Here is a 113,860-nt window from a genome sequence, read left to right as displayed (position 1 = left end):
GGCGCCGCGCACCTCGCCCACCACGAGCCGGTCAGGGCGCATACGCAAGGCCTGCCGCACCAGATCCCTGAGCGTCACCTGGCCCGCTCCCTCCTGATTGGCGGGGCGTGACTCGAGACGCACCACATGCGGGTGGTCGGGACGCAATTCGGCGGAGTCCTCGGCGAGCACGATGCGTTCGTGCTCGCCGACCGCCCCCAACAGGCTCGACAACAACGTCGTCTTCCCGGCGCCGGTCCCACCGCTGATCAGATAGGACGCCCGGGCCTCCACCAGTGCCTTCAGCAGCCGGTCACCACCGGGCGGGACGGTTCCCGCCCTGACCAGTTCCGCCAAGGTGAAGGCCTTGGGCCGCACCACTCGCAGAGACAGACACGTGGAACCGACCGAAACCGGTGGCAGGACCGCGTGCATCCGCGTCCCGTCCGGCAACCGCGCGTCCACCCACGGTCGGGCGTCGTCCAGGCGGCGTCCGGCCACCGCGGCAAGCCGCTGAGCCAGCCTCCGAACCGCAGCCGCATCACGAAAGGTCACGCGGGTCAGTTCGAGCCCGACGCCGCGGTCCACCCACACCCTGTCCGGCGCGGACACCAGCACATCGGTCACCGACGGGTCTGCCAGGAGCCGCTCAAGGACCCCCGTACCGACGAGCTCACCGCGCAACTCCTCAGCTGCCCCGAGTACTTCAGTGTCCCCGAGGAGCCGGCCTTGTTCCCGAAGTGCGGCAGCGACCCCGGCCGGAGTGGGCTCCGCCCCGCTGCGCGCCAACCGCTGACGAACCGCGTCGAGAAGCGCCTCCGTCATGTTGTGCCGCCCTGGTAGTGCCCTGCCGGGATGCCCTCAGAGGCGCCCGCCGCCTCCCAGAAGGCCGCACAGAAGCGGGCCAGAGCTCCACGGGCGTCGCCGCCTGGGGGCATGCCGCTGTCCTGGGCCGCGAGCAGCGCTGCCTCCACCGGCATGTCGCCCACGAGCGGCAGTCCCAGCGCCTGCGCCACCCAGCGTTCGTCCAGCCCGGCACCGTACGGACCGCGGGCGACGACTCGCAGGTCCTCCAGGACCATTCCGACCGCCGATGCCACGCGCTGGGCCGCTGCCACCGCTCTCAGCTCCCCGGGAACCACCAGGAGGCCGACATCCAGTTGCGCGACGGCTTCCGCCACACTTTCATCCACCCGCCGCGGAAGGTCCACCACCACCGTTCCGCCGAGCCGGCGTGCGGCGGCCAGGACCGATCGCATGGCCTGCGGTGGAATGGCCACCTCGCTGTCCCGGTCCCAGCTGAGCACACGCAGGCCGTGCAGCGCGGGCAGTGAATCCTCCAGCGCGCCACCACCGACGCGCCCTTTCGAACGCGCGAAATCCGGCCACCGCAAGCCCTTGGATTCCTCTCCCCCCAGCAGCACATCGATACCACCGCCCAGCGGATCTCCGTCGATCAACATGGTCCGGCGGCCGGACCTGGCCGCCGTGACGGCCAGCGCGCAGGCCAGAGTCGACGCGCCGGAACCGCCCCGGCCCCCCATCACGCCTACGGTCAGTGCCGCCCGCCCCACGCCCTCCACCGCATTGGCGATCTGGTCGACCAGCCAGCCCTCGGAATCCGGAAGCCGCAGTACGTACTCGGCCCCGATCTCCACGGCTCGCCGCCACACCTCGGGGTCGTCCTGATCCCGTCCGACGAGCATGACGTCCCGCCTGCGGGTCATGCCCCTGCATCGCGCCACCGCGTCATCTCCGACCAGGACCATCGGGGCGCGCTCCCACTCGCCCTTCTCGCCCGGTGGGCCGTGATGCACCTCGGGCACCGCTCCGGCAGCAGCACACAGCCGGAGCAGGTCGTCCAGGAGATCGACGTCCCCCGTCACGATCATGGGTCCACCCGCCGCCCCTTCGACGCTCGACAACGCCACGTCCGCGATAGATCCAGCCACGATCTCCGCCCCCTTCTCCGGTCCCTACAGCGCGGAATCGCGGCGGCTCGGTAGCTTCCGAGATGCGCGATTCCTTCCACCCGCGGTCTTCACGGGTGGAAACAACATGCAGCGCATCGGAAAAAGATGTGGATCTTGCTCAGAAACTGTGGACACCCGCAGCATTGTGAATAACTCGGTAGCTCGTACAGGGGACTTTCGGAGCGCAGCTCTTCCACTACGTTGCGTAGTCGCGCATCATCGATGTAGCCCCTGCCATGAGCGGCCGCAAGACACGCGGCAACGGGGAAGGAGTCCGGATCGAGAGGCCGGAAACGCGTCCGGACATGCGACGACCCCCGCCGGGGGGGAGAGCGGGGGTCGTCCCCACGGCCGACTCGGGGGGGGGAGGAGCCGGACCGGGTTAGCACGGTCGCGAACGATCCGTGACTTCCATGGTGTACCCGAGCGCCTTCTCAGGCAAACCCACCCGCCGCCGCTTACACCGAATGGCGGGCCCCTATGCTCACCTTTGTGGAAAACTGCTTCTCGCCGCGCACCGCAGCCTTCTTCGACCTGGACAAGACGGTCATTGCGAAGTCATCGACGCTGACCTTCAGCAAGTCCTTCTACCAGGGTGGGCTGATCAACCGCCGCGCCGTACTGCGCACCGCGTACATCCAGTTCGTGTTCCTCGCCGGAGGCGCCGACCACGACCAGATGGAGCGGATGCGCGAGTACCTCTCGGCGCTCTGCAAGGGATGGAACGTCCAGCAGGTCAAGGATCTGGTGGCCGAGACCCTGCACGACCTGATCGACCCGATCATCTACGACGAAGCGGCGACCCTCATCGAGGAGCATCACACCGCCGGACGCGACGTGGTCATCGTCTCAAGCTCGGGAGCCGAAGTCGTCGAGCCCATCGGGGAGCTGCTCGGGGCGGACCGTGTCGTAGCGACCCGGATGGTCGTCGGCGACGACGGCTGCTTCACCGGCGAAATCGAGTACTACGCGTACGGGCCGACGAAGGCGGAGGCCGTCAGAGCTCTCGCCGAATCGGAGGGCTACGACCTCTCGCGTTGCTACGCCTACAGCGATTCGGTCACGGATGTACCGATGCTCGAGGCGGTCGGCCACCCGTACGCCGTCAACCCGGACCGGGCCCTGCGGCGTGAGGCAGCCCTCAGGGAATGGCCGGTTCTCGTCTTCGACCGCCCCGTCCGCCTCAAACAGCGCCTGCCCGCCTTCTCGATGCCGCCGCGCCCGGCTCTGGTAGCCGCAGCCGCGGTCGGCGCCGCAGCCCTGACCGCGGGTCTGGTCTGGTACACCAACCGCCGTCGCGCCGCCGCTCTCGCCACCTGAAAGACGGAGCGCAGTCGAAACGAAGCCGAGCGCACTACCGGAACGCCTTCGCCGATCGCACCCGGATATGCGTGATTCACCCCTGTTTGAAAGCAAAAGTAAAGAAGTCCGCCCAGGGGTTCCTCTGCACCCGGTCCTGGAGTAGAAAGGGATTACCGGCCCGCGAGACCAGGGACATCCGAGAGGATCACCTATTCACGCACGAACGGCCCCACGGACCGCGCACGAAAGCCGAGCACCCACGCGACGTCGACCCGTCGAATACGGGCCAGCCGCACCAGGTGACGGGCAAAGAACCCGACCTGATGGGCACATCTCGAGGACGCTTGGTAACCCGGCGGACGTGCCAGCGGCGGTACCGGAACCGGTACCGCCGCAACTCTTACCCGTTGACGCCCGAGGGCCCACCCACGGCGGGCCATGTCAGCCTCAAGCCGCGCCCCGCTGAAGGGCTTCGCACACCGCGGTGGACTCCCGGACCCCCAGCTCCACGGATCGTCCGCAATGGGCGATCCAGGCCGCCATACCCTCGGGCCGCCCCGAGAGATACCCCTCGAACGCCGCCACGTACGACGCCCGTCCCTGTTCGGCGTGACCGACCTCGGCGGGGCAGATCGACTTCGGATCGAGCCCGCTACCGATCAACACGATCCGCTCGGCGGTCCGGGCCACCAGACCGTTGTGGGAGCCGAAGGGCCGCAGCGCCAGAAGCTCACCGTGCACGACCGCGGCAGTCACCAGAGCGGGCGCGGCGCTCCCGGTGATGATCAGCTCCGACAGCCCTTCAAGCCTTCCGGACACCTCGTCCGCATCGGGAAGGGGCGCCTCGATCACGGGCTCCTCCACCGGCTCGCCCGACAGCCGAGGCCGGCCGACGCTGTCGTCGGGGGCGGCTCCACCCGCTGCGACGAGATGCAGCCGTGCGAGCACCCGGAGAGGCGACTGCCGCCAGATGGAGAGCATTTGCCCAGCCTCCGCCGTGAGCCGCAGGGCGGCTCCGACGGTGCGAGCCTCCGGCTCACCGCTGAAATCGGTACGCCTGCGCACCTCTTCGAGATTCCAGTCGGCGCCCGCCAGGGCCGCTGAACCCCGGGCTCCGCGCAGGGCCGCTTCCGCGGTGACCTCGTTACTGCGGCGCCGCATCACTCGATGGCCGTAGACCCGGTCCACAGCCTTGCGAACGGAGTCCACCGCGCCGGTGACACCCGGCAGGGCGCCCAGGGCGGCGAGCGGGTCCGAGGGAGTCGTACTCATAAGTAGGGAGGCTACGCGCCCCCTGCCCGGTTGCCGCCGCGGAGTGTCCTTCTTCACGAAGCCTGGACACAAAGAGCAATCAAGCAGCTACCCTAGGTGAACATGAAGATCGCTTTCGTGGGGAAGGGCGGCAGCGGCAAGACAACGCTGTCCTCGCTCTTCATCCGCCACCTCGCCGCCAATGAAGCCCATGTCGTCGCTGTGGACGCCGACATCAACCAGCATCTCGGGACTGCCCTCGGCCTGAACGAGGACGAGGCGTCCGCACTCCCCGCCATGGGTTCCCAGCTCCCCCTCATCAAGGACTACCTGCGCGGGAGCAACCCGCGCATCACCTCCTCGGCGACCATGATCAAGACAACGCCGCCCGGGCAGGGGTCGCGGCTGCTCCGCGTCCGCGAGGACAACCCCGTGTACGACGCCTGCGCCCGCACGGTCGCGCTCGACGACGGGGACATCCGGCTGATGGTCACCGGGCCGTTCACCGAGTCCGACCTCGGAGTGGCCTGCTACCACTCGAAGGTCGGAGCGGTCGAACTCTGCCTCAACCACCTGGTCGACGGTCCCGACGAATACGTCGTGGTCGACATGACGGCAGGTTCGGACTCGTTCGCGTCGGGGATGTTCACGCGTTTCGACATGACCTTCCTCGTCGCCGAACCGACTCGGAAAGGCATCTCCGTCTACCGGCAGTACAAGGACTACGCGCGCGATTTCGGCGTCGCGCTCAAGGTGGTCGGCAACAAGGTGCAGGGCCAGGACGACCTCGACTTCCTGCGGGCGGAGGTCGGCGAGGATCTGCTGGTCGGTGTCGGCCACTCCGACTGGGTACGCACGATGGAGAAGGGCCGGCCCGCACCGTTCGACCTGCTCGAAGCGGACAACCGGATGGCCCTGCAGGCCCTGCAGAACGCCGCGGAGGATTCGTACGAGCTGCGCGACTGGGAGCGCTACACCCGGCAGATGGTGCACTTCCATCTGAAGAACGCGGAGAGCTGGGGCAACGAGAAGACGGGCGCCGACCTGGCTGCCCAGGTCGACCCCGCCTTCGTCCTGCATGAGCACCACTCCGTGGCGGGCGCTGCCCAGCCGGCCTGAACCCACGGACAGAACCGCATGGTTCAGTCCTGTGCAGTGTCTCCCTCGGCACCCGTGCCGGCCGGCCGGCCATCCGGCCCGGCAGGCACGGGGCTCTCCGAGGTGTCCACCTGAGCGGTGTCTGCGAGGAAGGCCGACCAGCCGGGCTTGGGCGCCTGGCCCACCTTCAGCGTCCCGAGCTTGGCGAGCGTGGCGGAGTCCTGCGCATCCAGCCAGTCGGCGAGTTGACGGAAGGAGACGCATTGCACGTCCCGCTGGGTGCACACGGTCTTGATCGTCTCCTCGATCGCACGCATGTACGTGCCACCGTTCCAGGATTCGAAGTGGTTGCCGATGATCAGCGGGGCACGGTTTCCGTTGTAGGCGCGATCGAACGCCTGAAGCAGACCGTCGCGCATCTGGTTGCCCCAGTACGCGTGCTTGGCGGGGTCCCCCTGCGTCGTGCCGGACTGGTTGAACATGAAGTTGTAGTCCATCGAGAGTGTCTCGAACGCTCTGCCCGGCACGGGGACGAGCTGCAGCGGGAGGTCCCAGAGCCCTTCCTTCTTCGAAGGCCAGACCTGGTTTCCGATACCGCTGGAGTCGTAACGGAAGCCCATTGTCCGCGCTGCCGCGACCATGTTCTTCTGCCCCTCCAGACACGGAGTGCGGGCGCCGACGAGCTCCTTCTCGTAGTCGAACGGCAGGGGTGCTTCGTTCTTGAGGGCCGGGACGTTGGTCTTCCAGCTCTTCACGAACGACTTGGCCTGACTGATCTCGCTCTTCCACTCGTCCACGGACCAGGTGCCGACACCTCCGTCCGGACCACAGAAGTGCCCGTTGAAGTGCGTGCCGATCTCATTGCCGTCGAGCCACGCGGCCCGGAGCTCCCTGAGGGTGTCGCGGATGCCCTCGGGATCATTGAACCCGATGTCGGAGCGGCCCGCCGAGTGCTGAGGCGGGTCGTAGATCGTCTTCTTCTCCTCCGGCAGGAGATACACGCCGCTGAGGAAGTACGTCATCTTGGCGTCGTACTTCCTGGAGACGGCCCGGAAGTGCGAGAACAGCTTCTGACTGTCCTCGCCCGCGCCGTCCCAGGAGAACACCACGAACTGCGGGGGTTTCTGACCAGCCTTCAGCCGCTTCATCGCGGGGAGCTTCGGCTGAGCTCCCGTGAAAGCGGTGGAACCGTCCCCGATGAGGGTGACCGCCGCCTTCGGCGCCGCAGCCGGCGAGTTGCCCTCCGCCGGCTTCTTTCCGGCACCGGGACCAGCGGCTCCCGTACCGAAGCCCGAACAGCCGGCCAGACCGGCGATCAGCGCCGTGACCACGGCACCCAGGGCGATCCGCTTCGTGGCGGCCATCATCCGTCCACCCTCTTCCTTGCAGGAGGTCGCGCGTCGTAGCGCCGACACGGCGCGGCCAACCTCACACGCAGAGCTGGGGAAACAAGTACGACAAGCCGAATGAAAAGCTGCTTATTCACTTGAACGAGTGACCAAATGGGCTATTTGCTCGAAAACATGGACACCACTCTTTACTCTCCATTACGATTCGTTTACTGAGAGTTGAGAAATCCCGCCGCTTCACCCCACCGCCGCACGCCGTGATCCACGGCCGCCGTCACTTACATTCCGCGACCGCGCTGCCCCGGAGGAGACGGGAACATGTCTGCCTGCGTCCCTACCCGCAATGACCACTCATCCCGCAGCTCGCGCCTTTCCCGGGCATCGGGCTTCAAGAGGCCCCACAGTCCGCCACCCGGCCGAGGGCGCTTCCGCGTCTCCGGTGCCGACCTGTCCGCATCGATCACCGTCTTCCTCATCGCCGTGCCCATGTCGCTCGGGCTGGCCGTGGCCATGGACGCCCCCTTGGCGGCCGGACTGGTCTCGGCGGCCATCGGCGGCATCGTGGCCGGGTCTCTCGGAGGAACCCCCCTCCAGGTCAGTGGCCCGTCGGCGGGACTGACCGTCGTCACGGCCGAGTTGATCCAGATCTACGGGTGGCGCACCACCTGTGCGATCACCGTCGGCGCAGGCCTCCTGCAGATTCTGCTCGGCTCGCTGAGAGCCGCCCGCAGCGCTCTGGCCGTCAGCCCCGCCATCGTGCACGGCACGCTCGCGGGCATCGGGGTGGCGATCGCCCTCGCCCAGGTGCACATCGTGCTCGGCGGTGGACCCCAGAGCTCCGCGCTGGACAACGCGCTTGCGCTCCCGGCCCGCCTCGCGCAGTCCGAGCCGGCCGCTCCTCTCATCGGAGCGTTGACGATCCTGCTCCTGGTCGTGTGGCCACGCCTCCCAGGTCGCGTCGGATCGACGATGGGAAGGATTCCGGCCGCGCTCGCCGCCGTGGCCGTGGCAACCGCCGTAGCCGCTGCGGCGGCACCGGAAATCGCCCGCGTCGACCTTCCGTCGTGGCGCTCGCACGCCCTGCCCGAGGTGCCGCAGGGCCCGGTGGCCGCGCTTTCCACCGCGGTGTTCACCGTCATGCTCGTCGCGAGCCTGGAGTCCCTGCTGGCCGCCGTCTCCGTGGACAAGATGTCGGCGGACCGTGCGATGTCGGCGCCGAAGGACGGGGCGACACCGCCGCTTCCGCCCGTCGAGCGCTCGGATCTCGACCGGGAGCTGCGGGCCCAGGGCATCGCCAACACGCTGTCAGGACTTGTCGGAGGCCTGGCGATCTCCGGCGGCGCGGTGCGCAGCTCCGCCAACGTGCGCGCAGGCGCGGAGAGCCGCGCTTCCACCGTGCTGCACGGCGTATGGGTGCTGCTGTCCGCCGCTCTGCTGGTCTCGGCGCTCGAATGGATTCCTCTGGCCGCGCTCGCCGCGCTCGTCATGGTGGTCGGCATCCAGATGGTCAACTTCGCCCATATCCGCAAGGTGCACAAGCACCGTGAGTTCCTGGTGTACGGAGCCACCATTACCGGTGTGCTCCTCGCCGGAGTGCTCAAGGGGGTGGCGATCGGCATCGTCGTGGCGGTGGCGGTCGCTCTCCACCGGCTGGCCCGGACACGCATCACGGTGTCGGAGCAGGAGGGCCGCTATCTCGTGGCAGCCCGCGGACAGTTGACCTTCCTCGCGGTGCCACGACTGAGCCGGGCCCTGGGCCGACTCCCGCACGGCGTCGACGCCGTGGTCGAGCTGGACGGCTTCTTCATGGACCATGCGGCCTACGAGACCATCCAGGACTGGTACACGGCTCAGACCGCGATGGGCGGGCGGATCGAATTCACCGGACGCTCCGGGGGCCGGATCGCCGAGCCCGCGTCGGCGGCCCACTCCTGCTGCCGGCCATGGACACCATGGCGCAACCATCACTGTCACGACCGTGCGCAGGAAACCCTTCCCACGCCCGCCGTCACGGTGTCGCCCGTCGTCCGGGAGGACCCTCCGGCAACCTCGCCGGCACCCGCGGCCGAGCGACGGGGCGCGCATAGGCTGCTCAGCGGCCTCAGCTCCTTCCAGCGCAACACCGCACCCCTGGTCCGTGAGGAACTGGCCCGACTGGCGGCGGAGGGGCAGCGGCCCTCCCAGCTCTTCATCACCTGCGCCGACTCCCGCCTGGTCACCAGCATGATCACTGCCAGCGGACCCGGAGACCTCTTCACCGTGCGGAACGTCGGAAACCTCGTGCCCCCGCCGGGCACCCCCGAAGCCGCCGCCCACGACGACTCGGTGGCAGCCGCGATCGAGTACGCCGTGGACGTGCTGGGGGTGGAATCGATCACCGTCTGCGGCCACTCGGGATGCGGTGCGATGAAGGCCCTGTTGGAGGCGGCCCCGGAATCGCCCCGTACACCGTTGTGGCGTTGGTTGCGCCACGGGATGCCGAGCCTGGACAGAATGCGTTCGCGTCACCACTCCTGGGCTCGCATCGCGGGGAGGATGCCAGCCGACGCGGTGGAGCAGCTCTGCCTCACCAACGTGGTCCAGCAGTTGGACCATCTGCGGGCACACGAGTCGGTGGCCCGCAGACTGGCGACGGGATCCCTGCAGCTGCACGGCATGTACTTCCATGTCGGGGAGGCGCAGGCTTACCTGCTGACGGAGGGCGTCAGCTCCGGGACGGGACCCGCCGAGGTCTTCGCCAAGGTCGATCCCGAGGCGGAGGGCGCGGTGGAAGACGGTACGGACGTCCTGGACCTTGCACCCGACTCCGCGGTCCGTACCTGAACCGCTCGCACATCCGGTCCGTGAGACCTGGTAGTCCCGCTTCCGCGGCGCACATCTTGAGGCACGCGGAGGCGGGACCTGTGGCTCCATACACGAAGCACAGGTCTAAACCAATTCTCGGCAGACACTTGTCACCTGGCCCGCAGCCTGATGAGCTGTCCCCCGGGACACAACGGACACCCTGGGAATGGGAGATGTCGTGAGCAACGAAAGCCTGGCCAATCTGCTCAAGGAGGAGCGGCGGTTCGCACCGCCTGCCGATCTGGCCGCGAACGCCAACGTGACAGCACAGGCGTATGAGCAGGCCAATGCGGACCGGCTGGGCTTCTGGGCCGAGCAGGCCCGTCGCCTGACCTGGGCCACGGAGCCGACCGAGACACTGGACTGGAGCAATCCGCCCTTCGCGAAGTGGTTCGCGGACGGCAAGCTCAATGTCGCCTACAACTGCGTGGACCGTCACGTCGAGGCGGGCAACGGCGACCGGGTCGCCATCCACTTCGAGGGCGAGCCCGGCGACAGCCGCGCGATCACGTACGCGGAGCTGAAGGACGAGGTCTCCCGCGCCGCCAACGCGCTCACCGAGCTCGGTGTGGGCAAGGGCGACCGGGTCGCCGTCTATCTGCCGATGATCCCCGAGGCCGCCGTCGCGATGCTGGCCTGCGCCCGCATCGGCGCCGCGCACTCCGTGGTGTTCGGCGGTTTCTCCGCCGACGCCATCGCCGCCCGCATCCAGGACGCGGACGCCAAGGTCGTCATCACCGCCGACGGCGGCTACCGCCGCGGCAAGCCCTCCGCGCTCAAGCCCGCGGTGGACGCCGCAGTCTCCCGTATCGACAGCGTCGAGCACGTCCTCGTGATCCGGCGCACCGGGCAGGACACCGCCTGGACCGAGGGCCGGGACGTCTGGTGGCACGAGATCACCGGCCGGCAGTCGGCCGAGCACACACCCGAGGCCTTCGACGCGGAGCATCCGCTCTTCATCCTGTACACCTCGGGGACCACGGGTAAGCCGAAGGGCATCCTGCACACCTCCGGCGGCTATCTGACCCAGGCGGCCTACACGCACAACGCGGTCTTCGACCTGAAGCCGGAGTCGGACGTGTACTGGTGCACCGCCGACATCGGCTGGGTGACCGGACACTCGTACATCGTCTACGGGCCGCTCGCCAACGGTGCGACCCAGGTCATGTACGAAGGCACGCCCGACACCCCCCACCAGGGACGCTTCTGGGAAATCGTCCAGAAGTACGGCGTGACGATCCTCTACACCGCGCCGACCGCGATCCGTACGTTCATGAAGTGGGGGGACGACATCCCCGCCAAGTTCGATCTGTCGTCCCTTCGCGTCCTGGGTTCCGTCGGTGAGCCGATCAATCCCGAGGCGTGGGTCTGGTACCGCAAGCACATCGGCGCCGACACCTGCCCCGTCGTGGACACCTGGTGGCAGACCGAGACCGGCGCGATGATGATCTCGCCGCTCCCCGGCGTGACCGCGACCAAGCCCGGCTCCGCGCAGCGTGCCCTGCCCGGTATCTCCGCCACCGTGGTCGACGACGAGGCGAACGAGGTACCGAACGGCGGGGGCGGCTATCTCGTCCTCACCGAGCCGTGGCCGTCGATGCTCCGCACCATCTGGGGCGACGACCAGCGCTTCATCGACACCTACTGGTCGCGCTTCGAAGGCAAGTACTTCGCGGGCGACGGGGCCAAGAAGGACGACGACGGAGACATCTGGCTGCTCGGCCGGGTCGACGACGTCATGCTCGTGTCCGGACACAACATCTCCACCACCGAGGTCGAGTCGGCCCTCGTCTCGCACCCCTCGGTCGCCGAGGCGGCGGTCGTCGGCGCCAGCGACGAAACGACCGGCCAGGCCATCGTCGCCTTCGTCATCCTGCGCGGCACCGCCACCGCCTCCGAGGAACTGGTCGCCGAACTGCGCAACCACGTCGGCGCCACACTCGGACCGATCGCGAAGCCCAAGCGGGTCCTGCCGGTCGCCGAACTGCCGAAGACACGGTCCGGCAAGATCATGCGCCGGCTTCTGCGCGATGTCGCCGAGAACCGCGAACTGGGTGACGTCACGACGCTGACCGACTCCTCGGTCATGGAGCTCATCCAGACACAGCTCCCCACGGCGTCCTCCGAGGACTGAACGGGGACCGACGCAGAACAGAACAGCGGAGGAGCGGAAGAGCGGAACGGTACAGGCGTACCGCATCACCGTTGAATCCGCTGATCGCCGCTGATACCGCTGCCAGGGGCACCCGAGCGCTGCCGGGTGCCCCTCGTGCTGCCCGAGCGGGACATGGCAGGACGGACGGGCCAGGGGAGGCCGGTGGCCGCAACCGGGCAACGGCCTCAACCCGACAGACGGCGACGAACACGCGAGAACCGCCGCACGCTTTCGGGCGAACGGTGCCGGACCCGGATACCGTTCCGATCACCCCCGTGAAGTGGTGGTTCCACCGACGTGGCGTGTCGCGCGTGCGCTCTCGCCACACGTCGGCCGCGCACGTCGAGGGCGCACTCACCCCAGGCACGCGCGTCGTTCCGGGCCACGCGCGTTACGATCACCCGAACGTGCACGAACCGCACCCGAACCGCGCACACGTCTGCCAGAAGAGCGACAAGCGCGGCCGCGAGTGCGGCGACAACTACATATGACATCTCCACAGGGGCGCCGGGAAGTCTGGTCGGCATGTGAATCCACCATGCCGTCACTGCCGTAATCCGACCCGGAGGTACCTCTCGTGGCCCCGCCCCCTCCACCGACCGACCGCCGCGGCACTCTCTTCGGCCGGCTCTCCCTGCCCGAGCGGAACTACCTCGTCGAGGCGCTGCGCACCGAGACCGTCGGCGGCGTCATCCTCCTGGCCGCTGCCGTCACCGCGCTGATCTGGGCCAACACCTTCGGATCGGGCTACACGACGGTCAGCGATTTTCACTTCGGCCCAGAGTCCCTGGGCCTGCACCTGTCGGTAGCCCACTGGGCGGCCGACGGGCTTCTCGCCGTCTTCTTCTTCGTAGCGGGCGTCGAGCTCAAGAGGGAACTGGTCGCCGGTGAACTCCGCGACCCCCGCGCAGCGGCCCTGCCCGTCGCGGCGGCACTGTGCGGCATGGCGGTCCCCGCAGCCGTCTACGCCCTGACCGCCGCGCTCGGTGGCGGGACCACCGCCGGCTGGGCCGTACCCACCGCCACGGACATCGCGTTCGCGCTCGCCGTCCTCGCGGTCATCGGCACCTCGCTGCCGGCGGCACTGCGCGCCTTCCTCCTGACGCTCGCAGTGGTGGACGACCTCTTCGCCATCCTCATCATCGCGGTCTTCTTCACCGAGGACATCGACTTCCTCGCCCTCGGTGGCGCGGTCGTCGGCCTCGCCGTCTTCCATCTGCTGCTGCGGGCCGGGGTGAGGGGCTGGTACGTCTACCTCCCGCTGGCGCTGGTGATCTGGGGGCTGATGTACAACAGCGGCGTCCATGCCACGATCGCCGGAGTCGCCATGGGCCTCATGCTTCGCTGCACCCGGCGTGAGGGCGAGGCGCAGTCCCCCGGAGAGCGCATCGAACACGTGGTCCGCCCCGTGTCCGCCGGTCTCGCGGTCCCGCTGTTCGCGCTCTTCACGGCCGGTGTCGTCCTCAAGGGTGATGCCCTCACTGCCGTGTTCACCCGGCCCGAAACGCTCGGAGTGGTGCTCGGTCTCGTCGTCGGCAAGACCGTGGGCGTCTTCGGCGGCACCTGGCTCGTCACCCGGTTCACCAGGGCCCGGTTGAACGCGGATCTGGCCTGGGCCGACGTCCTGGCGGTCGCCACTCTGGCCGGTATCGGTTTCACCGTCTCACTGCTCATCGGGGAACTGGCGTTCGCCGGCGACGAGGACATGATCAACGAGGTCAAGGCGGCGGTCCTCATCGGTTCCCTGATTGCCGCCGTAGTCTCCGGTGTACTGCTGAAACTGCGGGTACGCAGATACAGGGCCCTGTACGACGCGGAGGAGCTCGACGAGGACGGATCAGGGGTTCCCGACGTGTACGAGCAGGGCGACCCCGCGTACCACCTGCGCATGGCCGCGCTCCACGAACGGAAGGCCGCGGAGCACCGCCGCCTTGCCGAACGGGCGGGGGCAGCGAGCAGCGAGCCGGACAGTCCGGCATGATCTGACATCGGATGTACGCAAAAGGAGAGGGAGTCAGGGATGAGCGACCCCGGCAACTACGCGGGCAGCACCGACCGTAGTATCGGCCAGCTGTTCGCTTCGGCGACGGCCGAGATGTCCGCGCTGGTGCACGACGAGATCGCGCTGGCCAAGGCCGAGGTGCGCCAGGACGTCAAGCGCGGCGTGATCGGCAGCGTGGCGTTCATCGTCACGGGCGTGCTGATCCTCTTCGCGATTCCCGTGCTGAGCTTCGCCGCGGCCTACGGGATCCACAACCTCGGCCTCGGCCTCGCGTGGTCGTTCCTGATCGTGGGCGGTGCGTTCATCCTGTTGGGCGTGCTGCTCGCCCTCTTCGGGCTGGCCAAGTTCAAGAAGGTCAAGCCGCCGGAGAAGTCCATCGCTTCGGCCAAGCAGACCGCGGCGGTGCTGCAGGGCGTCAAGCCGCATCCCCGCCCCGCCGTGACCGCGGTTGCGATCGAGCAGGCCCCGGGCAGTTCGCTCGCCGACCGGGCGATCGAAGGCCGTCCGGTGCTGGACAAGCCTGCGGCTGTGACACGCTCATCCACATGACCGACCCCGATTTCAGCGCATCCGGTCCGGTTGGCCCGTTGGGAGCGGCCGCCGGTTCCGGTGGCCCCGTCCGTATCGAAGGGCCCTGGACCCACCGCGACGTGGCGGCCAACGGCGCGCGCTTCCACATCGCCGAGCTCGGTGACGGGCCGCTGGTGCTGCTGCTCCACGGCTTCCCGCAGTTCTGGTGGACCTGGCGCCATCAGCTGACCGCGCTTGCCGACGCCGGATACCGTGCGGTGGCGATGGACCTGCGGGGCGTGGGCGGCAGCGACCGTACGCCCCGTGGCTACGACCCGGCGAACCTGGCGCTCGACGTCACCGGGGTCATCCGCTCCCTCGGCGAGCCGGACGCGGCGCTGGTGGGTCACGACATGGGCGGTTACCTCGCCTGGACGGCGGCCGTGATGCGTCCCAAGCTGGTGCGGCGTCTCGTCGTGTCGTCGATGCCGCACCCGCGCCGCTGGCGTTCCTCGATGCTCTCCGATCTCGCCCAGTCCCGGGCCGGGTCGCACGTGTGGGGTTTTCAGCGGCCCTGGGTGCCGGAGCGTCAGCTCGTGGCGGACGACGCCGCGTTGGTGGCGAAGATGATCCGGGACTGGTCGGGACCGCGCACCCCGGACTTCCCCGGCGACGAGACCCTGGACGTGTACCGCCGGGCGATGTGCATCCCCTCGACGGCGCACTGCTCGATCGAGCCGTACCGCTGGATGGTCCGCTCCCTGGCTCGTCCGGACGGTGTGCAGTTCAACCGCCGGATGAAGCGCCCGGTGCGGGTACCGACACTGCACCTGCACGGCTCGCTGGATCCCGCGATCCGGACGCGTAGTTCCGCGGGATCGGGCGAGTACGTCGAGGCACCGTACAGGTGGCGACTTTTCGACGGTCTCGGGCACTTCCCGCACGAGGAGGATCCGGTCGGCTTCTCGACCGAACTCGTCAACTGGCTCAAGGACCCCGAGCCCGACCGGTGACCGATGGGCACGCGTGTCTGACGAACAGCCACTTGCCTGCCGCATAAGCCAATTGGCTGACTCGCACGCGATTACCGACCATGGGTCACGGGCAGACGTCGGGGTATGGGCTGGACGCGCGACTTCAGTGACGCAGCACGCAACCGCCGCTCGACCGCTCCTGCCGGTCCGAGCATTCACGAGGGGGGCGGCTCCCGGAGCCGGGTGCACGATGTGAGTGAATTTCACGATCTCCGACTGGGAATCCCGCGCATTCTCACGCGCCGGGCGCGCTGGGTGTCCGCGCGGCTCCGTCATACCCGCGGATGACGGGCGTACCTCGATGACGCACACCACGCGCGGGATCCCGGAACACCGGCTGCAAGGACACCGGTTCTAGGACCACCGGTTTCAGGACCACCGGCTCCGAGGACGTCGGCTTCTGGGGCCTCAGCGTGAGTCCGGGGCTCGGCCCGAGGGCGTACCGGCGGAGGCCCGTGGAGGCTCCGGATCACGTCCGCATGCGGTTCCGCAGGTTCCGGGTACGTCCGCACGCGGTTCCGGGCTACGTCCGGACGCGGGCGTAACTGCCCGCGGCGATCGCCTCCTCGGCGGTCTCGATCCGCTCGGGCAGGTACGGGTTCCGGCCGGAGACCGTTCCGCACGCGCCGTCGGCCGGTCACCCCGCCCCTGACGCACCTGCGGCGCGCGCACCCGCTTCCGCCGCATACCGACCATGCCCTCCGCGGATCCCGGGGAGGGCACGCGGCTCTCTCAGAGGGCGCAGCCCTGGCTGTCGACCTGCTGGGCCGAGTCCTTGCCGAGGGCGATGTCCTGGCGGATCTCGTCGGCGGTCAACGCGTACCCCGTGTCCGGGTCGTCGAGCGACTTGGCGAACACCACTCCGTAGACCTTGCCCTCGGGGGTGAGCAGCGGGCCGCCCGAGTTCCCCTGGCGCACGGTCGCGAACAGGGAGTACACATCGCGCCGCACGGTGCCCCGGTGGTAGATGTCGGGGCCGTTGGCGTCGATGCGGCCTCGGATGCGCGCGGAGCGCACGTCGTAGGCGCCGTTCTCCGGGAAGCCCGCGACGATGGCGCTGTCACCGCTCTCCGCGTCGTCGTCCGTGCCGGTGAAGCGCAGCGGCTCGGCATCGAGGTCGGGGACGTCGAGTACGGCGATGTCGCGCTGCCAGTCGTAGAGGACGACCTTGGCGTCGTACAGCCGGCCCTCGCCACCGATCTGCACGGTCGGCTCGTCGACGCCGCCGACGACGTGCGCGTTGGTCATCACCCGGCGGTCGGAGAACACGAAGCCGGTCCCTTCGAGGACCTTGCCGCAGCCCGGCGCCATGCCGACGACCTTGACGATGGACTTCTTCGCGCGTGCGGCGACCTGGCTGCCGGCCAGCGCCGGGTCCGGGGGCTCGACCTCCGTGATGGGCTCGTTGGCGAAGGGGCTGAAGACCTGCGGGAAGCCGTTCTGCGCGAGGACGGAGGAGAAGTCGGTGAACCAGGTGGACGCCTGGGTGGGCATCACCCGGGAGACCCCGAGCAGCACCGATGAGCTGCGGACCTCCTTGCCCAGCGTCGGCAGGGACGTACCCGCCAGGGCGGAGCCGATCAGCCAGGCGACGAGCAGCATGGCCACCACGTTGACCAGGGAGCCGCCCGTGGCGTCCAGGGCCCGGGCCGGCGACCACGTGATGTACCGCCGGAGCCGGCTGCCGAGGTGGGTGGTGAACGCCTGGCCCACCGAGGCGCACACGATCACGATCACGACCGCGACGATGGCGGCCGTGGAGGAGACCTCGGACCCGTCGGTCGCCTGGTCCCAGATGACCGGCAGCAGGTAGACGGCGGCGAGGCCACCGCCCAGGAACCCGATCACGGACAGGATGCCGACGACGAAACCCTGGCGGTAACCGATGACCGCGAACCACACGGCGCCGACGAGCAGCAGGATGTCGAGCACGTTCACCGTCTATAGCCTCGCAGATTCGTCACCTGGCCCGTCCGGTTGGACGGGGTCCGGGCCAGGCCCGGAACGCGCAGCACGGGAGTCAGCCTGTCATGCGCGCCAGTCGAGCGGCACCTGCTTGGTCCTGTCCCAGGGGCGTTCCCATCCCGCGTAGTGCACAATCCTGTCGATCACACCGGCTGTGAAGCCCCATACGAGTGCGGATTCGACCAGAAATGCCGGACCCTGGTGCCCGCTCGGGTGGACTGCCGTCGCCCGGTTCGCGGGATCCGTGAGATCCGCCACGGGCACGGTGAAGACCCGTGCCGTCTCGGCCGGATCGACGGCGGCCACCGGGCTCGGTGTCCGCCACCACCCGAGGACCGGCGTGACGACGAAACCGCTCACCGGGATGTAGAGCCGCGGAAGCACTCCGAAGATCTGGACGCCGTCCGGATCGAGCCCCGTCTCCTCCTCGGCCTCACGCAGTGCGGCCCGGAGCGGTCCGGTGGTCGTGTGGTCGCCGTCCTCGGGGTCGAGCGAGCCGCCGGGGAAGGACGGCTGGCCGGCGTGGGAGCGCAGGGAACCGGATCTCTCCATCAGGAGCAGCTCGGGACCGCGCTCGCCCTCGCCGAAGAGGACCAGGACCGCGGACTGGCGCCCCGCGCCGCTCTCGGGCGGCAGGAAGCGGCTGAGCTGCCGGGCGCGAACGGTCCGCGCCGCGCGGGCGACGGGGTCGAGCCAGGCCGGCAGCCCGTCCGTGGTGACGGCGATCGCGTCGTCGCTGGCCGTGTCCGTCTCCTCTGCGGCCGCCTCGTCGGCGGCCCGTGTCTTTTGTGCGTGCGTCATGTGCACCCCCGTCGATCCAACGCGTGCCATCGGCCGATTCGTTCCGCACACCCCCGGCCGGTGGGTCCGCCGGAGGAGAGTTCACCCGGCTCCCAGGGGCGGAGCGGGGGTGCCCGGGTAGTCCGGGGGCGGGCTGAGGCGCTGGCCCGGGTAGCCGCCCATCTCGTACTTCAGGAGCTTCCTCGCCTTCTCCGGGTCCGTCTCGCCCTCGCCGTAGGCGGGGCAGAGCGACGCGATGGGACAGGCGCCGCAGGCCGGCTTGCGGGAATGGCAGATACGGCGGCCGTGGAAGACCACGCGGTGCGAGAGCATCGTCCACTCGCTCTTCGGGAAGATCGCGGCGATCTCCGCCTCCACCTTCTCCGGGTCCTCCTGCTCGGTCCACTTCCATCGCCGGACCAGCCGGCCGAAGTGGGTGTCCACCGTGATGCCGGGCACGCCGAACGCGTTGCCGAGGACGACGTTGGCCGTCTTGCGCCCGACGCCTGGCAGCTTCACCAGATCGGCGAGACGGCCCGGCACCTCGCCGCCGAAGTCGTCCCTCAGAGCGGCGGACAGGCCCATCAGGGAGCGCGCCTTGGCCCTGAAGAAGCCGGTCGGGCGGATGACCGCCTCCAGTTCCTCGGGGACGGCGGCGGCCATGTCCTCGGGGGTCGGATAGGCGGCGAAGAGCGCGGGGGTGGTCTGGTTGACCCTCAGGTCGGTGGTCTGGGCGGAGAGGACCGTGGCGACCAGGAGCTCGAAGGGATTGCGGAAGTCCAGCTCCGGGTGGGCGTACGGATAGACCTCGGCGAGCTCGCGGTTCATCCGCCGGGCGCGGCGGACCATCGCGAGATGCGACTCCGGCTTCGCGGGCTTGGCCGCCGATGCAGGCTTGGCGGCCGCTGCGGTCCTGGCCGCCGAAGCGGACCTGGCAGCCGAAGCGGGCTTGGAAGCCGATGCACCGATCCGGCCTTTTGCGGCATTTCCGCCACTTCGTGCACCGTGTTCGCCCACGGCGGAATTCTTGTCTCCCGACACCCCATCAGCCCCCTTGGCCTGCGCTGTCACCGGCGTTCCGGACACCCGGCCAGCCTAGAGCCCGGCGCCGACATCCGCCCCGGTCACCGCGCATCCGCGCCCGATCGGCCCCCTGCCGTAGGGTCCGGCACGCCCGTGCGTCAAACTGGTTTGTGATCGATCGCACGGTTTTACCGTCCGGCATCATGGAAACGACGCTTCCCTGAACAGGCCGACAAGGAGAGAACTCGTGGACGACGTTCTGCGGCGCGCCCCGCTTTTCGCGGCGCTCGATGACGAGCAGGCCGCGGAGCTCCGCGCCTCGATGAGTGAGGTGACCCTCGCACGCGGCGACGCGCTGTTCCACGAGGGCGACCCGGGCGACCGCCTGTACGTGGTCACCGAGGGCAAGGTGAAGCTTCACCGCACCTCCCCCGACGGGCGGGAGAACATGCTGGCCGTCCTCGGCCCCGGCGAGCTGATCGGCGAGCTTTCGCTCTTCGACCCGGGCCCGCGCACGGCGACCGCGACCGCGCTCACGGAGGTCAAGCTCCTCGGCCTCGGTCACGGAGACCTCCAGCCCTGGCTGAACGCACGCCCCGAGGTGGCCACCGCGCTGCTCCGCGCCGTCGCCCGCCGGCTGCGCAAGACCAACGACCAGATGTCCGACCTGGTCTTCTCCGACGTGCCGGGCCGCGTCGCCCGCGCGCTCCTCGACCTGTCGCGCCGCTTCGGCGTGCAGTCCGAGGAGGGCATCCACGTCGTGCACGACCTCACCCAGGAGGAGCTGGCCCAGCTGGTCGGCGCCTCCCGCGAGACGGTCAACAAGGCACTCGCGGACTTCGCGGGCCGCGGCTGGCTGCGCCTGGAAGCGCGTGCCGTGATCCTGCTCGACGTCGAGCGGCTGGCCAAGCGGTCCCGCTGACGCTCCACCGCCGCGCGCCCTCCGGGCCGGACGCCCGCCCCCAGGGACACCCGGGCGGGAAGCCCCCGTGACCGCAGAGAAGGCCCCACCACCGGTGGGGCCTTCTCCGTGCGAACCCGCCGGTCAGATCAGGCCGTGTTCCGTCAGGTACTCCATCTGGGCCCGTACCGACAGCTCGGCCGCGGGCCACAGGGAACGGTCCACATCCGCGTACACCGCCGCCACCACCTCGGCGGGCGTCCGGTGCCCCGCCTCCACGGCCGTCTCGACCTGTGCCAGGCGGTGGGCCCGGTGCGCGAGATAGAACTCGACCGCACCCTGGGCGTCCTCCAGCACGGGGCCGTGCCCCGGGAGGACCGTGTGCACCCCGTCGTCGACCGTGAGCGACCGCAGCCGCCGCAGGGTGTCCAGGTAGTCGCCGAGCCTCCCGTCCGGGTGGGCGACGACGGTGGTACCGCGCCCGAGGACCGTGTCGCCCGTCAGCACGGCCCCGTCGGCCGGCAGGTGGAAGGACAGCGAGTCCGACGTGTGCCCAGGGGTGGGCACCACCCGGAGTTCGAGGCCGCCGGTCGTGATCACGTCGCCCGCCGCGAGCCCTTCGTCGCCGAGCCGCAGCGCCACGTCCAGGGCCCGCACCTTGGTACGGGTGAGCTCGGCGAAACGCGCGGCCCCCTCCGCGTGGTCGGGATGCCCGTGCGTGAGCAGAGTGAGCCCCACGCGCCGGCCCGCCCGCTCCGCCGTCTCGATGACGGCCCGGAGGTGTGCGTCGTCGAGCGGCCCCGGGTCGATCACGACGGCGAGGTCGGAGTCCGGTTCCGCGACGATCCAGGTGTTCGTCCCGTCCAGGGTCATCGCGGAGGGGTTCGGTGCCAGGACGTTGACGGCGCGGGTGGTGGCGGGACCGGAGAGAACCCCGCCGCGGGGCTGTCCCGGCAGCGCGGCCGCGTCGCTCATACGGGTCCTCCGCCCGGTGCGGCGGCAGATGAGGAGGGGGCCGGCCCGTCGCCCGCCGGCACGTGCTTGGTGAACTCCTCGTGCCCAGGCCAGGTCAGCACCAGCTCGTCACCCTCCATGCGGGCCTCCGCGAGTACGGGAGCGAGGTCCTGGGATTCCGCCGCCTTCAGCGCCTCTCCGGCCGTCCCGTACGGTCTCAGCGCCCGCAGGGTGGCCACGGTGGGCGGCATCATCAGCAGTTCGCCCCGGTCGTAGCCGTCAGCGGCCTCGCCGGGCCTGATCCAGACCGTGCGGTCCGCCTCGGTGGAGGCGTTGCGGGTGCGCTGCCCCTCCGGGAGCGCGGCCACGAAGAACCAGGTGTCGTACCGGCGCGGCTCGAACGCAGGCGTGATCCAGCGCGCCCACGCCGCCAGCAGGTCCGAGCGCAGCACCAGGCCCCGGCGGTCCAGGAAGCCGGCGAAGGACAGCTCACGGGCGACGAGGGCCTCGCGGTCGGCCTCCCAGTCGGCACCCGTGGTGTCGCTGACGACGATGTCGGCGGTCTGCCCGGCCAGCAGGACACCCGCCTCCTCGTACGTCTCCCGGACCGCCGCACAGACGACGGCCTGCGCCTCGGCGGCCGTGTCGACGCCGAGGCGTTCCGCCCACCTCTCCAGGGACGGCCCCGCCCAGCGCACCAGCAGGTCGTCGTCGCGCGGGTCGACCCCGCCACCCGGATAGGCGTACGCGCCCCCCGCAAAAGCCATCGAGGTGCGCCGGCGCAGCATGTGGACGGCCGGAGCCCCCGCACCCGGGCCGGACGGATCGTCCCGGAGCAGCATGACCGTGGCCGCCCGCCGAGGTGCGACGGCCGTCAGCTCGCCGCTGGCGAGGGCCCTGATGCGGGCGGGCCATTCCGGTGGGTACCACTGACCGTTGGACATGGCCGGAGGCTATCCGGAACCGCGCCGATGTTCGAGGGGTCCCGGACACCGCGGCGGTCCCGTGGACGCGTGATCCCGCCCGGTCACGGGACCGGGCGGGATCAGGGACGTGGAAGGGATCAGGCGTCGACGAGCTCGACCTGGATCTCGACCTCGACGGGCGCGTCCAGCGGCAGCACCGCCACACCGACGGCGCTGCGGGCGTGCACACCCTTGTCGCCGAGGACGGCGCCCAGCAGTTCGCTCGCACCGTTGATCACACCCGGCTGTCCGGTGAAGTCGGAGGCTGAGGCGACGAAGCCGACGACCTTCACGACGCGTGCGATCCGGTCCAGGTCACCGGCGACCGACTTCACGGCCGCCAGTGCGTTCAGCGCGCAGGTCCTGGCGAGCTCCTTGGCCTCGTCCGCCGTCACCTCGGCGCCGACCTTGCCCGTCACCGCGAGCTTGCCGTCCACCATCGGGAGCTGGCCGGAGGTGTAGACGTACACCCCGGACCGCACCGCCGGCTGATAGGAGGCCAGTGGCGGTACGACGTCGGGCAGGGCCAGGCCGAGTTCGGCGAGCTTCGCCTCGACGGCGCCGGCCACTAGGCCTTCTCCCGCTTCAGGTAGGCCACGAGCTGCTCGGGGTTGTTCGGGCCGGGAACGACCTGGACCAGCTCCCAGCCGTCCTCGCCCCAGGTGTCCAGAATCTGCTTGGTCGCGTGCACGAGAAGCGGCACGGTCGCGTATTCCCACTTGGTCATGAGCCGACTGTAATGCCTGGCACATGCGGCCTCGTGCGTAGCCTGCCCGCCGACTGGTTAGGCTCGAAGACGTGAGCAGGTTCCAGGTCGTCAGCGGCAAGGGCGGGACCGGTAAGACCACGGTCGCCGCCGCACTCGCGCTCGCCCTCGCGACCGAGGGCAGGCGCACCCTCCTGGTCGAGGTCGAGGGCAGACAGGGCATCGCCCAGCTCTTCGAGTCCGAGGCCCTTCCCTACGAGGAACGCAGGATCGCGGTGGCCCCCGGCGGCGGCGAGGTCCACGCCCTCGCCATCGACGCCGAGCGCGCCCTCCTGGACTACCTCCAGATGTTCTACAAGCTGGGGAGCGCCGGGCGGGCGCTGAAGAAGCTCGGCGCGATCGACTTCGCCACCACCATCGCGCCGGGCGTCCGGGACGTCCTGCTGACCGGCAAGGCCTGCGAAGCCGTACGGCGCAAGGACAAGCAAGGCAGGTTCGTCTACGACCACGTGATCATGGACGCCCCTCCCACCGGGCGCATCACCCGCTTCCTCAACGTGAACGACGAGGTGGCCGGGCTCGCCCGGATCGGCCCGATACACAATCAGGCGCAGGCCGTGATGAGGGTCCTGAAGTCCCCCGAGACCGCGGTCCACCTCGTGACACTCCTGGAGGAGATGCCGGTCCAGGAGACCGCGGACGGCATCGCGGAGCTGCGAGCGGCGGAACTGCCCGTGGGCCGGATCGTCGTGAACATGGTGCGCCCGCACCTGCTGGACGAGGACGCGCTGCGCACCGCGTCGGGCGGCCGGCGCAAGGAGATCGCGAAGACGCTCACCCGGGCGGGCGTGACCGGTTCCGCGGCTCTCGTGCGGCCTCTGATCGCGCAGGCGGCCGAGCACGCCCAGCGGGTCGGCCTGGAACGCGAACAGCGCGCGGTGCTGGCCGGGCTCGGACTGCCCATGTCCGAGCTCCCGCTGATGGGCGAGGGTGTGAGCCTGTCCGGGCTGTACGAGCTGGCCGAGGAGTTCCGCAAACAGGGTGTCGGCGACGAGGCGGCGGACGAGGCGGGGCAGAAGCCCGGAGCCGGCGGGCGGCGCGCAACGGGAGAAGGGGCGGAGTCATGACGCCGGGCACGGACACCGCACCGGGGCTGGACACCGACGCGCTCCTGGACGATCCCGGCATCCGCATCGTCGTGTGCTGCGGATCCGGGGGCGTGGGCAAGACCACGACCGCGGCGGCGCTCGGTGTGCGGGCGGCGGAGCGCGGCCGCAAGGTCGTCGTCCTGACGATCGACCCTGCCCGCCGCCTCGCGCAGTCGATGGGCATCGACCGCCTGGACAACGTCCCCCGCCGCGTCGAGGGCATCGACGGCGAGGGCGAACTGCACGCCATGATGCTCGACATGAAGCGCACCTTCGACGAGACGGTCGAGGCGCACACGGATGCCGAGCGGGCCCGCGCCATCCTGGAGAACCCCTTCTACCAGTCCCTGTCGGCCGGCTTCGCGGGCACGCAGGAGTACATGGCGATGGAGAAGCTGGGGCAGCTGAGGGCTCGCGACGAGTGGGACCTGATCGTCGTCGACACCCCGCCGTCCCGTTCCGCGCTGGATTTCCTGGACGCGCCGAAACGTCTCGGCTCCTTCCTGGACGGCAAGTTCATCCGAGTGCTGATCGCCCCGGCGAAGATCGGCGGCCGGGCCGGGATGAAGTTCCTCAACGTCGGGATGTCGATGATGACGGGGACGCTCGGCAAGCTGCTCGGCGGGCAGTTCCTGCGCGACGTACAGACCTTCGTCGCGGCGATGGACTCCATGTTCGGCGGATTCCGTACCCGGGCCGACGCCACGTACAAACTGCTCCAGGCGCCCGGTACGGCGTTCCTCGTGGTCGCCACTCCCGAGCGGGACGCGCTGCGTGAGGCCGCGTACTTCGTGGAACGCCTGGCTGCGGAGGAGATGCCGCTGGCCGGGCTGGTTCTCAACCGGGTGCACGGCAGCGAGGCCGCACGGCTCTCCGCGGAGCGGGCGCTGGCCGCCGCAGAAAATCTTGAGAGCGCCGGCATTGTGGATCAGACGGCCGGGAAGGCTGGCCTTGGTGACACGGCGGACCCGGCGGCCGCGGTCCCGCCCGAAGCCCCCGAGCCACCGCTCTCCCCCGAGCCCGGCAACGAGCCGCACCGACATGAGCCGACGCAGCACGACGGGACGTCCCGCGAACGTGAGCGGCGCGTTCCCGGGACGGTGCGGCACGACAGCACGTCGCCCGACCCGTCCGAGTCGTCCACGCACACGGAAGCAGACCGGCACGACGCCACCGCCACGGAGGACGTGTCCGTCGAGCAGCTGGCAGCGGGCCTGCTGCGGCTGCACGCCGAGCGGATGCAGGTCGTCGCGCGCGAACAGGACACGCGTGACCGCTTCACAACGCTCCACCCCGAGGTCCCGGTGACCGAGGTGGCCGCACTGCCCGGTGACGTGCACGACCTCTCGGGTCTCAGGGCCATCGGGGAACGGCTCGCGGCCGCTTCCGCTCCGGCCGGAGCCGCATAGGGACTTCGCCGGGCTTCCCCCGGGGGAAGCCCGCGCGGCGCTACCCCACAGCGGCGAACGTCTCGTGCAGTTCGTCGTCGTGCAGGCCGTCGTCATGCAGTCCGTCGTCCAGACCCACCGCTGCGGGGAGCAGGCCCGAGGACCGCTCGTATTCACCGCGCGCGGTCTCCAGCAGACGGCGCCAGGACGTGACGGTGGGCCGCCGGCGCAGCAGTGCGCGTCGCTCCCGCTCCGTCATCCCGCCCCACACGCCGAATTCGACGCGATTGTCCAGCGCGTCGGCCAGGCACTCGGTCCGCACCGGACAACCGGTGCACACCGCCTTGGCCCTGTTCTGCGCTGCCCCTTGTACGAACAGTTCATCCGGATCGGTAGTGCGGCAGGCTGCCTGCGCACTCCAGTCGGTTACCCAGCCCATGCCGGCGCCGTCCTCTCCCGAATCGAGGCTCCCCCACGGCGGTAGCGGCATATTCACCGCTGCCAGTTGAGGACGTTACGGAAGGTGGCGACAGCACAACACCCCCTTCGGGCCCAATCTTGAATGGCCCGAACGGACTATGCGTACGCGGCAGATCACCCAGGGGAGTGACGCAAGGACATGCGTGACTATCCCGAAGGAATCGGGACAGGATACCCAATTCACAACGGACATTCAGCGACACACAAGGCGAATTCGGGAACGCCTCCGGCCGTGGCCGAAATCCGTAAAGGGCCGCGCATGGGGGTTGATACAAAATCGGACTGCTGTGACAGTTGAGAGCAGCTTAGGCCAACGCCTGTGCGCGTGTCCGGCGAATGGCAACCTGGGCGCCTCGCATTGCCGTGCCGTCCTGCCCGCAGGACGCGCGTCGAACACGGTTCACCCGCGAGGCCGCCGATGCCACTCGCTGGGCCCGGCCGTGAGCAGGGAGAACGGTCCGGCCACACCCGCATGTCACGGTCTGGTACTCGAACGCTCCGGGGAGCCCCTGCCCCTGCGGATCACCGCCGACTACGGATTAGGCTGCCCCCATGCCAAAGAAGCGCTCAGGCGGGGGTCTCACGACGACCCAGCAGGCCGCCAAGTTCCTAGGTGTCGCCGCACTCTCCGGAGCCGTACTGGCAGGCATCGCTCTGCCGGCCGCCGGAGCACTGGGGCTCGCAGCCAAGGGAACGGTCGAGGGATTCGACGAGATCCCCTCGAACCTCAAGACCCCACCGCTGAGCCAGCGGACGACGATCCTGGACAACCAGGGCGGCATGATCGCCACCGTCTACTCGCGTGACCGTACGGTCGTCCCGCTCAAGGACATCTCGCCGTACATGCAGGACGCGATCGTCGCGATCGAGGACTCACGCTTCTACAAGCACGGCGCGGTCGACCTCAAGGGCATCCTGCGTGCGATGAACCGCAACGTGCAGGAGGGCGGGGCCGCGCAGGGCGCGTCGACGCTCACCCAGCAGTACGTGAAGAACGTCTTCGTCGAGGAGGCGGGCGACGACCCGGACAAGGTCGCCGAGGCCACTCAGCAGACCCTGGGCCGCAAGGTGCGTGAGCTGAAGTACGCGATCCAGGTCGAGGAGGAGCTCGGCAAGAAGAAGATCCTGGAGAACTACCTCAACATCACGTTCTTCGGGCAGCAGGCCTACGGCATCGAGGCCGCCTCGCAGCGCTACTTCTCCAAGCACGCCAAGGACCTGACGCTGGAGGAGGCCGCGATGCTCGCCGGTCTCGTCCAGTCGCCGACCCGCTACGACCCGGTCAACGACTCGGAAGAGGCGACCAAGCGTCGCAACACCGTCCTGCAGCGCATGGCGGCGGTCGGCAACATCTCGCAGGACGAGGCCGACAAGGCCATCGCCGCCCCGCTCAAGCTGAAGGTCAGGCAGCCCAAGAACGGCTGCATCACGGCCGTGGAGGGGTCCGGGTTCTTCTGCGACTACGTGCGCAAGACGATCCTGACCAACCCCGCCTTCGGCAAGACGGACGAGGAACGCACCAAGCTGTGGAACCTCGGTGGCCTGACCATCAAGACCACGCTGTCCCCCCGGGCCCAGGAAGCGGCCAACGAGGCGTCCACCCTGAAGGTCAACAAGACCGACAAGATCGCGGCCTCGGTGGTGCAGGTCCAGCCGGGCACCGGCAAGATCCTGTCGATGGGCCAGTCGCGCCCGTACGGCCTGGACCAGAAGAAGCACGAGACGGTGCTCAACCTGGCCGTCAGCAACAAGATGGGCGGGAGCACCTACGGCTTCCAGGTCGGCTCGACCTTCAAGCCGATCACCGCCGCGGCGGCGCTGGAGAAGGGTGTCAGCCCGGCACAGACCTTCTCGACGGACTGGAAGATGGCCGTCCCGAAGAACAAGTACACCAACTGCTCCGGGGCTCAGGGCGGCGGCGACTGGTCCGTCCAGAACGAGCTGGAGGAGGAGAAGGGCACCTGGGACATGACGAGCGCGCTCGGCAAGTCCATCAACACCTACTTCGCCCTGCTGGAGCAGAAGGCCGGACTGTGCGAGACGGTCACCATGGCCAAGAAGGTGGGCTACGAGCGCGGTGACAGCAAGCAGCTCGTGGAGGAGCCCGCGATCACGCTCGGCAGTGAGGTGAGCACGCCGCTCTCCATGGCCGCCACCTACGCCACGTTCGCCAACCGGGGCACCTACTGCACGCCGATCGCCATCGAGTCCATCAAGGACGCCAACGGCAAGAAGGTGCGGGTACCCAAGTCCACGTGCACGTCCGCGATGAGCGAGAAGACGGCGGACACGATCAACGCCATGCTCAAGGGTGTGGTCGAGGACGGCACGGGAACCCTGGCCGGCCTGTCGGACCGCGACAACGCGGGAAAGACCGGAACGACGGAGGAGCGCAGGGACGCGTGGTTCGTCGGCTACACCCCGAACCTCTCCACGGCGGTGTGGGTCGGATCCGACGGTGCCAAGAAGGTGCCGATGTACAACATCACCATCGGCGGTCAGTACTACGACAAGGTCTGCGGTGGCTGTCTGCCCGGACCGATCTGGCGCACCGCGATGACCGGCGCGCTGGAAGCGTCGGAGACCCCCTCCTTCAATGCGGTCGCGCTGCCCCGCGGCGAGGAGAAGAAGGAGAAGGACAAGGGGCCGGACAAGGGCCGCGGCAATGACGGTGACGACGACGGCAAGCCCGACCCCTTCGCCGGCATCACCTTCCCGCCCGGAATCGGCGGGCACAACGACGGCCGCCCGCGGGGCAACAACGGCCCCTGACCTGCTGTGATCCACCTGAACAGGGCATGAGGAAGGGGCACCCCCGCTCGGGGGTGCCCCTTCCTCATGCGGTGGAGCCTCCGCGCCATGCCTTGGAGCCTCCGCGCCGCGTCACGCACCGGATGCCGCGAGCCGTGCGGGCGGCACGGCTGGGGTGCGGGCGGCACTGCTCGGGTGGGAGCGTCGCGCATCCGCCTCGGCTTCTCAGCCCGCGAGCAGCCTCTTCACCGTGGCGGCCACCCGGCCTCCGTCGGCGAGCCCGGCCACCTTCGGGTTGACGATCTTCATGACGGCGCCCATGGCCCGCGGCCCCTCAGCACCGGCGCTCTTCGCCTCCTGGACGGCCTGCGCGACGATGACGTCGAGCTCGTCGTCGGTGAGCTGCTTGGGCAGGTAGGCGTCCAGCAGCTCGCCCTCCGCCTTCTCCCGCTCGGCCTGCTCGGTCCGGCCACCCTGCGCGAAGGCCTCGGCCGCCTCACGCCGCTTCTTCGCCTCCTTGGCGATCACCTTCTGCACCTCGTCGTCGGAGAGTTCGCGCGCCGTCCTGCCGCTGACCTCTTCCTTGGTGATCGCGGTGAGGGTGAGCCGGAGGGTGGACGAGGTGAGCTCGTCACGCGCCTTCATGGCCGTGGTGAGGTCTTCCTTGAGCTTGGACTTGAGCGTGGTCATGCGGCGATTGTGACAGGTACGGGGCACCCGCCGCCCGCCTCTTTTCGTCCGCCCCCTCCGTGTCTGCGACGATGGGCACATGCGCGCACGCTACGGAGTACCCCTGAAAGCAACGGCAGTCGGCGCTGCGATCGGCGCCGCCGGTCTCGTGTACGCCGCCGGATTCGAGGCGCGGTCGTTCCGGCTGCGCCGGATCGCGGTTCCCGTACTCCCGCACGGGGCACGCCCGTTGCGCGTACTCCAGGTCTCCGACGTCCACATGGTGAGCGGTCAGCGCAAGAAGCGCGCGTGGCTGCAGTCCCTCGCCGGCCTCCGGCCGGACTTCGTGGTGAACACCGGCGACAACCTCTCCGACCCGGAGGCCGTGCCCGAGCTGCTCGACGCGCTCGGCCCGCTGATGGAGTTCCCCGGGGTCTACGTCTTCGGATCCAACGACTACTACGGGCCGAAGCTCCGCAACCCCGCGCTCTACCTCCTCGAGAAGATGCAGGGCAAGCACGGCCTCAACGGCAACGCCCCCGCGGTCGACGTGGTCCACAACCCGTGGGAGCCGATGCGGGACGCCTTCGACGACGCGGGCTGGCTGAACCTGACCAACACCCGGGGACGGATCAAGGCCGACGGCCTCGAGATCGCCTTCACCGGCCTGGACGACCCGCACATCAAGCGGGACCGGTACGACGAGGTGGCCGGCGGCCCCGAGACGGGCGCAGACCTCTCGATCGGGGTCGTCCACGCCCCCTACCTGCGCACCCTGGACGCCTTCACGGCGGACGGCTACCCCCTGATCCTGGCGGGGCACACCCACGGCGGCCAGCTCTGCATCCCCTTCTACGGAGCCCTGGTCACCAACTGCGACCTGGACACGGACCGGGTGAAGGGCCTCTCCGCCCACACCGTCGGCGAGCGGCGCGCCTACCTCCACGTGTCGGCCGGCTGCGGCACCAACCGCTACACCCCCGTCCGCTTCGCCTGCCCTCCCGAGGCGACCCTGCTGACTCTGACGCCCCGGGACTGAGAACGGCGGCCGAGCCGCAATACCGGATTTCGCCTCCGGGCGACGGTGGGCTAAAGTAATCGATGTCGCCGGGACAATCGGTGGACATCGGGGTGTAGCGCAGCTTGGCAGCGCGCTTCGTTCGGGACGAAGAGGTCGTGGGTTCAAATCCCGCCACCCCGACAGCTGAAACACCAGGTCAGGGGCCTGATCCACTAAGTGGATCAGGCCCCTGAGTGGTTTCCGGGGACGTCTTGGGAGCCGAGTGAGGCGGACGGTCCCGGTAGTCGTGCGGCTACTGCGCCCCACCACAAGCCCGGCCCTCGCCCCGTCGCGATGTGATCCGCTCGTACGGTTCCGCGCCATGGTCCGCTGCCGACATCCCGGCATGCGCGCCCGGATCACGCGCCGGCCGCGTCGTCGCTTTACGCGCCGTGGCGATTCCACACGGTCGTCGAGCACCGGAAGGCATCGGCTTCCGGCGGCCGGACGGCCGCCGGAAGCACTTGCTCATGTGCTCGTGGAAAAAGGAAACGGCTCGGATGAAACATCACGCCACTCCCACCGCATCTAGATGGTGTAAGTCGTAAGGCAAGGGGGAGGACGGCGAATGAGACGGTCCCAGGAGAGTGGTTTCCGGGATTTCGCGGCTGCCCGTAAGGGATATCTGTTCCGCTCAGCGTGCTTGTTGACCAGTGGCGACACTCACCTCGCCGAGGATCTCGTGCAGGAGACGCTCGGGCGGATGTACGTGGCGTGGGGCCGGTCGTCGAAGCTTGCCAATCCGGCGGCATACGCGCAGACGGTTCTGGTGCGTACCTTTCTGGCACACCAGCGGCGGCGTTCGGCCGGAGAGCGGCCCAGTGACGAGATTCCCGAGGTGTCGGCGGCCGTCGGACAGGGAGACGCCTCCCTGCGGCTCCTGCTCCTGGACGCGTTACGGTCGCTGCCGGCGAAGGACCGGGCGGTGGTAGTGCTGCGGTATTGGGAGGACCGGTCCGTCACGGAGACCGCAGATGTCCTCAACGTGAGCTCGGCGGCCGTCCGGACCCGCAGCACTCGGGCGCTCGCCCGGCTGAGGGCTCAACTAGGCGGCAGCATCAACGAGTTTGCCGCGAATTGATCAGTCCGACTGTCTCCGAAGACACATGGTGGTGATTGGCATGTCTGGAACACCGGAAGACCTGGATACGTTCGAAGGCGGGCTCGGTGACGCGCTGCGCCGTACCGGGGAGGACTTCTCCGCGGAGGGGCGCGCGCTGGTCGACGGTGGTGTCATGCGCGGCCGACGGGTGCTACGACGCAGACGGATCGCAGCCGTGACCTGCAGCGTCGCGGCACTCGCCGCCGTGGGATACGGGGCGTCGTACACCACAGGGACGTTCGGAAACGGCTCGGCAGACGGCAACGCGGGCGTGGCCGCACAACCGACGGCGCGGAACACCGGTCCTGCGGCGGAATCGGTACCCGTCAAGGGGCCTCATCTCTCGGCACAGCAGGTGATCGAGAAGCTGGAGGTATTGCTGCCGGAGGGCAAGGTCAGCAGGAAGGAGGGGCGCGGCACGGCCGACCGGTTCGGGCCGTCGGCTCACCTCGTCCTCGACGACGGCAAGGGCAAGGCCGCGATCGAGGTGGGCGTCGGCGCCGTCGATCCGGACGGTACGCAGGCGCGGCAGGGGCTCGAATGCCCCGACAAGGTCTTCGTCACCTACGACTCCTGCCGGGAGGAGACGCTGGCGAACGGTTCGCGCCTGACGGTGGTGCGGGGTTACGAGTACCCGGACCAACGAGTGGCCACCAAGAGGTGGCACGCATATCTCGTCACCCCCGACGGTTACACGGTCGAGGCCAGCGAGTGGAACGCACCCGCGGAGAAGGGGGCCGCCGTCTCGCGGCCCGCGCCTCCGCTCACCGTCGCCCAGTTGAAGGCGCTCGTCCTGTCGGACGAGTGGCGGCCCGTTATGAACGCTCTGGGAAAGGCCCGCCCTGAGCCCGTACAGCAGCCACCGGCTCAGGGGCAAAGCACATCGGCGATCCTGAAGAAGCTCAAGTCGCTTCTCCCCGCTTCCGCAAAGGTGGTGTCCGAGCGCGATGACGGCGGATACGCCTACGTCGTCGTGAACGACGGCAAGGGCGCGAGCCTGGTTCAGATCAACGTGCAGCCGGGCATGGGCGACGTGGAGAACGAGCTCTTCGGACCAGGGGCGGAGGTCCTGCCGGACGGTACGAAGGTCGCCACCCACCAGGGCCCGGGCGAGAAGGGCGGAGCGGGCGTCGTGATGTGGACCGCCGACACCATCCGCACGAACGGTTTCCGGGTCCTGGTGTCCGCGATCAACTCCGGTTCCCAGCACGCGGCGGCCACGCGGCACACCCCCGCGCTGACCATCCGGCAGCTGAAGTCGATCGCCACGAGCGGGAAGTGGACCGAGGATTAGGCCACGGGCGACGCGTTCTGCGACACGCTTCACGACCTCGTGCACGATAAGGATTGTTGCTGCATCAATGCAGGTCAGCGGCTCGGGTGTCGCGCCGGTGCAAGCCGCTGACCTGCGGTGACGCCTATCGTGCACGAGCTCGTCGGCAGAGCCACTTCCCGGAGGGCGGTGGTGAGCCGCAGACGACGTGTGGGCCCGGCCCTGTCCCCGCCTCTGTGAGGGGAACAGGACCGGGCCCACACGAGCCGGTCATGGCGTTGGCGGCCGGAGCCGCGTCCTCGGCGGTTCCGTGCCGAGGGATGGATCAGGCAGCGGCGGCGGTGCTCTTGGCGATCTGGCCGAGAACCTCGGTCAGCGAGGCGACGACCTCGGCGTCGTCCGCCGGGTGGAGCTCGGCGAAGCGGGTCACGGAGCCCGGGATGGAGAGCTTGACGTCCGCGAGGACCGACGCGCCGGCGACACCGGCGGCCTTGCGCGCCTCGTCCTGGGCCCACACGCCACCGAACTGGCCGTAGGCCGTACCGACCACGGCGACCGGCTTGGCGGTCAGGGCGCCGGCGCCGTGGGGGCGCGACAGCCAGTCGATCGCGTTCTTCAGGACGGCCGGCATCGTGCCGTTGTACTCCGGCGAGAACAGCAGGAACGCGTCGGCCTGGCCGGCCACCTCGCGCAGCCGGGCGGCCGCGGCGGGCACGTCGCCCTCGACGTCGATGTCCTCGTTGTAGAAGGGGACGTCCACGAGGCCCTCGTAGAGGTCGACCTCGACGCCCTCGGGCGCGTGCTTGGCCGCCGCCTCGGCGAGCTGACGGTTGTGGGAGCCGGCGCGGAGGCTGCCGACGAGAGCGAGAATGCGTACAGACATGGGGGAAGCTCCTGGGGAGACCGAGACTGCAAAGATAAGCGGACCGTAGTCCGTTTAAAGTTGTACCACCAGAAGCGGACCGCGGTCCACTTCTGGTCCTGCGGCGCTACCCTTGACGTCATGACAGCCCCCCTGCCCCCGCTGTCCGGGCCGCCCGACCCCGGCGAGACGCGCACGAGCCTCACGCTCGCGGCCGCGGGCGAACCCGAGCACCTCCGGGCGGACGCGGCACGCAATCGCGCCCTCCTGCTGGAGGCCGCTTCGCGGCTCCTGGCGGAGTGCGGGGCCGCGGACCTCACCATGGAGTCGGTGGCCGCGGCGGCCGGAGTCGGCAAGGGCACCGTCTTCCGCCGCTTCAAGGACCGCACCGGCCTGCTCATCGCGCTGCTCGACCACCGGGAGTCCTTGCTCCAGGCGACGTTCCTCTCAGGGCCTCCCCCGATGGGGCCGGACGCCCCGGCTGCCGAGCGGCTCCACGCGTTCGGACCGGCCGTCATGCGCCACGAGCGCGATCACCACGAGCTCATCCTGGCCTCACGCACCGATCCGTTGCGCACCTTCGGCATCCCCGCCCACCGGCTGCGCCTCAGCCACGTCGCCATGCTGGTGCAGCAGACGGGCGTGGCCGGGAATCCGGAGCTGCTCGCCCACTCGCTCCTCGCATCGATCGACACCCCCCTCGTCCACCACCTGACCTGCGAACGCGGCATTCCGCTCGCACAGGTGGAACAGGGCTGGCACGACCTCGTCACGCGGCTCGGCATAGCACGTTAGAGCGGGCCGCCCCGCCCGGCGCGCACCTGGACCAGAGCGTGCGTGCCGCTCGTACGCCATGCGTGGCCGGATGTCTCCAGGCGTTCCAGAGCGGGCGTGTCCAGACCCACGACGACGTCGGACTTCAGCGTCCGCAGCGCCGCGACAGAGCTGGGGAAGTAACCGGTGACGTCGGCGAACGGTGTCGTGGGGGGCCAGTGCCGGTCCCCCACCAGCCGACGGTAGTTGAGGTCGCCCTTCAGGATCGTCAGCCCGACGGCGGCCAGCTCGGCCCTGAGGTCCTCAGGCATCAGCTCGTACGGAAACGGGGCGCAGAAGAAGGCGTGGGTACGCACGTCGAGCCGGCCCGCTCCCATGGCCTCCCAGACGCGCCTGCCGATCACACCGGCTTCACCGGGGGCTCCGCTCAGACGGCGTAGGCAGTCGACGACATCGGCCGTCATCGCATCGGAGACGTAGTACGGACGGGGCTTCACATAGAGGACCACCCGGTCCGCGTGCCCGTGTTCGAGCAGGTGGTCGATGAGGATCAGGTCGGGGATGAGCTCGCGCCCGGTGTTGTCAGCGATGACGGCGACGGTGCCCCGTTCGTCGGCGGGCATCAGCGACCACAGCTCCCCCGTGGCGTCGGCGACCAGGCTGTGGTCCGGCTCGCCGAGGGACGGCTCGTCGTCGGAAGGCCGGAAGCCCAGGTCGGCACGGTTTCCCCAGAGCGAGGCCTGGAGGAGGGCTGCCGCCCGCTCACCTGCGGGGAGGGCGGTGAGGTCGTCGAGGGACCTGAGCTCCTCGTCCACCGTGTCGCCGTGCAGCTCGGCACGCTTGAACGGCGCGAAGGGGTCGACGCCCTGCCACGGCCCCTCGTCGAAGTAACCGACCGCCTGCAGGAGTCTGCGGTAGAAGTAGCTCTCCGCCCAGAGGAACGGAGCGTCGAACCACGGGCGCCCGAAGTGCTCACGCCCCTGGTCCAGCCAGAACCCCCGGTCCGGACTCGCGGGACCGGGCGGTTCGACGACACCGTGGATGATCTCGTGTCGCAGGTCGTCGAGGGCGCGGTGCCGGCCGGGACCGTAGGGGAAGGCGTCCCGCACCTGTTCGATGAGTGCCGGATGGCGCTCGGCCAGCACACCCCGGGCGAAGGTGCCGGGCTCCCGGCATGTGATCACCGGTGGCAGCCCGGAGTCCCGCGTGGTCCCGGAAACGGCTCGCTCGTCGCCCATGCACCCAGTCTGCCTGTCCGGGGTGACGAGCTCCGGCTGCGGGTGCCCGTGTCCGCCCTCCGCGTGCGCGGCGCCCGCAGGCCGGACAGCCAACAGCCGGGAAGGAAGCCGCACATGGGCTCGCCGAGGCCTGGTTACGATATGTGTCGACTCAGATGATTTAACCAAGAGAGGGAACCCGCACCCATGCCGGCCGAGACATTCGAGTTCCAGGTAGAAGCGCGCCAGCTCCTGCAGATGATGATCCATTCGATCTATTCGAACAAGGACGTCTTCCTCCGCGAGCTCATCTCCAATTCTTCGGACGCGCTGGACAAGCTGCGACTGGAAACTCTCCGCGACGACACGCTCCGGGCCGACTCGTCCGACCTCCACATCGCCATCGAGGCGGATCCGGAGAAGCGCACACTCACCGTGCGCGACAACGGAATCGGAATGTCGCACGACGAGGTCGTGCAGCTGATCGGGACGATCGCGAATTCCGGTACGGCGAAATTCCTGCAGGAACTGAAGGACGCCAAGGACGCCACCGCGTCCGAGGAACTCATCGGACAGTTCGGCGTGGGGTTCTATTCGAGCTTCATGGTCGCCGACGAGGTCACTCTGCTCACTCGGCGCGCGGGCGAGGAGACCGGCACGCGCTGGCAGTCCGGTGGTGAGGGCACGTACACCGTCGAGCCCGTGGACGACGCCCCGCAGGGCACCTCGGTCACGCTGCGGCTCAAGCCGGAGGACACCGAGGACAAGCTCTTCGACTACACCTCGCCCTGGAAGCTCAGGGAGATCGTCAAGCGCTACTCGGACTTCATCACCTGGCCCATCCGCATGGCGGCGGTGTCGGGCGAGGAGGACGCCGAGCCCACGACGGAGACCGTCAACTCGATGAAGGCCCTGTGGGCCCGGTCGAAGGACTCCGTGACGGACGAGGAGTACAGCGAGCTCTACAAGCACATCAGCCACGACTGGACCGACCCTCTCGAAACCATCCGCATGCAGGCGGAGGGGACCTTCGAGTACCAGGCCCTGCTCTTCCTCCCGTCCCACGCGCCGCAGGACCTGTTCATGCAGGACCACAAGCGGGGTGTGCAGCTCTATGTGAAGCGCGTATTCATCATGGACGACTGCGAAGCACTCATGCCGACGTATCTGCGGTTCGTGAAGGGCGTAGTCGACGCGCAGGACCTCTCACTCAACGTCTCGCGCGAAATCCTGCAGCAGGACCGCCAGATCGAGATGATGCGGCGTCGCCTCGTCAAGAAGGTGCTCTCGACCGTCAAGGACATGCGGTCCAAGACACCTGAGAAGTACACGACGTTCTGGAAGGAATTCGGCCGGGTCCTCAAGGAGGGCCTGTTCCAGGACTTCGAGAACCGGGACGCGATCCTGGAGATCGCCTCCTTCGCCTCCACCCGGGACGAGGAGGAGCAGACCACCCTGCGCTCCTACGTGGAGCGGATGAAGGAGGGGCAGGAGCAGATCTTCTACATGACGGGTGAGTCGCGCTCCGCCATGGAGAGCTCACCTCACATGGAGGCGTTCCGCGCCAAGGGCTTCGAGGTCCTCCTGCTGACCGACCCGGTCGACGAGGTCTGGGTCCAGTCCGTGCCGGAGTTCGACGGCAAGCAGTTGCAGTCCATCGCCAAGGGCGAAGTCGACCTGGACAGCGACGAGGAGAAGGAGGAGATCGAGGCCGAGCGCGAGAAGCGGCAGCAGGAGTACGCCGGGCTCCTCACCTGGATGACGGAGCAGCTGGGCGACACCCTGAAGGAGGTGCGCCTCTCCTCGCGCCTCACCGTGTCCCCGGCCTGCATCGTCTCGGACACGCACGACGCCACTCCGGCCCTGGAGAACATGTACCGCGCCATGGGCCAGGAAGTGCCGCGCACGAAGCGGATCCTGGAGCTCAACCCGTCCCACGGGCTGATCAGCGGGCTGAAGAAGGCTCACGACGCGAGGGGCGAGGACCCGGACGCCTCGACCGAGCTGGCCGAGACGGCCGAACTCGTCCACGGGCTGGCCCTCCTCTCGGACGGCGGCGAGCTGAGCGACCCCTCCCGCTTCAGCAGGCTGATGGCGGACCGGCTGGAGCGCACGCTGTAGTCCGTACCCGTTCCCGTCACCGCGGCCGCCAGGACTCCTGGCGGCCGCGGTCGTGCGGGGGCCCAGTAGCGGAGGGCGGATATCGGGGATATCGGGTGACGCGGGCAGGTGGCGGATATCGGGTGCCGCGGGCGGGTGAAGGATGACGCGCGAGGGTCACGGAGAGTCGCGAAACGCCCCAGGCCTTCACCATTTCGAGGGCCATTCGAAGGTTTATCTACGCGCGGAGCATCGCCCACCGAACGATCATTCGGGCATATCAGACGACTTCCAGCGAGGCCACTTACCGACGGGTACCGGGAGCTGCTAAAAACATGCTCGCCCCACGAACTCCCCCCTCGTCCCCCACATTTCGAAGGGCTGGCAGCCATGTCAGTACGAACCTTCCGGGCCTCCGTCTTCACTCTCGCGATCGCCGCCGCTGCCGCACTCGGCATCGCGGCACCCGCATCCGCCGCAGGAGCCGACTACGTAGCTCTCGGTGACTCCTACTCCTCCGGAGTGGGCGCCGGCAGCTACACGTCGGAGAGCGGCAACTGCATGCGCAGCACCAACGCGTACCCGTACCTCTGGTCGAACGCCAACAACCCCTCCTCCTTCAAGTTCGTCGCCTGCTCGGGTGCGACGACGGCGTCCGTGGCGAGCGGTCAGCTGAGCGCGCTGACGTCGTCGACCACGCTCGTCAGCGTCACGGCCGGGGGCAACGACGTCGGTTTCGCGGACGTCATGCAGACGTGCGTCCTGCAGAGCGAGGCCACCTGCGTGAACCGTGTGAACACAGCGGTCTCACAGATGCAGAACTCGCTGCCGGGTGCTCTCGACTCGCTCTACGCGGGCATCCGTTCGCGTGCCCCCCAGGCTCACGTGGTCGTCCTCGGCTACCCGCGCTTCTACAAGCTCTCGGGCAGTTGCATCGCCGGGCTGACGGAGACCGAGCGCGGGTCGATCAACAACGCGTCGGACGTGCTGAACGGGGTGCTCGCCAAGCGGGCGGCCGACGCGGGGTTCACCTTCTCCAGCGTGGTGGACGAGTTCACCGGGCACGAACTCTGCTCGGGAGACGCCTGGATCCACAGCGTGTCGATCCCCATCACCAACTCGTACCACCCGAAGGCGATCGGGCAGTCCAACGGCTACCTGCCGGCCTTCCGCTCCGTGGCTTAGCGCGCGTGAGCGCGGCTGTCCCGCGGTGGTGCCACCGGACAGTGCCCGGTGGCACCACCGCGCGGCGGCTGCGGGCACGCACCTGCCCGGCACCTGCCCGTCGGGCTCAGTAACGCTCGACGAGATGCTCCCGGCCCGCGGGCGGCTCGTACGGCTCGGGCCAGAAGTCCGTCACCTCGTTGATCCGTCCCACTGCGTCGAAGGCGAAGAAGTGGACGGCGGATATCTCCTCCCCCGCCACGGCGAAACAGGTCCGGGCGGCGGCCTGCCGCCCCTCCCCGTCGGCGACGATCCGCTCGATACGGACGCGCCAGTCCCCCGGATACTCCCGGTTGAACCGGACGTAGCGGTCCCTGCCGAGAACGCGCTCGCGGGTCTGCGGCAGGTCGTACACCACGTCGTCGGAGAGGGTTGCCGCGAACGCCTCCCAGTCGCGGGCGTCCGCCGCCGCCCAGTACGCCTCCACCGAGGCGCGCAGCCCTGCGGCTCCCGACGTCGTACCGGCTGTGTCGGCCATGTCTGTCATGCGTCCGAGTGTGACGCCCGCCACTGACAATCGGCCGGGAACGCCGGTCTCAGCGGTCGATCGGCCGCGAGGCCTTGACCGAATACACCATCGGGATGCGGGGCCGGCCGGCCGGGAAACGGTAGTACCCGTCCCTGTGCCGCTCCAGGACCGGATACCTGGGGAAGAGCGACGCGTCGTGCTCGTGGAGGAACTCGATGCGCAGCCCGGCCTCCGCGAGGGTCGAGACCACCTCCCCCACCGGATGCTGCCACTCGACGCTGCGGTTGTGGACGGTCGTGGCGTGGCGATCCGCGTAGGTGCCGGGTGACTCGTCCACCCAGGGATCACCGCTGAAGTAGTCGTACGTGATCCTCGATCCGGTCTCGTCGTCCAGGCACTCCGTCAGCGGATGGAACTCCGCGACGTAGAGGAATCCACCGGGAGCGACCAGCGACGCCGCGGTCTCCGCCCACCGTCTCAGATCCGGAAGCCAGTTCAGGGCTCCGAACCCGGTGTAGACGATGTCGTACGCGGAGTCCGGAACCGCCTGCGCCGCGTCGTACACGTCTGCGGCGACGAAGGCCGCGCGCTCCGGCGTCAGCTCCAGTGACCGGGCCAGGCCGCGGGCGGTCTCGACCGCGGGCTCGGAGAAGTCGAGGCCGACGACCTGCGCCGCGCCGTGGCGGGCCCAGGACAGCGTGTCCACTCCGATGTGGCACTGCAGGTGCAGGAGTGTCCGGCCGGTCACGTCCCCCACCTCCTCGACCTCGAACGCGCGCAGGGCGTCCCGGCCGGCCAGGAAGGCGTCCAGGCCGTAGAACTCACCGGCGGCGTGGATGGGCACGCGTTCGTCCCAGCGCGCGCGGTTGGTCTCGTACCAGTCGTCCGGTGTCGGTGCGTACATACCGCGGAAGTTACCCACAGGGCGGGATGCGTGCGAACGGTTATCCACAGGCCGCCCGGTACCGCGGCACATCGGGTTGGATGGGGGCATGAGCGACACACAGAACCTCGCGTCCGTGCCCGAGCGGGAGAAGGAGCCTCCGCAGTGGGAGCAGCGCTTCCGCGCCGCCCGGGTCTCCCTGCCCGACTGGGCCGAAGACGCCCCCGACCGCGCGCTCTTCGTGTCGAACGCGACCGGCACGTACGAGCTGTACGCCTGGGATCGGGCGACGGGGAAGCAGCGGCAGGTCACCGACCGGCCCAACGGGACGACGGACGGCGTGCTGACGCCGGACGGCCGGGACGTCTGGTGGTTCGCCGACACCGACGGCGACGAGTTCGGCGTGTGGATGCGCCAGCCCTTCGACGGCGGCGCGGACGAGGTGGCGGCGCCGGGCCTCGAAGCCTCCTACCCGGCCGGACTGGCGATAGGGCGGGACGGGACGGCGGTCGTCGGCCGCTCGACCGACGAGGACGGCACGACCGTGCACCTGGTGCGCCCCGGCGCCGAGCCTGTCGTGATCTACCGGCACCGGGAGTCCGCAGGTGTCGGCGATCTCTCCCACGACGGGGACCTGATCGCCCTGGAGCACACGGAGCACGGCGATGCGATGCACTCCGCGCTGCGGGTGGTGCGCCCCGACGGCTCGACGGTCGCCGAGCTGGACGACACCGAGGGCGGTACGAAGGAACTGGGCCTGGCGGTGCTGGGCTTCGCCCCGGTGGCCGGTGACACCCGGCTGCTGGTCGGACACCAGCGGCGCGGGCGCTGGGAGCCGATGATCTGGGACCCGGTCGCCGGGACGCAGACCGACCTGCCGATCGATCTGCCGGGTGACGTGGGGGCCGAGTGGTATCCGGACGGCTCGGCCCTGCTGATCGAGCACAGCTTCGAGGCCCGCAGCGAGCTGTGGCGCCACGAGCCGGGGACCGTCGACGCGGTCAGGGTCGAGACCCCCGCGGGCACGGTGTCGGGCGCCACCGCGCGGCCGGACGGCACGGTGGAGTACCTGTGGTCGTCCGCGGAGCAGCCGCCGGCCGTGCGCTCCACGTCGGGCTCGGTCGTCCTCGACCCGCCCGGGGCGAAGGCGCCCGCGTCGGTTCCCGTGCGCGACGCCTGGGTCGAAGGCCCCGGGGGCCGCATCCATGCCCTGGTCCAGACGCCGTCCGTCGGTGACGGGCCGTTCCCCACGGTCTTCGAGATACACGGCGGCCCGACCTGGCACGACAGCGACGCCTTCGCCTCGGGTCCCGCCGCGTGGGTGGACCACGGCTTCGCCGTCGTACGGGTCAACTACCGCGGCTCGACCGGATACGGCCGCGCCTGGACGGACGCGCTCAAGCACCGCGTCGGGCTGATCGAGCTCGAGGACATCGCCGCGGTCCGGGAGTGGGCGGTGGACTCCGGGCTCGCGGATCCCGAGCGGCTGGTGCTGGCCGGTGGTTCGTGGGGTGGCTATCTGACCCTGCTCGGCCTCGGCACGCAGCCGGACGTCTGGGCACTCGGACTGGCCGCGGTTCCGGTCGCCGACTACGTCACCGCGTATCACGACGAGATGGAGGCACTGAAGGCGATGGACCGCACCCTTCTGGGCGGCACCCCGGAGGAGGTGCCCGAACGCTTCGAGGCCTCGTCCCCCCTGACGTACGTCGACGCCGTGCGCGCGCCCGTCTACATCTCGGCCGGCGTCAACGACCCGCGCTGTCCGATCCGGCAGGTGGAGAACTACGTCGACCGTCTCGCGGCCCGCGGCGCCGTCCACGAGGTGTACCGCTACGACGCGGGCCACGGCTCGCTCGTCGTGGAGGAACGCATCAAACAGGTCAGGCTGGAGCTGGACTTCACGCTGCGGCACCTGGGAGCAGCGGCGGCGGGCCGGGCCGGGGAGGACCGGGGGCCGAAGGCGTAAGGTCCGGATAAATGGTGCACCCCGCTCCGGGCGCCCGGCGCCGGGGACCGTACCGTGGAGGGGTGTACCGGTTCCTGCTGACCCCGCGATGGTGGGGGATCAACCTCTTCGTCGTGCTGGCCATACCGTTCTGCGTGTTCATGGGCACCTGGCAGCTCGGCCGATTCGAGGATCGCGTCCAGACCCATGAGGAGGCCGAGGACCGACCGGATCCGGGTACCCGCGCCGCGAAACCGCTCGACGAGCTGCTGCCGGTGAGCACGGAGACCTCCGGGCGCCCGGCCGTGGCCACGGGGACGTACGGGGACCAGTTCCTCGTGCCCGGGCGCGAGCTGGACGACCGCGGTGGCTTCTATGTGCTGGATCTGCTGCGTACCGACAGCGGCAAGGCGCTGCCGGTCGTCCGGGGCTGGCTGCCCGGTTCGCCGGGCAGCGCCAGGGTCCCGGCGGCTCCCTCCGGGCGGGTCACTGTGACCGGTGATCTGCAGGCCTCCGAGAACAGCGGCACCAAGGGCGTGAACCTGACGGGTGGGCTGCCCGAGGGGCAGCTCGGCATGATCAGCGCCGCGTCCCTGGTGAACCTCGTCCCGTACGACGTGTACGACGCCTGGGTCACGTTGCCGGAACCCGATTCGAGTGAGCCGGCCGGGTCGGGTGGTGCAGCCGGGGCGGGTGGGGCGAGCGGCGGCATGAAGCCGGTGCCCGCCGCGGCGGCGCAGGGCAGCGGGCTCGACCTGAAGGCCTTCCAGAACCTCGGCTACACCGGCGAATGGTTCGTGTTCGGGGGCTTCGTGCTCTTCATGTGGTTCCGGCTCATGCGCCGCGAGGCCGAAGCGGCGCGGGACGTGGAACTCGGCCTCGCCGCCGACGCCGACTGACAGGGCCGAACAAGGCCCGGCACAGGGCACGTGCTGAGAGCGGGCGGGTGCACGACCGAGGTGCGCGTACCCCACGCGGGGTGCGCGGCGCCCCGGCTGCCCTGACCCTCGCTTGCCCGCCCGGGTAGCACGCGCCCGACCGCCGTGCGCGCCACGCACAGGTACGCGAACAACGCCGAGCGCGCGCATGCCCCACACAGGTACGCGACCGATCCACCGGCCCCCCGTACACGCCCCCCGTACATGCCCGCCCGGGTACGGGCCCACAGGCCCCACCGCCCAATTCCGGACGTCGAGCACGAACGACCGGGCCCGCCGGAACCTGGCGGGTTCTCAGCGGGCCGCGGATCGTCACGGGATGCTCGTGTCGGGGGCGCTGCTCGTGTCGAGGGTGCCCGTATCGGGTTGTTACGAGGCGCCCAGGACGCCCGTCCGGTAGATCGTGCCGGCGCAGGCGTTGGAGATCGTGGTCTCGGCGGTCGGCGCACCGGCCTCCGGGGTGTGCGTGACCGCGATGCTGCCGTCCGCCGGCCCCTCGTCCGCACTGCCGAACTGCGTCCCGGTCTCCGCCGACCCGGCGGTGGTGCCGGTGCTGTCACCGCCGCCACCGGCGCCGTCCGTGGGCGTGGGACTGGGCGAACCACCGGTGGTCGGGCAGGTGTCCGAAGGCACCCATGCGAAGCGCACCTCGTACGCCATCGCGGGCTTCAGGACCACCGTCCCAGGCTCCAGCGAGGGGTCGGGCAGCCCTGACGCGGGGTCCCCCGCGATGTGCTGGACGACGTTGATCTTCATCGGATCCGCGGCGCCTGCCGCCTGGAAGCCGACGGTGCCGTTGGTGGTGACCGAGCAGGAACTGCCGGACACGTTGGAGATCTTGAACGCCCCGTAGACGGTGCCGTTGGCGCCGGCGGCGCCCGCCTCGGCCGAGGCGACGCCGAGCTGACCGGGGTCGCAGGCGGTGGCGGCGGCGTTGTCACCCGGAGTGTCGCCGAGACCCGCGGTTCCGGCTCCCTCGACGTCGGGGCCGGATCCCTCGGAAGGTTCCGCGGAGTTGCCGTGTTCGCCCCCGCCCCCCTCGGTATGGGAGTCCTGGGGACCGGTCGACTGCGGGCCGTCGGACTTGCTGCCCGCGTCCTCGCCGCTGCCGCCCTGCGCCTGCTGCCCATGACCGGCTATGGCCGGGCTGGCGGTGGCCGAACCCTCGGAGTTCGCCACGTGGACGAAAGCGGGAACCGCCGTACCGATCAGCAGTGCCGCGGCCGCCGCGCCCACCAGGGCCTGACGCCGCCTGGCCCGCCGGGCAGGCACCGCCCGCTGCAGGTGGTCGAGAGTGCCGGTCGAGGGTTCGAGTCCCTGGACAGCGCCACGCAGCAGGAGCCGCAACTCGGCCTCGCCCATGTCCCGACCGTCGTGGGCGGCCTCATGGGCTTCGTCGTAAACGCCGTCGCGAGCGCCGCCGGAAACCGCACCGCCGCCGGTACCGATGCCGGCACCGATACCGGCACCGGTCATACCCCCGAACAGCTCGGTCAGGGTGCCGGCTCCACCCGAGGGAAGCCCACCGCCGTCCGAGGGAAGTCCACCCCCGTCCGCACCGCCCGGCGCAGCACCGCCACCCTCAGCACCGCCCGGCGCGAACCCGCCGCCCTCCGGGCAACCGGGGGCGAAGCCGCAGCCCCCGGCGCCATCCGGCGCAGCACCTTCGGCTGCGGTGCCTGGGGCCGCTTCGGCGCCGTCGACGCCGGCCTCGTCGGCCTGTGCCTGCTCACCGTCCCGCTCGGATTCGCTGTGCGGGGTGTCGTCCGGCCCGTCGTTCACAATTCCGTTTCCAGTCCGGTCATCGTCGTGCCTGTGCTCGGGCCCGCTCATGCCTGCGCCTCCATCACCAGGCGCAGTGCGGCGATACCCCGGGAGCCGTACGCCTTCACCGAACCGAGCGATATGCCCAGCGTCTCGGCGACCTGCGCCTCCGTCATGTCCGAGAAGTAGCGCAGCACCAGCACCTCGCGCTGACGGCGCTGCAGCCCCTTCATCGCCTTGATCAGGGCGTCCCGCTCCAGCTGGTCGTACGCGCCCTCCTCCGCGCTCGCCATGTCGGGCATCGGCTTGGAGAGCAGCTTCAGCCCGAGGATGCGTCGCCGCAGGGCGGAGCGGGAGAGGTTGACCACGGTCTGCCGGAGATACGCGAGCGTCTTCTCCGGTTCGCGCACACGGTTGCGCGCCGAGTGCACCCGGATGAACGCCTCCTGCACCACGTCCTCGCAGGACGCGGTGTCGTCCAGCAGGAGGGCGGCGAGGCCCAACAGCGAACGGTAGTGGGCGCGATAGGTCTCGGTCAGATGATCGACCGTCGTTCCTGCCGCCACCGTCTCCTCAGCGCCCTCGCGCTGCGAAGGCAGCCGGGCGGAGCGCGCAGCGGGCATGGGCGCAATCACCGGCATACCGCCGGGTGCGCGGGGCCGCCGGAGCGGGCGCACCGAAGCGCCCCGCAACGGGCCCACCACTGTGATGTCGAGAACCTCTGCCACGCCAGTTGGACACCCATCCCCCCGTCAGGGTTGTACGCCAACGGCACCGCGTTCGATGCTGTGCGACATGCCCTCATTCGTACCTGCTCTTCCCCAAATGCCCCGAAAACGCATCCAGCCACACAAGAAGTGACGATGTAGACGCGTCGCATCCGACCAGCGGTTGCAGATGCCGAGGAGATCATCGTCGGATACGACAACGCCCCAGCTCAAGAGCTTCAGACCAGCGATTTACCCACAGGGCGCACACAGATCCTACAAAAGAGGTTCGATCAGGTCCGGGGAAATTCTCCGGCCACGGATTCGGCGATCTGGGCCACGTTCAGGGCCGCGCCTTTTCGGAGGTTATCTCCGCAGATGAACATCTCGACGGCACGCGGATCGTCCATCGACTGCCGCACCCGGCCCACCCAGGTCGGGTCGGTGCCGACCACGTCGGAGGGCGTGGGGAAGTCCCCGGCCGCCGGGCTGTCGAAGAGCACCACACCGGGTGCGGTCGCCAGGACCTCGTGCGCCCGGTCCACCGCGACCTCGTTCTCGAAGCGCGCGTGCACGGACATGGAGTGCGTCGCGATGACGGGTACGTACACGCACGTCGCCGTGACCTTCAGTCCGGGCAGGCCGAGAATCTTGCGGCACTGGTCACGGATGGCCAGTTCCTCGGACGACCAGCCGTCCCCGGCGTCGGTACCGGCCCACGGGACCACGTTCAGGGCCACCGGTGCGGCGAAGGGGCTCTTCTCGGCGTCGCCCACCGCCCGCCGCACGTCCCCGGGACGCGTGCCCAGTTCCGTGCCCGCCACCAGCGCGAGCTGTTCGCGCAGCGCGGTGACGCCGTCCCGGCCCACGCTGCTCACAGCCTGGTAGGAGGAGACGATCAGTTCCCGCAGCCCGAATTCGGCGTGCAGTGCGCCGACCGCGACGATCAGCGACAGCGTCGTGCAGGTCGGGGACGCGACGATGCCGCGGGGCCTGCGCCGCGCGGCATGGGGGTTGATCTCGGGCACGACCAGGGGGACCTCGTCGTCCGTCCGGAAGGCCGCCGAGTCGTCCACGACCACGGCGCCCCGGGCGGCTGCGACCGGCGCCCACCGGGCCGACACCTCGTCCGGCACCAGGAACAGGGCCACGTCCACCCCGTCGAACACGTCCTCGGAGAGGGCGCGGACCTCGGTCTCCTCGCCGCGCACGACCAGCTTGGCGCCGGCCGAGCGCGGGGAGGCGACGAGCCTGACCTCGCCCCAGACGTCCGCGTGCTCCGAGAGGATCTGGAGCATGACGCCGCCGATCGCCCCGGTCGCTCCCACGACCGCGAGCGAAGGGCGGCGTACGGTCATCGGCCGGTGCCCCCGTAGACGACGGCCTCGTCCGAGTCGCTGTCGAGACCGAAGGCGGTGTGCACGGCGCGCACGGCCTCGTTGACGTCGTCGACCCGGGTGACCACCGAGATACGGATCTCGGATGTCGAGATCAGCTCGATGTTGACGCCGACGTCGGACAGCGCCTCGAAGAAGCCCGCGGTCACGCCGGGGTTCGTCTTCATGCCCGCGCCGACGAGGGAGATCTTCGCGATCTGGTCGTCGTAGCGCAGGGACTCGAACCCTATGCCGGCGCGGCAGCGCTCCAGGGCGTCGATGGCCTTGCGGCCGTCCGCCTTGGGCAGTGTGAACGTGATGTCCGTCAGGCCGGTCGAGGCGGCCGAGACGTTCTGCACCACCATGTCCATGTTGATCTCGGCGTCGGCGATGGCGCGGAAGATCGCGGCGGCCTCGCCCGGCTTGTCGGGCACACCGACGACGGTGACCTTGGCCTCGGAGACGTCGTGGGCGACTCCCGAGATGATCGCGTGCTCCACCAGCTGGTCCCCTTGCGGCTCGTTGCTGACCCACGTCCCGCGCAGTCCCGAGAAGGACGAGCGGACGTGGATCGGAATGTTGTAACGGCGGGCGTACTCGACGCAGCGGTGCAGCAGCACCTTGGAGCCGGACGCCGCCAGCTCCAGCATGTCCTCGAAGGAGATCCAGTCGATCTTCCGGGCCTTCTTCACGACCCGGGGGTCGGCGGTGAAGACACCGTCCACATCGGTGTAGATCTCACAGACCTCCGCGTCCAGCGCGGCTGCCAGCGCGACGGCGGTCGTGTCGGACCCGCCGCGGCCGAGGGTCGTGATGTTCTTGCCCTCCTGGCTCACCCCCTGGAACCCGGCGACGATGGCGATGTTGCCCTCGTCGATCGAGGTCCGGATGCGGCCGGGCGTCACATCGATGATGCGCGCTTTGTTGTGGACCGAGTCGGTGATGACGCCGGCCTGGCTGCCCGTGAACGACTGGGCCTCGTGGCCCAGGTTCTTGATCGCCATCGCCAGGAGGGCCATGGAGATCCGCTCCCCGGCGGTCAGCAGCATGTCGAACTCACGCCCGGCCGGCATCGGGGAAACCTGCTCGGCGAGATCGATCAGCTCGTCCGTCGTGTCGCCCATCGCGGACACCACGACAACCACCTGGTTGCCGTTCTTCTTGGCGTCCACGACTCGCTTGGCGACGCGCTTGATGCCTTCGGCATCGGCTACGGAGGAACCTCCGTACTTCTGCACGACAAGGCCCACGTGCGCTCCTCGCTCAATAATGGTGCGGTCGGCTCAGTTTAACGAGCAGCCCGGAATCGACCCGTCGGTACCGGATGGTGAGATGTCCCGCCCACCACGCGGACCGGCGTGTCGCTCCGAACTGCTCGTAGCGGGCTGCTGCCCTGCTTCTTCGGACCGCACGCCTCTTTGTGGCCCAGGACACAGCGTGGACGGAGCCCCGCGGGGCTCCGGGAGGACGGCCCGGCGGGGCCCTCCGGGACGGCTAGAGAACCGGCCGCAGGCCCAGTGGTCCGGCGATCTCCGCGGCCATCACGCGGCCCGCCTCCTCCGCCAGGTCGCCGTCGCCGGGGTCCTGGTCGGTGTCCAGGCCGTCGAGCTCCTGGAGCGGCTGGTTGAGCCGGATGTGCGCGATGAGGGACTGGAGGGCGCGCAGGGCGGCCGACGCGGTCGAGCCCCAGTTGGAGAAGTACGAGAACTGCCACCACCACATGGCCTCCGCCGTGCGGTCCGCCTCGTAGTGGGCCAGCCCGTGGCCGAGGTCGGTGACCAGGTCGGCCAGGTCGTCGGAGATGCGGTGCGGCACCGGGGCCTTGCGGGGCTCGTACGGGTCGAAGACCTCGGAGTAGACGTCGATGGGCTCCAGGAGCTCCGCGAAGCGCTCACGCAGCCCGTCGGCGTCCGGTTCGGGTCCGAGATCGGGCTCGTAGCGCTCGTCCGGGAGGATGTCCTGGTAGGCCCCGAGCCTGCCGCCCGCCAGGAGGAGCTGCGAGACCTGGAGGAGGAGGACCGGGACGGCCGTCTCGGGCTCGTCCGCCTTGGACACCTCGGTGACCGCGACGATGAACGTCTTGATCTGGTCCGCGATCTGGACGGCGAAGTCGTCCGGGTCCTGCGTGACGGAATTCAGCGTGGCGTCAGACATCGAGGGGACCTCCCGTGAGCACGGTCGCGAACGGTGGGTAGAACATAGCGCCGCCGAACATAAAGCCGCCATCAGCTGTCGGGTCACACATCGAGCAGCCGCCTCCCCTCGAAGGCACGGCCGAGCGTCACCTCGTCGGCGTACTCGAGGTCGCCGCCCACCGGCAGTCCGCTCGCCAGCCGTGTCACCCGCAGACCCATCGGCTTGACCATCCGGGCGAGGTACGTCGCCGTCGCCTCGCCCTCCAGGTTGGGGTCGGTCGCCAGGATCAGCTCGGTGATCGAGCCGTCCGCGAGCCGGGCCAGGAGTTCCCTGATGCGCAGATCGTCGGGTCCGACGCCCTCGATGGGGCTGATCGCGCCGCCGAGCACGTGGTAGCGGCCCCGGAACTCACGGGTCCGCTCGATCGCCACGACGTCCTTGGGCTCCTCGACCACGCAGATGACCGAGCGGTCGCGGCGTTCGTCGCGGCAGATGCCGCACCGCTCCTGCTGGGCGACGTTGCCGCAGACCTCACAGAAGCGGACCTTGTCCTTCACTTCGAGGAGGGCGTGGGCCAGACGGCGTACGTCGGTGGGTTCGGCCTGCAGGATGTGGAAGGCGATCCGCTGCGCGCTCTTGGGACCGACGCCGGGCAGCCTGCCCAGCTCGTCGATGAGTTCCTGAACCACGCCTTCGTACAACGGAACGCCTTTCCTTTTCTCCTGCTCGTGCCGTCGACGGTCGTGGACGGCACGTCCGGGTGGTCACGGGGTCAGAACGGAAGCCCCGGCATGGCCCCGCCGCCCAGGCCCTGGGCCAGCGGGCCCAGCTTCTGCTGCTGGAGCTGCTGGGCGTTCTCGTTCGCCGCCTGGACCGCGGCGACCACCAGGTCGGCCAGCGTCTCGGTGTCCTCGGGGTCCACCGCGCCGGGGTCGATGACCAGCGCGCGGAGCTCGCCGGAGCCCGTCACGGTGGCCTTCACGAGGCCGCCGCCCGCCTGACCCTCGACCTCGGTCCTCGCGAGCTCCTCCTGGGCCGCTGCGAGTTCCTGCTGCATCTTCTGGGCCTGCTGGAGCAGCTGCTGCATGTTGGGCTGGCCACCACCGGGAATCACGGTCACTCCTGGCACTTCGACGACGGATTGTTTCGGTACGCCGAGCCTACGTGCTCACCGGACACCGCGCCCCACCCGCCGGGGAGCAACTCTTTCGAGTGAGTCCGGAAAAGGGTTCGCGGTGCTCCTATACCTGACCAGAGGCCGTGCGCACGCGGGAATCCCGCGATTTCGACCCCATGCCCCACCATTCGGCGGTAGGAAGAGGACGCGTATCCGTACGCACACGCACATCGTAGGTAACGCAGAGTTACACGGGTGGGGCCCGGTCATATGCCGGAGATCCGTCCCTCCCGTGACCGACAACCGTGCCGATCCGCGTCGTTACGCGCCGAACGCAGAGTGCAGAGGAGTGCCCCGGTGAGTCAGCCGGAGATGCAGCCCGACGGGCAGCCCCGCAAGGAGTCCGGCGCTGGATCCGGCGCGAGTACCGGAACCGATCGGTCCACGATGCGCCGCAGCCCGGGCCCCCGGGACCTGACCGGCCGCGCGTTCCCCACGGGCGACTGGGGCGACCCGGCCGAGCGGCTCGACGAGCTCTACCGCTGGGTCGAGGCCGGCGCCCTGGAGACCGCCGACTGGTATCTGCGGGACAGGGTCCGCAAGCGGCGCACGGCGAGGCTCCTGCGCGTGGGCACCGCGGTGGGGGTGGTCGCGGGCGCGGCCCTGCCCCTGCTCGACCTGACCGGCGAACTGCACGGCTCGGCCGGCTGGGGCTATCTGTCCCTGCTGCTGGGGGCCGCCTGCATGGCCTGCGACCGGTACTTCGGACTGACCTCCGGCTGGATAAGGAATCTGGCGACGGCCCAGGCCGTGCAGCGCCGCCTCCAGGTCCTGCAGTTCGACTGGGCCTCGGAGTGCGTCCGGGAGGTGCTCGGGCCGACCGAGGGCACGGCCAGCGAGGCCGCGGAGCGGTGCCTGAGCGTGCTGCGCCGGTTCTCGGAGGACATCACCGAGCTGGGACGCATGGAGACGGCGGACTGGATGGTGGAGTTCCGGGCCGGACCCGCGCCCATGGGCATGCAGTCGCTGGTGTCGGGCGGGACCGCCGGCCGCCCCGAACAGGGGGCACCTCCGAGCCGCCTCACCATGCCGTCGGTGGCCCGTCCCAACATGCCGCGTCAGCGCCCCCCGGAGCCGCCCCGCTGAGCGGGGCGGCTCCGGACCGGAGGCCCGGGGTCAGCTGAAGATGATCATCGAACCCTGCGCGAGGCTGCGGGTGGCCGCGGCGTGCAGGCCCAGCCATACGTGCCGCTCCCGGGCGAACGGGCTGTCGTCGTACGGCGCCGGGGCGGCCGGCTCCTCCAGCTCGGTCGGGCCGGCGGGCGGCAGCGGGGCGGCCGGCGGGTTGGCCGGGTCGATGCCGAGGGCCGGGCCGACGAATTCCAGCTCCCTCAGCAGCCCGTGGGCCGAACCCAGCGGGCCACCGCCTTCCAGCAGCTGGTCGTTGGACAGCGGGTGCGGGAAGTCCAGCGGGACGTAGGCCCCGGCGTGGTCGTAGTGCCAGACCAGGTGCGACTCCTGCGCACTCTGCTCGAACATCTCCAGCAACTGCTCGTAGTCACCGCCCAGTTCGTCGACAGGCGTGACCGCGAGGCCGCTCAGCTGCAGCAGATAGGCCCGGCGCAGGAAGTGCAGGGCGTCGTAGTCGAAGCCGGCGACCGGGGCGACGTCCCCGGTGAGGCCGGGCATGTAGGCGTAGACCGGCACGGGCGGCAGGCCCGCCTCGTTCAGCGCCTTGTCGTAGACGGCGATCTCTTCGGCGAACGGGTTGTCGGGGCTGTGGCACAGCACATCGACGAGGGGGACCAGCCACAGGTCACAGGCCACGAAGTCTCGCTCTCCAACGGGTTCGTGCGATGGTCGGGACAGCGTAATGCGACCGGGACCTCACGCACAGGGTCCGGGGCGGCGGCACGGCCCGGACCGTCGCGTCCGCGCCACGGCCGGCCGCGGCGGCCCGGCCGCTCCGGCTGCGGGCCGCCATGGCCCCGGCGCGGGGGCCGCGGGTGACGTGCTCAGCCACGGTGGTCCGGGTGCGGGGGGTTGCCGGCGGCGAGCCGGTCGGCCCAGTTGCGTCCGTGGGCGTAGTAGGCGTCCAGCGCCGCGCGTACCGCGGGCCCGTCGGCGGCCGCGACGGCCTCCACCAGCTCCTGATGGCCGTTCCACAGCCAGTCGCACACATCGGCGTCCCCCCGGAGGTACGGGACGGCGAAGACCCACGCCTGCATCCTGAGGCGCTGCAGGAACTCGTTGATGTAGCTGTTGCCGATGACGACGCCGAGCTCCCGCCAGAACCGCAGGTCGTAGCCGATGAGGATGTCCAGGTCGCCGCTGCGCGCGGCCCGCGTGGCCTCCTCGGCCCGGCGGCGTACGGAGACGAGGGCGGGCCGGTGCACGGCGAGCACCGTGGCCGCCGGGCTCGCCCCGTCGAAGATCGCCCGGAACACCCCGTCTATCACCAGGGCGCGCGCCTCCACCATCGCCCGGTAGTCGGCGACGGTGAACTCGCGGACCCGGAAACCCCGGTGCTGGTCGGATTCGAGGAGCCCCTGCGCGGAGAGGTCGAAGAGCGCTTCGCGCACGGGGGTCGCGGACACCCCGTACTGCTCGGCGATCTGCTTGACGGTGAATTCCACCCTCGGCTGCATACGCCCCGCGAGGACCTCGTCACGCAGCGCGTCGGCGATCTGCTGGCGCAGAGTACTGCGGGTCACACCTCCACTCGCAGGCACGACGCCCCCTCCCGATCTCGGCTTGGGTCACCTTAAGCCAGGGCCCGTGTCCGCTTCCGGGCACGGGGGAGGGCGTCGTTCCGGTGTCCTCTACACGGTGTGCTCGTCGGCCACCGAGAGGGCGGCGTCCAGGAGGGACAGGCCCTCCTTCGCCTCGGCCTCGGTGATGTTGCAGGCGGGCACGACGTGGGTGCGGTTCATGTTGATGAAGGGCCAGAGGCCGCTCTTCCGGCAGGCCGCGCCGAAGGCCGCCATCGGGGCGTTCGCCTCGCCGGTGGCGTTGTACGGGACGAGGGGTTCGCGGGTCTCCCGGTCGCGGACCAGCTCCAGGGCCCAGAACGCGCCGAGCCCCCGCACCTCGCCGACCGACGGGTGGCGCTCGGCGAGCTCCCGCAGCCCCGGGCCCAGCACGTGCTCGCCCAGGTGCGCGGCGCTCTCGACGATCCGCTCCTCCTCCATGACCTTGATCGTGGCGACCGCTGCGGCGCAGGCCAGCGGGTGGCCGGAGTAGGTGAGTCCGCCGGGGTAGGGACGGGTCTCGAAGGTGGCGGCGATCTCGGCGTTGATGGCGACCCCGCCGAGGGGCACGTAACCGGAGTTGACCCCCTTCGCGAAGGTCATCAGGTCCGGCACGACGTCGTAGTGGTCGGCGGCGAACCACTTCCCGGTGCGTCCGAAGCCGGCCATCACCTCGTCCAGGACGAAGACGATCCCGTACCGGTCGCAGATCTCGCGGACGCCCGCGAGATAGCCGGGCGGCGGGGTCATGATGCCCGCCGTGCCGGGAATCGTCTCCAGGATCACCGCCGCGACGGTCCCCGGGCCCTCGAAGGCCAGGGTGTCCTCGAGGTGCTGGAGCGCGCGGGCGCACTCCTCGGCCTCGGTCTGCGCGTGGAACGGGGAGCGGTAGAGGAACGGCGCCCAGAAGCGGACGACGCCCGCCGAGCCGTTGTCGGAGGCCCAGCGGCGCGGGTCGCCGGTGAGGTTGATCGCGGTGGCGGTGGCGCCGTGGTAGGAGCGGTAGGCGGAGAGCACCTTCGGGCGCCCGGTGTGCACGCGGGCCATGCGGACGGCGTTCTCGACGGCCTCGGCCCCGCCGTTGGTGAAGAAGATCTTGTCCAGGTCACCGGGGGTGCGCTCGGCGATCAGCCGGGCGGCCTCGGAGCGCGCCTCGACGGCGAAGGCCGGTGCGAACGTGACGAGCTTGCCGGCCTGCTCCTGGATCGCGGCGACGACCTTGGGGTGCTGGTAACCGATGTTGGTGAAGACGAGACCGCTGGTGAAGTCGAGGTAGCGGTTGCCTTCGTAGTCCCAGAAGTGCGTCCCCTCGGCACCGGCGACGGCGAGCGGATCGATCAGTGCCTGGGCGGACCAGGAGTGGAACACGTGCGCGCGGTCGGCGGCCTTCACGGCCGCGCCCGCTGCGGGGTCGACGTACGGGGCGCGAGGGGCATCGGAGCTCATGTCGCGAGCGTATGCGCTCGCGGCCGCCGTCATCCATGGCCACTCTGTACGGCCTGGGCCGCACGGCTCGGCAGGGTGTCGGGTTCCCGGGCCCGGCCACTCACGACATTGACAGCTTACTGTCATCATGACAGCCTTCTGTCATATAGGTCTTCCGTTCAGCCACCGGAGGTCACCATGACCGGCACGACCGTCCACCTCGCCGTCTACGACACGTTCGCCGACTGGGAGCCGGGCTTCGCCACGGCCCACCTCACCCGGCACGGCCACACCGTGAGGACGGTCGGCCTCACCACCGGAACCGTCACGACCATGGGCGGACTGCGCGTCCAGCCCGACCTCGCGCTCGGCGAGCTGAGCCCCGGGGACAGCGGGCTGCTCCTCCTCACCGGCGCGTCGCTCTGGGACACCGGCGGGACGCTGGCCCCGTTCGCCCGGGCGGCACGCACCTTCCTGGACGCGGGCGTGCCCGTGGCCGCCATCTGCGGGGCGACCGCGGGACTCGCCCGCGAGGGCCTGCTGGACGACCGGTTCCACACCAGCGCCGTCTCCTTCTACCTCGCGGCCACCGGCTACGCGGGCGGCGCGCACTACGTGGAGGCCGACGCGGTGACGGATCCCGCCGACGCCGCACGCGGCGCCCTGATCACGGCCGGACCGACGGAACCGGTCGCCTTCGCCCGGGAGATCCTCGGCCTGCTCGGGGTGTACGGACCGGAGAAGCTCGACGCCTTCCACCGGCTCTTCCACGACTCGGACCCGAGTGCGTACGAGGTGCTCGAAGGATGAGCGGGAAGAGCGACGGGAATCCCGGCATCTTCAGCCGGACGGCGATCGGGGTGTTCCGGCTCAACGGCAGGTTCCTGGCCGTCGCGGAGGAACTGGCCGGACCGGCCGGACTCACCGCGGCCCGCTGGCAGGTGCTCGGCGCCGTCCTGGCGGAGCCCCTCCCCGTCTCGGGAGTCGCCCGGTCGATGGGCATCACCCGTCAGAGCGTGCAGCGGATCGCCGACCTGCTGGTGGACCACGGCCTCGCCGAGTACGTCGCGAACCCCGCGCACCGGCGTGCCAAGCTGCTCCGCCCGACGACCGCCGGACGGGCGGCGGTGAGCCGGATCGACCCCGGTCACGCCGAGTTCGCGGCGCGGCTGGCCGCGGAGCTCGGCGAGGAGGAGTTCGCACGGACGGCGGCGACGCTGGAACGCCTGTCCGAGGCGATGGACGCCCTGGCCTCCCGGCCCGTGGAGCCGCCGGAGCCCGCCGGGGGGTGACGACGGCGGCGGGGGTGCGCGCGCCGCTATTCTCGACCCCGGTCCGCCATGACCGCACGGGGGAGGAAGCGCACCATGGAGAAGCTGGGACCCGGCGACCCGCAACGCGTCGGCACCTACCGCCTGTTGGGCCGACTCGGCTCCGGCGGGATGGGCCAGGTGTTCCTGGCCCGCTCGGACCGGGGCCGTACCGTGGCGATCAAGCTGGTCCGCCCCGAACTCGCCGCCCAGCAGCAGTTCCGCGACCGTTTCCGCGCCGAGGTGCAGGCCGCGCGTCGCGTCGGCGGCGCCTGGACCGCGCCGGTCCTGGACGCCGGGCTCGACGCCGCCGTGCCGTGGCTCGCGACCGGTTACGTCGCCGGCCCCTCGCTGCACCGCGTCGTCTCGGGGCGTCCCGGTGCGGCGGTGTCCGACTCGGGGGCCTACGGGCCGCTGCCCGAACGCTCCGTCCGCGCCCTCGGCGCCGGACTCGCCGGGGCGCTCCGGGACATCCACGCCGCCGGGCTCATCCACCGCGACCTGAAGCCGTCCAACGTCCTGATGACGATCGACGGACCCCGCGTCATCGACTTCGGCATCGCCCGGGCCCTGGAGACAACGGCGGAGGGCGGTCTCACCCGCACGGGTTCGATGATCGGTTCCCCTGGATTCATGGCGCCCGAGCAGGTGCGGGGCGAACGGCTGACGACGGCGTGCGACGTGTTCTGCCTCGGCTCCGTGCTCGCGTACGCGGCGACCGGCAGGCTGCCCTTCGGCCCCTCGGACGAAGGGGCCGCGCACGCCCTGCTGTTCCGGATCGCGCAGGAGGACCCCGACCTCACCGGCGTGCCGGAGGGCCTGGTCGGCATCATCCGGGAATGCCTGGCCAAGGATCCCTCCGCCCGGCCCTCGACGGACGCGGTTCTGGAACGCATGGGCGCCACGGACACGGCGGAGCCCTGGCTTCCAGGTGCGCTGATCGCCCAACTGGGGCGGCACGCGGTGGGTTTGCTGGACTCCGAGGACCCGGAGGAGGACGAGGGCCCGGACAAGGGCGAAGTCCTGGAGGAGGACGAGGTCCGGGAGAAGAGCGAAGTCCCGGAGGAGGCTCAGGTTTCGCGGGAGGACGAGGTCCCGGCGCTGGACGAGGTCCCGCCCCCTGCCGGACCCCCGGCCGGACCCCCTGCGACAGCTCCGGGAGGCGCCGGACCGTCTCCGGAACCCTCCGGCCTCCCCGGACAGTTCCCTCCGGCACCCGGCCCACTCCCGCACACTCACCCGCGACCGCCGGGCGGCGCGCAGGGGCTCCCCACCCTGGTCGGCCCGCCGGGCCACCTGCCGGCCCGGCCGACGGGACCCTCCTACGGCTACCCCGGGCAGCCGTTCCAGGGCCACGGACACAACCCGCAGCATCCGCCGTACGCCGCGCCCCCGGCCCACCCCACCCCGGCCGCGCCGGCGCGCCGCCGCGGGGCTGGTCCCGTCCTGGCGCTCGGCGCGGTCGCGGTGCTCGTCGCCGCCGGCGTGGGATGGGGGGTCTACACCTTCATGCGGGGAGGCGACGGCGACACCTCGGCATCGCCCACGGGGACGGTGTCCTCGTCCGGTTCGGCGTCAGGTTCCGGCGGGGCCGCCTCGTCCGGTTCCTCCGCGGACGGCAAGGGTGCGGACGGCGGCGTCCCCTCCGGGTATCTCGGCACCTGGACCGGGACCATCGGCAGCGGCTCGGCCTCGTCCACCCGCCGGCTCGTCATCCGGCAGGGCGGGGCGGGCGACACCGTGCTGTCGCTCACCGCCGAGGGTCCGCTCGACGGCGGCGGCTCCTACCACTGCGTCTTCCAGGCGGAGTTGGAGAGCGAACCCGCACCGGACGCCCCTGTGCACATCGGACCGTCCGAGGTCACGTCCGGACAGCCGATGTCGTCCTGCACCCCGGGCCGTCCGACCGTCCTGACGCTGCTGCCCGACGGCTCGCTGCGCCGGGAGATCACGGACACCGGCGAGAGCCTGACGTACACGAAGGGGAGTTGAGGCGGCCCGCCGCCCGACCCGGACGCCAACACCCCCACCGGCACCGGGCTCAGGCCGCCAGGTCCGCTGCCCGGAACGCGAGCCACAGGTCGTACCGTGCGCTCGGGGTCTGGAGCAGTGATCTGTGCAGCAGGGCTTCGAGCCGGTTGAGACGCTTGCGCGCGCCCGGCACGGATATGCCCAGTTCGGTCGCGGACAGGCTCAGTTGGGCTTCGCAGCGCAGCCATGTCCGCAGGGTCTCCTCGCCCATGGGCCCGGCCTGTCCGAGCAGCCGCAGCTGTGCGGCGGCCCAGTCACGGACACCCGGGGCCCGCAGGACCGTGTCGAGGTCCTCCGGCGGCGCTTCGCCGTCCCCGGCCCCGGGGCGGTGCAGCGTGGGAGTGGCCCGGATGCGCAGGGCGAGGTCGACGGCGGCCTGGTCGGCGACCCGGTTCAGGTCCAGTCCGAGGACCTCACCGATCAGCTTCAGCCGCGCGGCCAGCGTGTTGCGGTGGATCTTCAGGTGATGGGTGGCGTGGGACGAGAACGCCAGCCACGACGCGACGGTCGCCGCCAGTTCCTGGCTCCCCGGATCCTGCGGGCGACGCGGCAGGTGCGTGAGCAGCGGCGCGAGCAGGGCGTCGGCCCAGCGTGCCCCGACGGCGCCGACGAGCAGCGCGGGTTCCTGCCCCGCACCGAAGCGGGCGTGCCGGCCAGGTGTTCCACGGGCGACGGCGAGGGCGTGGAACGCCTGCCGGTAGGCGGTCGCCGTGTCGGCGAGCCGCACCGTGTCGCTGACGCCGACGACGCAGTCGTCCACGAGCCCGGCCACCGCCAGGTCGAGCGTGCGGGTGCCCTCCGCTCCCCCGGGCCCGTCCTCCTCGGCGGCCGGCGTGATCAGGATCAGATGGCGGGCGTAGACCGGGCAGCGCACGATCCAGGTCCGGCCGCCGGACGCCTCGGCGCAGATCCGGGCCACCTCGTCCCGCTGTCCGCCCGAGCACTCCACGACGAGGACGCGCACTGGATCGGGGAGCTTCGGCAGCAGGGCGCCCGCCACCTGGCGGGCTATCGACAGCTGTCCCGTCATCAGGAGGTGGAGCACGGCCTCGCGCCCCCGGGACTCCGCGAGGTCCACCCGGCGCCGTTTGCGTTCGACGCTCTCCGACGCCCAGGACAGGGCCACGGGCATCACCGCGTCGGCCAGCAGCGTGGACAGACCGGGGAGGAGAGGTTTCGGTGCCAGCAGGGCCAGGACCGCTCCGTGGTCACCGGACGCTCCTGCCAGGGGCAGCAGCAGTGCGGCGCTGTCGTCGGTGTCGAGGGAGTACGAGCCCGCACGCCGGGCCGTCATCTCCCGCGCCGCCCGCGAGGCCAGCCCGGTCGCCTCGTGCCCGGACCACCGCGTGTTCCCGGCCACCGCCCGCAGGACCGTGCCGTCCGGGTCGAGGATCCCGGCCCAGCCCTCGGCCCGCAGGGCGAGTCCGCGCAACAGCTCGGCCGACCCGCCGGTGCGTGCCAGCCGGTACATCAGCAGTACGTCGTCGGCCCGTTCGAGCGCACCCACGTGTCCCCCGTTCGTAGTCCGAAACGTTCGTACCCCGAAACCGGAGTGCAGAGTACCGGGACGGCTGTGCGGTTTGATACCCGTTCCCGGCCACACGGTGCGATGTGAACCTCCCCGCCCCGGGCCCCGCGCGCCTAGAGTCCCGAGGGTGATCCGGGGCGCTCGGAGGACGTCGGGGGACGTCGGGGCGCGCCGGGCCGCCGGGGGTCGGAGGGCGTCGGGGGGCGTCCGGACGACACGGCGGCAGCGGCTCACGGGGGTGGTCGCTGTCGTCGGCCTGCGGCGACTGTCAGTGGTGCCGCCTAGCGTGGTTCTCGACCGTGGAGTACGCCGGACGAGAGGCCCCTGCCGTGGAATTCCGCATCGAGCGCGGAGCGTTGACCGATGCCGTGTCCCGGGCCGCCCGGGTGCTGCCCGCCCGGTCCCCCGTGCCCGTGCTGGGAGGCCTGCTCCTCGATGCCGCGGCGGGCGGACTCAGCGTCTCCGGGCTGGACTTCGAGGCCTCCACCCGTGTCGAGACGGTCGCGGACACGCTCCGGGCCGGCCAGGTGCTCGTCATGGGGCGACGGCTCCTCGACATCTGCAAGGTGCTTCCCGAGGGGCCGGTCGAGTGCGCGGTCGAGGGTTCGCGCTTCACGGTCGCCGGTGGTGGTTCCCGCTTCGGCCTGTCCGTCCTGCCGCGCGACGACTACCCCGCCCTCCCTCCGCTGCCCGAGGTGCGCGGCACGGTCGACGCCCGCGAGTTCGCCTCGGCGGTCGGCCATGTGGCGGTGGCCGCCGGCCGGGACGACACCCTGCCGGCACTGACCGGGGTCGGACTCGGGCTCGACGGATCCACGATGACGCTCGCGGCGACCGACCGGTACCGCTTCGCGGTGCGCACCCTGCCGTTCGGCGCGAAGGCGCCGGACGTCACGGCCGACGTCCTGGTGTCCGCGCGGCGGCTGACCGAGATCGCCCGGTCGCTCGGCGGCGCGGGCCGGGTCAGTGTGGCCGTCGACGCGGGCTCGGTCGGCTTCGAGTACGCCGGGACGCGGACCACGGTGCGCCTTCTGGACGGCCGGCTGCCGCGCCACGACAAGCTGTTCGCGCTGTCGGACCCCGTCGAGGCCGTGCTCGACCGCGACCGGCTGGTGGAGGCCGTCCGACGGGTCTCGGTGGTCGCGGACGGGGGCAGCCCCCTGCAGATGGCCTTCACCCCGGGACCGGACGGCTCGGTGCTGCTGCAGGCCGGCTTCGAGGACGACGTGGCGTCGCAGCGGCTGCCCGCGACGCTGGAGGGCGCCGTCGGAATGACGGTCGCCTTCAACCCCTCGTATCTGCTGGACGCGCTGTCGTCCTTCGACGACGCGACGGTCCGGATGCGGCTGATGGGTCCGGGCCAACGGGCCATGATCACAGGCGCGGCGGACACCGGGACCCCCACGCACCAGCACCTGCTCATGTCGGTCAAGCCCGCGATGCTCTGAGCCCGGCCCGGCGCCCTCCGTCGCGGTCGGCGCGCCCGCCCGGAAGCGCTCCCGGTGGGGACGGTCTCGCGTCGGGGTACGGACGGTTCCGCGTCGGGGTGGGGACGGTTCCACACCGGGCTACGGACGGTTCCGCGTCCGGGTCTCATGCGGGGAGCACCGCCGCCTCCCCGACGGCAGCCAGCAGCCAGATGGGGAACTCCGGATCGGCCTGGCCCACGGCGAGACCGAGCCACCGGGTGCCTCCGGGGACGCGCCAGACCTGCATGCTGCCCGCCAGGTTGCAGAGCTGTCCCATCGGCTCCGGAGCGGGTCCGGTGCCGTGGCCGTCCTCGCCGCGCGGGTCCTCGCCGCGCGGGTCCTCGTCCAGGAAGGGCCAGAGGTCGACCGTCTCCGGCTCCCCCCACCGATCGCTCAGGGCGGTGGCCAGGACGCTGAAGTCGGCCTCGATCTCCTGCTCCGCCGGTTCGACGAGTTCCGGAGACCCGTCGTCCCAGAAGTCCCGGCTCGCCCGCAGGATCAGCAGGTGATGGCCCGGGCCGCTGCTGCGCACGCCGCTGTCCTCGCTCTCCTCCCCCTCCGGGTACGGCAGGACGAGCAGGTCGTCGATCAGGGCGAGGTGGGGCCCGGTGCCGGTGGGCGGGGTGTCGGCGCTGTCCGTGTCCATGGTGCGTGATCCTGCCAACCGCCGTTCCCGGAAAGCGAATCGGGGGCGTGTCCGGCGACTTCCGGACACGCCCCCGGACCCCGGGACGGGGCAGGGCTCAGCAGCTCAGGTTCGAGCCGGGAGTCGTGCCGAGGATCTGGGCGAACGCCCTGTACTTGTCGACCCGGCTCTGCACCTGGGCGGGGTTGCCCCCGTTGCACTCGATGCTGCCGTTGATGGCCCAGATGGTCTGGCCGAATCCGGCGCCGTTGACCATGGCGTTGTGCGCCGTCATCGTGCCGGGGCCGGACTGCGTGTTCCAGTACCAGAGGCCGGTCTTCCAGGCGACCGCGGCGTTCTGCTCGACCTGCCAGGGGTTGCCGAGCAGGTCGATGCCGAGCGCGTCACCGGCGGCCTTGTAGTTGAAGTTCCAGCTCAGCTGGATCGGGCCGCGGCCGTAGTAGGCGGCCTGGCCCGCCGGGCATCCGTACGGCCGGCTGCCGTCGCAGTAGTGCGGGTAGTTGGCCGTGTTCTGCTCGACGATGTGCACCAGGCCACCGGTCTCGTGGCTCACGTTGGCGAGGAAGGCGGCCGCCTCCTGCTTCTTGACCGTGTCGCTGCCGGTCTTGGCGAAGCCGGGGTAGGCGCTCAGGGCCGCGGTGAGGCCGCTGTAGGTGTAGAACGAGTTCCGGCCCGGGAACATCTGGTTGAACTGCGCCTCGCTGACGACGAAGCCCGAGGGCTGGCCCGGGTCCGTACCGCCGCCGCAGCTGCCCTGGTCGGCCCAGACGTCCACCGTGCCGGGACGCTCGTTCTGGGTCCACCACTTCGCGGACCAGTTGCGGCCGTTGTAGGAGGCGGAGTCACCGCCCCAGTAGACCGATGAGGCGTTCCACGCCGGGGCGCAGGCAGCGGCCGCGGCCGTGGTGGCGGGAAGAATGACGAGCGTGGCGATGACCGCTCCCAGCGCGGCGATCAGGCTCATGACACGTTTGAACACGCGATCACTCCTTCGGCGCGGCGCTCGCCCGAGCGTGCGCCGCCATGGGGGGTTGGAGCCACTCAAGCGTCGATGGTCTGGACCTGTCAAGGTCTAGACCAGAACTCGTCCTTCCGGTTTGAAATCCCCAACTTCCTTTTTGTGCAGCCTTGTTGAACGCAGAGCGAACTTCACCCGAAGGCCCCGCGCACCCGGCCCCATCCCCTCTCCCCTGGTCGTACGGTGACGCGGACACGCGCACCGCACCGCGCCGCGCCGCGCCGCACTTCACGAGGGAGCGCGAGGAGCATGGAGTGGCTCAGCCCCGAGAACGTCGTCGCGGTGCTCACCGCCGCCCTCGGCGTCCTGACCTCAGCGGGAGTGCTCTGGTACGAACGCCGTGTCCCGCGCCGCAAGCGCATCGGCTACCGCGTGCAGATGGACACGCCCATCGGGAGCGGCATCAGCCACGGCCGGGCCAATCTGCGGGTCGGCCTCTTCGACGACACCCCGGGCATGGCGGACGCGACCCTCGTCCTGCTGCGCATCGAGAACGACGGCTCGCAGTCGATCGCGGACGACGACTACACCCGGCGCGGCGATCTGCCCGGCCTCACCGCCGAGTTCACCGGCCGCACCGTCCGGGGCATCGCGGTGACGCATTCGCCGGGCGCCGGCCATCTGATGGACCACTTCACCCCGGCCGACGCCGTCCAGTACAGCGGCTCCCTCATCCGGCTGCCCCGCGTCCCGCTCAACCGCAACGAGCACTTCAAGCTGCTGGTGCTCCTCACCGGGTCCGACGTGGGCGGACCGATCAGCGTCTCCGGCGGCATCCGGGACGGTGTGGTCGTCCGGAACACGGCCGCGCGTCCCGACGAGAAGCCCCCGCTGTTCGGCCGGGTGTCAAGGATCATCACCGTCGCACTCACCGTCTGCGTCGTCGTGCTCGCCGGCATCATCGTCGTACGGGACGGCACCCCGCCCCCGATGGGCTGCGCCAGGGGCACCCTCACCGTCACGGGCTCCACGGCCTTCCGCCCGGTCGTGGAGGAGCTGAGGAAGAAGTACGAGCAGGAGTGCGAGGGCTCCGCCATCGTCGTCGACACCCACGGCAGCAACGCCGGGCTGCGCGCGCTCGAAGCCGAGGGGTCGAAGCCCGGGGCGGCCGGCTCCCCCTCCCTCATCGCCCTGTCGGACGGCCCGAAGCCGCCCGGCTTCCGCGAGCTGCACGGCAGGCGGGTCGCGGTCTCGCTCTACTCCCTGGTCGTCAACGACACCGTCCCGGTGCGCGATCTGCCCCTCGACGAGATCAGACGGATCTACAGCGGCGGGATCCGCAACTGGAAGGAGATCGAGGGCGGGCCCGACCTGGAGATCCTGCTGGTCAGCCGGGACGCCAACTCGGGCACCAGGGAGGTGTTCCAGCGGCGCGTCCTCGGCGGCAGCGAGCTTGCCGCGTCGTCTCGCGACTGCGTCACCAAGGACTATCCGAAGGCTCCCGTGACCCGGTGCGAACTCGACGGCACGGACCGGGTCCTGTCCGAGGTCGCCGCGCTCGACGGCGCCATCGGCTACACCGAGATGCGCTCCGGCGAGGTACCGCGCGGGACGCACCAGGTGTCCATCGACGGCACCTCCCCGTCCGTCGGGACGATCGCCACCAGCAGCTATCCGTACCGGGAGATCGAGTACGCCTACACCTACGGGTCGCCTCCCGCGAACTCCCTCGCGGCCGGCTTCCTTGACTACCTCGACAACTACGGCGAGGAGGTCATGCGGGTCAACGGCCACCTGCCCTGCGCGACCCCGGAGGGCCTGCGGATCTGCGGGGAGGACCGGGCCCGCGGCAGGAAGCGAATCCGCCGTCCCGGTGCGCCATAGCCGCGCGCCCGTCGCGGCCGCGCACCGCTGCGTAACGGAGACGAGAGCGTCCTCGTCTACGCGAACAGCAAGGAGCGCGGCTCGGCCCGCAGATCGTGACGGCGGCCGAGCCCGCCGACAAGTGCGTGGACGCCGGGATCCGCACGGTGCAGAGGAAGGGCGCCGACGTCTGTCGCCCACCTGGATGGACTCCGACGAGGAGGACGACGCGCCGTCCACCTACCGGCACGCCGACTGACCCCGCATCCACCCGCGCGAGAGCTCGACGGGACACGCGGCGGCGGCCGGCACTGCCAAGGAGCCTCGGCTGGCCCACTAACCCTCAGGCACCGAGGTCGCCCATCCATACCCGCCGCCCCAACTCGTCCAGCTCCGCCTTGAGCCGACGGCACTCGGGCAAAGCCCGGCCCAGCAGCCGCCAGTACTCGGGGCCGTGGCCAGCCACCCGCACGTGGGCCAACTCGTGCGCGACCACGTAGTCCACGAGGTGGATCGGCAGCTGGAAGACCGCCCAGTGCAGGGAGATCAGCCCTTCGTCGCCGCCTCCCGCCCCGGCCCGGTAACTTCCCCACCGGTTCCCCAGATCCCGCACCCTTACGGCAGGCTCGGGCACATCCATCCGGGCCGCCCAGGGCTGGAGACGCCCTCGCATCCAGCGTTGCCCCGCACGGCTGTACCAGTCGGCAAGTGCCCTGCGGGCGGGCTCCGGATCAGCTGCGGCCGTGCGGTCCAGTCGGAGCCGCCCGGCGACCAGACGGACAGCGGGATCCCCGGTCCCGGCCGACGCGTCGTCGACGACGAGGAGCCGGTAATCCCGCCCCAGATAGCGATGGATCTCGCCGTCCTTGAGCGAGCGGGTGGGATGGAGCTGGCGGCGCTCCTCGCTGAGGCGCGTCTTGGCATCGATCCACCCTGCGCTGGAGCGTACGAAGTCCTCGGCCCGCCCCACCTCGCACCCCTTGGGCACATGGAGCGTGAGCGACCGGTCCCGCTCGACCGTCAGACCCAGCCGCCGCCGACGGACGCTGATCCGTACCCTCAGCTCCCGCCCGTCGACGACCAAGGCTCCGCCCTCGGTGAGCGTGCGCTCACTGGAGGGCGAGGCGGATGCGGACGGCAGGGGGGACATACGGACTATTCTCTCCGCACCTCGGCCCGGAATGCCTCCAGGTGCTGCGCGGCGTAGCCCGCGAGCGTGGATGCGATCCGGCTCACTTCGTCACGTACCGCGCCCTTCCCCCGGTACCCCGCCCCGCGGAGCCGTGTGTGAAGGCACCCCTCCAGGTGAGCCACATGAGCCGCCTGCCCGCCGAAGGACGCCAGGATCACCCGGCTGGTGATCTCGTCGTACACCTCGGCCACGACCCTGCGCAGTTCCTGCGGCTCCGGATTGTCGAGCAGTTCGCTCGCCTCCAGTTTCTCCCGGAGTAGCTCGTGGAGCTTCCGCTCCATAGGGGGCAGGTCGGCGACAGCCGGATCGGCCTGCTCGGCCTGACGTGCCCGCTCGACCAAAGGGCCGAGCTCCCGGAGGATGTCGTCCCAGCGGCCTGCGAACTCCGCCAGTACCCGCTCCAGCTCCGCCGACAGCTGCCGGTACACCGGCCGGTCCTCGACCGCCTGCCGCTCCTCCAGGTGGTAGCGCAGCCCTTGGATCTGTTCGGCCGCCGCTTCGCGCACCGGGAGCCTCCCGACCACCTCGTCGAAGTCCGGGGCGAGGATGGACACCGGCGCAACGGCTTCGTCCACCTCCTGCGCCTCCAGGTGGTCGGCGATCAGCGCCCGCACCTTGCGCCCGTAGCCGCGCATCGTGAAGCCGCCGCCGGTGTCGTCACGGTAGTGGCGGCGTACGCGCATCTGGAGCACGCTCCACGCTCTCGCGTCCGGGACGTAGTCCAGGGCGTCCTGGTGCGGCAGGACCCGGTTCACCGCTGCCAGGAACTCACCGAGCAGGCTGTCGAAGCTCGCCCGCAGCACGGGATCGGAGAGCGCGAGCACGGCCTCCGCGAGCGCCGCCCGCGACGCGAGACCAGCCGGGTCAATCCCCTCCGACTCCAGAAACGTACGGAACTCCCCGGCCGTCCGGTCAAGCTCCGGCAGCTCGTCGGCCATGTCACGCAGCGATTCCCTGGCACGCGGGTTGCCCCGGTAGGCGGCCAGGGTGATGGCGAGGTTGTTCAGCACGCCGTAGTAGTCGACGACGAGTCCCTCGGTCTTGCGCCGCGCGGGGCGGTTGACCCTCGCGATCGCCTGGAGAAGTTCGGCGTCGCGGATCGGCCGGTCCAGGTAGAGCGCCTGCTCGATGGGGGCGTCGAAGCCGGTGAGGAGCATGGACTTCACGATGAGAATGGCGATCGGCGGCGGGTCGGCCGCCTCGTTGCCCCAGACCAGATCGCTCCACGGGTTCATCCCGCCGATGGAGCCGGCGGGCACCGGGTTCGGCTCGACGGGCGGGGTGTACGCCCAGGGGTTGTCGGGAGGCAGCTGGGGGAAGGGCCGGAGGAACCGGTCGATGTGGTCGCGCTGCTTCTTCTCGTCGGTCCAGTCGGTCCACCTTCCGGACTTCTGCTCCGAACCGGCGGAGATCACGGGGACGAAGTCGATGCGCCGCAGGAGTTCCTGGAACTGCCATGCGCGAAGGAGGAGCGATTCCTCGCGAGTGTAGGACTCCGGTGCCCTCCCCCGCAGCGACTCCCGCCGCCCACTCGCGTCGAACTCTGCTACACGCAGCAGCAGTTCGGTTCGGGCCTCCTGGAACGCGTTGCGGTAGAGGACCGCGGCCTTGCGGCTGACCACCGCGACCTGGGCCTTGAACCCGCCCGTGAGCGGGCCGGTCACATAGTGCTCCAGCATGTCGGCGGCCTTGCGCCAGATCAGCGGCGGCGACTCGGCCACGGCCCGCTTGGACGGAGTGGCGTACTTCGCGCGCACCCTGGCCCGCTCGGCCTCTTCCAGCGGTTCGATCAGGTCCTCGAAGCATTCGTCCAGCTGCTCCCTGTCACGGACCTCGGCCTTGGTGACCCGGCCCGAGTAGCGCACCGGCACGACGACCTTGTCGCGTTCCGCCTCGGTCATGCGGTAGGTGTCGAGGAACTCCGGGTCCCCGCCCGGGGTGGTACTCGGCTCCAGGCCGAAAATGCGGCCTGTGTCGTCGCGTCTGCCCGCCATGAGCGGGGTACCGGTGAAACCGATGCGCGCCGCGTTGGGCAGAGCCTTGCGCAGGCAGGCGTGCAGGACGGAGGTGTGTGACCGGTGGGCCTCGTCCACCAGGACGAGGACCCGCTCCGAGTCACTGCACTCAGGGAAAATCCGGGCGGCCTTCTTCAGGGTCTCCTCGTCCGGTACGGGATCGGCGACCTCCTGTGCGCTGACACCCGCCGCGGTCTTCGCCCGGTCCGCCTCGAACTCCCCGTCGAGCGAGCGCTCCTCGCCGCCCGCCGTGTCGCCCGATCCACCCTTGCCCGAGACCAAGTCGCCGAGGAACTTCTGAATGGTCACGAAGACCACCGCCCGCCCGCCGGGCCGTCCGGCCCGGCCCAACAGCTTCTCCAGGTCCGTCCGGGACGTCGCCTCACGCACCTCGGACTCACTGAGCGCCACAGCCTTGCGCAACTGCCGCTGGAGGTCGATGCGGTCCGTGACGGCGACGATCGTGATGCCGTTCAGGGCGGGGTCCGAGCTCGCGTGGAGCCGCCGGGCGAGGAACTGCATCGTGAAGCTCTTACCCGCACCCTGGGTGTGCCAGACGACCCCACCGCGCCGGTCGAGATCCCCACCGGTGACGGCGATGCTACTCCGCGTACGCAGGCGCTCGACGATCTTCTCCGTGGCCCGGTACTGCTGGTGCCGGCAGACCACCTTCGCCGTTCGGGGCCCCACGACGGCACGCCCTCGCGTCTTCGCTCCTGCGCTCTTGTCGTCACCGAGCGGCTTCTCGAACACATAGTGCCGGACGATGTTGAGCAGGTTCCCGGGCCGCAGGACGATCGCAGTCAGTTGCTGCTGAAGCGTGGGCTCGCCCTTCGCACCGAGGAGTCCCCAGGCGCGCAGCTCCTGCTGAAGGTGGGCCGGCCTCTCGTAGTCGGAGCTGATGCTGCGCCACAAGGCGTAGTGCTCCTCGGAGGAGGAGTACGTACCGAGCGCGGCGTTCGTTCCGTCGGCGGCGACCAGCAGCTGTACCGGTGCGAACAGGTGCGGGACGCCTCGCAGCGCGCCCGCGCCACTGCGGGTGTCGTCGTCCAGCGGACGCCCGGTGTAGGCCCGCAGGTCACGGATGGCACTTCCCAGCGGGTCCCGGACGTCGGGCGACTTGCACTCGATCACGACGAGCGGGATGCCGTTGACGAAGAGCACGAGGTCCAGCACGGCCGGTTTACCGTCCGCGTCGCACACCCGCAGCTGGTCGACGACAACGTAGTCGTTCCGGGCGAGACGCTCCTCGCGGCTGCCCTCCAGCGCCTCGGACGACCAGTCGACGAACCGCGTCTTGACGTCCCGGTCGTCCGGGCCGGCCTGGAGGACTCCGGAGAGGAGGAGATCGGTCGCGTCGCGGTTGGCTTGTGGCAGGGACTGCGCGGATACGTGCCGGGCGGCAGCACGCAGCGAGCGTACGGCGGGGTCGGTGTGCGTGTCGTCGGTCATCCACGAGGAGTACCGGCGCACGGCAGCCCGCAGCCTGCGCTCCAGCAGCACTTCCCTGAAGTCGTCGCGCTCGCCCTCGTCCCTCAGCCGGGCGCCCTGGATGTGCTGCCACCCCATGGCCTTGAGGTGCGCCAGCAGCGGCCACTCCGCCTCGACCTGCTCGGTCGTCCCCTCGACCACTTCGGTAGCCATCCCCCGTGCCTCCCCGCGTACCGACCGACGTACTGGTGAACCCGTTCGAAGGTCCATTGTGCGCCAGGGGCGGAGTGGGCACGCGGGCCAGGTCCCGCAGCCCGGGCTGCGGGACCTGGTGCGGCACTCGGCTGTCGCCGGTCAGGCCGGGCGGCGTGTGGTGAGTACGCCCTTGCGGCAGTCCGGCAGCTCGGAGGCGGGGCTGATCAGAGCGGCGGTGGCGTCATCGAGGGCGTAACAGAGCTGGGCGTGCAGGGTCTCGGCCTCGGCGGGCGTCAGCCGCAGCGCGGCATCGGCCTCGAAGGACCCGTCCCGGCGCAGCCAGAGGTCGATCGCGAGCGACCCGTCCGCTTCCCGCCGCACGGGCTTGCTCGGCACCCGGCTGACGCGTACGTCCTGCGGGCCCCCCATCAGGCCGCCGCCTTGGTCGTCGCGAACACCAGGCTCCCGGTGCTGTACACCTGCCCGGCCCCGGCCGCGACCACCAGCCCGTCGAGCGCGAGCCGCATGGCGGTGCGGCGGAGGCGGCGTTCGGGGTCGGGGGAGTGGGGGCGGGAGGGGTGGCCGAGGCGGAGAAGCCTTTGCCCGTACGGGGGTTGAGGGCTGGTTACGGTGGGTGGCGCGTGCACGTGGGCGGGCGCGTTCACGGACCCGGGCGGGCTGGAGGGGCGCCGAACGTGCGCCAGGAAGGACAGGACCACGTGCACGAGTGTTGGTGGCAGGGCAGTACGGATACGGTGGAACACGTTGACGCTCCTCTGAGGCGTTGGCCATGCCCCGGGGTGGTCGCACACCGCCGGGGCACTTTGCGTCAGCCAACCGACTCTTCACGCCGAGTTAGCCGAACAACACCCAGAGTACGGGTCACCTGTTGGCTAAGACAACATGTTGCGCGTACGAAGTGGAGTGGCATATGCCCGAGCAGCCTCACTCACGCAAAGTCGTCGAACTCTCCAGCTTTGGCACCCGCCAGGAACGCCCGAAGCTTCGCCCGAGTGGTTCGGACGACCACCTCAGGATCGTCACTCTCACGCAGCAGGATTTCCCCGCCCTGCTCAGCCAGCTCGACGCAACTCCCCGTGTCCGCCGAGAAGGACGCCTTGCGCCACTGAAGTTCCACCGCTTCCCAACCTTCAGATCCCTTTCGCCACTTGCCGGATGAACCCAACTGAGGCTTCCGGCTCGATGGCGCGTTCACGCATACGGTCAAGAACCACACGGTAGTTCACAAGGTAGGTCTCCGCATGCAGGAAGGTCACACCTGTGGGTACATCAATCTGAACGGTGTCCAGCGCAGGAACGGGGCCACACGCGTACAGGGTCGAGCTACCTGCGTTCGCGAATCCGCCGGCGTCGAACGGCACGATACGTAGGGTGATGTTGGGTCGATCGGACTGCTCCAGCAGGCACTCAAGCTGCCTCCGCAGCACGTTGCGATCGCCGAACCGCATCCTCAACGCGGACTCGTGGATGAGGAACTCACACGGTGGCGGATCGGAACGGTCGAGCAGGGCGGCACGCCTGACGCGGAACTCGATGTGCCGGTCCAGGTCTGCGGGGTCCATGGCGGGAACCGCTTCCGCGAAGATGCCGCGCATGTAGTCGGGCTGCTGGAGCACCCCAGGGACGTGCATGATCTGGGCTGACCGCAGCTTCGAGGCGTGATGCTCCATCTCAGCGATATCCAGGAGGCTCGCAGGCAGAGAGTCTCGATACTCGTCCCACCAATTGGACCCGCGCTCCCGAGTCATCGCCTCCAGCGCATTCACGTATCGGCTATCCGGACAACGGTAGTTGGCCGCCCATACCCTCACCCGGTCGCCGCTGACGCCTGACCGCGCAGACTCGGTGTTGCTGACCGTTGTCCGATCGGTGCGGTGCAGGGTGGCGGCCTCGTTGATCGTCATCCCGATGTGTTCACGCATCCTACGCAACTCGGCACCGAGACGCCGCTGCCGCTCGGTCGACGGCTTCCTGACAGGCACTCGGCTCTCCCTTCCACCCTGGGGCGACCTGGGTGAACCTCGCTCACGCCAGATGACGAAAAACCCCGACTCCTACACGTCGGCCGGAGTTTTCCCGCAGATCAAGTCATCCACAATTCCACGCTTCAATGCTCGCAGCTTATCCAGCGCACACTTCTCATCACTGACTCTTCGCTTCCAGCCTTCAAGCAATTTGACAACGCGCCGCTGTTCATCAATAGCCACCAGCGGGAATTCAAGCGCGCCAAATCGCTCCCCACCGAGATGCGCAATACTGGTGGTCCGCTTGGCGATCTGCGCAAATTTCCCCACGGCCAACCAGTTCTCAAAAACTGCTTGCGCATACTGCGGGAGAATACCATCATTCGCACGAAACTGAATGAGTGTGTTCTGAAAACAGAACTCGCCCGAAGCTCGACCATAGATCGCACTGCGCCCCACAAGCTCCAGACTTTGACCCTCATTCAAGAGAATATCTCCGGGCTCCAGACTGTAGACTCGCCGCTCCCCGTCCGTAAATCCCATAGTTTTTACGTCCGAATAATCAATCCGGCCATCCAGAACGTTAGCAACCCGAAGATACGGGTACTGACCTGGCGCGCTTCGTGCAGCTGGAGACAACTGCTTGCCCATACGTACGGATCCCGCCTCTCTGACCGGAATCCAACGATCCCGAGGAGACTCCCCACTCCCCAAGAATTTAGGAATAACCGAGGATGCAACTTCACCAAACATGATACGCAACTTGGCAATTGCAGACTCAACGGCAGCCTCCGCCTCGCTGACTGATTCCAGAACTCTAATAACTTCCCTTTGAGCATTTACATCCGGACAGGGGATGGGCATTGATTTAAGCTGCGAGGAGTTAATCGTCGCCAGGTTCGTTGTCTGTTTAGCCACACCGAGAAAATATTGCTTACCGTGACTAGAAGAAACGTATGCAGAGAGGTATTCGGGCAGCATCACATCACGATTGCTCCGGACTCGAAACAAATGATTCTGATGCAAACAAAGGGGAATGCGACTATCCCATACAGCTCCTCGACCAAGCTTGTCGAGGTCGCCGCCTTCAGTGAGAAGTAGGTCCCCTTCCCTTACACGGTACCGTTCAATCTCACTCGGAAGTACCTGTACGGTCTTCATTTCGGCCGTATCAATGTATCCATCTTGCACGTTAGCCACACGGAGATAGGGCACCTCAACGCCTTCCCGCTCCGAAACGGACCGACCCAGCGCCAATCCACCCGAAATTTGGGCGATATCATCCAGACGGCGATAAACGACCGCACCCTCAGCCGACATAGCCCAGCTCCTCAAGGAACTTGTCCAGCTGCCTCGCCGCCGCCTCGCGCCTGGCCTCGATATCTCGCAGCGATACCAGGTACTTTCGATCCCAGCCCATGTACACGGCGATCAACTCCCGCCTCCGACGGGCCACGTGGCCTTCCAGCTTCGACGCCAAGTCATCCCGGAGAATTCCGAACACGATCTCCCGCGCAACCGCCTCATTCAACGCGTCCCGCAGCTTGTGCAGTCCGGGCGTGGGCCGCTCCGCGTCGGCATCTGCATCAGTGACCGCCACGTCCAGCGCCGTCTGACCGGCGGACGTGGCAGCCGCAGACTCCACCGCCTCGGCCTCCTTCTTCGCCGCAGCGGTCGCCGCCTTCGCCGCGCCCCCCATCCCGTCCAGCGGGTAGAACGCCTCCTCCAGCGCCTTCACCGCCTTGCCCGCCGCCGTCCGCTTCTTCTTCAGCGCCTTTAGGTCCGCCTCGCTGAGCAGCGCTTCCGCGACCGCCGGGTCAAGGGCCTCGGGAGCCTCGCCGTCCTCCCCCGCGACCCCCGCCGCAGCGGCAGCCCGCGCGGCCTCCGCCTCCTCGGCCGCCTTCACCTTCGCGTCCAGGTCCGCCTTGGCCTTGTCCGACTCGGCCAGTTCGCGCAGGAAATCCGGGGCGATCAGGGCGACGACCTTGTGGCCGTACGCCTGCCGCCGCTCCGCGCCCGAGCGCTTGCGCGCGCCGCCCGTCCACGGGTTCGGTTCCGGCTCAAGGTGCGTCTCGACCGTGTCGACCCATCCCTCGACAACCCCCCTGAAGCCGTTGCCGGCCAGGGCCTTCAGCTCGTTCCTGGCGTCCTGCCACCATCCGGCGACCGCTCCCGCGAGCGCATACCGGTCCAACAGGCCTACGCTGAGGAGCAGTTCTCGGAACGACGTGATCAGATCGGCGCGCAGTCGCGCGAGCTGGGAGCGCTTCTCGAACTCCGTGCGGTCGTCGCCCTCGTAGGGGGCCAGCGACGCGATCTGCTCTGTTTCCGCAGCCCACCACTTGTCGAACGCGTCCCACAACTCCCGCTCTCGCCCCTCGGCCAGCACGCTCAGCCGCTCGGCGTCCGGCCGCTTGTCCTCGGGCAGGAAGTCGACGTACGCGGGGTCCGACGGCCGCTCCGCGAACAGGTCGCTGATCCCGACCCGGTACGCCTCCAGCAGCTTCGCCTTCTCCTCGGCCTCGATCTCGGACCTCGGCACCCCGCCCGTCAGGTGCGCCCGCACGTCCTGCGGCTCCGGCGGCGGGGTGTTGTCGACGTAGCGGCGGATGTTGAGGTTGTAGCCGTTCTTTTCCAGCTCCTCCCGCTCCACCCAACGGGCGAACCGCGGAACGCCCTGGCCATCGCCCACCTTCTCCCGGAACGTGGAGACGATCTTCTCCACGTGCTCCGGCAGCAGCACGTTCTGTGCTCGCTCCGAGTGGTACTCACGATCGGCGTTGATGAAGAGGACCCGGCCCTGTCGGTCTTTCTTCTTCTGGCCCCTTGCGCGCAGCACCAAGACGCAGGCGGGGATGCCGGTGCCGTAGAAGATGTTCGACGGCAGGCCGATCACGGCCTCCAACAGGTCGTCCTCGATCAGCTGCGCCCGGATGTCGCCCTCCGCACCACTGCGGAACAGCACGCCGTGCGGCATCACGGTGAAGACGGAGCCGCCCCGCCCTTCCACCATGTACAGCATGTGCTGGAGGAACATCAGGTCGGCCTTGCCCTTTTCCGAGGTCTGGCCGTACTTCATCCGGCCCTCGATGTCGGGCAGGTCATCGGCGCTGTAGTCCATGGAGAAGGGCGGGTTGCTGAGCACCACGTCGTACGACTTGTCGGCGTGCAGCGGGTTGGCGAGAGTGTCGCCGGTCTTCAGGTCGAAGTCCTTGGCGCCGTGGAACAACATGTTCATCGTGGCCATGACCCAGGAACCGTTGTTGGCGTCCTGCCCGGCCAGCGACAGGTTCTCGGGGTCGCCGCCGTGTTCCTCGATGTACTCCTTGGCGTGGATGAGCATTCCGCCGGATCCAACGCAGGGGTCGTACACATGATGCCCGGCCTCCGGTTCGGCCAGCTCGACCATCATCCGTACCACAGCGCGCGGGGTGTAGAACTCGCCGCCTTTGGAACCCGCAGAGTCCGCGAAGTCCTTCAGCAGGTACTCGTACGCGGCGCCGATGACGTCCGGGAACTCAAGCTCCTCACCGCGCAGCCGCAGGCTCCCAAAGTGGCCGATGAGCGCGGAGAGCCGCTTGTCCGCGAGCTTGGCCGCCGATGTGCCGGTGCCGCCGCCCCCTCCAATCCGGTTGAAGTTGACCTGCCCGAAGAGGCCCTGAAGCTTTTCGTTGCCCTTGTGCCCTTCCAGCGCGTCTAGCGCGGGCTGGAGATAGCTCGTGGCTACGTCGTCCACCGCTCCGGACAGCCGACCCCAGCGGGCCTCCTCCGGGACGTAGATGATCCGTTCGCTCGTGTAGTGGTAGGGCTCGTCCGCCTCGTCCTCGGCGTCTTCCCGGCTCGCTCCCTGCGCCATTTCCTTCGCGATGACCCGCTCCCGGGCCGCGTCGAACTCGTCGTTCGCCCGCTTCAGGAACAGCAGCACCAGGAGGAAGTCCCGGTACTCGGCGGCGTCCATGGTGCCGCGCAGAATGTCTGCGGCGGCGAAGAGATGACGCTCCAGTTGATCGAGCGTGAGCTTGGCCACGGACGGTCTCCAAAGGGGGTGTGATGTCTGCGCTGTGCAAAGAGGGACGGCCGTGAGCAGCTAGCCACCCGGCCACTTGCATCGAGGACGACAGCCGCGTACGTCGAGGCAGCCTAATAGCCGCTGAGGAGAAGTCCGTCCTCGACGAAATTCCAGACGTCGGTGTACGGGTCCCACTTCTCGGGATTGGTCGATTCAACGCGATTATTGATCGCCTTTGCATACTTCTTGGCGTCCTTGTACCGCTGCCCGTCCTTGCTCAGCACCTGCTCCTCACGCATGTGCTTCGACTGCTGCTCGGAGACCGTGCGGACATGGCGCCCGTACGTCGCCGCGAAGCCGGGGCGGGAGCGGAGCCGACTGTTGGCATCCCCGCAGACACCGCCGAAGCTGCTCGTGTAGTTCGTGTAGTGCAGGAGCCGCCAGAGCTCGAAGCAGGGGTGCGAGTAGGCGATCCTGATGCCTTCCTTGTCCGCAAGCTGCCTGGCCTCGCGGATGTTCGGGTGGTCGTCGCGGTCGAAGAGCACCCACACCTGTGGGTAGTTCCAGTCCTTCTCCCGGTCCAGCCCAGCCGCCTTGGCTTCCCGCTCGACCTTGCGCAACGTACGGAGGGCGTCCTGAACCATGCCGTACGGCTTGCGGTGCTTGCCCTCGGCGTTCGGGTTTTCGATGTGGTGCTGGACGCTCCGCCCCGGCTTCGCCAGGGTGCCGTTCTTCAGAATGATGTCGATGTACTCGGGCTCGGTGACCTCGCCCTCCGTGAAGATGTACACCTGGCGGGCCCTGCTCGCGCGGCCCTTCGCGCCCCCCTTCTTGCGGGAAACGCTGTCCCCTCCCCTTGGCCTCGCCATCAGCCCTCCTCCGCCTCCATCTGCGCCAAGTCGTCCGTCCGCACCAGCCGCCGCCCGATCTGCCCCTCGGAGACCTTCGGCACCGCGCCGAAGGAGCCCGCCAGGTACGACGCCATCAGGTCTTCCTCGTCGGTGGGCTCCCAGTCCGCGACGGACGACAGCTCCGTCGTGCCCCGCTCGTCCTTCTCAGTGAGCCAGAGCTGGCCCGGCTCCAGGAGCCGGCCGCCGCCAGGGGTGCGCAGCAGAGAAGGATCATGGCCGGTGAAGATCAGCTGCGCGCCCTTCGGGTTCACCCAGGGAGCCTGGAAGAGACGGATGACCTCGGCCGCGAAGCGCGGGTGGAGGCTGGCGTCCAGTTCGTCGATGAGGAGGACCGCGCCGCTGTCGAGGGCGAGCAGGAGCGGGCCGATCAACGCGAACCAGGAGCGGGTGCCCCAGGACTCGGCGGACCAGTCCAGCGCCGTACGCTCTCCGCCGCCCGCGTGGATCAGCCGCACCACCGGGCGGCCGGACGAGGTCTGCTCGACCTCCACCTCGGCGATGCCCAGGTCGGCGACGCGCAGCAGTTCCTCGGCCCGTCGCCGGAAGTCTTCGTTCCGGAGCAGGTTCACGGCCGTGTAGTCCTCGCGCTGGGTGCGCTCGGTCTCGGGTGTGACGTCCCAGAGGTTGTTCTTGAACCAGTCGAAGACCGGGGTGAGCTGTTCGTGCCCGTCATTGGCCGCACGGGTCAGGAGAAGGGCGTCCTGCCTGGTCGTGCGTGCCAGGCGGGTGCGGTCGTGGAGACGGTCGCCGGGGAAGTCGAAGGCCTTCTCGCGGCCGGCGTCCCGGTCGAACCACACCTGACGGCGGGCCTTGGGATAGGCGTAGAGCCATTCCGCCTCGATACGCCGTGCCCCGAGCTCGAACCCGTACGTCCAGCGGACACCGTCACCGAGGACGAAGTCCGCCTCGTACAGGGAGGTCTCCGACGCGGCCTTGGGGTCGAGGGCGAACTCGTCGCGGGGGATGCCGTCGTAGGAGGTCCAGTCGGCATAGGAGCGCATCACAGCGTGCTTCATGTTCTTCAGCGCGGCAATGACATTGGACTTGCCGGAGGCGTTGGCGCCGAAGACCCCGACAACGGTGTGGACCGGGAGCAGGCTGCCGTCGGAGAGAGCAAGCTCGCGCGCTGCGGCCTGCTCCCTCTCGCTCCCCTCGGACGCGACGAACGACAGCTCCTGCTCGTCGCGCAGGGACCGGACGTTCGCCACCCGGAATCTCAGCAGCATCCTGGCTCCTTCATGGCGGACACATTAGTCACACCATCCAGCCCGCGTACGCGGGTGTGCGGCGGCGGCCGACGCGTCGTGCCCGTCGTCCGCCGCCGCGGTTCCCCAGCCGTTCCTTACAGGAAGGAGTTGATCTCGATGGTCTCGGTCCGGCCGGGGCCGACGCCGATCGCGGAGATCGGGGCGCCGGACATGTCCTCCAGCGCCTTGACGTACGCCTGCGCGTTCTTCGGCAGGTCGGAGAAGGTCTTGGCCTTCGTGATGTCCTCGGACCAGCCCGGCAGGTTCTCGTAGATCGGCTTCGCGTGGTGGAAGTCGGTCTGGTTGTACGGGAGTTCCTCGACGCGCTTGCCGTCGATCTCATACGCCACGCACACCGGGATCTGCTCCCAGCCGGTCAGCACGTCCAGCTTGGTGAGGAAGAAGTCGGTGAGCCCGTTGACCCGGGTCGCGTACCGCGCGATCGGGGCGTCGAACCATCCGCAGCGCCGGTCGCGGCCGGTGGTGACACCGCGCTCGCCGCCGATCCTGCGCAGCGCCTCGCCGTCCTCGTCGAGAAGTTCCGTCGGGAAGGGGCCGGCACCGACGCGGGTGGTGTAGGCCTTGAGGATGCCGATGACCCGGGTGATCTTCGTCGGGCCCACGCCGGCACCGGTGCAGGCGCCGCCCGCGGTCGGGTTCGACGAGGTGACGAAGGGGTACGTGCCGTGGTCGACGTCCAGCAGGGTGCCCTGGCCGCCCTCGAAGAGGACGACCTTGCCCTCGTCGATGGCGTCGTTCAGGATCAGCGTCGTGTCGGCGACGTACGGCTTGATCTGCTCCGCGTACTGGAGCATCTCCTCCACGATCTTGCCGGCCTCGATCGCGCGCCGGTTGAAGACCTTGGCGAGCAGCTGGTTCTTCTGCTCCAGCGCTGCCTCGACCTTCTGCTCCAGGATCGACTCGTCGTAGAGGTCCTGGACGCGGATGCCGACGCGGTTGATCTTGTCGGCGTACGTCGGGCCGATGCCGCGCCCGGTCGTGCCGATCTTGCGCTTCCCGAGGAAGCGTTCCGTCACCTTGTCGACGGTGACGTTGTACGGAGTGATCAAATGAGCGTTGCCGCTGATCAGGAGCTTGGACGTGTCGACGCCACGCTCGTTCAGACCGCTCAGCTCGGAGAGCAGGACCGCCGGGTCGACGACGACACCGTTACCGATGACCGGGGTACAACCCGGCGACAGGATTCCGGAGGGGAGGAGATGCAGTGCGTACTTCTGGTCGCCTACGACAACCGTGTGGCCGGCGTTGTTGCCGCCCTGGTAGCGCACCACATAGTCAACGGATCCACCGAGGAGGTCGGTGGCCTTCCCCTTGCCCTCGTCACCCCACTGAGCACCGAGCAGCACAAGTGCGGGCACAGGCGTACACCCCTTCCGGGCGGGGCATGTCCAAGGTCAGGGGGCGTACGTAAAGGTCGTACCTGCCGTACGACGATGTACGGCAAAGCCTGAGCCGTCGAACCGGGTGCCCCGGAATAGACGAAGCCCCTGGCGCAATAGCGCAAGGGGCTCTTGCACCAAGATGCTACCCGAGGAAGGACCGAGGTGTCGGCTGCAGAGCCCCCCGGCGACGGCGACCACCAGCTACTCGTGCTCATCGACCCCCTTGCCCGCCGCTACGACGGCGAGTCCGTGCGCATCGCGAAGGACGTGCTGAGCGCCGGAGCGCACACCAAGATCTGCCTGCCGGACGGCCCGGACGAGTTCGCCCGGGCACTGTCCCGGCGCGGCGCCAGACGACCGGTGGTCATCGGTGACGACCACTCGCTGCTGCGGGCCGTGTCGCAGCTCCACCGCGAGCGGGAGCTCTCCGACGGAGCCCTCTCCCTCGTCCCGGTGGGCGCCGCGCACACGCTGGAACTCGCGCATGCGCTCGGTGTGCCCCGCGGCGCGGTCGCGGCGGCGCGCGCGGTGCTCGACGGGGCGGTCCGCAGACTGGACCTCCTGGTCGACGACAGCGACGGGGTCGTCCTGGGCGACCTGCGCATCCCGGCCGTGAGCCCCGCGCCGGACGCGCCCCACTCGGTGTGGGACACCTGCCGCACGCTGATGGCGGCCCTGGTCCGCCCGGCACCGCCCTCACCCTCCTCACCGCCCCGCGCGCACCGGCTCCGCGTCGAGGCGGACGGCGTCCTGCTGAACGACCTGGACCGGCCGGTCGAGGGCGTCTCGGTGACCACCCAGGGCGACGGCGGCCTCGCTGACGTCGCCATCCACACGACCTCCGGGGAGACCGTCACCACGGAGGCCAAGGCGGTGACGGTCTCCGGCCCCGACTTCCGCTACCGCGCGGACATACAGGCCGCTGGCCCGGTAAGGACCCGGACCTGGACGGTGCGCGCGGGAGCGTGGGGGCTGGTGCTTCCCCGAGCGCCCGGGAGATGATCAGCACTCGGGCGGGGTGACCAGGGGAGCTGCGGGGCTGTGCGGGACATGTCCGGATCCGGTGTCACCCCGGGGGTGGTGCCGGAGGCCGCCGGCGGTCCGCCGCGCACCGCACTCGAACTGCCGGCGACCGCGGCGGCGCTGCGGCGCTCTCGCCGCACGGTTGCGACATGCGTGATCGCGGGTCCGGTGCTGCTCATCGTGAACCTGGTGTTCGCCCTGCTCTCCGCGCGCGAGGCCCTGTCCCTGCTCTGGATCCCCCTCACCGTGTCGCTGGCCGGCGGCCTGCTGTACACGCGGGCGCGCCGCATGGGCAGGGTCCTGGGCTCCGGGCCCTGGGTCGCCCACACGTCCGCCGTCACGCATCGCGGGATGCACGGGGCCACCGTCGTGCTGGCGCGCGGCCCGGCACACGACGAACTGCTGGTCCTGACGCCGCACACCACCCCGTGGCGTTTCCCCCTCGTGAGCGAGCCGCCCGTCCTCTGGTGGTGCGGCGACCCCCGCACCGGAGGTGTGCTGGCCCCTCCCGGCGGCAGGGAACTGATTCACGCCGTCCCCGTCGGTGTCCGGCGGGCGCGAAGGATCACGGGCCTGCCCCAGGTACGGAACCTGGCCCACCGCCCGGGGCCGCGGCATCCGCACCTGCCGCCCGGGACCGGCCACGCGCCCCGCTTCCCCGCGCCGGCCGACGGCGGGCTCACCCTCGCCGCGTTCGCCGCCGAAGCGGTGTCCCAGGCCGAGCGACGCGTCCGGGATCCGCGCGCGGCCCGGCCGGCGACGAGAACACGGCACGCCCCGTGGTGGCGGGTGCGCGCGCTGAGGAGGACAAGCGGAATCGAGCGGCTCACGGTCCGGACGGCCGGCGCGGGCGCCCTGACCGCGCTCATCGGCAGGCCGGGGTTCGCCGTGGCGTGCGTGGTGCTGGTGCTGCCGCTCGCCGCGCACACCCTGCGCGCCGGCGTCCCCCGCGCAAGGCTGCTCGCGCGCCTCGCCAACGCACCCCTGCCGGAGGTCAAGCGGTACGTCCTGCTGGAGGAACCATCCGGCAGCGGCGGCTCCCCCGTGCTCCTGCTCTTCCCGGCGGACGCGGACGACGGGGCGGCGCCGGAGGCAGTGGTGCGGCTGCTGCGTCCCGGCCCCCGACGGTCGCCCTGGTCCGGGCTGCCCGCTCCCGTCGGCACGGCTGAGCTGCGCGGCCGGGCCGCCGACCCGTCGCTCGCCGTGCCCGTCGTGGACGGCGGGCCCTGCTGGCCCGCCGACGACTACCAGGAGCTCGACCTCGACGCGCCATGGGCCGTACGGACCCTGGAGGAGCTGCTGGCGGTCCGCGCCTGAGACCGGACCGGGCCCGGACGGGTTCACGTTCCCCCGTTTCCGGGACCGCCCGTTCAGACCTCGACCAGCAGCTCCTTCAGCCCCCGGATGACGTAGCCCGGCTTCCACTCGGGCTCCGCCAGCAGACGCATCCCGGGCGCCCGGCGCAGCAGTTCGCCGAAGGACGCGGCCATTTCGAGGCGGGCCAGAGGGGCGCCCAGGCAGTAGTGGATCCCCGCGCCGAACGAGATGTGCGGGTTGTCCTGGCGGGACAGGTCGAGCGTCTCCGCGTCGGCGAAGCGCTCCGGGTCCCGGTTGGCCGAGGCGAAGAGCAGCGCGACCTGGGACCCGCGCGGGACGACGGTGCCGTCGATCTCGATGTCGTCCAGGACCCAGCGCGCGAACATGGGCACGGGGGTGTCGTAGCGCAGCAGCTCCTCCACGGCGGTCGGCAGCAGAGCGTGGTCGGCGCGGAGGGAGGCCAGCTGCTCCGGGTGCCGGAAGAGCATCCACCAGCCGTTGGCGGTGGCGTTGACCGTGGCCTCGTGGCCCGCGTTGAGCAGCAGCACACAGGTGGAGATGATCTCCTGCTCGGTGAGCCGGTCCTCGTCGTCATGGGCGGCGATGAGCGCGGTGATCAGGTCCGTCCCCGGGTCGGCGCGCCGCGCGGAGATCAGCTCCCGCAGATACGCGGAGAACTCCACCGAGGCGCGCACGGCGGCCCGCGCCGTCTCCTCCGGCGGATTCAGCTCGAACATCCCGCAGATCGCCGCCGACCAGGGCCGCAGCAGCCCCCGGTCGGACTCGGGTACCCCGAGCATCTCGGCGATGACGGCGACCGGCAGCGGTTCGGCGACCTCCCCGAGTAGGTCACCGCCGCCGGCCGCCACGAAGTCCCCGACGAGCCCGGCGGCCAGCCGCTCCACCGTCGGGGCGAGGGCCTCGACCGTGCGGGGCGTGAAGGCCTTGGCGACGAGCCGCCGGATCCGGGTGTGGTCCGGGGCCTCCAGATCGAGGATCCCGTTCCCGTTGAGCGTGTGGAACGGCTCGTGCGCCTCCGGCGGCGCGGTGACGCCGAACTCGTCGTGGCTGAAGCGGTGCAGGTAGGTCCGCCCCAGCCGCCGGTCGCGCAACAGCCCGGACACGTCGGAGTAGTGCGGGACGAGCCACTGCCCGGTCGGCTCGAAGTAGTGCGCCCGGCCGGTGGCACGCAGCGCGGCGTAGGCGGGGTACGGGTCGGCGACGAACGCCGTGGACCAGGGGTCGAAGGACACGTGCATGGGGTGACGCTATCCGGGGGTGACCAGCCGCGCCTCGTACGCGAACACGGCCGCCTGGGTCCGGTCCCGCAGTCCCAGCTTCACCAGGATGCGGCTGACGTGGGTCTTGATCGTCGACTCGGCGACCACGAGGTGCGAGGCGATCTCCAGGTTCGACAGCCCCTGGGCGATCAGCACGAGCACCTCCGTCTCCCGCTCGGTGAGGTCCCCGATCCTCGCCATGGCCGGGGGCTTCGGCGCGTCCGCGATCTTCGAGAACTCGTTGATCAGCCGTCTGGTGACGGTCGGGGCGAGCAGCGCCTCCCCGGACGCCACCACCCGTACGCCGTCGGCGAGCTGCCGTGCCGAGGCGTCCTTCAGCAGGAAGCCCGAGGCTCCGGCGCGCAGCGCCTGGTAGACGTACTCGTCGAGGTCGAAGGTGGTCAGCACGAGCACCTTGGCGTCGGCGTCGGCGGCGACGATCTCGCGCGTCGCCTCGATGCCGTTGAGCTCCGGCATGCGGATGTCCATCAGCACGACGTCGGGCCGCAGAGCCGCGACCTGGGAGACGGCCTGCCGGCCGTCGACGGCCTCACCGACGACCTCGATGCCGGGCATCGCGTTGAGGAGGACGGAGAAGCCCTCGCGGACCATCATCTGGTCGTCGACGATCAGTACCCGGATGGGCGAGTCGCTCATGCCGTCTCACCGGCCCCGGCGCGCTCCCGCTCCACCGGCACGGGGAGGAACACGGCGACCTCGTAGCCGCCGTCCCCCGTCGCCCCCGCCGTCATCTCGCCGTTCAGCATCGCCACCCGCTCCCGCATCCCCGTGATCCCGTGCCCGGCCCCCGGTGACGGCTTGACCAGTCCCCGCGCCGGGCCGTTGACGACCCGGACGCCCAGCCCGCCGAGCACGTAACCGATCTCCACCTTCGCCGTGGCGCCCGGAGCGTGCCGGAGCGTGTTGCTCAGCGCCTCCTGGACGATCCGGTAGGCCGACAGCTCGACGCCCTGCGGAAGCTCCCGCACCGCGCCGGTGACCGTCTTCTCCGTCTCCAGGCCGGTCTCCCGGACGTTGTCCAGCAGCCGGTCGAGCTCGGCCAGGGTGGGCTGCGGGGCGTCGGGGGCCTCGTAGTCCTCCGCCCGTACGACTCCGAGGACGCGGCGCAGCTCGGTGAGGGCGGCGACGGCGTTCTCCCGGATCGTGGCGAACGCCTGCTCCAGCTCGGGCGGCGGATTCTCCACCCGGTACGGAGCCGCTTCGGCCTGGATCGCGACGACGGACATGTGGTGGGCGACGACGTCGTGCAGCTCACGCGCGATGGTGGTGCGCTCCTCCAGGAGCGTGCGCCGGTCGCGTTCGACGGCGGTGACGGTGCGCTGGACGGTGACCTCGCGCTGCGCCTCGCGGCGTGTCTGCACGACCGTCACGACGAGCAGGGCCAACGCGGACGTGAAGGCCATGCCCCCGTTGGTGGAGGAGGGGTTCCAGGGGCCGATGGTCTCCATGAAGGAGCCGGTGAAGAGGGTGATCAGCCACATCCAGGCCGCCGTACGCGGCCTGGTCCGCGCCGCGACGACGATCAGGACGCCGAGGTGGCACACGAAGGCGTTCGGCGACCACGGCCAGCTCCCACTGCCGACGACGGCCATCACGGGGGTCGACGCGATCGACACCCAGAACGCGAGCACGGGACGGACCAGCGTCATCAGGAGCGTCGCGGCCGGAAGGAACGCGGTGATCGCGGTCGCGATCCCGAACGGCGAGTAGGTGTTCGCCTCGAAGACGCCGGTCAGCAGCGAGATCAGCGCGACCGCCCCGACGACCCCGTGCGGCGTCCAGACCACCCACTTCCGGATCGCGTCCGGGAGCCGCCGGAGCACCGGGCCGCCCGTCCCCAGCGGGTCCAGCGGCCGGTATTGGAACACGTCGTGGAACAGGTCCTGCCGCAGGCCGCCTATCACGCCTGCGGCCAGCCGGAACTCCGGGCTTCGCGTATTGGTCTCGGTCACGCGTCCAAGGTAGGCGCCCGCCCGGCACGCGGTCGTCAGCAGTGAAGCGGATCCCTGGCCGTCCGTCGCAAGTACTACCAGGCCAGCTGGGCGATCTCCTCGGCCACCACCGCACACGCGTCCGCCGCCGGGTCGATCAGCGGGAAGTGCCCGACACCGTCGAGCAGCGTGAGGCCCACCACCTCGCCCGCCTTCGCCGCGGCGTCCACGAAGGCGTCGGCGACGGCCGCCGGGACGGTGGTGTCCTCCACCCCCTGGACGACCGTCGTCGCGATGCCGGTGGGCAGCAGCAGCGCGGGGTCGACGTGGGCGCTCCGCGCCTCGAAGTCCGCGCCGTCACCCAGGAGCTGGTGCAGCGCGCCGGAGCAGATGTCCAGCTCCACCGCCCGCGCGAAGTCGGCGATCGGCGCCAGCGCCACCACTCCGCGATACGGCGGCGAGACCGGCAGACGCCAGGGCGATCCCTTCGGGAGCACGTGCCGCGCGGCGGCCCAGAGTGCCAGGTGCCCGCCCGCCGAGTGCCCGGTGACCACGGTCCTGCGGAGGTCGGCCTGCGGGAGCTCACGGGCGGCCAGCGCGGGCAGCGCGTCCATCGCGGCGGCCATGTCGTCGAAGGTCTCGGGCCAGCGGCCCGCCACGGGTCCGTCCCCGCCCTGCCGGGGGATACCGCCGCCGCGCCGGTACTCGACGCTGGCCACCGCGAACCCGCGCCGGGCCAGGAAGTCCGCGAAGGGCGACACGTGCTGCCGGTCGTACGGGGCGCGGTACGCCCCGCCGTGCAGCACGACGACGAGCGGTGCGCCGTCCCGGCCGTCGCGCGGGGCGAAGAAGTCGATCACCTGGTCCGGATGAGTGCCGTAGGCCGCGGTCCGGTCGGGGGCGACCGCCGGATGCCCGAAGGCCGACTCGGCCTCGGCGGCGTCCCGTTCACGCGCGGCAGAATCCGACATGATGCTCCAACCGTCCTACGCCTGTGCCCAACTGGACTGACCTGCGGGGACGGTACCAGTACGCGGGCCCGCCGCAGCACCGTCCCAGGGGGTCCAAGACGGTGCTGCGGCGGGGTGCTCAGAGGGCCAGCACCTCGGCGAGGATCCGCGCCGCCCGCTCCGCGTCCGCGAAGCCGACGTACAGCGGGGTGAAGCCGAAGCGCAGGACGTCCGGGCGGCGCAGGTCGCCGACCACTCCGCGCTCGATGAGGACGCGCATCACGGCCTCGGCGTCGTCGCACCGCAGCGACACCTGGCTGCCACGCTCCGCGTGGGACTCGGGGGTGGCGGAGCGGACCCTGCCCTCGGGGACGTACGCGGCGACGCACTCCAGGAAGAAGTCCGTCAGTGCCAGGGACTTGGCCCTCACGGCCTCCACCGTGACGCCCTCCCACACCTCCAGTGACGCCTCCAGCGCCAGCATGGAGAGGATGTCCGGGGTGCCGACGCGGCCCCGCACGGAACCGTCCGCGGGCTCGTAGGCGGGCGTCATCGCGAACGGGTCGGCATGCGACGTCCAGCCCGGCAGCGGCGAGTCGAAGGCCGTCTGGTGGCGCTCGGCGACGTACAGGAAGGCCGGCGAACCCGGCCCGCCGTTCAGGTACTTGTACGTGCAGCCGACGGCCAGGTCCACGCCGTGCGCGTCGAGGCCCACGGGCAGCGCCCCGGCGCTGTGGCACAGGTCCCAGACGGCCAGCGCGCCGGCCTCGTGGACCGCGGCGGTCAGACCGGGCAGGTCGTGGAGCCTGCCGGTGCGGTAGTCGACGTGGTTCAGCAGGACGACCGCCGTACGGGGTCCCAGCGCCTCGCGCACGTCGGCCGGGGCGACCGGCACGATGCGGTGGCCCGTCATCCGGGCCGCCGACTCGGCGATGTACCCGTCCGAGGGGAACGTCGTGGCGTCGACGAGGATCTCGTCGCGGCCCTCGGAGGCCAGCCGGCTCGCGGCGACGACGGCCTTGAAGACGTTCACGCTGGTCGAGTCGCCCACCACGACCTGTCCGGCGGCGGCACCGACCAGCGGGGCGATCCGGTCGCCGATCCGCTCCGGCGCGGTCCACCAGCCGCTCTCCGTCCACGAGCGGATGCGCAGGGAGCCCCACTCGCGGGTGATGACGTCCTGCACCCGTCCCGGCACGTGGCGGGGCAGCGCCCCCAGCGAGTTGCCGTCGAGGTAGACGGTGTCGTCGAGGACGAAGAGCTCGCGCAGGGCGGCCAGTTCGTCGGCGGCGTCGAGCGCCTCGGCGCGCTCCTTGAAGTCAGACATGGCTGCGGGCCGTCCAGAGCTCGGGGAACACGTTCTTCGTCGCGCGCTTCTCCAGCCAGGCGACACCTGCCGAGCCGCCGGTCCCGGTCTTCGAGCCCATGGCCCGCCGGGTGGCGGTGAGGTGGTCGTTGCGCCAGCGCCACACCAGCTCGCCGACGTCGGTCAGGACCTCGCCGAGCCGCACGAGCTCGTCGTTCTGGTCGGGGTTGGCGTAGATCTCCGCCCAGGCGGCCTCGACCGCGGCGGAGGGCTCGTACCTCTGCGAGAGGTCGCGTTCGAGCACCGACCGCGGTATCGCGTAGCCGCGCCTGGCGAGCAGGGCGAGCGTCTCGTCGTACAGGCCGGGCTGGTGGAGCGCCTTCTCCAGCTCCGCGTGGACACGGGGCGCGCCCCGGTGCGGCACGAGCATGGACGCGGACTTGTCACCGAGCAGGAACTCCATCCGGCGGTACATCGCCGACTGGAAGCCGGAGCCCTCGCCGAGCGAGCCGCGGTAGGAGTTGAACTGGGCCGGCGTGAGGCCGGCGAGCGGCTTCCAGGAGGCGTTCAGCGCCTCCAGTTCCCGCAGTGAGCGCTTCAGCGCGTCGCGGGCCACGGGTATGCGGTCCCCGCGCAGCGCGTGCGCCGCCGTCTCCCACTCGTGGACGATGACCGTGAACCACAGCTCCATGACCTGGGTGGTGACCAGGAAGACCATCTCGCCGGGATCGTCCGAGCGGAGGTGCTGGAGGTGGGTCAGGACATCCGCCTGGACGTAGTCCTCGTACGGAGTCGTTCCCTCGAAGTCCAGGTGCGGGGTGTCCGCGCCGGTGGCTTCGGGGTCGGGGTGAACCGTCGACATTTCTGTCTCCTCGACACGAGCTTCCGGGTAGCGGTCCGCTCCTTCCTCGCAGGTGGTGGAGCTCCGGTCCCCTCCACCGCATCCTAACGGCCTTCGGTGGGGCGCGCCGGGCCCGGGCGGAGGAGCCCGCCCGGGCCCGGCACGGGCCTCAGCTCAGGATGTCGGCGGCCGTCTGCGAGGAGTCGCGCAGGAACGTCGAGCAGCGCTCGTACTCGTCCTGCTCACCGATCGCCTGCGCGGCGCGCGCGAGGGCGTGCAGGGCCCGCAGGAAGCCGCGGTTCGGCTCGTGCTCGAACGGGACGGGGCCGTGCCCCTTCCAGCCCGCCCTGCGCAGCGCGTCGAGGCCGCGATGGTAGCCGGTACGGGCGTACGCGTAGGACTCGACGACCCGGCCGCCCTCGAACGCCTCGTCGGCGAGCTGCGCCCAGGCCAGGGACGACTTGGGGTACTTGGCGGCGACGTCGGCGGGGGCCGCGCCGCCCGCGAGCAGCTCGCGCGGCTCCGGGTCGTCGGGCAGGTGGGTCGGGGCAGGGCCCCCGAGCAGGTTCTCGTGGATCGACATGGCTCAAGTGTGCCTGGATTCCGGTTCCGGCTCCAAGGGCGGGGCCGTGACGCCGCAGTGCATCGTGCACGCGGGCTGCTGGTCCGGCCGGGGCGTCGCGACCTTCCGCAGCGACCACCAGGCGACCACCGCACCCGCCACGAGGAGCCCCGCGCAGATCGGCATCGCCCGCCGGAACGTCGAGGCGAACTCGTCCGCGTCCCGGTACGCCTCCGGGCTCATCCCCGCCAGCAGGGGCAGCGCGGCGACGGCGAGGAGCCCGGCGGCCCGCGCGGCGGCGTTGTTCACCCCGCTGGCGAGACCGGCCCTGCCGGTGTCCACGGCGGCCAGGACGCTCGCGGTGAGAGGCGCCACGAGGGAGACCAGGCCGACGCCCAGCACCAGCACGGCGGGCAGGACGTCCAGCGGATAGGAGGCCCCGGGCCCGACCCGCAGCATCAGGAGCATTCCGGCGGCTGCCAGCAGCGAGCCGGCGGTGAGCGGGATCCGGGGCCCGATGCGCCGGCCCAGTTCCCCGGAGGACGCGGAGAAGAGCAGCATCAGCGCCGTCGTGGGCAGGAGCGCGGCCCCCGCTCCGAGCGCCGAGTACCCGGCCACCACCTGGAGCTGGATGGCCGACAGGAAGAAGAACCCGCCGAGTGCGGCGTAGACACAGACCGTGACGATGTTGACGGACGTGAACTGCCGGGACGCGAAGATCGACGGCGGGACCATGGGGTCGGCTCGGTGCCGCTCCACACGGACGAAGGCCGCCGCCAGCACGACACCGCCGACCGCCGAGCCGATGACCAGGGCGGAGGCGCCCTGCTCCGGGACCTCGATCAGCGCGTAGGTGATCAGCGCGAGCGCGAGTGCGGCCAGCGCGGCCCCGAGCACGTCGAACCGGCCGTGCGCGCGGGGGTCCCGGGACTCCGGTACGTGACGCATCGCCACGGGCACGCAGACGGCGGCGAGCGGCAGGTTGATCAGGAAGATCCACCGCCACCCCGGTCCGTCCACCAGCCACCCGCCGAGGAACGGCCCGACCGCGGCCCCGACCCCGCCGAGCCCGGACCAGAGGCCCACGGCACGTGCCCGGTCGTCCGGGTGGAAACTCGCCTGGATGATCGCCAGCGACCCCGGCGTCAGCAGCGCGCCCCCGACGCCCTGCAGCGCCCGCGCGAGGACCAGCGTCACCGCGTTCGGCGCGATCCCGCACAGCAGCGAGGCCACGGCGAACCAGATCACCCCGATGACGAACACCCGCCGCCGCCCGAACCGGTCCCCGAGGGCGCCCCCGAGCAGGATCAGCCCGGCGAGAGTGAGCGTGTAGGCGTTGACGGTCCACTGCAGTCCGGCCAGGTCGGCGCCCAGGTCCTCGCCGATGTGCGGCAGGGCCACGTTCACGACCGTGGAGTCGAGCAGCGCCATGCTCGATCCGAGCACGGTGGTCAGGACGACCCACCGCCCCGCGGGCGAGGCAACCCGGATCCCGTCGGCGTCCGCATCAGTCATGACAGCAGCATCGCGGCTCCCACCCCCCGAGAGCCACCGCGACACCGCCGGGAGCACCCCCGTCCCCGGCGAAGCCCGGTCATGCGGCCCCACGGCCGACGGAGGTACGGGCCGGGGTCATCCAGCCCGTCCGGGACCGGGGCAGCCCCGGTTCACCGCACCGCCCCGATGCCCCTCACCAGCGCCGACACCCCCGCCTCGACCTTGCTCCGGGCGCATCCGACGTTCAGGCGCAGGAATCCCGGCGCCCCGTACACCGCGCCCGGCATGATCGCGACCTTCTCGCGCTCGATCAGCACCTGCTGCAGCGCGTCGTCGTCCACCCCCAGCGGGCGCAGATCGATCCAGGCCAGATAGCCCGCCTGCGGGGGCTCCCAGGCCAGTTCCGGGAACGCCGAGTTCAGCCGCTCCGCGACCAGGGCGAGGTTGTCCGCGACGTACGCGCGCAGCGCGTCCAGCCAGTCCGCCCCCTGCCGGTACGCCGCGATGTGGGCCGTCAGCGCCAGCACCGCAGGGGAGGCGAGACCCTCGCCCGTCTCCATGCGGCGCAGATACTCGGTCCGGTCGGCGGGGTCGCCTATCAGGCCGTACGAACCGGACAGCGCCGGGAAGTTGAAGGACTTCGACGCGGAGGTGATGACCGCCCACCGGCTGCGGTCCCCATCGGCTCCGTCCGCGCCGGCGTCGGCCGCCACACGCGCGTACGGCACGTGCACATGCCCTTCGTGCACGAAGTCCGCGTGGATCTCGTCGCTGATGACCGCCACCCCGTGCCGACGGGCCAGCACCGCCATCTCGCGCAGCTCCGCCTCCGTCCACACCCGCCCCGTCGGGTTGTGGGGCGAGCAGAGCACCAGGACCCTGGCGTCCGCCCGCGCCAGCTCGCGCTCCAGGGCGTCCACGTCCCCCACCGGCACCCCCCGCAGCTCGCGCCCGAGCCCGGTGATCGCCTTGCGGAAGCCGTCGTACGTCGGCGTGTGGACGACCACTCCGTCGCCCTCGGACGTCCACATCTGCAGCAGTTGCGAGAACTGGTTGAGCACGGACGGGCCGTAGACGAGCATGCCGGTGTCGATCTCGGCGCCGTACCGGGTGGCGTGCCAGTGGGCGACGGCGGACCGGAAGTCGTCGTGCTGCCACGTGGTGTAGCCGAGAACTCCGTGGTCCAGACGCGCGCGCAGGGCGGCCAGCACCTCGGGCGCGGTCTCGAAGTCCATGTCGGAGATGGTGAACGGCAGCAGCCCGTCCACCCCGAACCGCTCGGCGACCCCGTCCCACTGGACGCACCAGGTGCCCCGGCGGTCGATGACGGTGTCGAAGTCGTAGCGCACAGGCGTGCTCACAGGGGGTCTCCATCCTTCGGACACGGGGCGGGCCCGGCCCCCCGAAGGGTGACCGGGCCCGCCCGTACGTCCGAGACGTACTTACTTCAGCTTGGTGCCGGCGGAACGCAGGTGGGAGCAGGCTTCCGTGACGCGCTTGGCCATGCCCGCCTCGGCCGACTTGCCCCAGCTGCGCGGGTCGTAGACCTTCTTGTTGCCGACCTCGCCGTCGACCTTCAGCACGCCGTCGTAGTTGCTGAACATGTGGTCCACGATCGGGCGGGTGAAGGCGTACTGGGTGTCGGTGTCGAGGTTCATCTTCACGACGCCGTTCTCCAGCGCGGTGGCGATCTCCTCGGCCGTGGAGCCCGACCCGCCGTGGAAGACGAAGTCGAACGGCTGGCTTCCGGCGGGCTTCCCGTACTTGGAGGAGACGCCCTCCTGGAGGTCCTTGAGGAGCTCGGGACGCAGGACGACGTTGCCCGGCTTGTAGACGCCGTGGACGTTGCCGAAGGACGCGGCCAGCAGGTAGCGGCCCTTCTCGCCCAGGCCGAGCGCCTCGGCCGTGCGCAGCGCGTCGTCGACGGTCGTGTACAGCTCGTCGTTGATCTCGTGCGTGACGCCGTCCTCCTCGCCGCCGGTCGGGGTGATCTCGACCTCAAGGATGATCTTGGCGGCGGCGGCCTTGGCCAGCAGCTCCTGGCCGATGGCCAGGTTGTCGGCGAGGGTCTCGGCCGAGCCGTCCCACATGTGGGACTGGAACAGCGGGTTCAGACCCTTGGCGACGCGCTCGGCGGAGACGTCGAGCAGCGGCCGCACATACCCGTCCAGCTTGTCCTTGGGGCAGTGGTCGGTGTGCAGCGCGACGGTGATGTCGTACTTGGCGGCGACGATGTGCGCGAACTCGGCGAGGGCCACCGCGCCCGTCACCATGTCCTTGTTGTACTGGCCGCCCAGGAATTCGGCACCACCGGTGGAGATCTGGACGATGCCGTCGCTCTCCGCCTCCGCGAAGCCGCGCAGCGCAGCGTGCAGGGTCTGGGTCGACGTCACGTTGATGGCCGGGTAGGCGAACTTGCCTGCCTTCGCCCGGTCGAGCATCTCGGCGTAGACCTCGGGGGTTGCGATGGGCATCTGTCCGCTCCTTGGGATGTGCGGGTGTGCAGTGCTTGGTCCCTGACCTGGGGGCGACGTCATCGTCGCCCCCATCTTCCCAGACTCTCGCTCCGGCTCCACCCTGCCCGTCGGACAAGGCGCCCTGTTTCACGTGAAACAGGGCGCCCAGCGATGAATCTGCAGGTCAGGACAGGTCGAGGTCCGCCACCGAGTAGACGCTGACGTACGGCAGACCGGCCTCGGCGATCGCCGGAGCGGCACCCCGCTCCACGATCGTGGCCACGGCCACGACCTCGCCGCCGGCCTCACGGACCGCCTCGACTGCGGTGAGCGGCGAGCCGCCGGTCGTCGAGGTGTCCTCGACGACGAGGCAGCGGCGGCCCTTGACGTCCGTGCCCTCGATCCGGCGCTGCATCCCGTGGGCCTTCTGCGCCTTGCGGACGACGAACGCGTCCAGGCTCGCCCCGCGCGCCGCCGAGGCGTGCAGCATCGAGGTGGCCACCGGGTCGGCCCCCAGCGTCAGCCCGCCGACGCAGTCGTAGTCGAGTTCGGCGGTGGCGTCGAGCATCATCCGGCCGACCAGCGGCGCGGCCGTGCCGTCGAGCGTGATCCGGCGCAGGTCGATGTACCAGTCGGCTTCCAGCCCCGAGGAGAGGGTCACCTTGCCGTGCACCACGGCCTTGTCCTTGATCTGCTGGAGCAGCTCAGCGCGTACGTCAGTCATGTCAACGAGGGTAAGCGCTGCCGTAGGCGCTCAGAGCCGGGCCCAGTTCCAGGTGGTCGTGATCTCCAGCGGCTCGATCGGAGTGACCAGCCGGGGTGCCGTGTTGAGCCCGTTCGGCGGCCCGGACTGCGGCTCCACACAGACCGCCTCGGCCTGCTCGTCGTAGATCACGACCCACTCGTCCCGGCTCTTCACCGTCAGCTCCAGCTGCTCGGGCCAGGTGAGCTTCACATCGACTCCGGCGGGCATTCCGAAGCAGTCGTCCCAGGGACCGGGCAGGGGGTCGATCCGGCGCCCGGTCGGCAGGTGGTCGTCGCCGCGCTCCTCCTGCCAGGCGGCGTCGAAGTCGACCCGCACGTCCTGGCCCCCGGTGTTCCGGCGGAACCAGGGATGCCACCCGGCCTGGGCGGGGAACGAGTCCCCGTAGGTCTCGATGCCGAGGCTCAGCGTCAGCGAGTCCCCGGTCAGTTCGAAGGTCTGCGTCACCCTGCCCCGGTACGGCCACGGGTCGGCCAGGTCGTAGAAGAAGGCGGCTTCCGACTCGCCCTGGCGGGCCGGCTTCCAGGCGGTGTCGCGACCCGTGCCGTGGATGGCGTGCGGCGGGGAGTTCAGCGGCAGCTGGTGCAGCTCGCCGCCACTGCGGAACAGGCCCTCCCTGGTGCGTCCGCACCACGGCACCATGGGGAAGCAGCCGTAGCGCTCGCCCTGGCGCAGCAGTTCGGTGCCTCCGATCCGCAGGCTGCTGATCCGGCAGCCATGGACGGGGTCGACGGTCAACTCGGCGTCGCCGGCGGTCAGCCGGACGTTCTTCCCAACATCGCTCACGCCCCGACACTACTGGCGTCACCCCGCCGTCAGCGTCTTTGGACCGGATCGGGGGCGCGGGTGCGGCGGGGGTGCGCGGCATCCCTGCGGGGCCGGCCCCCGGCGGCGTGCGGCGCCGCGGCCGGCGATCACCGTGCCGGGGCCTCCGGCGCGGTCCGGAGCCGGGGCCCTACGGCCTGCGCCGCCTCAACGCCCTTCCGACCACCACCGCCGAGGCGATCGCGAGCGCCGCCGCGGGTGCCGCCCAGCGCAGTGTGATGCCGACGGCTCCGGCCTCGGGCGAGGGCACCGGGGCGTACCGGCCGCGCGGCGGAGCGTGGTCGACCTCCTCGGTACTGCGGCCGATCATGGTGCGGCGGGCGTGTGCGGCCTCGGCGGGCGGCTCGTCGGGCACGGTGAACTCCAGTTCCGCGGACGGGTCGAGCGACGGTGGCGGGACGGGCGTGTCGAACAGCGACTCGCCGTCCAGGGACGGTGGTTCCGGAGACGAGGCCTCCTCGTCCCGCGCCTCCTCGTCCCGCGACCCCTCGGCCGACGGCTCCTCGGACGACGGCTCCTCGGGCGACGGCTCCTCGGGCTCGGCGGCGGACGGCTCATCGGGCTCGGAGACGCGCGATCCGTCGGGCGCCCGCCCGTCCGATGCGTCGGCCCGCTCCCCGGATCCGCCGGCCGGCCCGCCGCCCTCCGGAGCACCGCCCTCCGGAGCACCGCCCCGCACGGCCAGGGTCTCCGTCACCAGCTGCTGCGTGAAACGGTCCAGCAGCCGCTGGGCGGCCGCGACCGCACTCGCCTCGTCCAGATCCACGATGCGGCCGTCACCGCTCGCGCTTCCGGAGTACGTGACCGTCGTGCCACCGTCCGTCTCCGCCAGGGCGACGGTCAGGGCCAGCTCGGCGGAGCCCGCTCCCCGGGCCTCCACGCCCTGTCCCGTCACGGAGAAGGCGTCCCCGTCGTCGGAGGCCCGCAGCGTCAGGGTCCCGCGATAGGTGATGGTGTGGCCGTCGGCACGGAACTTCAGCCGGCCCGCCAGCGGCCCCGCCTCCGCCTCGGCATCCTGCTGGAGTCCCGGCACGCAGCGCGCGACGCGGGCGGCGTCGGCCAGCGTCCGCCGAAGGGACGCGACCGGAACCGGAACGAACACCTCATGCTCCATACCACCCGAGCCTACTCAGCCCCGGCCGTCCCGTCAGCGCTTCCCCGCCCCGTGCACCGTGCGGGAACGCACCGCCACACCGTGCTCACGGCGCCTCCCAGTACCGCGGGTGCACCAGCGTCGACGGCGGTTCCGGACCCCGCCGGACGCACTCCGCCGCCCGCCCTGCCGCCGCCAGCTCCCGTGCCCCCAGCGTCCTCAGCGCCGGGGCCCCGGGGTCGAGGCCGAGCGCTCCCACGCCGTGGGCCGACGCCAGCACGAACCCCCAGTCCCCGGGGGCCCGCGCACCGGGCGTGGCCCGGTCCGGCCCCGCCGCGGAACCCGTGGCCCGCCCGGCCACCCGGTACGGCCGGGTCGTGAGGCCACCCGCCCGCACCGACGCCACCACCGTCCGGAACGTCGAGGGCCTGCTGCCCACCGGTCCCGCGTGCACCACCAGTCGCCCGCCCGGCTCCAGGGTCTCGGCGACCAGCCCGTAGAACTCCGCCGAATAGAGCTTCGTGCTGGCGGTGATCCCCGGGCCGGGGAGGTCCGAGACGACCACGTCGTAGCGCTCGCGCGTGGTCCGCAGCCATGTGAACGCGTCACCGGTGACCGCCGTGAGCCTGGGGTCCTCGAAGGCGTGTCCGTTCAGTCCGACGAGTGCGCGGTCCGTACGGGCCAGGCGAGTGACGGCGGGATCCGGATCGACCACCGCGACGGACGCCACATCCGCGTACCGCAGCACCTCACGGGCGGCGAGCCCGTCCCCTCCGCCCAGGATGAGCACCCGGCGGTGGGGGCCGTTCATCGCCGGGTGGACGAGCGCCTCGTGGTAGCGCCGGTCGTCGCGCGAACTGACCCGCAGCCGGCCGTCGAGGTAGAGGTCCAGCGAGCCGCGGCCCGCACCGGTGAGGACGACCTCCTGGACCCCCGACCGCACGGCGATCCGCACCTCGTCCCCGTACACCGCACGCCGCGCCGCCCGTTCGAAGTCGTCGGCCAGGACCGTCGCCGTGGCGAGCACCGCGATCACCACGACGTTGACGACGACGAGCAGTCGGCGCGACCGGGCGCCGAGGTCGTGCCGGAAGACCCAGAGCACCAGTGCACCGCCCGCCGCCGCGTTGACCGCTCCGGTGAACAGCGCCCCGGTCAGCTGCCCCATCATCGGGAGCAGGAGGAAGGGGAAGGCGAGTCCGCCGACCAGCGCGCCCACGTAGTCGGCGGCGAAGAGGTCCGCGACGGCCCCGCCCGCGTCCTGCCGGTCGACCCGCTGGATCAGGGTCATCAGCAGCGGGATCTCCGCGCCGATGAGGATCCCGATCGCGAGCGAGAAGCCCACCAACGCGTAGCGCGACTCCCCGAGCCAGGCGAAGGAGGCGTAGAGGACCAGCGCCGAGCTGCCGCCGACCAGTGCGAGGGCCGCCTCGATCAGCCCGAACCCGACGGCGGCGCGGGTGCGTAAACGTTTCGCGAGGAGCGATCCGATGCCCATGGCGAACACCATCACCGAGAGCACGATGGAGGCCTGCTCGACCGAGTCGCCGATCAGATACGAGGCCAGGGCGACCAGTTCCAGCTCGTACACCAGGCCGCAGGCGGCGCAGACGAAGACCACGGCCAGCACGAGGAGCCGCCCGGTCCTCGGCCGTACGGGAATCCGCGGCGCACCGCTGCGCAGTGGCGTCTGCTGGTCGATCATGAAACGAACGCTACGTGACGGAAAGGTCGCCGCTTGTCACCCACACGGGTGCAAGTGACGCACGTCGGGCCCGCCCCGCGCGGGCCCGCGCACCCCCTCCGCGAAACGGGCGCCTCGCCCCGCGCCCCCTCAGGAGACGGGTGCCCCGGTCCGCGCCCCCACCCGCGTCCTGGTCACCACGAGCTGGCCCTCCTGCGGATAGGCGTGCCAGGTCCGCCAGTGCACCTGCCCGCGCGTCCGCTGGGCGAGCATCGCGGTGAACGCGTACGGACTGCCCGGGAAGGTCCCCGCCAGCCCGTGCGGATGATCGGCGACCAGCGCGAGCAACTCCTGCGCACGCCCCGCGAACGAGCCCTCGGAGAGCGTCTCGACGCGCGCCGCGAACTCGTACTCCCAGTCGCCCATGCGCTCGGCCACCCCCAGCGGCAGGGGCGCGCTACTGCCCGGCAGACAGGCCACCGTCTCGGAGCAGGTGCGGCGCTCCTCCTCCAGCAGCACCTGGTGAGAGGCGCCGAGGAGCCTCATCTGCACCTTCGCGCCCCCCAGTTGGAGGTCCAGCACGGCGAGGGCGGGCAACGGCTCCCTGCCGAGCGTCCAGGCCAGGTCGGCGGCGCGGGTATCGGAGTAGGCGGTCTGGAGGCTGGTGAGCATGGATCGGCTCCGCAAAACACACAGGGACACGTGGACAGGGGTACCCCGGTGCGGCGCACGTGGGGGGAAGGGGAAGCCCGGCCCGACACGGGTCCGATGGCTGAATGTTCTCTACATCGATGCAATCACGAAGTAGGTCGCGCTCACAGCGTTTTTACCCAACTTGCCGTGGTTTCCATCCCTCAGGGGGCAGCACGGTTCACGTGTTCCCCGCACCCCAACCAAAAGGTGCCCAGCGGGAGTTCACCCGCCGGGCACCTCGGCTCACCGGCCCCGCCCCCCGTCCGGGGCCGGTGGGACCGTCTCAGCTGCCGCCACCACCGCAGCCGCCACCGCCACCGCCCCCGCAGCCACCGCCCCCTCCGCAGGAGTGCCCACCGGTGTGGCTCCCGCACGAGTGGCCGCTGGTGCTGTCCCCGGCCCACCAGCTGCCCGCGTGGGACCCGGCGTCGCCGCCGGTTCCGGAACCCTTCCGGCCGCGCCCGGCACGGCCACCCAGCGGCTTCTTCCGGCCACCCGACCCGGAGGCCAGGGCGACGAACCCCACGACCACGATCCCCAGGAACACGATGAAGACGAACAACTCCACCGACCTCACATCCTTCTGTCCCCCGAAGCGAGGTCCCCGCTTCTCGACTGACCGGTGGATTCCCGTACGCCGCGCGCGCCAAAGCAGACTTGAGCAACTCCAGAGCTTCGGCACAGGATGGCGTCCATGACACAGGGACGACCGCTGCTCAACCGCCGCCTCGCCGAGTTCGGTACGACGATCTTCGCCGAGATGTCGGCGCTGGCCGTACGGACCGGTTCGATCAATCTCGGCCAGGGCTTCCCCGACACCGACGGCCCCGAAGCGGTCCGCGAGGCCGCGGTCCGGGCCGTACGCGCCGGACACGGCAACCAGTACCCACCGGGCCCCGGCGTCCCCGAGCTGCGGAGCGCCGTCGCGGAGCACCAGCGGCGGCACTACGGGCTGGCGTACGACCCCGACAGCGAGGTCCTGGTCACCACGGGCGCCACCGAGGCGGTCGCCGCCTCCCTGCTGGCCCTCCTGGAGCCGGGCGACGAGGTCATCGCCCTGGAGCCGTACTACGACTCCTACGCGGCCTGCATCGCCATGGCGGGCGGGACCCGCGTCCCCGTCACGCTCCGGCCCCACGAGGGCGCCTACCGGCTCGACCTGGACGAGCTCCGGGCCGCCGTGACGCCCCGCACGCGGCTGATCCTGCTCAACACCCCGCACAATCCCACCGGGACCGTCCTCACCCGCGAGGAGCTGGCCGCCGTCGCCGCTCTCGCCTGCGAGCGGGACCTCCTCGTCGTCACCGACGAGGTGTACGAGCACCTCGTCTTCGAGGGCGAGCACATCCCCCTCGCGTCGTTCCCCGGCATGCGCGAGCGCACCGTGACCGTCAGCAGCGCGGGCAAGACGTTCTCTCTGACCGGCTGGAAGGTCGGCTGGATCACCGCGAGCCCGGAGCTGGTCGCCGCCGTGCGCTCCGCCAAGCAGTTCCTGACCTTCGTCTCCGGCGGCCCGTTCCAGTACGCCGTCGCGGAGGCCCTGCGGCTGCCCGACAGCTACTTCGACGGGCTGCGCGAGGATCTGCGTGCCAAGCGGGACCTGCTGAGCACCGGCCTCGCCGAGGCCGGCTTCGAGGTCTACGAGCCCGCCGGGACCTACTTCGTCACCACCGACATCCGCCCGCTCGGTGAGAGCGACGGCTTCGCCTTCTGCCGGGCGCTGCCCGAGCGCTGCGGGGTCGTGGCCGTGCCGAACGCCGTCTTCTACGACCACCGCGAGCAGGGCGCGCACTTCGTGCGCTTCGCCTTCTGCAAGCGCACGGAGGTGCTGGAGGACGCGGTCTCCCGCCTCAAGGGCCTCAGGTCGTCCTGACGAAAAGGGCGGAGGCCCGGCCCGGGGTGCCGGCCACCTGGCCACACCCCGGTCCGGGCCTCCGCCGTCGGACGGATCAGGCCTCCGTGGGCTCTCCGCCCTCGGCCCCGTCCTTCTTCTCCGCGGGCTCGAGGCCCAGGTGCTCGACGAGCCACTTGTCGAACTCGATCGAGGCCCGGACCCAGCTGACCGTCGAGGAGACGAAGTGCTCCAGGCTGACGCCGGTGCCGATGAGCATCTGCGCCTCACCGATCAGCCGCACGGAGCCGGCGACGCCCTCCTCGCCCTCGTGGGCGTGGGTGTAGACCTTGGGCCACAGGGTGCGGCGGTTCCAGTCGTCGATCGCGTCGAGGAGGACGGGACGCTGGTCCAGGGCGTGCGGACGGTCGTAGAACGTCCGCACCGAGAAGACCTGCTGCTCGTCCTCACCGCGGAACATGAAGTACGTGCGGAACTCTTCCCACGGCGCGGCGAGGTCACCCTCGTCGTCGACGACGTACTTCAGCTCCATCTGTTCGAGAAGCTGCTTGACGAGGTCCTGGTCCGGAACCACCGGGCCCTCGGGTCCTGACGCCTGCGGTTCGGGCTGGCCCCCGAAGTTGGGGATCGAGGACGGGTCGATAGACATCGCTGGGTACTCCTGTGGATCGCACGTGTTTGCCTGCCTTCGACCCTAGCCGCGATCGCGGCCCGTAGTCCTACGCGCTCAGGGGAATCGTCCCCGCGCCCGTCTGCCTGGCGCGCGCCCAGGCGACCGCGACGACGACCGCGCAGACCGTCCCGACGAGCCCGGCCCCGCCGATGGTCCTCGCCGAGGACCCGGACAGCTCCGTCACCAGGCCTCCCGCGGCGACCCCGATCCCCTGCATGGCGGTCAGCCCCGACCTGGCCAGGCCGAGCGCCTGGCCGCGCTGGCCGGCCGGGGTCAGCATGACGAAGGTCGCCCCCGCGGTGATCTGGTAGGCCGAGCAGACGCCCGACACCAGCAGCACCAGCAGGGCGACCGCGACACCGGGGCCGGCCCAGTAGACGAGCAGCGGGAGGTTCGCCCCCACCGCCAGCGGCCCGAGCAGCCGCCGGCGGCGCTCCGCGCCCACGGCCGACCGCCCGAGGAGCGCGGCGCCCAGAACCATGCCCGCGGGGTGGGCGGCGAGCAGGAGGCCCACCGACGCGGCGCTCCCGCCCGCCTCCTCGGCGAACGGTGCGGCCAGGCCCTCCGGGAGGACGATGAACCCCGCGAGCCAGCCGAGGGCGACCAGCGACCGCAGCCGCGGGTCCGACCAGATCAGTGCCGCCGCGCTGCGCACCTGGACGTGCATCCGCTTCGGCCGCGCCCCGGCCTCGGCGTCCACCGGCCGCGCCTTGACGCCCAGCCGGATCAGGACGGCCGAGATCAGGAACGTGGCCGCGTTCAGGCCCAGCGAGAGGTGACTGCCCAGCCACACGACCAGCACGCCGCCGGCGGCGAAGCCCACCAGCTGTCCGGCCTGGTGCGTGATCACGATGACGCGCTGCCCGCGTTCGTAGAGGCGGTCGCCGAGCACGGCCGGCATCAGGGCGCCCTGCGAGGCGCCGAACGGGGCCTCGCAGAGCTGAGCCAGCACCAGCAGCCCGGCCAGCAGCGGCAACGGCGTACCGGGAAGGGCCATCAGGCCGACGAGGACGGCGCGCACCAGGTCGCAGCCGATCATGACCGTGCGCCGGGGGAAGCGGTCCGCCAGACCGGTCAGGAGCACCCCGGACAGCAGGGCGGGCAGGGTCGTCAGGGCGTAGGTCGCCGCCGTCCAGCCGGCCGACTCGGTGCGTTCGAAGACAAGCAGCGACAGCGCGACCCGTGCCAACTGGTCACCGAGGACCGATTGCGCATATGCCGCCCACAGCAAACGAAATTCGCTGAGGCGAATGAGGCCGCCACTTCCGAAATCCTTCGATTCCGCACCGATATCGCCAGGTATCCGCTCCGTCATGGGCGTACCTTACCGTTTCCCGAATTCGGGACCGGCCGTGCCCGACATCCGGGAAAAGGGTCCGGAGTGCCCCGATATCACGCCGATCGCAGCCCTGCACCCGTCATCGGAACCGGTCCGATCGAGCGTGTCGATATGTATCGCCGGGATACAAAGAGCGGGGGCCGGGCACGGAGTCGTCCACCATTCGGCCACGGAAAGCAAAAATTCGGCTCGAACTCACGGGCCGCCCCGGGCAAGGACACGTGCCCGATGCACGCACACATGCGGACGGGGCGCGCACACGGGTGTCCCCGGCCGGGGCGTGAAGCCCGCCGGCCGGGGACACCGGGGTAGGCGGTCTAGAGGGTCTTCGCCGCGGTCGCGGCCCCCACCGTCAGGCCGTCGCCCGCCCGGTCCACCCGGACCGTGTCGCCGTCCTTGACCTCGCCCGCCAGGATCTCCTTGGCGAGCCGGTCGCCGATCGCCGTCTGGATGAGACGGCGCAGCGGCCGCGCACCGTAGGCCGGGTCGTTGCCCTCCTCGGCCAGCCAGGCCAAGGCGTCCGGCGACACGTCGAGGTCGATCCGGCGGTCCGCCAGCCGGGCCGCGAGCCGGGCCACCTGGAGGCCCGCGATGTGCGCCAGTTCGTCGCCGGACAGCGCGGAGAACACGACCAGGTCGTCGAGCCGGTTGAGGAACTCCGGCTTGAACGAGGCCCGCACGACCTCCAGGACCCGCGCCTCCTTCTCCTCGGGCGTGGACGACGGGTCGACCAGGAACTGGCTGCCGAGGTTGGACGTCAGGACCAGGATGGTGTTGCGGAAGTCGACCGTCCGGCCCTGGCCGTCGGTGAGCCGGCCGTCGTCGAGCACCTGGAGCAGGACGTCGAAGACCTCGGGGTGGGCCTTCTCGACCTCGTCCAGCAGGACGACGCTGTACGGGCGGCGGCGGACCGCCTCCGTGAGCTGACCGCCCTCCTCGTAGCCCACGTAACCGGGCGGGGCACCGACGAGCCTGGCGACGCTGTGCTTCTCGCCGTACTCGCTCATGTCGATGCGGATCATGGCCCGCTCGTCGTCGAACAGGAAGTCCGCGAGCGCCTTGGCCAGCTCCGTCTTGCCGACACCGGTCGGGCCGAGGAAGAGGAAGGAACCGGTGGGCCGGTCGGGGTCGGCGATCCCCGCGCGGGTGCGGCGCACCGCGTCCGACACGGAGCGGACGGCGTCGGTCTGGCCGATGAGGCGCCTGCCCAGCTCGGACTCCATGCGCAGCAGCTTCTGGGTCTCGCCCTCCAGGAGGCGTCCGGCCGGGATGCCGGTCCAGGCACCGACGACGTCGGCGATGTCGTCCGGGCCGACCTCCTCCTTGACCATGGTGTCGACGGCCGCCTCCTGCTCGGCCTCGTCGGCCTCCGCCAGCTCCCGCTCCAGACCGGGGATCTCCCCGTACAGCAGCTTGGAGGCGGTGTCGAAGTCGCCGTCGCGCTGGGCGCGCTCGGCCTGGCCGCGCAGTTCGTCGAGGCGCTCCTTGAGCTCACCCACCCGGTTCAGGCCCTGCTTCTCCTTCTCCCAGCGGGCCGTGAGACCGCGCAGCTCCTCCTCCTTGTCGGCGAGGTCGCGGCGGATCTTCTCCAGGCGCTGCTTGGAGCCCTGATCGCTCTCGTTCTTGAGCGCCAGCTCCTCCATGTGCAGCCGGTCGACGGACCGCTGGAGCTCGTCGATCTCCAGCGGGGAGGAGTCGATCTCCATGCGGAGCCGCGACGCCGCCTCGTCGACGAGGTCGATGGCCTTGTCGGGGAGGAACCGGGAGGTGATGTAGCGGTCGGAGAGCGTCGCCGCGGCCACCAGTGAGGAGTCGGCGATCTGGACCTTGTGGTGCGCCTCGTAGCGTCCCTTGAGACCGCGCAGGATCGCGATGGTGTCCTCGACGGACGGCTCGGCGACCAGGACCTGCTGGAAGCGGCGCTCCAGCGCGGGGTCCTTCTCGATGCGCTCGCGGTACTCGTCCAGCGTGGTGGCGCCGACCATGCGGAGCTCGCCGCGGGCGAGCATCGGCTTGAGCATGTTGCCCGCGTCCATCGCGGAGTCCCCGCCGGCGCCGGCGCCGACGACGGTGTGGAGCTCGTCGATGAAGGTGATGATCTGGCCGTCGCTCTCCTTGATCTCGGAGAGCACGGTCTTGAGGCGTTCCTCGAACTCACCGCGGTACTTGGCGCCGGCGACCATCGCGCCGAGGTCCAGCGAGACGAGCCGCTTGTTCCTCAGGGACTCCGGGACGTCCCCCTTGACGATGCGCTGGGCGAGGCCCTCGACGACGGCCGTCTTGCCGACGCCGGGCTCACCGATGAGCACCGGGTTGTTCTTCGTACGGCGGGACAGCACCTGGACGACGCGGCGGATCTCCTGGTCCCGGCCGATGACCGGGTCGAGCTTGCCCTCGCGTGCGGCGGCCGTGAAGTCGGTGCCGAACTTCTCCAGCGCCTTGTACTGGCCCTCGGGGTCGGGAGTGGTCACCCGGCGCCCTCCCCTGCTCTTCTCGAATGCGTCCAGCAGCCTCTTCGCACTGGCACCCTGCCCGTCGAGGATCTCACCGGCGCGGCCGCCCTTCGCCGCGACGGCGATCAGCAGGTGCTCGGTCGAGAGGTAGTCGTCGCCGAGCTCCTTGGCGCGCTGGTCGGCGTCGGCGAGGACGGCGAGCAGCTCGCGGCTCGGCTGCGGCGGGGCGACGGTCGACCCGGTGACGCTCGGCAGCGCGCCGAGGAGCCGTTCGGTCTCGGCGCGCACGGTCGCCTGGTCGGCGTCGACGGAGGCCAGCAGGTCGGTGATGTTCGCGTTGTCCTCGCCCGCGAGCAGCGCCAGCAGCAGATGCCCGGGGGTCAGATCGGCGTGGCCGTCCTTGACGGCCCTGCTCGTGGCGGCGTTGAGGGCGTCGCGGCTCTTGTTGGTCAGCTCGGCGTCCACGGGCGTCGTCTCCTCCTCGTGATGGTCCTGCACTATGACTCAGGTAACGGGTACAAAGTTGAGTCTATTCCACTCAAGCCTGAGGATGCGCCCCGCCCGGGCCCGAGTCCCCGATGTCTCTAGGCTGACCCCATGCCTGACGTACGCAACCCCGGCCCCGAGTACCTCGCCTTCTGGCGGGAGCGCCACGTGTGCACCCTGACCACGCTCCGCCCGGACGGCACACCGCATGTGGTGCCGGTCGGCGTGACGTACGACCCGGAGACCCGGATCGCCCGTGTCATCACCGGCGGGAGCACCAGGAAGGCCGCCAACGTCCTCGCCGCCGGCCCGGAGGGCGCGCGGGTGGCGGTCTGCCAGATCCAGGGACGCCGCTGGGCGACGCTGGAGGGCACCGCGGTGGTCCGGACGGACCCCGACGAGGTGCGGGACGCCGTGCGGCGCTACGCGGAGCGGTACGAGCGCACCCCGCGGCACAACCCCGAGCGCGTCGTCATCGAGATCACCGTGGACCGGGCGCTCGGAAAGGGCTGAGGAATTCCACGACCCTTTTCTCTTTTCATCCGGAACAATTCCGGGCAGCACAACGGCGCCATCGTGTTCAGGTCACGATGGCGCCGTTGTGTGGGGGAAGTGCCAGAACGATTTGGAACGACGGGGGAATCGTTCAGGCACTGCGGGGGGTGGCGGAAATGGTCTCTGGTTCGAACAGCTCATGGTCCCGCTGATCAAGATTGACGAAAATCATGCCGTACCGCACGGTGCAGCGAACGGGCTGTGGGGCACCCCGCGGCCGGCGGAGACAGCGATAGGCGCGGATTTCGTCGTCCGCCTCCATCACCACGACGACCGGCTCTCCGAACAGGGTGACCATCAACGAATCGCCCGGGCGGGTGAGTGCCGTGAGCAGATCGATGAAATGCCACCCTGAGCGGTACGCCGTAGCCATCTCCCGCCGGAAGGTTCGGTCGTCCGGTGGCGTGGTCATGCGCCTGCCGCACCCGTCGGAGTGCTCCAGCTGATCTCACCCGGGGCCGCGGCGGGCGTACCCCAGCTGATCTCACCGGGCGCGCCTGCCGCCTGCACGGACCAGCTGATCTCGCCGTCGGCCGGCATTCCCCAGCTGATCTCGCCGGGCGCCGACCCCGCCTGTACGGACCAGCTGATCTCGCCGGGCGCCGCCGCCCGCTCCGACCAGCTGATCTCGCCGGATCCTGCCGCCCCGCCCGCCACGCCAAGGCCCAGGGCCGCGACGAAAGCGGCGGCAAGCACCGAGCGAAGCATTCGCTTATCCATAGTCGGCTTCGTCCTCACTTGTGGATTCCTCTCCCCCGCATCCACGACGATGTCTCACCAGGACCCCACAACGCCACTGGGACGATGCATCATGTTCCTGCATGTTCAGGAACATGGGGGGTGGAGATATGACCACAAGCAGCACAATAGGGATACATCCTCACGGGGTCACCGACCTGTGCGAGGAGGGAAAGCGCCTCTACGCCAGCGCCCTGCGTTCCGGCCGGATTTCGCGCGCCGAGGTCGACCCCGCCCCCTGCCTGATGGACTTCGCGCTCCTGCACCCCGACCCGGACGACACGACGTGGCTCAGGCCCGTCCCTCCCTCCGCCGCCCTGGCCCAGCGCCTGCACCCCCTGGAACGCGAGATCAAGGAACGCCGGCGGCGCTCCGTGGAACTCGCGGAGTCCTTCGAACCGTTCATGGACATCAGCGCCCAGGACCCGCCGACCACCCACGCCATCACCGTGCTGGAGGGCGGCAACAGGATCAACGCGGCGCTCGACCTCGCCACCGCCGAATGCCGCACGGAGGTGCTCACCGTCCAGCCGGGCGGCGACCGGGGCGAGGACCGCCTCAGCGAGGGCCTGGAGCGCGCCCTGACGGTCGTCAACCGGGGCGTCAGCATGCGCACGCTGTACCAGCACACCGTCCGGCACAGCCAGGGCACCCTCGCGTACGCCGCCCGCCTGGCGCAGGAGAAAGTCGAGATCCGCACCCTGGAGGAGCTCATCGAGCGCCTCCTCGTCTTCGACCGCACCGTGGCCTTCATACCCGCGCAGAACGACGACCAGGTCGCCCTCGAACTCCGTCACCCCGGTCTCGTCAACTACCTGGTCAAGGTCTTCGAACAGCTGTGGAGCCGCGCGACTCCGCTGCTCGGCGAGGTCGGTTACGACCCACCGACCAAGGGCATCAGCGGTGTCCAGCGCTCCATAGCCCAACTCCTCGTCGAGGGGCACGTGGACGACTCGATCGCCCGCCGCCTCGGCATGAACGTACGCACCTGCCGGGCCCACGTCGCCAAGCTGTCCGCCACGCTCGGCAGCACGAGCCGCGCCCAGCTCGGCTACCTGATCGCACGGTCGGGAATCCTGGACGAGGACTCCTGACCCGGCCCGCCCTCCCGGGACTCCCCGGCGTCCGGGCCCACGACGCGTCACGGGGCCGGACGGCGCCCCTCACGGCACACGCGGAAGGGGCCCGCCCAACGAGTCCTCGGACTCCCGGGCGGGCCCCTTCACGGTCCGCTCAGTCCTTCGGCCGCTTGGGCCGCCACACCACCAGCGCACCGCTCTGCTGCACGTCCTGGTACGGCACGAGGTCGCGCCGGTAGGAGGCGTGCACCTGGGCCTCGCGCTGCTGCATGGCCACGGCCGCCCCGTCCACCGCCGCCGAGAGCTCGGCGACGCGCTGCTGGAGCGCGGCGACCTGGTTCTCCAGCTCGATGATGCGCTTGATGCCGGCGAGGTTGATGCCCTCGTCCTGCGACAGCTGCTGCACGGTCCGGAGCAGTTCGATGTCGCGCGCCGAGTACCGCCGCCCGCGCCCGGCCGTGCGGTCGGGAGAGACCAGACCCAGACGGTCGTACTGGCGCAGCGTCTGCGGGTGCAGGCCCGAGAGCTGGGCCGCGATCGAGATCACGTACACCGGTGATTCATCGGTCAGCTGATACGGATTACGTCGACGGCCGTCCATCTCAAGCTCCCTTCGCAGCCTGGAACAGCTCCGCCCGCGGGTCCTCCCCCGCGGTCGCCTTCCGGTACGCCTCCAGCGCGTCCTGCGCCTCGGTTCCGAGCTCCGTGGGCACGGACACCTCGACGGTGACCAGCAGGTCGCCACGGGTGCCGTCCTTGCGCACGGCGCCCTTGCCGCGGGCCCGCATCGTACGCCCGTTCGGCGTGCCGGCCGGGAGTTTCAGGGTGACCGGGGGCCCGCCGAGGGTGGGCACCTTCACCTCGCCGCCGAGCGCCGCCTCCGGGTAGGTGACGGGCACGATGATCGTGAGGTTGTCGCCCTTGCGCCCGAACACCGGGTGGGCGTCCACGTGGACGACGACGTACAGGTCGCCGGCCGGGCCGCCGCGCTCGCCCGGGCTGCCCTTGCCGCGCAGCCGGATCCGCTGGCCGTCCAGCACGCCCGCGGGGATGCGGACCTGCATCGTGCGGGCGGACTTGGCCCGGCCGCTGCCCTTGCAGACGTCGCAGGGGTCCTGGGCGATGAGGCCCCGGCCCTTGCAGTCCACACAGGGATCGGTGAGCGAGAAGCCGCCGCCCGTCCCGCGCGACACCTGACCGGTGCCCACACAGGTGGGGCAGACCCTCGGAGTGCCGTTCTTGTCACCGGTGCCCGAACAGGCCTTGCAGGGGGCCTGGCTGGACATCCGCAGCGGGACCGTGGCCCCGTCGACCGCCTCGGTGAAGCTCAGCGTCACCTCGGACTCGATGTCCTGGCCCCGGCGCGGCTGGACACGCGTGCCTCCGCCGCCCCGGTTGAACAGCCCGCCGAAGACGTCGCCCAGGCCGCCGCCGCCACCGAACCCGCCGGCGCCGCCCGCCTGTCCGCCACCCGGCGCGCCCCCGAAGAGGTCGCCCAGGTCGAAGTTGAAATTGCCGCCCGCGCCGCCGGGCCCCGCCCGGAAGCCTCCGTTGCCGAAGAGGGCGCGCGCCTCGTCGTACTCCTTGCGCTTCTTCGGGTCGCCGAGGACGTCGTTCGCCTCGGAGATCTGCTTGAAACGCTCCTCCGCCTTGGCGTCACCCTTGTTGGCGTCGGGGTGGAACTCGCGCGCCAGCTTCCGGTACGCCTTCTTCACCTCGGCGTCGGTGGCGTCCTTCGGGACGCCGAGGACCTTGTAGTAGTCCTTCTCGACGAAGTCCTTCGTGCTCATCGACGTCCCTCCTTCCGGACGACAGGCCGCACGGCCGGCCCCTTGGCCGGCCGCACGCCCCGTCGGTGTTCACCGCAGTGGTCGGACACGATGTCAGACCTCTTCGGTGCCACCGCTCTCCTCGTCGTCTGACTTCTCTTCCTTCGCCGCCCCGGGCGTGGCGCCCGGCTGCGGTTCGGCCACGGCCACCCGCGCGGGGCGGATGGTGCGCTCCCCGATGCGGTACCCGGGCTGCAGGATCGCCACGCAGGTCGTCTCGGTGACGTCCGGCGCGTACGAGTGCATCAGGGCCTCGTGGATCGTCGGGTCGAAGGGCTCGCCCTCCTTGCCGAACTGCTGGAGGCCCAGCTTCGCGACGACCGTCTCCAGGGATTCGGCCACCGACTTGAAGCCGCCCACGAGCTCGCCGTGCTCACGGGCCCGGCCGACGTCGTCGAGCACGGGCAGCAGCTCGCTCAGGAGGCCCGCGACCGCGACCTCCTTGACCTGCACCCGGTCCCGCTCGACGCGGCGACGGTAGTTCTGGTACTCGGCCTGCAGCCGCTGGAGGTCGCCCGTGCGCTCGTTGAGCGCGGTACGCACCTGGTCCAGCTGGGCCGTCAGGGCCGCTGTCTGCTGTACGTCCCCGGCCGGGGCCGCCGCCTCCTCCTCGGAGGGGGAGGCGGCCTTCGGCTCGGCGTCGTCGGCACTGGCGCCGGAGGGGACGTCAGGCTTCTCGTCGAAGCCCGGAGTCTCCTCGGTCACACCGCACCGCCCTTGTTGTCCTTCTCGTCGTCCACGATCTCGGCGTCGACGACGTCGTCGTCGGCCCTGCCCTGACCGTCGCCCGGCGCCTCGGCACCCGGCGCCGCACCCTCGGACTGGGCGTTGGCGTACATCGCCTGGCCCAGCTTCTGGGAGACGGCCGCGACCTTCTCGGTGGCGGTGCGGATCTCGGCGGTGTCCTCGCCCTTGAGCTTCTCCTTCAGCTCGGTGAGCGCGGTCTCCACCTCGGCCTTGACGTCGCCGGGGACCTTGTCCTCGTTGTCCTTGAGGAACTTCTCCGTCTGGTAGACGAGCTGCTCGCCCTGGTTGCGGGACTCGGCGGCCTCACGGCGGCGGTGGTCCTCGTCGGCGTACTGCTCGGCCTCTTCGCGCATCCGGTTGACCTCGTCCTTCGGCAGCGAGGAGCCACCGGTGACGGTCATCTTCTGCTCCTTGCCGGTGCCGAGGTCCTTGGCGGCGACGTGCATGATGCCGTTGGCGTCGATGTCGAACGCGACCTCGATCTGCGGCACACCGCGCGGGGCCGGCGGCAGACCGGTGAGCTCGAACATCCCGAGCTTCTTGTTGTACGCGGCGATCTCGCGCTCGCCCTGGTAGACCTGGATCTGCACGGACGGCTGGTTGTCCTCGGCCGTCGTGAAGATCTCGGAGCGCTTGGTCGGGATCGTGGTGTTGCGCTCGATGAGCTTGGTCATGATCCCTCCCTTGGTCTCGATGCCGAGGGACAGCGGGGTGACGTCGAGGAGCAGGACGTCCTTGACCTCGCCCTTGAGGACACCGGCCTGGAGCGAGGCGCCGATGGCGACGACCTCGTCCGGGTTCACACCCTTGTTGGCGTCCTGGCCGCCCGTGAGCTCCTTGACGAGCTCGGCGACGGCCGGCATACGGGTCGAGCCACCGACGAGAACGACGTGGTCGATCTCGGAGAGCTGGATGCCCGCGTCCTTGATGACGTTGTGGAACGGGTTCTTGCAGCGGTCCAGGAGGTCCGCGGTCAGCTGCTGGAACTGCGAGCGCGTGAGCTTCTCGTCGAGGTGCAGCGGGCCCTCGGCGGACGCCGTGATGTAGGGCAGGTTGATCGTGGTCTCGGTCGAGGACGAGAGCTCGATCTTCGCCTTCTCCGCGGCCTCGCGGAGACGCTGGAGAGCCATCTTGTCCTTGGACAGGTCCACGCCGTGCCCGTTGGCGAACTGCTTCACCAGGTAGTCGACGACGCGCTGGTCCCAGTCGTCACCACCGAGGTGGTTGTCACCGTTGGTGGCCTTCACCTCGACGACGCCGTCGCCGATCTCCAGGAGGGACACGTCGAAGGTGCCGCCACCGAGGTCGAAGACGAGGATCGTCTGGTCGTCCTTGTCCAGGCCGTAGGCCAGCGCGGCGGCGGTCGGCTCGTTGACGATGCGCAGGACGTTCAGGCCCGCGATCTCACCGGCCTCCTTCGTCGCCTGGCGCTCGGAGTCGTTGAAGTACGCCGGGACGGTGATGACCGCGTCCGCGACCTTCTCGCCCAGGTACGCCTCGGCGTCGCGCTTCAGCTTCTGCAGGATGAAGGCGCTCATCTGCTGCGGGTTGAAGCTCTTGCCGTCGAGGTCGATCTTCCAGTCCGTGCCCATGTGGCGCTTGACCGAACGGATCGTCCTGTCGACGTTCGTGACCGCCTGGCGCTTGGCGACCTCGCCGACGAGCACTTCGCCGTTCTTGGCGAAGGCGACGACGGACGGCGTGGTCCTGGCGCCTTCGGCGTTGGTGATGACGGTGGGCTCGCCGCCTTCGAGAACGCTGACGACGGAGTTAGTCGTGCCCAGGTCGATGCCGACCGCACGTGCCATTTCAATTCCTCCAACTGACTACTTGAGTGGATCTGGCTCAAGGATGCATGACACCCACCCCGGAGTCAAAGGACCTGAGCCACTTACGCTCAACTTATGTGCTCACATGGCGCGTGACCTGGCGTTTTTATCGAGATTCAACACCGCACAGCTACCCCGTCACCGCACCGTCGGCGATCGTTCCCGCGCGAATCCGCGACACCCGGAACGCGCCCCACGCCGCACAACCCCCTGCCACCATCGCACCGTGGGATCGTTCTGTCACAAAATGCAGCGAGACGGGCATAACGGCGCGTCACCGATCCCGGGCAGGTGCAATGCGGAACGTGAAGCAGACTGCGGCACGAAGGACACGGCACCTCGCCACCTCGGCGCCGGTCCGGACAGCGCGCCACGCCGCCGGACGGGCCACCGCCGCGCTCGCCGCCCTGACCGTCAAGCGGACGCTCGACCTGCTGCTCGGCTCGGCCCTGCTGCTCCTGACCGCCCCCGCGCTCGCGGTCGCCGCCGCCGGCCTCGCCCTCCGCCGGCCCCGCGGCCCCGCCCGGGTGGTGCGACGCGAGACGCGAGTGGGCCTGGGCGGCCGGCACTTCGAGCTGCGCTCGCTGAGCACCCGCCGATGCCGGTTCGACCTGCTGTCCCGGCTGCCCCACGTCGTACGGGGAGAGCTCTCCATGGTCGGCCCCGCGCCCCTCACCCCGGACGAGGCGGCGCTCCTCGGAGCGGCGGCGTCGCGCTGGCGGCACACCGTGCGGCCAGGCCTGACAGGCCTGGCGCAGGTGCGCGCCCGGTCCGGAATGCCCTGGGACGAACCCGCCCTCCTGGACGCGCACTACACGGAGCATCATGGAGCGGGACTCGACCTGGCGATCCTGGCGCAATCCGTCCGCATCCCCCTGCGCACGGGCCTGAGCGCTCTGAGGCTGCCGGGAAAGGCTCACCTGAGCGACACAGATCACCGCCTGCCCGGCTACAGCGTGGCGGAATAAGTGGATAGTGTCAGCACAGACTGATTAAGTTACTGCTTAGTAATCACTTGTACGCGCTGGATCCCACCCTCGCAGGCCCGAGGAGTCCCCACATGCAACTCGCCGCGATCATCGTGTCGCTGGTGCTGACCGTCGTCGGCGTTGCGCTCATCGCCCGAGCCGTCGCGCAGATCTACCGGTTCGTCCGCCTCGGACAGCCGGTGCCGGCAGGCAGTCGCACCGACGACCCCAAGCAGCGGACGATCACCCTGGTCAAGGAATTCCTCGGCCACACCCGGATGAACCGGTGGGGAATCGTCGGCTTCGCCCACTGGTTCGTCGCGATCGGCTTCCTGACACTGCCGCCGACGCTGCTCCAGGCGTACGGACAGCTCTTCCAGGCCGACTGGGTGCTGCCGGTCATCGGCGGCTGGCTGCCGTTCGAGCTCTACATCGAGTTCATCGGCATCATGACCGTGCTCGGCATCGTCACCCTGATGGCGATCCGGCTGCTGAACCTGCCCTCCCGGGCCGGCCGCAAGTCCCGCTTCACCGGCTCCAAGGCCTGGCAGGCGTACTTCGTCGAATACGTCATCCTCTTCATCGGCCTGGCGATCCTCACCCTGCGCGGCCTCGAAGGCGCGATCCACCACGTGGAGGGCTACGAGGCCGCGTACTTCGTCTCGTATCCCCTCGTGCTCGCCTTCAAGGGCCTGGCGCTCGGCACCCTCCAGAACCTCATCTACCTCACCGCCGCGGTGAAGATCGGCGTGTCGCTGATCTGGGTGATCACGGTCTCGCTCAACACCAACATGGGTGTGGCCTGGCACCGCTTCCTCGGCTTCCCGAACATCTGGTTCAAGCGGAACGCCGACGGCGCGGTCGCACTCGGCGCCCTCCAGCCGATGACCAGCGGCGGCAAGGAGATCGACTGGGAGGACCCGGGCGAGGACGACACCTTCGGCGTCTCCCAGGTCGAGCAGTTCTCCTGGAAGGGCATCCTCGACTTCTCCACGTGCACCGAGTGCGGTCGCTGCCAGTCGCAGTGCCCCGCCTGGAACACCGGCAAGCCGCTGTCCCCGAAGCTCCTGATCATGTCCCTGCGCGACCACGCGCACGCCAAGGCCCCGTACCTGCTGGCGGGCGGCGGCAAGGACATGGAGGGCAACGAGAAGGCCTCCGCCGAGGCCTTGAAGGACGTCCCCGCGTCCGCCCTCGCGGAGGCCGAGCGCCCCCTCGTCGGGACGCTGGAGGAGAACGGCGTCATCGACCCGGACGTGCTCTGGTCCTGCACCACCTGCGGTGCGTGCGTGGAGCAGTGCCCGGTCGACATCGAGCACATCGACCACATCGTCGACATGCGCCGCTACCAGGTGATGATCGAGTCCGCGTTCCCGTCCGAGGCGGGCACGATGCTCAAGAACCTGGAGAAGAAGGGCAACCCCTGGGGGCTCGCCAAGAAGCAGCGCGTCGAGTGGACCAAGGAGGTCGACTTCGAGGTCCCGATCGTGGGCAAGGACGTCGAGGACCTCGGCGAAGTCGACTACCTCTACTGGGTCGGCTGCGCCGGCGCCCTCGAGGACCGGGCCAAGAAGACCACGAAGGCCTTCGCGGAACTCCTCCACATCGCGGGCGTCAAGTTCGCGATCATGGGCGGCGACGAGAAGTGCACCGGTGACTCGGCCCGCCGCCTCGGCAACGAGCCGCTGTTCCAGCAGCTCGGCCAGGAGAACGTCGCGATGCTGAACATGGCGTTCGGCGAGTCCTTCGACGAGGACGGACGCGTGGACGACTCGACCAAGAAGGCGAAGTCCGCGAAGAAGATCGTCGCGACCTGCCCGCACTGCTTCAACACGATCGCGAACGAGTACCCGCAGCTCGGCGGCGAGTACGAGGTCATCCACCACACGCAGCTGCTCCAGCACCTGGTGGACGAGGGCAGGCTGGTCCCGGTGACGCCGGTCGAGGGTCTGATCACCTACCACGACCCCTGCTACCTGGGCCGTCACAACAAGATCTACACGCCCCCGCGCGAGATCATCGCGAAGGTGCCGGGTCTGCGGAACGAGGAGATGCACCGCCACAAGGAGCGCGGCTTCTGCTGCGGTGCCGGCGGCGCCCGGATGTGGATGGAGGAGCGGATCGGCAAGCGCATCAACAACGAGCGCGTCGACGAGGCCCTCTCCCTCAATCCGGACATCGTCTCCACGGCCTGCCCGTTCTGCCTCGTCATGCTGACCGACTCGGTCAACGGCAAGAAGAACGACGGCCAGGCGAAGGAGTCGGTCCAGGTGGTGGACGTCTCGCAGCTGCTGCTGGAGTCGGTGAAGACACCCGCCGACCCGGCGGACGAGCCGGAGACGGCCGACCGTCCGGAGCCGGAGCCGGTGAAGTAGCCGGCGCTCACCTGCCGCACGGAAGCGGGGGGGGCGGGGGCGGGGGGGGGGGGGCGCCCCGGGGGGGGGGGGGGGGCCCCCCCCCCCCCGGGGGGCCCGGCCCCCCCCCGGGGGGGGGCCCGAGGGCGGTGGCGCCCTCCCGATACGGCA

99 protein-coding genes and 1 tRNA gene (1 of these 100 cut by a window edge) are annotated in these 113,860 nt (G+C 70.3%); 34 read left to right on the top strand and 66 right to left on the bottom strand.

The genetic code is table 11. The annotated features are described in order from the left end of the window. On the bottom strand, window positions 1–804 hold the 5' portion of the coding sequence (locus tag ACFYY2_RS27580) for a TadA family conjugal transfer-associated ATPase (RefSeq protein ID WP_388747874.1). 345 nt of this gene lie to the left of the window's left edge; the window shows 804 of its 1,149 coding nt (coding positions 1–804); it begins with the start codon at window positions 802–804; its stop codon lies off the left edge, out of view. Next, a complete protein-coding gene (ssd, locus tag ACFYY2_RS27575) occupies window positions 801–1,871 on the bottom strand; it encodes a septum site-determining protein Ssd (RefSeq protein WP_388748060.1) in 1,071 nt (356 codons plus the stop codon). The genes ACFYY2_RS27580 and ssd overlap by 4 nt, the downstream gene beginning before the upstream one ends. Window positions 1,872–2,432: 561 nt before the next feature. Here ssd and ACFYY2_RS27570 point away from each other — a divergent pair. After that, complete coding sequence (locus tag ACFYY2_RS27570) at window positions 2,433–3,272, top strand: HAD family hydrolase (RefSeq protein ID WP_388747872.1); 840 nt, start codon at window positions 2,433–2,435, stop codon at window positions 3,270–3,272. Between the two features lie 429 nt (window positions 3,273–3,701). Here the strand turns inward: ACFYY2_RS27570 and ACFYY2_RS27565 are convergent, their stop codons facing one another. Then, entirely contained in the window at window positions 3,702–4,526 is an 825-nt protein-coding gene (locus ACFYY2_RS27565) for an oxidoreductase (protein WP_388747870.1), read from the bottom strand. 102 nt (window positions 4,527–4,628) lie between these two features. Between ACFYY2_RS27565 and ACFYY2_RS27560 the strand changes: the two genes are divergently transcribed. Further along, the gene (locus ACFYY2_RS27560; protein WP_388747868.1) at window positions 4,629–5,624 is read left to right on the top strand and encodes an ATP-binding protein; all 996 of its coding nucleotides are present in this window, start codon (window positions 4,629–4,631) and stop codon (window positions 5,622–5,624) included. 23 nt (window positions 5,625–5,647) lie between these two features. Here ACFYY2_RS27560 and ACFYY2_RS27555 read toward each other — a convergent pair whose 3' ends face one another. After that, on the bottom strand, window positions 5,648–6,970 hold the full coding sequence (locus ACFYY2_RS27555; RefSeq protein WP_388747865.1) for a hypothetical protein: 1,323 nt from the start codon (window positions 6,968–6,970) through the stop codon (window positions 5,648–5,650). A gap of 300 nt (window positions 6,971–7,270) precedes the next feature. Between ACFYY2_RS27555 and ACFYY2_RS27550 the strand changes: the two genes are divergently transcribed. From ACFYY2_RS27550 to ACFYY2_RS27525, 6 genes are all read left to right on the top strand, one after another. Then, complete coding sequence (locus ACFYY2_RS27550; RefSeq protein WP_388747862.1) at window positions 7,271–9,775, top strand: SulP family inorganic anion transporter; 2,505 nt, start codon at window positions 7,271–7,273, stop codon at window positions 9,773–9,775. Between the two features lie 187 nt (window positions 9,776–9,962). Then, window positions 9,963–11,930 carry an acetate--CoA ligase gene (gene acs / locus ACFYY2_RS27545; protein WP_388747859.1) on the top strand — a complete coding sequence of 656 codons (1,968 nt, stop codon included), beginning with the start codon at window positions 9,963–9,965 and terminating at the stop codon, window positions 11,928–11,930. A 598-nt stretch (window positions 11,931–12,528) separates the two neighbouring features. After that, window positions 12,529–13,932 carry a Na+/H+ antiporter NhaA gene (nhaA, locus tag ACFYY2_RS27540; RefSeq protein ID WP_388747856.1) on the top strand — a complete coding sequence of 468 codons (1,404 nt, stop codon included), beginning with the start codon at window positions 12,529–12,531 and terminating at the stop codon, window positions 13,930–13,932. A 39-nt stretch (window positions 13,933–13,971) separates the two neighbouring features. Beyond that, window positions 13,972–14,502, top strand: coding sequence for a phage holin family protein (locus ACFYY2_RS27535; RefSeq protein ID WP_388747854.1), 531 nt, complete (start codon window positions 13,972–13,974; stop codon window positions 14,500–14,502). Continuing rightward, window positions 14,499–15,476 carry an alpha/beta fold hydrolase gene (locus ACFYY2_RS27530; RefSeq protein WP_388747851.1) on the top strand — a complete coding sequence of 326 codons (978 nt, stop codon included), beginning with the start codon at window positions 14,499–14,501 and terminating at the stop codon, window positions 15,474–15,476. The genes ACFYY2_RS27535 and ACFYY2_RS27530 overlap by 4 nt, the downstream gene beginning before the upstream one ends. 105 nt (window positions 15,477–15,581) lie before the next feature. After that, the gene (locus ACFYY2_RS27525; protein ID WP_329038650.1) at window positions 15,582–15,785 is read left to right on the top strand and encodes a hypothetical protein; all 204 of its coding nucleotides are present in this window, start codon (window positions 15,582–15,584) and stop codon (window positions 15,783–15,785) included. A gap of 444 nt (window positions 15,786–16,229) precedes the next feature. Here ACFYY2_RS27525 and ACFYY2_RS27520 read toward each other — a convergent pair whose 3' ends face one another. The 3 genes from ACFYY2_RS27520 to nth form a co-directional block, all read right to left on the bottom strand. Beyond that, the gene (locus ACFYY2_RS27520) at window positions 16,230–17,435 is read right to left on the bottom strand and encodes a MarP family serine protease (protein WP_388747847.1); all 1,206 of its coding nucleotides are present in this window, start codon (window positions 17,433–17,435) and stop codon (window positions 16,230–16,232) included. Window positions 17,436–17,525: 90 nt separating this feature from the next. Beyond that, window positions 17,526–18,263: an NUDIX hydrolase gene (locus ACFYY2_RS27515; RefSeq protein WP_388747844.1), complete on the bottom strand. Its 738-nt coding sequence runs from the start codon at window positions 18,261–18,263 to the stop codon at window positions 17,526–17,528. Window positions 18,264–18,344: 81 nt separating this feature from the next. After that, window positions 18,345–19,211, bottom strand: a complete 867-nt coding sequence (gene nth, locus ACFYY2_RS27510) for an endonuclease III (RefSeq protein ID WP_388748057.1) — start codon at window positions 19,209–19,211, stop codon at window positions 18,345–18,347. Between the two features lie 301 nt (window positions 19,212–19,512). Here nth and ACFYY2_RS27505 point away from each other — a divergent pair, with 301 nt between their 5' ends. Next, entirely contained in the window at window positions 19,513–20,187 is a 675-nt protein-coding gene (locus tag ACFYY2_RS27505; protein ID WP_014046869.1) for a Crp/Fnr family transcriptional regulator, read from the top strand. 123 nt (window positions 20,188–20,310) lie between these two features. Here the strand turns inward: ACFYY2_RS27505 and ACFYY2_RS27500 are convergent, their stop codons facing one another. The 4 genes from ACFYY2_RS27500 to ACFYY2_RS27485 form a co-directional block, all read right to left on the bottom strand. Further along, window positions 20,311–21,141, bottom strand: coding sequence for an MBL fold metallo-hydrolase (locus tag ACFYY2_RS27500; RefSeq protein ID WP_388747841.1), 831 nt, complete (start codon window positions 21,139–21,141; stop codon window positions 20,311–20,313). Beyond that, window positions 21,138–22,064, bottom strand: coding sequence for an NUDIX hydrolase (locus ACFYY2_RS27495; protein ID WP_388747838.1), 927 nt, complete (start codon window positions 22,062–22,064; stop codon window positions 21,138–21,140). Before ACFYY2_RS27495 ends, ACFYY2_RS27500 begins: the two co-directional genes overlap by 4 nt. A gap of 119 nt (window positions 22,065–22,183) precedes the next feature. After that, window positions 22,184–22,654, bottom strand: coding sequence for a RidA family protein (locus ACFYY2_RS27490; protein WP_388747835.1), 471 nt, complete (start codon window positions 22,652–22,654; stop codon window positions 22,184–22,186). Further along, window positions 22,654–22,812 carry a DUF4177 domain-containing protein gene (locus tag ACFYY2_RS27485; RefSeq protein WP_003967454.1) on the bottom strand — a complete coding sequence of 53 codons (159 nt, stop codon included), beginning with the start codon at window positions 22,810–22,812 and terminating at the stop codon, window positions 22,654–22,656. Before ACFYY2_RS27485 ends, ACFYY2_RS27490 begins: the two co-directional genes overlap by 1 nt. Before the next feature lie 71 nt (window positions 22,813–22,883). Between ACFYY2_RS27485 and ACFYY2_RS27480 the strand changes: the two genes are divergently transcribed. Continuing rightward, on the top strand, window positions 22,884–23,918 hold the full coding sequence (locus tag ACFYY2_RS27480) for an ArsA family ATPase (RefSeq protein ID WP_388747832.1): 1,035 nt from the start codon (window positions 22,884–22,886) through the stop codon (window positions 23,916–23,918). Beyond that, window positions 23,915–25,348, top strand: coding sequence for an ArsA family ATPase (locus tag ACFYY2_RS27475; RefSeq protein ID WP_388747829.1), 1,434 nt, complete (start codon window positions 23,915–23,917; stop codon window positions 25,346–25,348). Before ACFYY2_RS27480 ends, ACFYY2_RS27475 begins: the two co-directional genes overlap by 4 nt. 40 nt (window positions 25,349–25,388) lie before the next feature. Here ACFYY2_RS27475 and ACFYY2_RS27470 read toward each other — a convergent pair whose 3' ends face one another. Continuing rightward, window positions 25,389–25,766: a WhiB family transcriptional regulator gene (locus tag ACFYY2_RS27470; RefSeq protein ID WP_388747826.1), complete on the bottom strand. Its 378-nt coding sequence runs from the start codon at window positions 25,764–25,766 to the stop codon at window positions 25,389–25,391. Between the two features lie 593 nt (window positions 25,767–26,359). On the opposite strand from ACFYY2_RS27470, the gene ACFYY2_RS27465 reads away from it, so the two are divergent. After that, window positions 26,360–28,579, top strand: coding sequence for a transglycosylase domain-containing protein (locus ACFYY2_RS27465; protein ID WP_388747823.1), 2,220 nt, complete (start codon window positions 26,360–26,362; stop codon window positions 28,577–28,579). Window positions 28,580–28,783: 204 nt separating this feature from the next. Here ACFYY2_RS27465 and ACFYY2_RS27460 read toward each other — a convergent pair whose 3' ends face one another. After that, window positions 28,784–29,248 (bottom strand): GatB/YqeY domain-containing protein, encoded by a 465-nt coding sequence (locus ACFYY2_RS27460; RefSeq protein WP_388747820.1) that lies wholly within the window; start codon window positions 29,246–29,248, stop codon window positions 28,784–28,786. A 79-nt stretch (window positions 29,249–29,327) separates the two neighbouring features. Between ACFYY2_RS27460 and ACFYY2_RS27455 the strand changes: the two genes are divergently transcribed. The 4 genes from ACFYY2_RS27455 (at window position 29,328) to ACFYY2_RS27440 (ending at window position 32,683) form a co-directional block, all read left to right on the top strand. Then, entirely contained in the window at window positions 29,328–30,266 is a 939-nt protein-coding gene (locus tag ACFYY2_RS27455; RefSeq protein WP_388747817.1) for a metallophosphoesterase, read from the top strand. An 88-nt stretch (window positions 30,267–30,354) separates the two neighbouring features. Next, window positions 30,355–30,428 (top strand) — tRNA-Pro (locus ACFYY2_RS27450). A 427-nt stretch (window positions 30,429–30,855) separates the two neighbouring features. Beyond that, window positions 30,856–31,368 carry a SigE family RNA polymerase sigma factor gene (locus ACFYY2_RS27445; RefSeq protein ID WP_388747814.1) on the top strand — a complete coding sequence of 171 codons (513 nt, stop codon included), beginning with the start codon at window positions 30,856–30,858 and terminating at the stop codon, window positions 31,366–31,368. A gap of 40 nt (window positions 31,369–31,408) precedes the next feature. Then, the gene (locus ACFYY2_RS27440; protein ID WP_388747811.1) at window positions 31,409–32,683 is read left to right on the top strand and encodes a hypothetical protein; all 1,275 of its coding nucleotides are present in this window, start codon (window positions 31,409–31,411) and stop codon (window positions 32,681–32,683) included. 304 nt (window positions 32,684–32,987) lie between these two features. On the opposite strand, the gene ACFYY2_RS27435 is transcribed toward ACFYY2_RS27440, so the two are convergent. Then, window positions 32,988–33,545 carry an NADPH-dependent FMN reductase gene (locus ACFYY2_RS27435; protein ID WP_388747808.1) on the bottom strand — a complete coding sequence of 186 codons (558 nt, stop codon included), beginning with the start codon at window positions 33,543–33,545 and terminating at the stop codon, window positions 32,988–32,990. A gap of 120 nt (window positions 33,546–33,665) precedes the next feature. Between ACFYY2_RS27435 and ACFYY2_RS27430 the strand changes: the two genes are divergently transcribed. Further along, window positions 33,666–34,319, top strand: coding sequence for a TetR/AcrR family transcriptional regulator (locus ACFYY2_RS27430; RefSeq protein ID WP_388747805.1), 654 nt, complete (start codon window positions 33,666–33,668; stop codon window positions 34,317–34,319). On the opposite strand, the gene ACFYY2_RS27425 is transcribed toward ACFYY2_RS27430, so the two are convergent. After that, entirely contained in the window at window positions 34,316–35,536 is a 1,221-nt protein-coding gene (locus tag ACFYY2_RS27425) for a damage-control phosphatase ARMT1 family protein (protein ID WP_388747802.1), read from the bottom strand. The genes ACFYY2_RS27430 and ACFYY2_RS27425 overlap by 4 nt on opposite strands. Window positions 35,537–35,722: 186 nt before the next feature. Here ACFYY2_RS27425 and htpG point away from each other — a divergent pair, with 186 nt between their 5' ends. Beyond that, a complete protein-coding gene (gene htpG / locus ACFYY2_RS27420; RefSeq protein ID WP_388747799.1) occupies window positions 35,723–37,636 on the top strand; it encodes a molecular chaperone HtpG in 1,914 nt (637 codons plus the stop codon). Between the two features lie 369 nt (window positions 37,637–38,005). Further along, complete coding sequence (locus ACFYY2_RS27415) at window positions 38,006–38,800, top strand: SGNH/GDSL hydrolase family protein (RefSeq protein WP_388747796.1); 795 nt, start codon at window positions 38,006–38,008, stop codon at window positions 38,798–38,800. A gap of 106 nt (window positions 38,801–38,906) precedes the next feature. Here the strand turns inward: ACFYY2_RS27415 and ACFYY2_RS27410 are convergent, their stop codons facing one another. Both ACFYY2_RS27410 and ACFYY2_RS27405 read right to left on the bottom strand, forming a co-directional pair. Beyond that, window positions 38,907–39,326 carry a nuclear transport factor 2 family protein gene (locus ACFYY2_RS27410; protein ID WP_388747793.1) on the bottom strand — a complete coding sequence of 140 codons (420 nt, stop codon included), beginning with the start codon at window positions 39,324–39,326 and terminating at the stop codon, window positions 38,907–38,909. Window positions 39,327–39,375: 49 nt separating this feature from the next. Beyond that, the gene (locus ACFYY2_RS27405; protein ID WP_388747790.1) at window positions 39,376–40,212 is read right to left on the bottom strand and encodes a class I SAM-dependent methyltransferase; all 837 of its coding nucleotides are present in this window, start codon (window positions 40,210–40,212) and stop codon (window positions 39,376–39,378) included. Window positions 40,213–40,300: 88 nt separating this feature from the next. Between ACFYY2_RS27405 and ACFYY2_RS27400 the strand changes: the two genes are divergently transcribed. Further along, window positions 40,301–42,160: a S9 family peptidase gene (locus ACFYY2_RS27400; RefSeq protein ID WP_388747787.1), complete on the top strand. Its 1,860-nt coding sequence runs from the start codon at window positions 40,301–40,303 to the stop codon at window positions 42,158–42,160. A 62-nt stretch (window positions 42,161–42,222) separates the two neighbouring features. Next, complete coding sequence (locus ACFYY2_RS27395; protein WP_388747784.1) at window positions 42,223–43,038, top strand: SURF1 family protein; 816 nt, start codon at window positions 42,223–42,225, stop codon at window positions 43,036–43,038. A 408-nt stretch (window positions 43,039–43,446) separates the two neighbouring features. On the opposite strand, the gene ACFYY2_RS27390 is transcribed toward ACFYY2_RS27395, so the two are convergent. From ACFYY2_RS27390 to ACFYY2_RS27360, 7 genes are all read right to left on the bottom strand, one after another. Further along, the gene (locus ACFYY2_RS27390) at window positions 43,447–44,859 is read right to left on the bottom strand and encodes a hypothetical protein (RefSeq protein ID WP_388747781.1); all 1,413 of its coding nucleotides are present in this window, start codon (window positions 44,857–44,859) and stop codon (window positions 43,447–43,449) included. Window positions 44,860–44,906: 47 nt separating this feature from the next. Beyond that, on the bottom strand, window positions 44,907–45,482 hold the full coding sequence (locus ACFYY2_RS27385; RefSeq protein ID WP_327122309.1) for a SigE family RNA polymerase sigma factor: 576 nt from the start codon (window positions 45,480–45,482) through the stop codon (window positions 44,907–44,909). Between the two features lie 359 nt (window positions 45,483–45,841). Beyond that, entirely contained in the window at window positions 45,842–46,906 is a 1,065-nt protein-coding gene (locus ACFYY2_RS27380) for an aspartate-semialdehyde dehydrogenase (protein WP_388747778.1), read from the bottom strand. After that, window positions 46,903–48,174, bottom strand: a complete 1,272-nt coding sequence (locus tag ACFYY2_RS27375) for an aspartate kinase (RefSeq protein ID WP_388747775.1) — start codon at window positions 48,172–48,174, stop codon at window positions 46,903–46,905. Before ACFYY2_RS27375 ends, ACFYY2_RS27380 begins: the two co-directional genes overlap by 4 nt. Before the next feature lie 244 nt (window positions 48,175–48,418). Next, a complete protein-coding gene (locus ACFYY2_RS27370; protein ID WP_329038758.1) occupies window positions 48,419–49,078 on the bottom strand; it encodes a DUF5063 domain-containing protein in 660 nt (219 codons plus the stop codon). Between the two features lie 83 nt (window positions 49,079–49,161). Further along, complete coding sequence (recR, locus tag ACFYY2_RS27365) at window positions 49,162–49,761, bottom strand: recombination mediator RecR (protein WP_388747772.1); 600 nt, start codon at window positions 49,759–49,761, stop codon at window positions 49,162–49,164. A 71-nt stretch (window positions 49,762–49,832) separates the two neighbouring features. Continuing rightward, complete coding sequence (locus tag ACFYY2_RS27360) at window positions 49,833–50,174, bottom strand: YbaB/EbfC family nucleoid-associated protein (RefSeq protein ID WP_388748054.1); 342 nt, start codon at window positions 50,172–50,174, stop codon at window positions 49,833–49,835. A gap of 360 nt (window positions 50,175–50,534) precedes the next feature. Here ACFYY2_RS27360 and ACFYY2_RS27355 point away from each other — a divergent pair, with 360 nt between their 5' ends. Then, window positions 50,535–51,323, top strand: a complete 789-nt coding sequence (locus ACFYY2_RS27355) for an SLATT domain-containing protein (protein WP_388747769.1) — start codon at window positions 50,535–50,537, stop codon at window positions 51,321–51,323. Window positions 51,324–51,353: 30 nt separating this feature from the next. On the opposite strand, the gene ACFYY2_RS27350 is transcribed toward ACFYY2_RS27355, so the two are convergent. The 3 genes from ACFYY2_RS27350 to ACFYY2_RS27340 all read right to left on the bottom strand — a co-directional run bounded on the left by ACFYY2_RS27350 (window position 51,354) and on the right by ACFYY2_RS27340 (window position 54,373). Next, complete coding sequence (locus ACFYY2_RS27350) at window positions 51,354–52,004, bottom strand: hypothetical protein (RefSeq protein WP_388747766.1); 651 nt, start codon at window positions 52,002–52,004, stop codon at window positions 51,354–51,356. Between the two features lie 188 nt (window positions 52,005–52,192). Continuing rightward, window positions 52,193–52,909 (bottom strand): GntR family transcriptional regulator, encoded by a 717-nt coding sequence (locus tag ACFYY2_RS27345; RefSeq protein ID WP_388747763.1) that lies wholly within the window; start codon window positions 52,907–52,909, stop codon window positions 52,193–52,195. Window positions 52,910–52,999: 90 nt separating this feature from the next. Next, window positions 53,000–54,373, bottom strand: coding sequence for an aspartate aminotransferase family protein (locus tag ACFYY2_RS27340; protein ID WP_388747760.1), 1,374 nt, complete (start codon window positions 54,371–54,373; stop codon window positions 53,000–53,002). A 177-nt stretch (window positions 54,374–54,550) separates the two neighbouring features. Here ACFYY2_RS27340 and ACFYY2_RS27335 point away from each other — a divergent pair, with 177 nt between their 5' ends. From ACFYY2_RS27335 to ACFYY2_RS27325, 3 genes are all read left to right on the top strand, one after another. Next, a complete protein-coding gene (locus ACFYY2_RS27335) occupies window positions 54,551–55,162 on the top strand; it encodes a DJ-1/PfpI family protein (protein WP_388747757.1) in 612 nt (203 codons plus the stop codon). Continuing rightward, on the top strand, window positions 55,159–55,644 hold the full coding sequence (locus ACFYY2_RS27330; RefSeq protein ID WP_388747754.1) for a MarR family winged helix-turn-helix transcriptional regulator: 486 nt from the start codon (window positions 55,159–55,161) through the stop codon (window positions 55,642–55,644). Before ACFYY2_RS27335 ends, ACFYY2_RS27330 begins: the two co-directional genes overlap by 4 nt. A gap of 75 nt (window positions 55,645–55,719) precedes the next feature. Next, window positions 55,720–57,654, top strand: a complete 1,935-nt coding sequence (locus ACFYY2_RS27325; RefSeq protein ID WP_388747751.1) for a serine/threonine-protein kinase — start codon at window positions 55,720–55,722, stop codon at window positions 57,652–57,654. 49 nt (window positions 57,655–57,703) lie between these two features. Here the strand turns inward: ACFYY2_RS27325 and ACFYY2_RS27320 are convergent, their stop codons facing one another. Further along, a complete protein-coding gene (locus ACFYY2_RS27320; RefSeq protein WP_388748051.1) occupies window positions 57,704–59,164 on the bottom strand; it encodes a helix-turn-helix domain-containing protein in 1,461 nt (486 codons plus the stop codon). 386 nt (window positions 59,165–59,550) lie between these two features. Here ACFYY2_RS27320 and dnaN point away from each other — a divergent pair, with 386 nt between their 5' ends. After that, window positions 59,551–60,669 (top strand): DNA polymerase III subunit beta, encoded by a 1,119-nt coding sequence (gene dnaN, locus ACFYY2_RS27315; protein ID WP_388747748.1) that lies wholly within the window; start codon window positions 59,551–59,553, stop codon window positions 60,667–60,669. Between the two features lie 145 nt (window positions 60,670–60,814). On the opposite strand, the gene ACFYY2_RS27310 is transcribed toward dnaN, so the two are convergent. Together ACFYY2_RS27310 and ACFYY2_RS27305 are read right to left on the bottom strand one after the other, a co-directional pair. After that, a complete protein-coding gene (locus ACFYY2_RS27310; RefSeq protein ID WP_388747745.1) occupies window positions 60,815–61,336 on the bottom strand; it encodes a hypothetical protein in 522 nt (173 codons plus the stop codon). Window positions 61,337–61,433: 97 nt separating this feature from the next. Further along, a complete protein-coding gene (locus ACFYY2_RS27305) occupies window positions 61,434–62,315 on the bottom strand; it encodes a glycoside hydrolase family 19 protein (protein WP_388747742.1) in 882 nt (293 codons plus the stop codon). Between the two features lie 288 nt (window positions 62,316–62,603). On the opposite strand from ACFYY2_RS27305, the gene ACFYY2_RS27300 reads away from it, so the two are divergent. Then, window positions 62,604–64,178, top strand: a complete 1,575-nt coding sequence (locus ACFYY2_RS27300; protein WP_388747739.1) for a substrate-binding domain-containing protein — start codon at window positions 62,604–62,606, stop codon at window positions 64,176–64,178. A gap of 322 nt (window positions 64,179–64,500) precedes the next feature. Here ACFYY2_RS27300 and ACFYY2_RS27295 read toward each other — a convergent pair whose 3' ends face one another. The 11 genes from ACFYY2_RS27295 to ACFYY2_RS27245 all read right to left on the bottom strand — a co-directional run bounded on the left by ACFYY2_RS27295 (window position 64,501) and on the right by ACFYY2_RS27245 (window position 78,521). After that, window positions 64,501–65,307: a M48 family metallopeptidase gene (locus ACFYY2_RS27295; protein ID WP_388747736.1), complete on the bottom strand. Its 807-nt coding sequence runs from the start codon at window positions 65,305–65,307 to the stop codon at window positions 64,501–64,503. Between the two features lie 5 nt (window positions 65,308–65,312). Continuing rightward, window positions 65,313–69,008 (bottom strand): type I restriction endonuclease subunit R, encoded by a 3,696-nt coding sequence (locus tag ACFYY2_RS27290; protein WP_388747733.1) that lies wholly within the window; start codon window positions 69,006–69,008, stop codon window positions 65,313–65,315. A 141-nt stretch (window positions 69,009–69,149) separates the two neighbouring features. Next, window positions 69,150–69,419, bottom strand: coding sequence for a hypothetical protein (locus ACFYY2_RS27285; protein WP_388747730.1), 270 nt, complete (start codon window positions 69,417–69,419; stop codon window positions 69,150–69,152). Next, complete coding sequence (locus tag ACFYY2_RS27280; RefSeq protein ID WP_388747727.1) at window positions 69,419–69,754, bottom strand: hypothetical protein; 336 nt, start codon at window positions 69,752–69,754, stop codon at window positions 69,419–69,421. Before ACFYY2_RS27280 ends, ACFYY2_RS27285 begins: the two co-directional genes overlap by 1 nt. Before the next feature lie 185 nt (window positions 69,755–69,939). Continuing rightward, complete coding sequence (locus tag ACFYY2_RS27275) at window positions 69,940–70,128, bottom strand: DUF397 domain-containing protein (RefSeq protein WP_218785901.1); 189 nt, start codon at window positions 70,126–70,128, stop codon at window positions 69,940–69,942. A gap of 13 nt (window positions 70,129–70,141) precedes the next feature. Further along, the gene (locus ACFYY2_RS27270) at window positions 70,142–70,993 is read right to left on the bottom strand and encodes a Scr1 family TA system antitoxin-like transcriptional regulator (protein WP_388747723.1); all 852 of its coding nucleotides are present in this window, start codon (window positions 70,991–70,993) and stop codon (window positions 70,142–70,144) included. Window positions 70,994–71,065: 72 nt separating this feature from the next. Next, window positions 71,066–72,295, bottom strand: coding sequence for a restriction endonuclease subunit S (locus tag ACFYY2_RS27265; RefSeq protein ID WP_388747720.1), 1,230 nt, complete (start codon window positions 72,293–72,295; stop codon window positions 71,066–71,068). After that, window positions 72,285–75,002, bottom strand: a complete 2,718-nt coding sequence (locus tag ACFYY2_RS27260) for an N-6 DNA methylase (protein WP_388747717.1) — start codon at window positions 75,000–75,002, stop codon at window positions 72,285–72,287. Before ACFYY2_RS27260 ends, ACFYY2_RS27265 begins: the two co-directional genes overlap by 11 nt. A gap of 113 nt (window positions 75,003–75,115) precedes the next feature. Beyond that, complete coding sequence (locus ACFYY2_RS27255) at window positions 75,116–75,853, bottom strand: RloB family protein (RefSeq protein ID WP_388747714.1); 738 nt, start codon at window positions 75,851–75,853, stop codon at window positions 75,116–75,118. Beyond that, window positions 75,853–77,121: an ATP/GTP-binding protein gene (locus tag ACFYY2_RS27250; RefSeq protein ID WP_388747711.1), complete on the bottom strand. Its 1,269-nt coding sequence runs from the start codon at window positions 77,119–77,121 to the stop codon at window positions 75,853–75,855. Before ACFYY2_RS27250 ends, ACFYY2_RS27255 begins: the two co-directional genes overlap by 1 nt. 116 nt (window positions 77,122–77,237) lie before the next feature. Then, window positions 77,238–78,521 (bottom strand): adenylosuccinate synthase, encoded by a 1,284-nt coding sequence (locus ACFYY2_RS27245; protein ID WP_388747709.1) that lies wholly within the window; start codon window positions 78,519–78,521, stop codon window positions 77,238–77,240. A 186-nt stretch (window positions 78,522–78,707) separates the two neighbouring features. Here ACFYY2_RS27245 and ACFYY2_RS27240 point away from each other — a divergent pair, with 186 nt between their 5' ends. Continuing rightward, on the top strand, window positions 78,708–79,547 hold the full coding sequence (locus ACFYY2_RS27240) for a diacylglycerol kinase (protein WP_388747706.1): 840 nt from the start codon (window positions 78,708–78,710) through the stop codon (window positions 79,545–79,547). A 48-nt stretch (window positions 79,548–79,595) separates the two neighbouring features. Beyond that, window positions 79,596–80,885: a hypothetical protein gene (locus tag ACFYY2_RS27235; protein WP_388747703.1), complete on the top strand. Its 1,290-nt coding sequence runs from the start codon at window positions 79,596–79,598 to the stop codon at window positions 80,883–80,885. Window positions 80,886–80,938: 53 nt separating this feature from the next. Here the strand turns inward: ACFYY2_RS27235 and ACFYY2_RS27230 are convergent, their stop codons facing one another. The 16 genes from ACFYY2_RS27230 to ACFYY2_RS27155 all read right to left on the bottom strand — a co-directional run bounded on the left by ACFYY2_RS27230 (window position 80,939) and on the right by ACFYY2_RS27155 (window position 97,355). Beyond that, entirely contained in the window at window positions 80,939–82,144 is a 1,206-nt protein-coding gene (locus tag ACFYY2_RS27230) for a cytochrome P450 (protein ID WP_388747700.1), read from the bottom strand. Window positions 82,145–82,153: 9 nt separating this feature from the next. Then, a complete protein-coding gene (locus ACFYY2_RS27225) occupies window positions 82,154–82,822 on the bottom strand; it encodes a response regulator (RefSeq protein WP_388747697.1) in 669 nt (222 codons plus the stop codon). Beyond that, window positions 82,819–84,138, bottom strand: coding sequence for a histidine kinase (locus tag ACFYY2_RS27220; RefSeq protein ID WP_388747694.1), 1,320 nt, complete (start codon window positions 84,136–84,138; stop codon window positions 82,819–82,821). The genes ACFYY2_RS27225 and ACFYY2_RS27220 overlap by 4 nt, the downstream gene beginning before the upstream one ends. Before the next feature lie 74 nt (window positions 84,139–84,212). Next, window positions 84,213–85,088, bottom strand: a complete 876-nt coding sequence (locus ACFYY2_RS27215; protein WP_388747691.1) for an alpha/beta hydrolase — start codon at window positions 85,086–85,088, stop codon at window positions 84,213–84,215. Window positions 85,089–85,206: 118 nt separating this feature from the next. After that, window positions 85,207–86,394: a kynureninase gene (gene kynU / locus ACFYY2_RS27210; protein ID WP_388747688.1), complete on the bottom strand. Its 1,188-nt coding sequence runs from the start codon at window positions 86,392–86,394 to the stop codon at window positions 85,207–85,209. Further along, a complete protein-coding gene (locus ACFYY2_RS27205; RefSeq protein ID WP_388747685.1) occupies window positions 86,387–87,235 on the bottom strand; it encodes a tryptophan 2,3-dioxygenase family protein in 849 nt (282 codons plus the stop codon). The genes kynU and ACFYY2_RS27205 overlap by 8 nt, the downstream gene beginning before the upstream one ends. A 148-nt stretch (window positions 87,236–87,383) precedes the next feature. Further along, window positions 87,384–87,797 (bottom strand): DUF3151 domain-containing protein, encoded by a 414-nt coding sequence (locus ACFYY2_RS27200; RefSeq protein WP_327117123.1) that lies wholly within the window; start codon window positions 87,795–87,797, stop codon window positions 87,384–87,386. Between the two features lie 3 nt (window positions 87,798–87,800). Then, window positions 87,801–89,291 carry an MFS transporter gene (locus ACFYY2_RS27195; RefSeq protein ID WP_388747682.1) on the bottom strand — a complete coding sequence of 497 codons (1,491 nt, stop codon included), beginning with the start codon at window positions 89,289–89,291 and terminating at the stop codon, window positions 87,801–87,803. Between the two features lie 152 nt (window positions 89,292–89,443). After that, the gene (locus ACFYY2_RS27190) at window positions 89,444–90,634 is read right to left on the bottom strand and encodes a MalY/PatB family protein (RefSeq protein WP_388747679.1); all 1,191 of its coding nucleotides are present in this window, start codon (window positions 90,632–90,634) and stop codon (window positions 89,444–89,446) included. An 81-nt stretch (window positions 90,635–90,715) separates the two neighbouring features. After that, window positions 90,716–91,747 carry a class II fructose-bisphosphate aldolase gene (fbaA, locus tag ACFYY2_RS27185; RefSeq protein WP_388747676.1) on the bottom strand — a complete coding sequence of 344 codons (1,032 nt, stop codon included), beginning with the start codon at window positions 91,745–91,747 and terminating at the stop codon, window positions 90,716–90,718. Between the two features lie 166 nt (window positions 91,748–91,913). Beyond that, on the bottom strand, window positions 91,914–92,453 hold the full coding sequence (gene pyrE / locus ACFYY2_RS27180; protein ID WP_388747673.1) for an orotate phosphoribosyltransferase: 540 nt from the start codon (window positions 92,451–92,453) through the stop codon (window positions 91,914–91,916). 30 nt (window positions 92,454–92,483) lie between these two features. Further along, window positions 92,484–93,278: an aldose 1-epimerase gene (locus ACFYY2_RS27175; protein ID WP_388747670.1), complete on the bottom strand. Its 795-nt coding sequence runs from the start codon at window positions 93,276–93,278 to the stop codon at window positions 92,484–92,486. 169 nt (window positions 93,279–93,447) lie between these two features. Further along, window positions 93,448–94,431: an SRPBCC domain-containing protein gene (locus tag ACFYY2_RS27170; RefSeq protein ID WP_388747667.1), complete on the bottom strand. Its 984-nt coding sequence runs from the start codon at window positions 94,429–94,431 to the stop codon at window positions 93,448–93,450. 85 nt (window positions 94,432–94,516) lie between these two features. Next, window positions 94,517–96,115 carry a polyamine aminopropyltransferase gene (locus tag ACFYY2_RS27165; protein ID WP_388747664.1) on the bottom strand — a complete coding sequence of 533 codons (1,599 nt, stop codon included), beginning with the start codon at window positions 96,113–96,115 and terminating at the stop codon, window positions 94,517–94,519. A 129-nt stretch (window positions 96,116–96,244) separates the two neighbouring features. Further along, window positions 96,245–96,766, bottom strand: a complete 522-nt coding sequence (locus tag ACFYY2_RS27160; RefSeq protein ID WP_388747661.1) for a DUF2617 family protein — start codon at window positions 96,764–96,766, stop codon at window positions 96,245–96,247. A 304-nt stretch (window positions 96,767–97,070) separates the two neighbouring features. Beyond that, the gene (locus ACFYY2_RS27155) at window positions 97,071–97,355 is read right to left on the bottom strand and encodes a hypothetical protein (protein WP_388747658.1); all 285 of its coding nucleotides are present in this window, start codon (window positions 97,353–97,355) and stop codon (window positions 97,071–97,073) included. A 126-nt stretch (window positions 97,356–97,481) separates the two neighbouring features. Between ACFYY2_RS27155 and ACFYY2_RS27150 the strand changes: the two genes are divergently transcribed. After that, a complete protein-coding gene (locus ACFYY2_RS27150; protein ID WP_388747655.1) occupies window positions 97,482–98,660 on the top strand; it encodes a pyridoxal phosphate-dependent aminotransferase in 1,179 nt (392 codons plus the stop codon). 76 nt (window positions 98,661–98,736) lie between these two features. Here ACFYY2_RS27150 and ACFYY2_RS27145 read toward each other — a convergent pair whose 3' ends face one another. The 3 genes from ACFYY2_RS27145 to clpB all read right to left on the bottom strand — a co-directional run bounded on the left by ACFYY2_RS27145 (window position 98,737) and on the right by clpB (window position 103,569). Next, on the bottom strand, window positions 98,737–99,288 hold the full coding sequence (locus ACFYY2_RS27145) for a YbjN domain-containing protein (RefSeq protein WP_388747652.1): 552 nt from the start codon (window positions 99,286–99,288) through the stop codon (window positions 98,737–98,739). Window positions 99,289–99,358: 70 nt separating this feature from the next. Further along, complete coding sequence (locus ACFYY2_RS27140; RefSeq protein WP_388747649.1) at window positions 99,359–100,627, bottom strand: MFS transporter; 1,269 nt, start codon at window positions 100,625–100,627, stop codon at window positions 99,359–99,361. A gap of 341 nt (window positions 100,628–100,968) precedes the next feature. Beyond that, a complete protein-coding gene (clpB, locus tag ACFYY2_RS27135) occupies window positions 100,969–103,569 on the bottom strand; it encodes an ATP-dependent chaperone ClpB (RefSeq protein WP_388748049.1) in 2,601 nt (866 codons plus the stop codon). Window positions 103,570–103,701: 132 nt separating this feature from the next. Here clpB and ACFYY2_RS27130 point away from each other — a divergent pair, with 132 nt between their 5' ends. Next, window positions 103,702–104,103, top strand: coding sequence for a pyridoxamine 5'-phosphate oxidase family protein (locus ACFYY2_RS27130; protein WP_388747646.1), 402 nt, complete (start codon window positions 103,702–103,704; stop codon window positions 104,101–104,103). A gap of 133 nt (window positions 104,104–104,236) precedes the next feature. Here the strand turns inward: ACFYY2_RS27130 and ACFYY2_RS27125 are convergent, their stop codons facing one another. Continuing rightward, a complete protein-coding gene (locus tag ACFYY2_RS27125) occupies window positions 104,237–104,557 on the bottom strand; it encodes a (2Fe-2S)-binding protein (RefSeq protein ID WP_388747643.1) in 321 nt (106 codons plus the stop codon). Next, entirely contained in the window at window positions 104,554–104,865 is a 312-nt protein-coding gene (locus ACFYY2_RS27120; protein WP_388747641.1) for a hypothetical protein, read from the bottom strand. Before ACFYY2_RS27120 ends, ACFYY2_RS27125 begins: the two co-directional genes overlap by 4 nt. A 128-nt stretch (window positions 104,866–104,993) precedes the next feature. Here ACFYY2_RS27120 and ACFYY2_RS27115 point away from each other — a divergent pair, with 128 nt between their 5' ends. Continuing rightward, window positions 104,994–105,977, top strand: coding sequence for a helix-turn-helix transcriptional regulator (locus tag ACFYY2_RS27115; RefSeq protein ID WP_388747638.1), 984 nt, complete (start codon window positions 104,994–104,996; stop codon window positions 105,975–105,977). A gap of 139 nt (window positions 105,978–106,116) precedes the next feature. Here ACFYY2_RS27115 and ACFYY2_RS27110 read toward each other — a convergent pair whose 3' ends face one another. From ACFYY2_RS27110 to dnaK, 4 genes are all read right to left on the bottom strand, one after another. After that, the gene (locus ACFYY2_RS27110) at window positions 106,117–106,563 is read right to left on the bottom strand and encodes a heat shock protein transcriptional repressor HspR (RefSeq protein WP_327117087.1); all 447 of its coding nucleotides are present in this window, start codon (window positions 106,561–106,563) and stop codon (window positions 106,117–106,119) included. A gap of 1 nt (window position 106,564) precedes the next feature. Next, complete coding sequence (gene dnaJ / locus ACFYY2_RS27105; protein WP_388747634.1) at window positions 106,565–107,752, bottom strand: molecular chaperone DnaJ; 1,188 nt, start codon at window positions 107,750–107,752, stop codon at window positions 106,565–106,567. A 93-nt stretch (window positions 107,753–107,845) separates the two neighbouring features. Then, a complete protein-coding gene (gene grpE, locus ACFYY2_RS27100) occupies window positions 107,846–108,496 on the bottom strand; it encodes a nucleotide exchange factor GrpE (RefSeq protein ID WP_388747631.1) in 651 nt (216 codons plus the stop codon). Then, window positions 108,493–110,346: a molecular chaperone DnaK gene (gene dnaK / locus ACFYY2_RS27095; RefSeq protein ID WP_329038836.1), complete on the bottom strand. Its 1,854-nt coding sequence runs from the start codon at window positions 110,344–110,346 to the stop codon at window positions 108,493–108,495. Before dnaK ends, grpE begins: the two co-directional genes overlap by 4 nt. A 317-nt stretch (window positions 110,347–110,663) precedes the next feature. Between dnaK and ACFYY2_RS27090 the strand changes: the two genes are divergently transcribed. Further along, window positions 110,664–111,335, top strand: coding sequence for a sugar transferase (locus ACFYY2_RS27090; protein ID WP_388747626.1), 672 nt, complete (start codon window positions 110,664–110,666; stop codon window positions 111,333–111,335). A gap of 92 nt (window positions 111,336–111,427) precedes the next feature. Beyond that, window positions 111,428–113,710: a heterodisulfide reductase-related iron-sulfur binding cluster gene (locus tag ACFYY2_RS27085; RefSeq protein ID WP_388747623.1), complete on the top strand. Its 2,283-nt coding sequence runs from the start codon at window positions 111,428–111,430 to the stop codon at window positions 113,708–113,710. The last annotated feature ends 150 nt before the right edge of the window (window positions 113,711–113,860 follow it).

It is taken from the genome of Streptomyces sp. NPDC001822 (genome assembly GCF_042892135.1).
GTDB lineage: Bacteria > Actinomycetota > Actinomycetes > Streptomycetales > Streptomycetaceae > Streptomyces.
This window is presented reverse-complemented; position numbering and strand designations above follow the sequence as displayed.

Bases quoted from the DNA above. Each gene is read 5' to 3' on its own strand.
- ssd (WP_388748060.1), bottom strand. From the start codon at position 1,871: ATGATCGTGACGGGGGACGTCGATCTCCTGGACGACCTGCTCCGGCTG.
- ACFYY2_RS27570 (WP_388747872.1), top strand. From the start codon at position 2,433: ATGCTCACCTTTGTGGAAAACTGCTTCTCGCCGCGCACCGCAGCCTTC.
- ACFYY2_RS27565 (WP_388747870.1), bottom strand. From the start codon at position 4,526: ATGAGTACGACTCCCTCGGACCCGCTCGCCGCCCTGGGCGCCCTGCCG.
- ACFYY2_RS27560 (WP_388747868.1), top strand. From the start codon at position 4,629: ATGAAGATCGCTTTCGTGGGGAAGGGCGGCAGCGGCAAGACAACGCTG.
- ACFYY2_RS27555 (WP_388747865.1), bottom strand. From the start codon at position 6,970: ATGATGGCCGCCACGAAGCGGATCGCCCTGGGTGCCGTGGTCACGGCG.
- ACFYY2_RS27550 (WP_388747862.1), top strand. From the start codon at position 7,271: ATGTCTGCCTGCGTCCCTACCCGCAATGACCACTCATCCCGCAGCTCG.
- acs (WP_388747859.1), top strand. From the start codon at position 9,963: ATGGGAGATGTCGTGAGCAACGAAAGCCTGGCCAATCTGCTCAAGGAG.
- ACFYY2_RS27535 (WP_388747854.1), top strand. From the start codon at position 13,972: ATGAGCGACCCCGGCAACTACGCGGGCAGCACCGACCGTAGTATCGGC.
- ACFYY2_RS27530 (WP_388747851.1), top strand. From the start codon at position 14,499: ATGACCGACCCCGATTTCAGCGCATCCGGTCCGGTTGGCCCGTTGGGA.
- ACFYY2_RS27525 (WP_329038650.1), top strand. From the start codon at position 15,582: ATGGGCTGGACGCGCGACTTCAGTGACGCAGCACGCAACCGCCGCTCG.
- ACFYY2_RS27515 (WP_388747844.1), bottom strand. From the start codon at position 18,263: ATGACGCACGCACAAAAGACACGGGCCGCCGACGAGGCGGCCGCAGAG.
- ACFYY2_RS27500 (WP_388747841.1), bottom strand. From the start codon at position 21,141: ATGAGCGACGCGGCCGCGCTGCCGGGACAGCCCCGCGGCGGGGTTCTC.
- ACFYY2_RS27495 (WP_388747838.1), bottom strand. From the start codon at position 22,064: ATGTCCAACGGTCAGTGGTACCCACCGGAATGGCCCGCCCGCATCAGG.
- ACFYY2_RS27485 (WP_003967454.1), bottom strand. From the start codon at position 22,812: ATGACCAAGTGGGAATACGCGACCGTGCCGCTTCTCGTGCACGCGACC.
- ACFYY2_RS27475 (WP_388747829.1), top strand. From the start codon at position 23,915: ATGACGCCGGGCACGGACACCGCACCGGGGCTGGACACCGACGCGCTC.
- ACFYY2_RS27470 (WP_388747826.1), bottom strand. From the start codon at position 25,766: ATGGGCTGGGTAACCGACTGGAGTGCGCAGGCAGCCTGCCGCACTACC.
- ACFYY2_RS27465 (WP_388747823.1), top strand. From the start codon at position 26,360: ATGCCAAAGAAGCGCTCAGGCGGGGGTCTCACGACGACCCAGCAGGCC.
- ACFYY2_RS27460 (WP_388747820.1), bottom strand. From the start codon at position 29,248: ATGACCACGCTCAAGTCCAAGCTCAAGGAAGACCTCACCACGGCCATG.
- ACFYY2_RS27455 (WP_388747817.1), top strand. From the start codon at position 29,328: ATGCGCGCACGCTACGGAGTACCCCTGAAAGCAACGGCAGTCGGCGCT.
- ACFYY2_RS27445 (WP_388747814.1), top strand. From the start codon at position 30,856: ATGAGACGGTCCCAGGAGAGTGGTTTCCGGGATTTCGCGGCTGCCCGT.
- ACFYY2_RS27440 (WP_388747811.1), top strand. From the start codon at position 31,409: ATGTCTGGAACACCGGAAGACCTGGATACGTTCGAAGGCGGGCTCGGT.
- ACFYY2_RS27435 (WP_388747808.1), bottom strand. From the start codon at position 33,545: ATGTCTGTACGCATTCTCGCTCTCGTCGGCAGCCTCCGCGCCGGCTCC.
- ACFYY2_RS27430 (WP_388747805.1), top strand. From the start codon at position 33,666: ATGACAGCCCCCCTGCCCCCGCTGTCCGGGCCGCCCGACCCCGGCGAG.
- ACFYY2_RS27425 (WP_388747802.1), bottom strand. From the start codon at position 35,536: ATGGGCGACGAGCGAGCCGTTTCCGGGACCACGCGGGACTCCGGGCTG.
- htpG (WP_388747799.1), top strand. From the start codon at position 35,723: ATGCCGGCCGAGACATTCGAGTTCCAGGTAGAAGCGCGCCAGCTCCTG.
- ACFYY2_RS27415 (WP_388747796.1), top strand. From the start codon at position 38,006: ATGTCAGTACGAACCTTCCGGGCCTCCGTCTTCACTCTCGCGATCGCC.
- ACFYY2_RS27410 (WP_388747793.1), bottom strand. From the start codon at position 39,326: ATGACAGACATGGCCGACACAGCCGGTACGACGTCGGGAGCCGCAGGG.
- ACFYY2_RS27405 (WP_388747790.1), bottom strand. From the start codon at position 40,212: ATGTACGCACCGACACCGGACGACTGGTACGAGACCAACCGCGCGCGC.
- ACFYY2_RS27400 (WP_388747787.1), top strand. From the start codon at position 40,301: ATGAGCGACACACAGAACCTCGCGTCCGTGCCCGAGCGGGAGAAGGAG.
- ACFYY2_RS27385 (WP_327122309.1), bottom strand. From the start codon at position 45,482: ATGCCGGTGATTGCGCCCATGCCCGCTGCGCGCTCCGCCCGGCTGCCT.
- ACFYY2_RS27380 (WP_388747778.1), bottom strand. From the start codon at position 46,906: ATGACCGTACGCCGCCCTTCGCTCGCGGTCGTGGGAGCGACCGGGGCG.
- ACFYY2_RS27370 (WP_329038758.1), bottom strand. From the start codon at position 49,078: ATGTCTGACGCCACGCTGAATTCCGTCACGCAGGACCCGGACGACTTC.
- ACFYY2_RS27340 (WP_388747760.1), bottom strand. From the start codon at position 54,373: ATGAGCTCCGATGCCCCTCGCGCCCCGTACGTCGACCCCGCAGCGGGC.
- ACFYY2_RS27335 (WP_388747757.1), top strand. From the start codon at position 54,551: ATGACCGGCACGACCGTCCACCTCGCCGTCTACGACACGTTCGCCGAC.
- ACFYY2_RS27330 (WP_388747754.1), top strand. From the start codon at position 55,159: ATGAGCGGGAAGAGCGACGGGAATCCCGGCATCTTCAGCCGGACGGCG.
- ACFYY2_RS27325 (WP_388747751.1), top strand. From the start codon at position 55,720: ATGGAGAAGCTGGGACCCGGCGACCCGCAACGCGTCGGCACCTACCGC.
- ACFYY2_RS27320 (WP_388748051.1), bottom strand. From the start codon at position 59,164: ATGTACCGGCTGGCACGCACCGGCGGGTCGGCCGAGCTGTTGCGCGGA.
- ACFYY2_RS27310 (WP_388747745.1), bottom strand. From the start codon at position 61,336: ATGGACACGGACAGCGCCGACACCCCGCCCACCGGCACCGGGCCCCAC.
- ACFYY2_RS27300 (WP_388747739.1), top strand. From the start codon at position 62,604: ATGGAGTGGCTCAGCCCCGAGAACGTCGTCGCGGTGCTCACCGCCGCC.
- ACFYY2_RS27295 (WP_388747736.1), bottom strand. From the start codon at position 65,307: ATGTCCCCCCTGCCGTCCGCATCCGCCTCGCCCTCCAGTGAGCGCACG.
- ACFYY2_RS27290 (WP_388747733.1), bottom strand. From the start codon at position 69,008: ATGGCTACCGAAGTGGTCGAGGGGACGACCGAGCAGGTCGAGGCGGAG.
- ACFYY2_RS27285 (WP_388747730.1), bottom strand. From the start codon at position 69,419: ATGGGGGGCCCGCAGGACGTACGCGTCAGCCGGGTGCCGAGCAAGCCC.
- ACFYY2_RS27265 (WP_388747720.1), bottom strand. From the start codon at position 72,295: ATGTCGGCTGAGGGTGCGGTCGTTTATCGCCGTCTGGATGATATCGCC.
- ACFYY2_RS27255 (WP_388747714.1), bottom strand. From the start codon at position 75,853: ATGGCGAGGCCAAGGGGAGGGGACAGCGTTTCCCGCAAGAAGGGGGGC.
- ACFYY2_RS27250 (WP_388747711.1), bottom strand. From the start codon at position 77,121: ATGCTGCTGAGATTCCGGGTGGCGAACGTCCGGTCCCTGCGCGACGAG.
- ACFYY2_RS27235 (WP_388747703.1), top strand. From the start codon at position 79,596: ATGTCCGGATCCGGTGTCACCCCGGGGGTGGTGCCGGAGGCCGCCGGC.
- ACFYY2_RS27230 (WP_388747700.1), bottom strand. From the start codon at position 82,144: ATGCACGTGTCCTTCGACCCCTGGTCCACGGCGTTCGTCGCCGACCCG.
- ACFYY2_RS27225 (WP_388747697.1), bottom strand. From the start codon at position 82,822: ATGAGCGACTCGCCCATCCGGGTACTGATCGTCGACGACCAGATGATG.
- ACFYY2_RS27215 (WP_388747691.1), bottom strand. From the start codon at position 85,088: ATGTCGGATTCTGCCGCGCGTGAACGGGACGCCGCCGAGGCCGAGTCG.
- kynU (WP_388747688.1), bottom strand. From the start codon at position 86,394: ATGTCTGACTTCAAGGAGCGCGCCGAGGCGCTCGACGCCGCCGACGAA.
- ACFYY2_RS27205 (WP_388747685.1), bottom strand. From the start codon at position 87,235: ATGTCGACGGTTCACCCCGACCCCGAAGCCACCGGCGCGGACACCCCG.
- ACFYY2_RS27200 (WP_327117123.1), bottom strand. From the start codon at position 87,797: ATGTCGATCCACGAGAACCTGCTCGGGGGCCCTGCCCCGACCCACCTG.
- ACFYY2_RS27195 (WP_388747682.1), bottom strand. From the start codon at position 89,291: ATGACTGATGCGGACGCCGACGGGATCCGGGTTGCCTCGCCCGCGGGG.
- fbaA (WP_388747676.1), bottom strand. From the start codon at position 91,747: ATGCCCATCGCAACCCCCGAGGTCTACGCCGAGATGCTCGACCGGGCG.
- pyrE (WP_388747673.1), bottom strand. From the start codon at position 92,453: ATGACTGACGTACGCGCTGAGCTGCTCCAGCAGATCAAGGACAAGGCC.
- ACFYY2_RS27170 (WP_388747667.1), bottom strand. From the start codon at position 94,431: ATGGAGCATGAGGTGTTCGTTCCGGTTCCGGTCGCGTCCCTTCGGCGG.
- ACFYY2_RS27165 (WP_388747664.1), bottom strand. From the start codon at position 96,115: ATGATCGACCAGCAGACGCCACTGCGCAGCGGTGCGCCGCGGATTCCC.
- ACFYY2_RS27160 (WP_388747661.1), bottom strand. From the start codon at position 96,766: ATGCTCACCAGCCTCCAGACCGCCTACTCCGATACCCGCGCCGCCGAC.
- ACFYY2_RS27150 (WP_388747655.1), top strand. From the start codon at position 97,482: ATGACACAGGGACGACCGCTGCTCAACCGCCGCCTCGCCGAGTTCGGT.
- ACFYY2_RS27145 (WP_388747652.1), bottom strand. From the start codon at position 99,288: ATGTCTATCGACCCGTCCTCGATCCCCAACTTCGGGGGCCAGCCCGAA.
- ACFYY2_RS27140 (WP_388747649.1), bottom strand. From the start codon at position 100,627: ATGACGGAGCGGATACCTGGCGATATCGGTGCGGAATCGAAGGATTTC.
- ACFYY2_RS27130 (WP_388747646.1), top strand. From the start codon at position 103,702: ATGCCTGACGTACGCAACCCCGGCCCCGAGTACCTCGCCTTCTGGCGG.
- ACFYY2_RS27125 (WP_388747643.1), bottom strand. From the start codon at position 104,557: ATGACCACGCCACCGGACGACCGAACCTTCCGGCGGGAGATGGCTACG.
- ACFYY2_RS27120 (WP_388747641.1), bottom strand. From the start codon at position 104,865: ATGGATAAGCGAATGCTTCGCTCGGTGCTTGCCGCCGCTTTCGTCGCG.
- ACFYY2_RS27115 (WP_388747638.1), top strand. From the start codon at position 104,994: ATGACCACAAGCAGCACAATAGGGATACATCCTCACGGGGTCACCGAC.
- ACFYY2_RS27110 (WP_327117087.1), bottom strand. From the start codon at position 106,563: ATGGACGGCCGTCGACGTAATCCGTATCAGCTGACCGATGAATCACCG.
- dnaJ (WP_388747634.1), bottom strand. From the start codon at position 107,752: ATGAGCACGAAGGACTTCGTCGAGAAGGACTACTACAAGGTCCTCGGC.
- dnaK (WP_329038836.1), bottom strand. From the start codon at position 110,346: ATGGCACGTGCGGTCGGCATCGACCTGGGCACGACTAACTCCGTCGTC.
- ACFYY2_RS27090 (WP_388747626.1), top strand. From the start codon at position 110,664: ATGCGGAACGTGAAGCAGACTGCGGCACGAAGGACACGGCACCTCGCC.
- ACFYY2_RS27085 (WP_388747623.1), top strand. From the start codon at position 111,428: ATGCAACTCGCCGCGATCATCGTGTCGCTGGTGCTGACCGTCGTCGGC.